Here is a 115,343-nt window from a genome sequence, read left to right on the forward strand (position 1 = left end):
TTCTGATTAATTTTCTTAATCAATTCACCTACTGGCATTATCCTATTCTTCTTAATCCATTCTTTCATTGTCTTAACTTTACTTCTGAATTTCTTCTTACTAGTCTTAACTTTACATCGAAAGAACTCTTTTTTCCTATCTTCACTACAATAGAATGTAAATCCAAGAAAGTCAAAGGTTTCTGGTTTCCCTAATCCTTTATTTCTTCTATTTTGCTTTGCAAATTTCCCAAATTCTAATATCTTAGTTTTATCTAAAGCAAGTTCTAATCCAAATTTACCGAATCTTTCTATTAGCTTTTGGTAAAACCTTTCTGCCTCCCATTTGTTTTGAAAACAACATACAAAATCATCACAATATCTTATCAAATAGGCTTCGCCTTTACATTTCCTTTTGATTTTAACATCAAACCAATAGTCCAGTACATAATGTAAATATATATTTGCAAGTACTGGAGATGCTCCATTACCTTGCGGTGTTCCTCTTTCACTGTCTAGATATTTACCTTTTTCCATTATTCCAGCTTTTAAGAATTTCTTAATTATCTCTATAAATTTCTTATCTGCGATATCATGTTCCAAGAACTTTATTAACCATTCATGGTCAACATTATTAAAGAATCCTTTTATATCAGCTTCAACAATGTAACTCACCTTATGATATTGAACATCCTCTATGATTTCTCTAATTGCTTGATGGCAGTTTCTATTTGGTCTAAATCCATAGGATTCGTTAAAGAATTTAGGTTCATATACCTCTATTAATATATTTGCTATTACGTTTTCTACTAGCTTATCTTCATAGCAAGATATTCCTAGTGGTCTCATCTTTTTGCTTCCGTCTTTTGGAATATACGTTCTTCTTATAGGTTCTGGCTGATAGCTTCCATTTCTCATTCGCTTTAACAAATGTTCCACATTAGCTTTTAGATTTACAGAATAATCATCTTTTGATACTCCATCAATGCCTTTTGCTTTCTTTCTATCCATTTCTTTATGGCTAGCTATAATAGTATTTTCATTGATATAATATGCAAGATTTTGAACCTTTCCATCTAATCTAGCTTTTTCTATATTATATTGTATTCCAAGTAGCTCATTAATCATGTTCTTCAGCTCTCCTGTCTGCATAATTTGAAGCTCACTTGAAGCTATGTTGTGCTAACTCCTTCCCTCCGCCTGCTTTCACAGGTTTCTACAGTACTATAAGTTAGTCGGACTTCCTATAATGCTTTTGCTCATCTTGCTCGTTTCCTTGCTTTGATTTTGCATACTGATTTCTCAGACATTATAGGACCTCAGCTGTTCTAATAACATACTTATCATCAAACTCGCCAAACCCTCAGACCCCGGAAGAGTTATATAAATCTCACCATAATAATTTACATAATGTTGTCTGCTACCAATAAGACAGTATCGACCTCTTCGTTTGGATAATAATTTCGTGGCTCAATAGCTTCACTTTCGTTTCGGCTCGTTTGATCCCTGTCCTACGCTTAAATCTAGCGTTACCGTTTCGATTCCAAGGACTTGGTACAAGCTACTGGTTAGGTATTACTTGATAGGATTTTCCTACTATATGTTAGTAGCTTACTAATGACAACAAAATCATTCTTCCACTGTCAAGAGGAAACATCACGCATCTGCGTGCTGCTTCGCAGCTCGCACCTTATTTATATTATACCAAAATTCATGTAAAAATAAACATATATTTTTACTAAAGCACCTTTATAAAAAACTGTCATATTGTTTACTGTTAATTTTGCTGTACCTATCTAAAATTCAACTTCATCTGTAGACTTTAGCTGTACAAATCTTCCTCCTAGTACATTATTATGATGTTTAATAATTTGATCTGCACTAAGTATTTCTCCATCAAAAGTACTATGGGCATCACTTACTAAAATATTATCATACCCCATACTAAATGCTCTTCTGCAAGTAGTATCTAAACAAAATTCTGTTTGCATGCCAGCAATAATTAACTTTTCAATACCCTGCCTCTTCAATTCTTCCTCAAGCCCTGTATTATAGAATGAATCCCAGGTAGTTTTTTCAATAACTTTTTCATTTTCCTGGGGATGTAACCTAGGATGCAGCTGCCAGGTAGCCTTTCCTTTTTGAAACTCACCATCTTTGTCAGTATGCTGAATGAATATTACTGCTGTTTTTGATGAACGGGCCCTTTTAAGTAAAGTACAAATATTGTTAAGTACCCTATCTGCATTGTATAAATCTCCTTCTTCACCTGCAAACATAGCTACTTGAACATCTATTATTAATAGAGCTGTTTTTTTGCTCATAAATTTATCCTCTCCCAAATATATTATTATTTATTACTCAATATTCCATATACTCTCCATCCTTTGGAATAGAAACCTGTCCTGAAAGTGAATTATCCTTTAAAAAACTTCTTAGTTCCTTTCTCATAAGGCTGCAGTGATTCCAAGCCTCCATATGAACAACAATCACTTTAGACTTTGGCACTTTTTTGCAAATATGAAATATATCCTCTTTATTCATGGTAATAGGAATACCTCCCTCTGTCAACTGTGCAGAACCTGCAAAACTAACAACTAATTCAGGATTATAAGTTTTTAATGCTTGCTCTACTTCCGAACACCATACTGTATCCCCTGTTATATATAATGAGGGTTCATTTTTAGTTTTAATAACATATCCTGAAACTATCCCCATTTGTTTTGCAGCTTCACCCTTACCATGTTGACCCCCTATACGTTTAAAAATTATATCATTCCAACAGCAATCTTTTTCAATTGGATTAACAGAGTAAAATCCCTTTTGTCTAACTTTTACTTCATCCTCAGTCTGACAGAATATAGGTGTATTTTTAGGTAATAATCTTGCTGCCGTTTCATCAAAATGATCGCTGTGCATATGGGTTAAAAAAACTGCATCAGTTCTTACAATATCATTAACATCAATGGGCAATTCCACCAGTGGATTTTTATTTTTATTTGCTACATTAGGAATATAAGGCATTGTTCCTTTTTTACTAAGCACTGGATCAACTAAAATTGTCTTATTATTTATAATTATCCTTAATGTTGCATGGCGTATAAGCTGAATTCTCATGTTTTTTCCTCCCTGTATATGATATATTAATTATAAGTCATACTGCTTTTACTTGGAGAAAGTAATTGCCTATTTTCAGTTTCATCATGAAAGGAAATTTATAATTATGCTTGATCAAACAGATATAAAGATTTTAACCTTATTAAAAGAAAATTCCAGGCTTCAATGGCGTGAAATTGGAGAGTTAGTTCATTTAACAGGACAAGCAGTAGCAAATAGAATTAAGAAAATGGAAAAGGCAGGAATCATTGAAAAATACACCATAAATTTAAATAACATAAAACTTGATAAAAGCTTAATTGCCTATATAACTGTTTTTATGAAAGCCTCCAATCATCTTGCTTTTATACAATTTGTTAAAAACAATAAATTCATAATTGAGTGCCACAGGATAAGTGGAGATGGCTGCTATTTATTAAAGGTAAATGTAACTGATGAAGAAAATCTTATGTGCTTGTTAAATAAAATTTTAGACTTTGGAAATTATCGTCTGAATATATCTATTAATAGGATAAAATAAATCTATATCTGATCATTTACATTTTATTACATATTATGATGAACTTGATGAGGAAGCTGACGCAGCTGCTGCAGCGGCAGCACATCCTGCAATTGCTGCCTGTTCTTGAGCAATAATAATAGCATTAATACTATTTGCTAAGGCTACTTTAATTACTCCCCTTTTCATACCATCTACATAGAAGTCACAAACTAAATTAGCTGAAAGAATTGTTTTAGTATATTTATCTAAACTCCACATGCCATATCCAGGCTTCTTATGAATAAAATCATTGACTTCTTTTATTTCTCTAACTATTTGATCTTCATCATCTGCAATAAGAGTTAACACTCCTAGTGTCGCCAAGCCATTGTATCTAAGACTGCATTTTTCACTTTTAAGTTTATTATAAAGTCTATTTGCCTTCTTGCATTTTTCATAAACGGGCTCTTCTCCAAGTGCCAAAATATGAGATAATGTCTGGAGATCGTTTCCTTTCCAAAATCCTTCTTTATTTAATTCTTTATAACACTCTTCTACCTTTTCCATAGTTTGTCTCACATCCAAATCTGTAGCAGCAAGTACTGCTGCAAAAACATAATCATCAGTAGAAGTTAGCCAAAAATGATTTTCTTTGATATTTTTATAAAATTCTTTCATTCTCTGGATCTTAAAATTCCAATATTCTCTAGGAACATCTTCTACAAAAGTATAAGTAGCCAGCGGCAAATATGCGCTCTTTTTAAAACCTTCCTGCTTCATTTTTTCATGAATTTCAAGCATTTTTTGAAAAAAGCCTTTATAATCCTCTTCAAAACATAAAAGGGTAGCCATAATAAGCTCATTATTTCCTCTATAATCAGATGTCCATCCTGTTTCCTGCTTTATATACTTTTTTATTTCTTCAATTTTATCTATATTTACCTTTTCACCTCTTGCTGCATGCATCATTGCACAAAAGTGTTTTAACAAGCTTGTATCCCATTTAAAATTACTTTTAAGTTCACTATAGTTTTCTACCATTAGTTCTACCTTTTCTTTCAATCTTATATCCACTATAATTCCCTCCCTATTTAACTTAATATCATTATTACTTAAAATATTTATTTTGTATATACATATTAAAGTTAAATATTCAAAAAATAATAAAGAAAATCTTAATATTTACTAAATATATTAGGAAAGTAAACTTATACTATTTAAAACCAAGCATAAAAACTAGTTTTGAGGAAAACCTACATTGTATTAGAAAGGAGAGACAATTGTGCAAAACAAAATACGTAAGACTACTAATAATAAAAAAGAAGACAGTAGATTTAAAAAGAAAAATATAAACCATGACCCTCAGGATGAAAGTTCAAGAATAAAGTTTGGTTCTCCACCAGAAAAACATTTGGATTAATTCTCATATAACATATACCAAAAATAAAGTTATTTAATAAAACAAACTAGGGAGGATTAAATGATGAAATCACATCAAAATAAAGGCCACCATGAAAAAGCTATGGAAAAAGCTAAAGATTTACTTCATAAAGGTACAGGTATGGGCGAGATAAAAGAAGTTACAGGCCTCAATGATCATGATGTAACTAAAGCTAGAATGAAAATGGAAGGCAAAATATAGAAAGGAGTTCTATGCATGAGTGATGATAGCTTAGATGAAAAAAAGAAAAAAGCTAAAGAAATGCTTATTTCTGGTAAAACCAGTAAAGAAATCAAAGACGAAACTGGATTAAGACCTAAAGAAATAAGCAGAATACAACAGGAAATTACAAAGCATTTTTAATATTTAAGGACTAACAGTTTTTTAACTGATAGTCCTTTCGCACACACTTAATTGATTTTTCATAACTTTACCTTTTTCACTATAACTAGTGTCATTTACAGATTCTACTTTAAAATTTTCATTTTCATATGTAATTTTGGATATACTTGAATTATCCATATCTCGCACATTAAAATTCTTGTCCAAATAATCAATAATCAATCTAATTATCCCACCATGAGCTACTACAAGTATATTTCCACTCTCACCATCAGAATTTTCCATGCATATATCTTTTAGTGTTTTCATAACTCTTTTTATTACTGTATCATAACACTCCGCTTCCTTTGTATCATCCAGAGTTGCACATGAATTGCAGTATTCTCTTTGGAAATCATACTTTTCTTCCGCTTCCTTAAAAGAACTTACATTAAGGTAGCTAAGTATATCGTTAAACATTATACTCTCAAGCTCTCCTTCGTATTTTCCAAAATACATTTCTCTTAGTCCTTCAAGTTCTTTTAACTGTAAATTTTCACTTGCCTTATTTTCCTTTATAACAATTTTTGCAGTTTTCACTGCCCTACCCAAATCACTGCTGTAGGCTGCTTTAAATTTAACATTGCTAAGTCCAAGCCCTGTATTTACAGCTACCTCAATTCCTGCCCTGGTAAGAACTCCATCACACCATCCCTGAGTTCTATTAGCTTTGTTTAAAATGGTTTGTCCATGTCTCATTAAATATAAAGTAATTTTACTTTTATTATTACTGCTCATTTTTTCCTCCATAATTATATCTGCACAATATATGCCATATTATGATTATTATAACTTATCTAGCACCTTCTTTATAGGCAATTTCAGAAATAGTTCTGGTAAAATCACCGCGCATTCTATAGGTGAATTTATAACTAAAATTTGATTTTGTTGTATGTTCAGTCCTGTTTTTACGATAATTTAAGAATATTTTTCTAAATAATCTTTATGCATCTTAAAACATCCTTTAATAAAAAGATATTATAAATATTACCAATGTAGTTATATTCTACAAAAAGATTTATATTAACTTCACATCTAATTTTTTTAACTTTTCTTTAATATCATCATTAATATCTGAATCAGTAATTATAGCATTAAATTTATCTAAAGTAGTAAATCTATATATGCTATCTATATTAAATTTTTTCTTTTCAACAAGTAAAAATACTTCTTTACTATTGGAAACTACAGTTTCTTTAAGATTACCATCCTCTAAGGTGACGGTGCCTACGCTATTAGTAATTAAATTCACACCTGAACTTCCTAAAAAACCTTTATTAAAAGTATATTTAGATATACTTTTAATTGCTTCTGAACCTAAAACTCCACCGGCTTTATTATCGTATACACCGCCTATGCATATCAGCTTAACAGTTTCATTATCATTAAAAAGAGGTGGTATTATGGACATATTAGTTATCAAAGTTATCTTCTTAGTGCTATTAGCAATTAGTTTAGCTAACAAAAAATTAATACTTGATGACTCTAAAAAAACCACATCTTCATCCTCTATAAGATCAAAGGCTTTTTTAGATATTAACTCCTTGCTGCTTAAGCTCACTTTCATTCTAGTGGTTATAGAGCTGTTTTTAGAAATTTTTCTATTTAATATAGCTCCCCCATAGGTTCTTTGCAGAGCACCATCTTTTTCTAACCTTTGTAAATCTTTTCTTATCATACCTTCTGAAACATTAAATCGTTCACTTAGTTCTTTTACCTTTACCCTACCATTTTCGTTAAGTATACTTAATATTTGTTCTAATCGTTCTTCAGTAAACATTTAAGCACCTCATTAATTATTAATGTTTATCATTATTGATTAATATTATAACATTACTATTAAAATTCACAAATTATCTTGAATAAAATTTTAAAATGATATACAATGATAATAAATGATAAGCAATAATAACAAAATAATGTTAGTTAGTGGAAGTATTTTAAAGATCATATGATTTAGCGTAATAGGGTAATGCCTAGCGTGATATTTTATATGTTTAGGCATCTTCAAAAACTAGGTGTAGTATTGGTTTTTTGAAGATGCCTAATAAACCAATAGTAGAGGAAAATATTAGGAGGTAAAATATGTACAAACTATTAGCTGTTGATATGGATGGTACATTATTAAATAGTAATAGAATTATTTCAAAAGGAAATAAGGAAGCAATTAGAAAGGCCATAGAAAAGGGTGTTAATGTTGTTATAACATCTGGAAGAGGGCTTAAGGGCGTGGATAATTTTTTGGACGAAGTTCATTTAAGAGGAGAGAATCAATATCTTATTGCAAATAACGGGGGAACTATATATAGAACCAGTAATTTTGAATGTGTTGCATATAAAGGATTAAGAGGCAGGGATTTGATAAAAGCACATACTTTAAGCAAGAAATTTGGACTTAATATGATTGCGTATACTCATGAAGGTCCTATTGCAGCAGAGGAAAGTGAATTTACAAGATTTGAAGCAGAATATGTGGGAACTCCTGTTAAAATTATTAATTTTAAATCAGATGTTGAAGATAATGATGAAATTACAAAGATATTATTTTCTCAGACAGAAGAATTGTTAGACAAAAAAATGCTTGAGCTGCCAAAAAAATTTTATACTGAATATAATGTGGTGAAAACTATGCCCATAGTTTTGGAAGTTATGAATAAAAATTGTAATAAGGGTTATGGTGTAAAAGTTTTAGCAGATAAATTAGGAATAAAAAAAGAAGAGGTAATGTGCATAGGTGACCAGGCAAATGATGTTGAAATGTTAACTTATGCTGGTCTTGGGGTTGCAATGGGAAATGCTATTGAAGAACTTAAGGATATAGCTCAATATGTAACTTCAGACAATGATAATGATGGAGTGGCAAAGGCTATTAAAAAGTTTATATTGTAAATTAATTACTTTGTATCAGAAACTGCTTATATGGACAGTATCACATAAGCAGTTTTTTATTTTAAACTTACCCTATACATGTAACATCTAATTTATTACGATCTACTAATCTTTTATATTTATATTTAGGATATCCAACCATAAGTGCACCTGTTATTACTTTATCTTTAGAAATATTGAATAAATCTAATAATGGAACATAATTTGAAAATGCACAAAATTCAAATAATCCAGCCCAGCAAGAGCCTATTCCTAATGTAGGTGCAAATAATTCAACATAGGATAATGCAGAAATACTATTTTCTCTTCCATTTTTAAAGTCCTTTTGAGCAGTTGCTAATATAATATTAGGAGCATCACGTAAAATTGAATCTATGCCATTTTTTCTATAATTATTTATATGTCTTGAAAAGCTCCAGTGAAGTTCAATATTATCTTCCATCCACTTAACTATTATTTCAGTAGATTTTTCTAATATTTTTTTATCTTTTACGATAATATAGGATACTCCTTGTGAGTTGCTAGCAGTAGGAGCAAAACGTGCAATATTAACTAATTTTAACAACTCTTCATAAGGCACAGGTATATTTTTGTAACATCTTATTGACCTTCGAAATCCATTAAAATCCACCTCTTAAATCTTGTGTTTCACAAATTCAATTCCTATATCAAATGCTTTAGCACAATCTTTGGGAAATACTTCTCTATGTCTTTTTAACTTTTTTTCATAATCAAACATATCTGAAACTACCTTTGAATAATCATTAAACTGGTAAGTATCATTACAATACAATGTTTTGCATTTCCCAAAGAATTTTTTAAATAACATTTCGTTAAATTCAAGATACTTATCTAAACATATATTTTTCATTTTCTCTTCAGATACGTTCATCGTATATATTAATGCTGCAGGAATATTTCTAGGTAGAAGTGTAGGATGATTAGTATACTCTATCAACAGAAAAAATAGCCTTTCTATAAATGATCTTGTTTCACCCGTAACATTACCCAAATATATAGGTGAACCTAAAACCACTGCATCTGCTGTATCCAGCTTTTTTAGTACAGGAGAAAGCTCATCTACCATGGCACATTTACCGTAACTTTTACCTTCTTTTAATTTACATGTAAAACAGCTGGTACAACCTTTAAAGTTTAAATCATACAGATGAATAATTTCTGTTTCAGCCCCTTGAGAAGCGGCTCCTTCAAGAACCTTATTTAATAAAGTTGCTATATTATGATTTTTCCTAGGACCTCCATTAATAGCTATTACTCTCATATCACAATCCTCCTTGTCGTATAATAAGTTTGCATAGTTCTTAATTCAATAAAATTTCATATTTCTGTCGTAATTTCAAATTAGTGTTGTAAAGTACTTTACAAGAGATATTATATACTGTACTATCATTTTGTGGAAGTAGGTACTTTTAAGTAGTATAGTACCCATTTGTATACTTATAATAACTAATTACTATGAAATGAAGAGAGGTGAATATTAGTGATGACAATATAATAAAGCTCTGTTAAGTTATATGTCTCATCACTAAATATAACAAATGTTGAAATTTAAAGGTAATGAATACAGCTGTTCCATGGAATTAACTTTAGATATCATAGGCGGCAAATGGAAGCCTCTTATTATATGGCACTTAGGTGAAAAGACTCTGAGATTCAGTGAGTTAAAGAGAACCTTGCCAAATATTACTCAAAAAATGCTTACTCAGCAGCTTAGAGCATTAGAGGAAGATCAATTAGTGAATAGATTTGTCTATGCTGAGGTTCCTCCTAAAGTAGAATATTCTCTTACCGAAAAGGGTAAAACCCTTTTACCTGTTTTATCAACTTTATGCGAGTGGGCAATTGAATATTATAATTCAATGACATCAAGTTAAGAAAATGAAGTGATTGTAAACAAAGTGGAATGTTTCTATTCATCAAATTTGACATTTAATATTTATTTACTTGCCCACTTCTCTAAAAATTTGACTGTCTCATTCCACGAGTCGCTATTTGCCTTTGCCCAACTTTCTACATCATACGGATATTTCTCTGATGGATATATTGACTGAAAAGGCACTGTCAACATATGACCTGACTTTGCAAAGGTAATGTGCTTATATTCATGTTCAAAATGTGATTTTTCAAATATACTACAGGATGTTTCTGAATGCATTTTTGAAGGCCATATTTCATCTGCTGATGATGATATCATTAAAACAGGTCCATTTATCTTATCCAATTCAATAGTAGCCTTGTCCCTATCACCTTCTTCAATTAATTTTTTATACATCCATGCCAGTGCTCCTTTTTCTTTTTTCATCATTTTTATTATCAATCGCAGTATAATATGAAAACTAAATTTTAGATAAGGTATTTCGCGACCTCTATACATCCATGAAGAATGATGGGATGGAAGCTTTCCATTCTTAATCCCCTCATATACGTAACAGCTTGGAGTATTTGCAATAACACAAGTAATGTCCTTAAACATGGATGCTGCAAGGAGCACCAGTTCACCGCCCTTAGATCTTCCATATATAGCCATCTTATTTTTGTCAACAGTATCCTGCTTCTTTAGCCACTTTACTGCATTTTCAACGTACTCAAGAGGTATCAGATTAAGATCCTCTGGTGTTCCTTCAAGTCCAAAATAACAAACCGCCAATGCAGAATATCCTCTCATGGCAAATAGTTCAGCAATTGCCTGTGCTTTTTCAATTCTGCCATCACTTCCACTTAAAACAATTATTGCAGGGTGTTTTATATTATCTTTTGAAGTAAAATATCTTGCCAGTAGATTTTTTTCTATTACATCAACACTTTCGATTGTATCATCACAGTAAACTCTTGTATGCTCCTTTGATGCAATTATTTTTCCATTTTTCTCTACTGTAAATGTAATTTTGTATTTTCTATTTTCATTTATATTACTTAATTTTTGTATTAACTTGCTCTTACGGATCTGCTTTGGCCTCATAGAATAAAATAATCCCATTTTATCACAATTACTATAAGTTCCATCAACCGGCGCTACATTTTCCAAATCAATATTTCCACATTCATCTGTTTCAAAAACTGCATAAGACTCCCACAATGTGTTATCTTCTATTTCAATTATAGAAGCATTAATACAATAGTAATCGCTGCTTACAGCACGAATTGTAACTTTTTCATTTTTTGAAAGACAACTTATTTTTATATCAACTGGCTCATCTGCTCTTGATACTTCTGGTGTTATTTTTATTGTACAATTATCATTATTCATAACTTCTCCTCTACCTTCTATCAAAATCTGCTATTTCTCCATAACCTGTCCAGTTAGACCCATCATAAGCAGCTAATTTATTTAAAAGTTTCCACAATGTCTCTAATTCTTCATCATCAAAGTCTCTAAATATGGTGCTCATGAGTTTGTTTCCTTTTTCATAATACTCTTTAATAATTTTCATACAATCTTTAGTTATTTTAATGTTAACTGATCGCTTATCTTTCTTATTTTCTTCTAAAATTACATAGTTCTTCTTTTCCAAATTTACAACAATATGTTTTACATTTTGCTTGGAGCATCCCATCTTCTCTGCTATATTGCTATAAAAAGCTTCATTTTCTGGCAAATGTAAAATTGTTAAAAGTACCATCCACTGGCGAACTGTTATTCTCTCATCCAGTTTATCTCCTTGTACTTGAACCTTATTTGATAGATAAAAAATTGTTGCAAAAATTTGCTGTATATAAAACCGATTCATTTGCTTCCTCCTTAAAATTCAGCAGTTAGACAACATGTTGTCTAGTTATATAGTATACTACTTTTTATAAAAAATCAATAACTTAAATAAAAATAGTATGCATGAATCTTATAAATATTAAGCCTATGCACACTATTTTATAAATACTGTATGTATCATTTAAAATAAAACTTACTATAGCATTTCTAATATTTCTACCGTATACTTTTCACTTGGAGCATTAACTTCAACTGTATCGCCAACTTTTTTGCCTACTAATGCTTTTCCTAAATCTGACTCTATGCTTATAAGCATATTTTCTGGATCAGCATCTATAGTAGTTACTAATGATACAATTTCTTCATCTTCATCCTCTACAAATTTAATTTTAAATTTACTATTAACACCTATTACTGATTTATCTGCACTTTTAACATCTATTACAGTTGCGGTTGAAATCATACTTAATAGATACTGGATTCTATTGTCATTTTCTCTGTAGTTTGCACAGGCTTCTTTATACTCTGCATTTTCAGACCTATCACCATGCGCAGCAGCTACTAATTTTTCCTTTGCTATTTCAGCCCTTTTTACGGTCATTCTATAGTCTAATTCTTCTCTTAATTTATCAATATTTTCTTGTGTAAGTATATTTTTCATATAAGTACAAACCTCCCTGCCATATATTATGTTACTATTATATAATATATAGAGAAAAATTTAAAATCTCTTGCATAATTCTATAGTTTCAACTTAAACTAATCTATATAAAAGTTAAGGAAGAGTTGATAATATGTTTGTAGATAGAAAAGATGCTGGAGAAAAGCTTGCTATAGAACTTGAGAAATTTAAAGATGAAAACCCTATCGTTCTTGCTATCCCTAGAGGTGGAATAATAACAGCTTATGAAACTATAAAAAAATTTGGATTCGAATGGGATTTAATCATTCCAAGAAAAATTGGCTCACCTCGTAATAAAGAGGTTGCCATTGGTGCTGTATCCTTGGATGGAACCTATCTTTTAAACGAAAAATATATACAGATGCTAAATATATCCAAGGAGTATATAGAAAAAGAATTGTCTAATCAAATAGAAGAAATTAAAAGAAGATTAAATAAATATAAAGGAAATGAAAATTTTCCTGATGTAAAGAATAGAACAGTAATAATTATTGATGATGGAATTGCAACGGGTTTTACAATACAGGCCGCTATAAAGTCAATCAAAAAGCATGCTGCAAAAAAAATTATTCTAGCTGTACCAGTAGCCCCACGAGATACAATTTCTTTGTTGAAGAAATTTGTAGATGAAGTTATATGCCTATTTATACCCGATGAATTTTATGCTGTAGGCTTACATTATAAAAACTTTGAACAGGCTACTGATGAGGAAGTCTTTACTATAGTACGTGAATTAGAAAAGAGATAATTTAATTTGCTTTTTTACATTACAAAATACTAAATTTTATTTCTTTGATATAGAACTTTGAATATCCTCCAATTCATTGACAATTCTATTTACATATTGACTATTTGTGTAACAATTTATGCACTCCCGTAAGTTTCTTGCTTGCCCACGTTTTAAATATCCTATAAATGCGTTTAACGCATTTTCATTACAGTAGTCACTATGTACAACCCCATCTTGTTCAACACGTGTGCGTAGTTTCTGAATGTCAATAACAATTTGGTCAATTGTATTACTATTTATTTGTTTAGAAACTAACCTATTATCATTTCTCTTATTGTTTCTAGCTGGCCTATTAAGATTTGCCTATTATTCATGTAATCTCCCCTACCTCGTAAATTCATAACTTATCCCTATACTTATATGTATATTAAATTTCTAGAAATTAATTCTCAAATGCACTAATATGCTTTTTCTATATACATGAATAAGGCTATTTTTTTAGTTGACCTATAAAAAAGAATTTAATTTAACGTGAGTTCGAATTTACTCTTCGAACTCACGTCAAACTATATAAATTAAGGAAGAGTTGATAATATTCATATATTAATTGACTTTAAATGCAGATATTTTACTTTGTAATTCTATCACTATTTGAGTCAATGATTGAGCAGCAACTGCTACCTGTTTCATAAGTGCAGTTTGTTCTTCTGAAGCTGCTGCAACAGTTTCAATGTAATTAGAAGATTTAGTTGAAATATCAGAAATATTTTGTATTTTATCTACCATATTATTAGAATGACTATGTAACCCTTCAATAACCTCTTCTACTTGAGCCATTTGTTCTGCAACATTTTTAACAGAAACACTTATATCCTTAAATGAGTTACTAGCCTGATTTACCATAGTTTTTCCCATATCTACTGATGCATTTCCTTTACCCATGGCTGCCATTGCACTGGCAATATATTGCTGTATTTCCTTTATAAGATCGCCTATTTTTCCTGATGCAGCTCCTGATTGTTCTGCTAATTTTTTAACCTCTTCAGCAACTACAGCAAAACTGTTTCCATATTCACCTGCTCTAGCTGCTTCTATTGCAGCATTTAAGGCAAGAATGTTTGTTTGTTCAGATATGTTATTTATTATATTAATAATACTATCTATTTCTTTAGATTTTTCACCTAACACATTTACAATATTTGTTGATTCAGAAACCTGTAACCTTATATTCTCCATTTGATGTATTGCATCATTTATTATATTATTACCATTTTTAGCTACTTTTGTAGAATCAAAAGATAATTGAGTTGTTAAATTTACATTTTCTTTTATATTTTTTATACCGGCATGAATTTGTGCAACTGCTTCAGATATATATCCGGTATCTTTAGTTTGGGCTTCAACATCTTGAGATACTTTTTGCATTGACACGGCTACCTGTTCAGCAGCTTCCCCAGTTTGTTCTGCACTTGCAGTTAGCTCTTCAGATGTACTTACAACATGGTCAAGGTTATTGCTAATAGAATGAAAAGTTGTTTTCAAATTTGATGACATTTTATTTAGATCCTGAGTCATATGACCTAATTCATCCTCAGAATTAACATCCAAAGTATACGTTAAATCTCCGTCACAGATAATAGAAGTCAATTTAGTAACTTGTTTTATATTTTTTGTTATGTAATTGCTATAAAATAATATGGCAGCAGTAATTATTACTATTAAAAGTATACTAAGTATAACAAGTATAGATACTAAACTTTGTAAAGGGCTGTATAATTCCTTTTGTGAAACAGTAATACCTAATATCCAATTTGTTGAAGCTATAGGTGTATAATAAATGGCCCTCTTATCATTACCATCCATATAAAAACCATTACCATTTTTTCCACTTAGTATATCTTTGCTAATGGATGAAAATTTTGAATCATCTGTTATTTTAGATTTCATTACTTTCTTTGAATCTACACCAGCAATATATGATCCGTCACTTGTAATGAGAAAAGCTTTTCCAGACTCACCAAATTTAACTTTATTAACCATATCTTGCAGATTAGTCAAATTAATATCCGCATTAGTTTCTCCGATAAAATTACCTTTTTCATCAAAAAATGGTGCTGAAACAGCTGCCATAGTAACTTTTGTATTATCGTCATAAAATGGAGGAGTCCAATCCACTTTATTTTTTGTGGTTTTTCCTACCTTATACCAATCCTGAGAAGGATAGTTATAATCATCTTTCATATAATCTTCTGTATATACAACTTTAGCATTATCTTTATAGGCATAAGGTCCAAACAACTTTATATTCTCCTTATATTTGTATGGTTCAAACCATACTCCTACTCCAAAAGTATCATCATTAATTGCGGCATATTTTTGTACTAAGTTCTTATACTCATCTGTAGACATGGTGTTTCCTGAAGCTTCTATAGTTCTTGCTAACGTTTCAGCAATTCTACTATGTGAAGTAATTCTGTTATTAACTGATAATTTTAGTTCATTCATTTTGTAAGATATTTTACTATCAATTTGCTGGCTGATAATTTTTCTTCCAGTATAATAACTTAGTACTGATAAAATAATTAAAATCATTATTGTAATAGGAAGAATGGCTATAATGGTTCTTGCTCTAATACTTCTAATTTTTATCAATTAACTTCACCTCCAATTAATTATCTTATAGTTTTTATTTACTAATTTTTATCCACATACTATTTTTCGACATATTCATTCGTAACTTTATATTATATTAATATTAAATTTAAATTTAATATATAAAATATTACAAAATATTTTAAAAATATAATAATTTTCATAATTGTATTATTATACTATTTATTCTAATGCATCTTATATACTCTATATTGCATGTTAAAAGAAACCTATAGTTTACATTTATAAAACCCAATATAATAAATTTGTAATGAAAAGGAGGTTAATTTATGTTCAAAGGATTCATTTTAGGGCTTTCAAGTGGAGGTTACTGCCTTGCTTCTTGTATTCCCGTATTTATCCCCTATATTTTAAGTGAAGATAAAAAGACAAAATGGAATTTTATTTGTTTATTCAAATTCATGTTAGGAAGGCTTCTTGGTTATATACTATTTGCTCTTTTGGCGTGGATTACAGGAAACTTTATAATAAAACAATCCCACTATAAAGAAATTATATTTTCACTGTCTTATATATTTTTATCATTTACACTTATAGTTTACACATTTTCAAAGTCGCATAGATTTTGCAATATTAAATACTTTAATAAGTTTTTTAACTACTCGAATAGAGAAAAAGGATTTACTACTGTAGTTCTTTTAGGCTTTTTAACAGGTATAAATGTATGTCCACCATTCATTTTAGCTTTTTCAGATGCTGCTTTCTTTACTAATATCTTCAGCAGTATTTTGTACTTTGCTACCTTTTTTGTAGGCACTGCTGTCTATTTTATACCCATTCCATTTATAGGTGTTTTAAAAAGTAAGCAAATTAAATTAATAGGTCAAATGTGCTCTTTTGTAATTGGAGTATTTTACATGTATTCAGGAATAATGATGCTTTTTAAGGAGATGATGTTAAATTGAATAATTTAGAAACTAAAAAAATAGCAGAAACAAGTAAAGGCAAAAAATTTGCAAAATCAGTAGCTGCTTGTATACCAATATTACTATTAAGTATTGTTTTGTTAAGTGGCGGCAGTTCTCTTCCAAAGGAACCCTTAATGAAAATTTCTTTTTCCATAAGCTATGTTTTTATAAATGTAATATTTTTTCTTATGGTGTACACAAAGAAAACTTATAAATATAGGAAGATATTTTTTGTAATATATGCCTTACTTTTTGCAGTCAGTTTTATGACTAATTTAATAGAAGTTAGAGGCAGCATTTTCTATAATGAATCCACTTTTATTAATGGGCAGACTCCATTTTGCCATATGGTAATTCCAATGATTATAATACCTGCTGCTTTAAACAAAACCATAATTTTCCCCGGTTCACTTTTAACTGGATTTGCTAGCATTGCAAGTATGATAGTAATTTGGCTTGGTGCTAGTATAGCCTTTGGACGCGGCTTTTGCAGTTGGGCTTGTTTTTACGGAGGGCTTGATGAAGGGTGCTCTTCATTATGTAAAAAGCCAAAATTGAAAATAAATAGGAAGTGGACTTATTTATCCTTTGCTATTTTAATATCCATTGTTTTATTGTCTGCTGCTACTCTTGCTCCTGTTTACTGTGATTGGCTTTGCCCCTTTAAAGCAGTTACGGAAGCAGAACAAATAACTTCCTCAATAGTGTTAATTAAAACTATTGTTTTCTACACTTTATTTTTAATTTTAGTTATAATACTGCCTATACTTACCGGAAAAAGAACCCAATGTGGACTATTTTGTCCCTTTGGAGCCTTTCAATCCTTTTCTAACAAAATAAATATATTTGAAATAAGAATAGATAAAAATAAATGTTTAAGTTGCAAAAAGTGCGTAAGAGAATGCCCAACTTACTCAATAGATGAGAATAGTCTTGCAAACGGAAAAGCTTTAATAACCTGTACCAAATGTGGGAAATGTATAGATACATGCCCTGCTTCTGCTGTATCTTATCACATAAAAGGTACAAAAATAGGTGTTAAAACTAATTTATCAAGGTATTTATTTCTCTATCCTGCATATATTTTTGCACTTACAATTGGTGGTGGAGCTATGATTAGGGGAGTATATAGACTTTTAAAACTTATAACTACAGGAAGCTTTTTTTAGAAGTAATTAAATAATAAAGAGAAAGGCGGATTAAAAATGATCAAATTGAAAGCTTTTTTAGGGTATACTGCTGCTGTCTTGTCCTTATTTGTAGTATTAGCCACTTTTATAGCCAATGACTTCTGGGCTAAAGAGTTTGTTAATATAACTTCACTAAAAGTTTCTCCCATATATACCGGTGGTGAAGTAAGTAAGACTATTTCTTTTAAGGATTATACCATAAAAATACACAAACCTGTATTTCAGGGTCTTTTTTCTGATAGACATAAAGGCTTTGTTGAAGTTGATTATGTAGGTAAAAATATACCTACAGTAATTTCTCAGAATATAGATTTTGACAGCGATGGTAAATATGATTTTTATATTAAATATGATACTAAAAATGATAAATCTCAATTTAAATCTTTAAATAAAAATGTAATTTCTCTGCAGGGAGTATATAAAATAACAACTGGCTATGCTGTCAGAGTAAATTTAAAAAAGTAGATAGCATAAAAAGTAAGGTTGACATATAGTTTTGAACCTTACTTTTTATTTAGTTATTTTTTAACACATTTAACGATTTCCTCTTAGCTGTTTCTTCTTATTTATAAGTTTTAAATTAAACTTCAAATATTTTTTATAGGAATAGTAACAAAAGCTCATTCCTAGAAATTCCGCTGATATTAAAATTGAGGCTAATGTCACTGTTACAATTTTTTCATCATAAACTAAATAATTATAAAACGATGGTATACATGAAATAATTCCTATTATAGCAAATACCGCTAAAAAAGATAATTTTACATCAATTTGTTTTATTCCAAACATATAAATAAATACAAATCTGGAAATTGTTCCGATAACACCGCCAAGTATACAAGATATAATTAATATAGACACAACTACACCATTAATATTTATAACTGTTACTTCAGCCATGCCCACAAATAATCCAATAAATACAGATATTATTAAGTTAAATAAAAAGTCTTTTACATTTTCCTTCATATTCAAATCACCCCAAAATTTATAAACCTCTCTATACACCAAGGAATTTCTTAAAATCGTTCAAATATTTTCGTGTAACATAAACTTCTTCATCTATATTCATAATTTTTAATATAAGCTTACTATTAAACCAGGAAATTATACGATCTACCTTCTCTATATTTACAACAAAACATTTGCTCACTCTTATGAAGCCTTTACTTTCTAGCTTTTCTTCTAATTCATAAAGCTTTTCCTTTACTTTATATTTTTTGTCCCTTGTTCTGCCGAAAACGTCATTACCCATAGCTTCAAAATAGTAAATTTCATCATAAGTTAAAACTTTAAGTTCGTCCTTTTCACATCTTCCTGTAATTATATTTTTAAACTCCTCTTTGCTTGTTGAAATTTCATCTAAATAATCCATTAAAACATTTATGGTCGTCATATCAAAATATATGCCTATTTTTCCCTTTTCTAAAGGAAATCCTTTTTCAATTACACACACCTTGGCATCCTTACTAATTTCTATTTTACGAATACTAAGTATTTCTTTTAATACTCTGGTCATATTTTCAGAACAAATTAAATCCATTTCCATGATAAAACCCCATTTTTCACATTCTACTATAAAAAAAAGCTCCTAGGACAACTAAGAAAAAGAAGTTTAAAATAGTAAATTTCATTAAGTATTCCTTCTTTTTCTGTGGATATTCATTGACAAATATTTTATATGAAATAAGGCTAGCTAGAGAAGCAATTGGAGTTCCAAGTCCGCCTATATTTACACCACAAAATAAAGCATAACTATACTTGGTAAAAGGAGCCAACAAAATTGTGCTCGGTACATTGCTGATCATTTGACTTAAAATAATTGATACAAGATAACTTTTTCCCATGGTTTGAGTAATATCTGATATATTACTTTTGAAAATAGATATATTTGATATATTGCCAACTGCAATAAAAAAGCATATAAAAGTAATTAGCAATCTATAGTCAACCTTTTTAAATGTACTTCTGCTTAAAATGAAAGTAATTAGCACTACTACAAATAATGAAATTAAATAATACACAATACCAAAAACACTTAAAATTATAAGAACAAATGATATTGAAAATATACCAATTTTCTTTTTTTCAACTACTTTAATACAACTCATATCACAATTAATTTGCTTGGGTTTAATAATAAAACTTATTAATATGATTAAAATTAAACTAATGATACAAATGGGTAGTGAAAAATTGAAAAAACTTTTTGCATTTAATTTAAAAAATGAAAAAATATAAAGATTTTGTGGATTTCCCATGGGTGTTGCACTGCTTCCCAAATTTGCAGAAATTGTTACCATAACTGAAGGTATAATAATATTAAAATCACTTTTTTGTGAAATTAATACCATAATTGGCAGCACGGTCAATAACGAAACATCATTCGTTAAGAGCATTGAAAATACGAATGAAATTAAACACAATACTTGAGTCAATATTCTTTGATTTTTACAACTATTTAAAATAGCTACCGAAATATAACTAAGTAAAGAGTATTCTTCAAAAACCTTTATTATAATCATTAATTCAAATAAACAGGCTATTACTTTGAAATCTATGTAATCTATACGAGGAATATTAAAAAAAGAAGTAATTATTACTGCTAATAAAGAAGCCGAGAAAAATATATCTTCAGACAATTTTAATTTTATTTTATTTAGTATATTTATAGCCATATTTCCCCCTAGAGAAAGCATCAAAAAATTACCCGTACTTCAAAATCAGCACAAGGCTCGTCTACGTTGTCGCAATGTAAAAATTTATTGCTGCTAAACCTTTCTATCCAATCCATAATTCTAACGAATTGTATATAAAGAACTCTGTTTATCAAACATTAGTGTAAATCTTATTTATTAATAAGTCAATATTTATTTCAATTTCTTATTTATCTCACTTTATCCTCTATTTGAGTCAAATATAAAAGCTTTTCAATTGCTAACTTAATGTTTGACAACTTACGTCTTATCTGTATATGATAAATTTGTTTATATAATTTTTTATAAGAATAATAAATAATAGGAAGGTTAATATATGGGAACAAATACAGTAATAACTCAAATAATATCGTTGTTTTTAGTTGCATTAGTAGGTTTTTATGGTGGAAAGAGAAATATTATAGACGAAAATTTATCAAATGGATTGTCCAAGCTATTAGTAGAAATAACCACTCCTTTTTTAGTTATTTCTTCATTTAGTATTTCTTATGGTTCAAATGTTGCAAATAATATTATAAGGACTTTTATCTACAGCTTCATAATATTTATATTAACTCCACTATTAGTAAAGCCTTTGCTTATAGGAGTTGATAAAAACAAGAAGAACGTTCTTGAATTTGCAATGGTGTTTTCAAACTGCGGCTTTATGGGATTTCCTGTAGCTCAAAGTATTTTTGGAAACGAGGGAGTTGTTTATGCTGCTATATTTAACATGGTTTTCAATATTTTTGTATGGACTTATGGTGTAATGTTATTTAATAATACAAGCAGCTTTAAAGAAGTAATAAAATCTCTTAAAAATCCAGGAATAGTTTCTGCAGTAATTGGACTTCTAATTATGGTATTTTCAATAAAAATCCCCCCTATTTTTATGAGCACAATGAAGATGGTGGGAAGTCTAACAACTCCTATATCTATGCTTATAATAGGAAGTTTATTGTCAAGAAGTGAGCTTAGTAAAATCATTAAAGACAAGAGTATGTACTATGGTTCACTCATAAAACTTATACTTATACCAGCAGCATTATACGTGGTTTCAATTTTATTTAAAGAACATTCTATGGTATTAAAGACATTAATCTTAATGCAAGCTATGCCTGCAGGAGCGTTTACAACAATCTTTGCAGAAAATTTTAACAAAAATAAAGAGTATTCTGCTTTTATAGTATCCTTTTCATCACTGCTTTCAATAGTTACTATACCAATTGTAATTAAACTTTTCATATAGAGTTTCTAACCAGAAAATCAACTTATACTCCAGATATTTTTTACAAACTTCAGCTCGTTAAATATTTTGATAAGGCTAAGTATTTAAAAGAGCTTCATTATTGTAAAAATATGCCTATGTATGAGTTGATTTTTAAGTTAGAATACCTATGTAGACTGTAAAGTCTAAAACTAAATCTATAAGTACTCAAAATTACTAATTATAAATCTTGGTTGAATTTATAACTTTACTATTTAAATCAAACTGGTAATTTAGATAAGCTTAATTGTAGAGTTAACTATCCATAAGGTTTTTAATTGAAATTTAAATTTATACATAAAATGTAATAACAAAATTGAAAGCACCTTTAAAAACTTTTCCATAAGTCTTAGCTTGGCATTTTAGAAAATCTTAGGGGCTTAGATATGTTTGAGGTACGAGTTTATCTAAGGTTCTTAGATTTTCAAAATGCCAAGCTTTAGACTTGTCAAAAGTTTTTATGGTGCTCAAATTTGTTATTACATAATTTGTATAAGTTAACTCTCAATTTAGAAACTCTATAGGGAATTCTAATTAAATTATAATAAATTTTTGAACCTTTTTGAGCTAAGGTGTCTCTTATATAATAGGTGCACCTAAAAGAGGAGGTAATTAAGTGAATAACATCGACATAATACAGCGCTGTAAAGAAGGTGATATAGATGCCTTTAATATATTATTTCAAGAATACAGTGTAAAAGCTGTACGTACTGCATATCTTATAACCGGTCAAAAAGATATTGCAGAAGATATAGCTCAAGAAGCATTTATAAGATGTTTCAGTGAAATAAAGAAATTAAAAAAAGCAGAGGCATTTGAATCATGGTTCTACCGCCTTCTTACAAGAATATGCTGGAGGTACTGTTCAAAACAAAAAAACAACCTGTGTATTGACAATATCAATGATAAAAATACAATTTCAAGCAACTCACTGTCTGACATAACAGAAAAAAATGAAATAAAACATCTTGTAGATAAGGCCCTTGATAAATTGAGCATGCCTTTAAAAACAACCGTTATCCTATACTATTATAATGGGTTGTCCATAAAAGAAATAGCACATGTACTAGGATGCTTTGAAGGTACTGTAAAATCTCGGCTGCATAACGCTAGAAAATTACTTAAAAAAGAATTTTTAACTGAAAATTTTGAGGGCTACTATTTCAATGATAATAAGGATGTGAGGTGTAATGAAAATGCTTAATCAAGAACAATTTGATAAAAGTATAAAAAAAGCTTTATTAAACAAGTCTCAGGATATAGTACCATCTGACAACATGTTTGAAAATATAAAATCTGAAATTAAATCAAATAGGAGTGATAAATATATGTCTAAAGAAAAATTCTTACCTTTTAGTTTAAATATCAAAAAAACTGTCATTGCTGCTTCCTGCGGCTTTCTTATACTGGCAGGTTCAGTTGCTGCATCACCAAATTTAAGGGCTTCAGCTCTTCAGAGTATAGGTAAATATGTTAATGGTTACACAGATATGAAGCATTACAATAAAGTTCCATCTAAAGCAGATTTACAAAAGGATTTAGGCTACAGTGTAAAAATACCTGACTCTCTTCCTGGAGGATATAAATTAATTGATGCTGGTGTAGATGGACATATAGATGGTGCAACTCCAGATAAACAATATGACAATAGAGGAGCAAATGCAATTTATTCAATAAATAATGCTAAAGGAACAAGTATAACCTTAGGAGCTTCAAAAAGATCTGTAGAAGCAGATGCTCCAATATTTAAAAATGCCGTACCTGTAAAAATGGGCAGCATTACAGGATATTTTACACAATATAAAGTACATGAAGCACCTGAAGGCACTAAATTTTCAGCTAAAGAAGAGCAAGATATCAAAGATGGCAAGGAAGTTCTAGTTGGTATTGGAAGTCCGAATAAAAATGTTAAGCTCAAAGAAAAGTTTAGCCAAGAATGTGCATTAAAATGGAAAGATAATGGTATAAACTATATACTTACTTCTATGGGCAATTTAAGTGAAAGTCAAATGTCTGAATTGGCTCAATATATAATAAGCTCTAAATAGTTGTTATTGCTGGTATAAGTAGAAAGTTTACTTATACCATCCATATATTAGTAAAATTCATAACACTAAAAAGTTTTTAAGTGTGATTTCAATTTTGTTAGTACATTTTAGATTTTCTCCAGTTTTAACGAAAAAAATCATCTATAATTAATTCTTAATTTTTAATCCAGTGAATAGATCACATCACCTAATTGTTCAGCTTCTGCTTTATCATGAGTGACCAGTATAATGGTTCTTCTATTTTCGCTGTAAATCATTAAAAATTTCTCTATTATATCACTTTTTAATCTATCATCCAGTCCCTTAAAGGGCTCATCCATCAAAAGCAGATCACTTTTATAGGCAAATGCTCTGGCAAGTGCAACTCTTCTTTTCATTCCTCCACTTAATTTATAAGGAAGCTTGTCTTTATAATCCCACAATTCTACCATATTTAAAAATTTTCTTACAGCTAAATCTACTCTACCTTTGTCCATAGTAGATTTTAATACAAAAGCAACATTATCATATACACTAAGGTATGGAATCAATCTATCCTCTTGAAACACATAAGATATAGTGCTGCCTTTTAAATCAACTTTTCCATCATAATCTTTTTCAATTCCACTTATGATATTTAATAAAGTAGTCTTACCACATCCTGAAGGTCCAAGAATAGCTGTAATCCTATTTCTCAAGAATTTCATATTTAAATTATAAAAAACAGGTACTCCATCATAGTATTTACTCAACCTACTTATTGTAACTTCATATTGGTCTTCATTTTGCTTTTCCATAAAATCACCCTTTTATCAATACACAATTTTCAGCTCACAATTTACAATTCTAGTAAACAACTACTTTTTTGCTCTACTCAAGTAATACTTAAATATTTTTTCGAAAATAAAACTTAAAATTACAATTACAATAGTCCATGCAAAGAGTTCTGATGTTTCCAGAGTTGTTTTAGCATTTAAAAGATTTAGTCCTATAGAATAATTAGGAGTACTTAATACTTCAGATGCTACTGAAACCTTCCATCCAATTCCAAGGCACATAAATATTCCTGATATAATATAATTTTTTATACTCGGTAAATATATATCTTTTATCACATACTTTTGCTTTACATTATATACATTTGCCATCTGTATTAAATATTTATCTACAGACTTTATACCTTCAATTACATTTGTATATATTATTGGAAAGCATATAAGTATAGCTGTAAAAATCACCACATTAGATGAATTAAACCACACTAAAGCTATAATAATTATAGATATAACTGGAGTAGATTTTACAGTAACTACAAGGGGTTCCATTAGTTCTTCTATAGATCTATTCATTCCTGCAATTACACCAGTTATAATTCCAATAGCTATGGATAATAAAATTCCAATAATCACTCTTAATATACTATTAAAAACACATTTCCAAAAATAATTTTTTCCCATTAGAATTATTAGGGTTTTTAATACTTCGAACGGCGAAGGCAAAAGAAGAGAATTATTCATAAAAAGGGAGCAAATCTCCCAAATCAGCATCCAAAATATCAGTATAGATAGTTTTTTAATTATTTTTGTTTCCACTGTAATAGAAATTTTCATCCGGCATTTTTCCTCCAATGGATTTTGGATTATTCTCATTTAAAACTTCATAAAATTTTTCCAGAGCCTGTTTTCCATCTTTAGCACTTATAAATACTATGTTGCTCTTTGGAATAGCCATTTCTGCTACTTTAGCCTTTGGAATTATACTTTCCTTTGCTATAAGTTCTCCTGCTTCTTGTTTATTTTTATTTACAAAATCTACTGATTCTTTATATTTGCTCAAGAAGCTGTCTAAATCTTTTTCTCTCTTGTCTATAAATGATTTTCTAAAAACTAAAGTTCCCATTACAAGCTTACTCTGTCCTTGGGAAGCCTTGTCCCATTCTTTTGTCAAATCTATAGGTATTCTTAAATTACTGTCCTTCATTTTAGTTGTAGTTACAAAAGGTTCTGGTAAAACAGCCAGATTCACCTTTTTAGATGCTATTGCTGCAGCTAGATCACTGTGATCCATCTTATAATCAATAGTCACATCTTTTCCTGGTTCCAATCCATTCTTCTTCAATATGTAATTTAGTACATACTCGGGAGTAGAACCCTTACCACTTGAGTAAATGGTCTTTCCCTTTAAGTCAGCTATACTGTTTACTGTATTTCCATTTTCCACAATGTATAAAACACCTAATGTATTTATTCCAACTAACTCAACTTGACCTTTGGTTTTATTATATAGAATTGGTGCAAGGTTAGACGGGACTGCTGCACCATCCAATTCTCCATTTACAATTTTAGACACTATTTGATCTGCAGAATCGTACACAGTAATATCATAATCATTCTTATCTTCCATAAGTTTTGCCATACCCATTCCTGTGGGACCCTTTAACGCAGCTATTTTAATTCTATCTTTTTTAGCTGAATCTGTAGTTGAAGCTGAATTATTAGAACAACCTGCTGCAAATAGGGTTGAAATTATAATCATAAATGACATTATAAATATACCTATCTTTTTTCTCATAAAATTCCTCCTATAGTCAATTAGCTTAAAACATAGACACAATTCTATTTTATTATAACATTATCTCCAGCCTTTAATTAATTTTATATTTAGAATTTTTAAAAATATAGGTTGACATAATAAGCCTTTTGGATTAAAATAAAAGTATTAACAATATATGCCATAAATTGCTATCAATTTAGTGTTTTAAAAATATCTTAAATTTCACAGTTATAAATTCATATCTTAACCCGATCTCTTACTTTAAGTTTAAGATCGGCAATAGTTATCTAAAAGCATTACCTTTAAAAAGATAATTGTTAATAACTGAAAAATATTTATTAATAAACATCTTTGTAATTATACATTAAGATGTTTATTAAATTTCAAAAATTTATTCAGCATAAGGAGGAATCAATATGAAAGCATTACTTTTAGCTGGAGGCAAGGGCACTAGACTAAGGCCTTTGACAGACAAACTTCCAAAACCCATGGTTCCAATTATGGGTAAACCGCTTATAGAAAGAACTATACTAAAGTTAAAAGAATCTGGTGTTAGTGAAATTGTTATAAGCACCTGTTATAAATCTGATTATATTGAAAATTATTTAGGTGATGGTAAAAAATATGGATTAAAGATACATTATATCTCCGAAGACTTGCCCTTAGGTACAGGAGGTGCCATAAAAAATGCCGAAAGCTTCTTTGATGACACTTTTATAATCATGAATTCAGATATAGTACATAATCTATGCTACTCTGATTTCATAAAATTTCATAGAGAAAAGAAAGCTTCTGTTTCCATAGCTATGACTGGAGTAAAAGATCCATCTCAGTATGGAGTTATAGAATTTGATGAAGACAACTATATAAAAGCTTTTAAAGAAAAACCTAAAGAAGGAGAAACCAACTCAAAATGGATAAATGCAGGAGTGTATATATTTGAGCCAGAAGTACTGAAAGAAATACCTGAAAAGGAAATTGTATCTATAGAAAAAGACACTTATCCCCTGCTTTTGAATAAAAGTTATAAAATAGCTGCCTACAAATACACCGACTACTGGATAGATATAGGCACAATCAAAAAATATATAAAAGCACACGTAGATATATTGTACAGTAACTGCAATAAACTTATGAAAACAAAAAATCTTACAAATAAGAGCAGTATAATTTTTAAAAATAAAAGTGTTAAAATTCATCCCAGTGTTAAAATAATAGGACCTGTATTTATAGGTGAAGACTGCAGCATTGAAGCAAACTCTCAGATAGGTCCTTATGTAGTTTTAGGAAATAATTGCCATATTGGTACTTCCTGCAATGTAAGCAAGAGCGTACTGTGGGATAGAATAAATGTACATGAAAATGTTAATCTGACAAATTCTGTAGTAGCTTCAGATTGCACTATAGAAAAATATTGCAATATAACTAATTCAGCCTATGTTTCAAACAATTATAATAATAATTTACTTGCAATATAAAAACTTAAGAGGTGATATCGTTGAAAAAAAATATAGTATTTTTGAGTACCTATCCGCCACGTGCCTGTGGGATAGCTACTTTTACTGCCGATCTTGTAAAAAATTTAAAAAATAAATTTTCTTCCAATTCTTATAAAATAGCTGCTGTCAATGATGAAAATTATAAATATCCAAAAGAAGTATCCTTCACCTTAAATCAATTTGACAAAAAATCCTATATCCATCTTGCCAATATGCTAAATAATTCTGATACTAATTTAGTTGTATTAGAACATGAATATGGAATATATGGTGGTGACTGTGGGGAGTATATATTAGATTTTGTAAATAATTTAAATATTCCATTTATAGCTACGTTTCATACCATACTTTCAACGCCTTCCGAGAAACAAAAACTTATACTTAAAACTCTAGGTAATAAGAGCCAGAAAGTCATTACTATGGGAAAAAACTCTATAAAAATTTTGATGAACACATATAATATTCCTGAAAACAAAATCATACTTATTCCTCATGGAGTTCCAGATATTGTTGTAGAAGATAGACTTTGTTTAAAGGAAAAACTAGGATACAAGGATAGAAGCATAGTAAGTACTTTTGGACTGCTAAGTCCTGGAAAAGGTATTGAATATGCTATAGAATCTATTTCAAAAGTAGCCAAAAAACATCCTGAAGTTCTTTATCTGGTGCTAGGTCAGACTCATCCTTGTGTAAAAAAAGAACAAGGTGAAAGTTATAGAAATAAACTTAAGGATTTAGTATCACAATTTGATATTCAGTACAATGTAAAATTTGTAAACAAATATCTTACAAAAAAAGAAATAGTACAATACCTAACTTTATCTGATATATACATGACTCCCTATTTAGGCAAAGAACAGGCTGTAAGTGGTACTTTAGCCTATGCAGCAGGCTATGGTAGAGTTATTGTCTCCACTCCTTATAGGTATGCACAAGAAATGTTAAGCAAAAATAGAGGACTTCTTGCAAAGTTTAAAGATGCAGATTCTCTGGCAAAAGCTGTGAATTTTTTATTGGATAACCCCCTTAAGAGGCGTAATATGGAGAAATCCACCATGAGGTTAGGCATGAAAATGAGATGGCCTTCTGTTGCGGCACAATATGAAAATCTATTTGCTTCTGTTATAAAAAGCAGCGAAATTGCAACTCAGGTGGTGTAATGTATGTTTACCTTTGAAGAAAAAGATTCTGTACCCCTTTTTATCATGACTGACGATACTGGAATTATACAACACAGTGTATTTTCAGTTCCGGATCCAAATTCAGGATACACTACAGATGACAATGCAAGAGCTCTCATTACAGCTGTAATGCTGTATGAAAAATTCAAAAGTGAAAAGTATATAAAATTAATTTTTACATACACTTCATTTTTGCTCTATGCTCAAAATAAAAGGGGAACCTTTAAAAATTTTATGGCCTACAATAGAAATTTCATTGAAGAGGAAGGCTCTGAAGATTGTTTTGGGAGATGCCTGTGGTCACTAGGGTATACGCTCCAATCAAAAATTATTCCATCCTCTATAAAACATGCAGTTGAAAATATGATATCAAAAGCCTTACCCAATGTAAAATCATTGTCTTACACTCACAGTAAAGCTTACTGCCTTTTGGGACTAAATTTGATTTACAGTGAACTTTTAGAAACCAGTCCTACATTTAAAATTTCAAAGAATACTGTAAAAGAAGATATAACTATGCTTTCAGATTCTCTTGTAAAGAACTTTAAATGTTACAGCAGTGATTCCTGGAAATGGTTTGAAAATAGTCTCACTTATGGTAATGGCATATTTCCCTGGTGCCTTTTAAAAAGCAGCAATACATTAAATAATAGGGAGTATCTAAATATTGCCCTAGAAGCTTTAAACTTTTTGGAGCAGCAGTGTTTTAAACAGGATTATTTTAAACCTATAGGAAATAATGGTTGGTTTAAAAGAAATGATTCTCATCCATGCGAATTTGATGAACAACCTTTAGAAACCTGCGGAACGGCCCTTATGTATATGGAAGCTTACAAATTACTTAAAGACACAAAATACTTGGATAAAGCAAAATTATGTTATGAATGGTTTTTAGGTAAGAATTCTGCAAAAAAATCACTTGTAGATAGTTTTACAAGGGGAGGCACGGATGGAATAATGGAAAATGAAATGAATTTAAATCAAGGAGCTGAAAGTATCATAGCAAAAATACTAACAGAGCTCCTTCTCTCAAAATGTATAGACTTCTAACTTATATAAGTCCTACTCTGAAAATTGAATTTATATAAGGTTTCTAGATTAAAAATCACTTAATTCATAGGCATGTTTTTACAATGATGAAGCCCATTTAGATATTTTGCTTAGACTTATCAAAATATCTAACCGGGCTGAATATTGTAAAAGCATCCGGAGAATAAGTTGATTTTTCACTTAGATGCCTGTTTATAATCTACTATTTTCTCTTTATTCTATGCTTCTGAGGTTTTAAAGTAAGTTCTGTTACTACCAAGTTAGAAGGTTCCCTAAGTACCCATTCCACCACATCTGCTACATCTTTACAACTTATATAAAAATCTTCACTGCTATCATCTTCACTGAAGTTTGCATTTCTATAGAAATTTGATTTCGTCATATCTGGATGTATTGTTATTATTTTTACACCTGTTTTTCTCACTTCACTAAAAAGACTTTCAGAAAAATGAGTTAGCCCTGCTTTTGTAGCAGAATAAGCACAGCCATAAGTACTTATTTCCTTTGCTGTAACTGATGATATATTTATTATAATTCCCTTATTTTTCTTAAGCTGCCTCATCAGTATACTACAGAGTACCATAGGTACTTCCAAATTCACTGTTATCATTTCATGTATCTTTCTAGAATTTAATTCTTCATGGGGGCCAAAGTATCCTACTCCACCATTATTCACAAGTAAAAATATTTCATCTTTGGCCTTTATTTCATCTATTCTCTGAAAAAATTTATTTGTATTTGTTATATCGCAAATTTCTCTTATAAAATTTGGGTTATCAAATTCTACCTTAGAAAAATCTCTACCAAATCCATAAACCTTATAACCCATATTGAGTAGTTTCTGAGCTATTTCAAATCCTATACCTGAAGAAGCTCCAGTCACAATTGCAGTTTTCATCCTTACACCTTCTCTACAATTTTGTATTATTTTTATTGTACAAACACTTTAGACTTTTTAACATATTTGCAAACCAGATCATATACAAAATTCACCAAAAGTTTATGGTGCTGTTCTGAATAACTGCAGGTTCCATCTGCAGTTTTAAATGGATACGCCAGTAATAGAGATTGTGGATTCATTTTCTCCATGTTCTTTAAGTAATCCTTCCCAATTCTAAATACACCAATACTCACATCCTGTATGTTTTCTTCCGGAATAACCCTAAATGTATCTTCTACACAATTCTTATAATATTTTTCCCAATTATGTACATATAACAGTGGGTCAAAACAAACTCTCACCTTCCATCCCCTATCTATAGCACTTTTAATACTATTCAACCTTAGCTTAAAATTTGGGGCACCCATTTCATATTTTCTGCAAATTTCTTCTGGTGAAAGAGTCCATGCAAGTATTACATTATCCTTTGGCACTATATCTTCTATACTTTTAAAATTGGAACTTTTAGTTCTTACCTCTATTTTTAAATTATTATGCTTTTCTGCAAACTGTATCCATTTTCTAATAAATCCTGTTATATTTTCAAAAGCCATAAGATCCGTATCATAAGATATACATAAATAAACGGAGTGCTTTTTTAGAATATACTCCACCTGTTTGAAAACATCCTCTAAATTCACAAATAGAACTATATTTGCAGAAGAATAAACTCCCTGAAGATAACAATATTCGCAATTATACAAGCAATTCATAATAGATGAAGTATAATAAAAATGTTCATTTCCAAAATTATCACATACCCTTGCACCTTCATAAATTAAGTTTCCGTCATTGCGTGCAAGTATCAGTTTAGGAGACTTTTTTTGCACCAGAAAATCTTGATTGTGTCTGCAGAATACATCTTTATAATGATTTATTTTTATAACATTGGATTTTTTAAACTTAGACAGTATCCTCTTTGTATTTTTATTTTCAGTAACCCCATTTTCCACATAAATATGAGAAAAGCTACATAAATTCAAGCTGTTGTACAAGTTTTTCAAAATACATCTTCCTCTCATATTTAGTCTTACAGTAAATCTGGGTAAAGGGCTCAAGAGCTAGGATTAAGTTATCATTTCTAACCTTATATCCTTTAGCTAACTTCTTTAGCTGATGCTGCATAGAAACAGATAAATTAAAATTGCATACTATTTCATTTATATAGTTCATGTCCTTTTCATCCAATATATCCTTAGGTTTTGCACATTCGTGTTCGATATCCTGTATCCAACTACATATTTCATCTGACTTTTCACAAATTAATTCAGTAACTTTTTCCCCAGTTACATTTGTTCCATCCAAATAGTCAGATACTATCTTCAAAGAATAAATTCTGTGGGGCGGCATAAATATAGATACCGCTTGAAAAAAAGCAGCTCCTTCCATGTCTACAATGTCCCCTCTTATTTTTTCTAAATCATTTTGATTCACTATTTTTGCAAAGCTCTCCAAACATGCTTCTTTAAAAGGATGTTTAAATATCATGTCTGGATAAAAATCCTTATCAGTAATGTTATCAATTATTTTATTACAAAGTACTGATGTGCCAATTTGAAAAGTTCTATCTTTACTTCCACAAACGCCTATATTTATAAAGGTATCATATTGATCAGCTTCAAATTTAGCTATAATATATGCACAAGCAGAAGCCACATTTATTGCCCCGGTTTTACTTACTATAAGTACAATTTCCTCATTTTTAAAAACTTGAAATTTATTTATGGAATTATCCCTTTTTAAATCCAACCTTTCTATAAATGGCTTTGCCTCACAATGTAATGCTGTTACTATAAAAACCATATTTGCCTCCCTGTTGCCATTTCATTTATAAATAATTATACTTTAAATATACACTGAAGTATATTAAATATCTATTACTTTATTCCCCTGCATAAGTACCTTCTTATTTTATAATTCCAATCCTCATAAACTTCAGCATAGTCTTCTTTTACAAATTCTAAAAATTCATCTAGTACTCCCAATTTATCTAATCCTTTCATTAAATGTCTTGGATAACTGCAGTATTTGGAATAATTATTTTTAGGGTCTATTACTTTTATGGAAGAATCTTTACATAAATATAAGTCCTTACACCTTATATCCAGTTTAGTAAACTTGAGTTTCTGAAACTCTTTAATAAGATTAATAATGTTCTTTGCAACTTTTTCATTTAACCCATTTTGTTTAATGTAGTAATCAAGCCTCTCCCCTTCTGCATAACTTCTCACAATATAATAAAGCCCATGAGAATATATTTTAGGAAAATACTTGCTCTTACTAGTTTTTTGTAATATGTTATATTCACTTCTGCAAACATATTTGCTTTTAAATATTTTAATCACTTTATTATTATCTTCTAATAAATAAACTATTCCATTATGCCCACATCCTAAAAAACTTGCCCTCCTAAGCATGTTTTCAGCTGCATTATCTAATTGAATATAATATCCATCTCTTTTCTTCATAAATATACCTTCCTATATTGTTCTTAGTATATTGTATGAAACTATATTTTGTAACATGAGTACTTAAAATCAAGTATCTTACGGTAATATAAAAAAATTTTTTACTTGATTTTAAACTCTTTTGGGAAAAGCAATCCAAATAAGAAAGAAAACAAATTTATTCCAATAACACATATAAATAAAATATGTAAACCTGAAATCAAAGATTCCTTTATCAATTGAAGTGAAACACCACTATTTAAAATAGATGAAGAATAAAGATTGCTTGGATTTATACCTTTAATTCCCACATTCTGAAAATACTTTATTATACTTAAATTAAATATAGTACCAAATATGCTCACGCCTATAGTTTGTCCTAAATTTCGAAGAAGAATATTTGATGCCGTAGCTGCTCCTCTCATATCATAATTTACAGAATCCTGCACCACTATAGTGACAATTGTAAAAGTACCTCCAAAACCAAAACCCATTATAGAGACACACAATATAACCCAAGGTAATGTTGAACCTACACTAAAAGTCAATAAAATTAAACTAGAAAGCAACAATATAATGGAACATATTAAAATTATACTTTTTTCCTTATATATAGTCAGCCATTTTGAAAGAACTATAGAAGACATAAGCCAGGTAAATGACATAGGAGCAATGCAAATGCCTGAAATAGTTGCCCCAAATCCAAGCACATTTTGAATATAAATTGGCATATATACATCAATTGCAATTAGCGAAGCTGATACTAAAAAGCCTATTATACTGACAACTATGTTGACTCTTGTAAATATTTCAAAAGGCATAATAGGCTCCTCTGACTTTTTTTCCACAAAATAAAATACAAACATAAGTGCTAAAGCTGCACCTATGCATATAACTGGAAGAACCAAGTCAGGAGAACTTTCTTTCCCGGCACTTAAAAATCCATACAAAATAAGTACTATAGAAGCAGTTAAAACCAGCGTTCCCATATAATCTATTCTTACTTTTCTCTTCTTAAAATTCTCCTTTAAATTATTTTTAAGAAGCACTATAGAAATTATTCCAAAAGGTATATTTATAAAAAATATCCAGTGCCAGGAGAGTGTGTCTATTAGAAAACCTCCTAAGAAAGGACCAAGTAGACTAGCAACTCCCCACACTGTACCTACCCATCCTTGAATCTTTGCCCTTTCAGAAGCAGCAAATAAATCTCCAACTATAGTATATGTTACTGTAAATATTGAACCTGCACCTATTCCCTGAACAGCACGAAAAGCTATAAGTGAATACATATTCATAGATATTCCACATAAAAAGCTTCCTAATAAAAATATTGATATCCCTACAATTAGGGTATTTTTTCTTCCATATAAATCTGACAATTTACCATATATAGGTGTAGTTATAGTAGAAGTAAGTAAGTACATAGAAAATATCCAACTCATTAATTCAAACCCATTTAAGCTTTTCACAATAGTTGGAATAGCCGTAGTTACAACAGTTCCTTCTACAGCACCAAGAAATGTAGCTAACATTATTGCAATTATTATATTTCTGTTTTTTGACTCCATATTAAATCACATCCTTTAGTAAGTACCGAAATTTGTCCTTAAAAAAACCTCAGGTTTATTAGGCATTTTCAAAGAAATAACTAGTCAGTATGCTAGCCTATTTTTATCATACTGCTTCAGTAGAACCCTTAGATAGGATTCACTATCTGCGGAACCTACCTCCTTGTCTGATAAAAAATATCCGTCGCATCTTTGACTTGTTATTTTCTTTCAAATGCCTTATAGTCCTGAAGTTTCATTCAATATCCCTTTTTTCAATCTTTTAATTTTATCTTAATTCCACGTCCTATTTCCTTTATAGTAGGTAATATTCCTTCAAATTGCTCTGGGATATTTTCACTTAACATATATTCTGCATTTTTAGGATCATCTACATCCTTAAAGGCATACTGTACAATTAGCTTTTCTCCATCCTTACATAAAACTATACCTATAGATGAGTTGTCCCCTTCATCTTTTACTGAGTCATCCATGGCAGAAAGATGGAAAGTTAAAATTCCAAGATATTCCGGCTTAAATTTCCCTATTTTTAATTCAACAGCTATGTAACATCTTAATTTTAAATTGTAAAAAAGTAAATCCTCATAATAATCCCCACCTGAAAGTTCCATATGATGCTTTTTCCCTACTAGAGCAAATCCAGAATTCAGTTCTAAAAAAAATTCTACTACACTCTTTATAAAATGCTTCTGAAAAACCTTTTCTTTAATTTCATCTGAAATGTCCATAAAATCCATGAGATACTCATCTTTTAGTATAGGAGAAAATTTTTTAATATCATCTTCAGATAGATCTTCTCCCTGTTCTTTTGAAATAGTATCTTTTATAAAGCAAAAACTGTCTTCAGATTTTGTTTTACTTTTTCCTTCATCCTTTTCTTCTTCAGTATCTTTTTCCTCAGAAGTAATAATACTTTTATTTTCAATATTTTCTTTTTCAGGGGATTCTGTATTAAAAAGTTCTGCATAATCTAGTTCCTGAATGCCGCACTCTTTATCTATCTCCCCTATTAAATCTTCAACGGACCAATTCTTTTCCCACATCCTATCTATGTATTCTTTTCTCTTATCAACATTTCTTATCTTATTCATGAGAATTAAGTTACACGACCAGCTTACTTTAGATGACAATTGACTTACATAATCCTGAGAATTATATTCTTCAGCAAATCTAGCCATATTTTCTAAATTCTTTTCTGTAAAGCATAGATTACCTGGGAACTTACCTTTAAGATATTCTACTGTTTCACTTATAAATTCCGATTCACAGCCTTCTTTTTCTCTCATTAAAATTAAATTTCCTATCTTCCAGTAGAGCATAAACATATACTCATTTATATTTACCAGTGCTTTATTTTTAAAAAGAATTATATCTTTCTCTAAATTCTTAAAAAATGTATCCATATCATTATGATGTTCTATCATTTAAAAAATCACCTCACAATAAAATTTTTCCCATAATTTTATTATAGGGTAAAACATATAATATTACTACCAGGTCATAGTCATTTATTTGTAATTTCTAATCTTTAAAATTTATACTTTTTACATATCTATCTTTTCCAATCACTGTTTTTTTAAATATACTTTGCGCATTTTGCAAATACAATTCTGGTTTTGGCATAGAAGGACTAAAATGAGTAAGCCACAATTCTCCCACTTCTGCCCTTTTGGCAAGAGCAGCTGCTTCTGAGAATATCATATGTTTATACTGAATGGCCTTTGAAATATTCTCATCCTCTCCATACATCCCCTCACATATAAATACATCAGATTTTTTTACAAATTGAGCTAATTCAGGAGTTGGCCTTGAATCAGTACAATAAGACACCTTTAATCCACTTCTTTTATCTCCAAGTACCATTTCAGGAGTATATGTTTTTTCTTCATATTCTATCTTTTCTCCTTTTTGAAGTTTGTTCCAGAGGATTAACGGCACTTGATTTTTTAAAGCTTTATCTCTATCAAATTTTCTATTTCTATCTACACCTATGGAATATGCAAAACAGGGCATCCCATGGTCTACAGACAATACACCTATATTAAAATCTCCTATTCTCTCAAAGTAACTTTCTTTACCACAAAGTTCAAGTAAGTTTATGTTATAGGGGAGCACAGGCGCTATTACCATAAGTCCCTCTATTACTTTTCTTAATCCCATAGGCCCAATTATCGTAATAGGCATATTCCTTCCGGAATTAGCTATGGTAAGAAGCAATCCTGGAAGACCTGCTATGTGATCTGCATGAAAGTGTGTAAATAAAATTACATCTATATTTTTTATCTTACATCCAAGTATTTTTAAGCTAACCTGAGTTCCCTCACCACAATCTATAAGTAGCTTTTTTCCATTATAAGATGCTATCATAGATGTAAGATATCTATCTGGCACAGGCATACTCCCCCCACATCCTAATAAGCATAAATCCAACATAATTTCCACCTTCTCTTCTAATTAGTATATGCCTAATGTCTATTTTTAAGCTAGAACTTAATTTAAATTTTTTATCACTTGTGAGATTAACATAAAAAATAGGATTTATCCTGAGATCATCTTCACCTTCAGTGATAAATCCTTAATTATATAAGTGTTTTAAAATAATTCATCTATTATAACTTTTATTTAAGAAGTTTTTATGGCAATCATGCACTTAATATTAAATCATCAATTTTACAGCCAAGTATTTTTGCAATCACTGCAACTTTTTCAAGGCTTGGATTTTTCTTATCTCCTCTCTCCAATTCTTCCAAATAAGATTTTGAAATTGAAGTTTGAAATCTGGTATCTTTAGCAAGATTTTGAATATCCAAAGTAGTATACCCCAAACTTACTCTTATATCACGAATTTTTTTTCCGTTTAACATAAGAAAACCCCCTATTTAATATTAACTTCTTTAAGTTGATTATATTACTTTTAAGCAAGAATTTACAGATAAATTTTATTTTTTTAATATAAACCTAACAAATATTTAATAGTATAACTGTGTTATAATACCATTAAGTATTATAATAAGGTGGTTTTTACATGAAACATTATGAAGTTCTTTACTTACTAAAAGAAAATAGAAATGACTTTGTTTCCGGTCAACTTATAAGTGAGAAATTAGGTGTAAGCCGTACTGCTATATGGAAATATATAAAAACATTAAAGGAAGAAGGTTATACTATAGACTCTTCCTCTAAAAAAGGATATAAACTTATAAGTTCCCCTGATATACTTACTTTTGAAGAAATTAAAGACTATTTGAATACAAAATATATAGGCAAAAAAATTATTCATTATGAAAGTATAGGATCTACAAATACCACAGCAAAAAAATTAGCTGAACAGGGAGAAGAAAATGGAACTATAATTATAGCCGAGGAACAAACTGCAGGACGCGGCAGGATCGGCAGAACATGGTCATCTCCTAAATATAAAAGCATATATTTTTCTATAATATTGAGGCCGAATGTAAATCCTATGGAAGTTCCAAAGATAACACAAATAATTGCTGCTGCCATAATAGAAGGATTAAAAGAATTAAAAATAGAAGCTAAAGTAAAATGGCCAAATGATATAGTAATACATGGTAAAAAAGTTTGCGGTATTTTGACAGAAATGAGTGGTGAGTTAAATAAAGTAAATTATGTAATTCCTGGAACAGGCATAAATGTAAATTTAAATAAAGAAGATTTCCAAGAAGATATTTTAAATAAAGCCACTTCTCTTAAAATAGAAACAGGATCAACTATGGATAGAAAAGTTATCTTAGGTACTATATTAAATAAATTTGAACCTCTATATGAAGAATTCGTTCAAAAAGGAACCATTGAATCCTCCATAGAAGTATGCAAAAATAATTCTGCTGCTATAGGTAAAAATATACGTATAATTCAAAATAAAAATGAAAGACAGGCAAAAGCAGTAGATCTAGCTGAGGATGGTAGATTAATCGTGCAATATGAAAATGGTTCTTTTGAAAAATTAATATCTGGAGAAATCTCTATAAGGGGTTTAGATAAATATATTTAAAATGGTTAAAACTTTTATATTTAAATCATAATAAAAATAGCGACAAAATATATTTAAGGATGTGCTAAAAAATGATTTTAATAAAAAATGTAGAGTTATTTAATCCTAAATCCATGGGGAAAAAAAGTATATTAACCTGTTTTGATAAAATAGCTTACATATCTAAAAAGATAGACTTTCCATCTAGTAATTTCCCTACAGTTGAAATAATAGATGGCAATGATTTAATTGCAATTCCCGGTTTGATTGATCTCCACATACATATAAATGGGGCCGGAGGTGAAGGAGGCTTTAATAACAGAACTCCTGAACTAAACCTTACAAATCTTACTTTGAACGGTATCACTACCTGTGTAGGACTTTTGGGAACAGATGGAATTACAAGAAACATGGGTGGACTTATAGCTAAAGCCCGGGCTCTTGAAAAGGAAGGCCTAACAACATACTGCTGGACAGGGTGTTACTCCGTGCCAACAAGGACTCTTACAGACAGTGTGAGGGGAGACATTGTACTTGTAGATAAAATAATAGGAGCTGGTGAAATAGCTGTATCCGATCACAGAGATAGTCATCCTTCTGAAGAGGATTTAATACATTTAGCTTGTGAGACAAGAATAGGTGGAATCATTTCAGGCAAATGTGGTGTACTTCACATGCATCTAGGAGATGGTAAAAAAGGTATGACTCCTCTATTTGATTTAATAGATAAATCAGACATACCTTTTGAAAACTTGCTACCTACACATGTGAATAGAAACAGTTTAGTATCCAAACAAGCTCTAGAATATTTAAAAATAGGTGGATTTATAGATATAACTACTGGAATTAAAAATGAAAAAGATACTGCTCAAAGTGCCCCTGAACTCTACAGTAAAGTTCTAAAGGAAAATATATCTCCCTATCATGTAACTATGAGCTCTGATGCAGGAGGAAGTATGCCTATATTTGACGATAAAGGCAATTTAACAAAATTAACCGTAGGACTTCCCTCTACAGATATGGAGTCAATAAGAGAGTGTATAAAAATGGGGATATCTATGGAAGAATCCATCATTCCTTTCACTTCATCTCCTGCAAAATTTCTAAAATTTGAACATAAGGGCTCTCTCCTTGAAGGTTATGATGCTGATCTAATTTTATTGGATAAAAAACTAAACATACATACCCTTATAAGTAAAGGTAGAATTATGGTTCAAAATTATAACCCAGTAGTATATGGAACCTTTGAAAAGAGTTGAAAGTTATCCATAACTTTCAACTCTCCACTATCTATTGCCTAAATTGATATTATAACTTCCTCATAAGGAATTATTGTCTTTGCCCTAAGCATTGCATTTTTCACTGCATTTACAATACCTGAGCAGCATGGTACTTCCATTCTCACTACAGTTATACTTTTTAAATCATTTTTTTCTATAATTTCAGTTAATTTATCTTCATAATATTTAATGTCGTCTAACTTAGGACACCCTATTACTGTAATGTGATCCTTTATAAATTTTTTATGAAAATCTCCACAGGCATATGCAGTACAATCAGCAGCTACAAGTAACTTTGCATTCTTAAGATAAGGTGCATTGGTATTTATAAGTCTTAATTGAACAGGCCACTGTGTTAACTCAGAAGCAGCACTAAAATCTTCTAGATTCTTTTTATCTGTATACTCATTTTTATCTGAAGCTCTCTCTATTTTTCTAGCTGCTGTACCTGGACATCCGCAGGGCATAGCTTCTTCCTTTTCTTTAGCCTTTTTAGCAACTAGTTCCTCGTCATAATCCTTACTTTCTCTTTCAATTATACTTATAGCTCCTGTAGGGCATTCAGGAAGACAGTCACCAAGTCCGTCACAGTACTCATCACTTATAAGTTCAGCTTTTCCATTTACAAGTTCAATAGCACCTTCATGACATGCATTTACGCAAAGTCCACATCCATTGCATTTCTCTTTATTTATATTAACAATTTTTCTTATCATAATATTTTCTCCTCCTTACTTTACTGTCTATATTATAATAAAATGCAGTCATAAAATCTGTAACATATGTTACTAAGTCTAAAGAGTAAATAACAAATAATCGAGTAGGAGCTGAATAATTACTTTATTCAGCGACCTCTCACACCACTGTGCGTACCGTTCGGTACACAGCGGTTCAATAGAAATTAATGTACTTGCTTATATCTTTTAAGAATACTTGTATATCCCATCTTTTCAAGATAGGAATTTGTCAGTGTTGTTGAAAGTATGGGGCTATTGGCTATTCGCCAATAGCTTTTCCTTGTATTTGCATACTCCCATGCCTTACCATCTTTAACCCCAAGCTTTCTTAAATTATCATGCTTGGTCTTAATTCTTTTCCACTGTTTCCAAAAGCACATTCTAAGCCTTCGTCTAGTCCATTCATCTAGTTCCTTTGTTAGATTAGATATATCAGCTATTTTAAAATAATTTATCCATCCTATTATGCATTGGCGAAGCTTTATCATTCTCTGTTTCATATTTAAAGCGTTGCTCCTAGCAGTAATTGCTTTGATTTTCGTTTTAAACTTCCTTACAGATTTTTCATGTGCTCTTATTCCTATCTTTCCATACCACTGGTAGAATGTGAACCCTAAGAATTTTCTTCTCCAAGGTCTATCAACTGCACTTTTATCTTTGTTAACTTTAAGCTTTAGTTTATTTTCAATAAATTCAGTTATGCTGTGCATAACCCTGTCGCCTGCCTTTTTACTTCTAACATAAATATTATTATCATCGGCATAACGACAAAATTTATGTCCTCTTTTTTCAAGCTCTCGGTCAAGTTCTGTTAGCATAATGTTACTAAGTAATGGACTCAAAGGGCCTCCTTGTGGACATCCTTTTCCAGTTTCAATGATTACTCCATTTATCATTACACCACTTTGTAAAAATAACCTTATTAATTTTAATACTCTTTTATCCTTAATTTCCCTCGCTACTAAAGCCATTAGCTTATCATGATTTACAGTATCAAAATATTTAGCAAGGTCTATATCTACAACCCACTTGTATCCTTTTTCCATATATTCTTTTGCTCTCCTTATAGCTTGCTTTGCATCCCTATTTGGTCTAAATCCATAGCTATTGTCAGAGAATGTTTTTTCAAATATTGGTGTTAACACTTGAGCTACTGCTTGTTGAATAGTTCTATCAACTACTGTTGGAATTCCAAGTAATCTTATTCCCCCATCAGGCTTTGGTATTTCTACTCGCCTAACGGCTTTGGGACGGTAAGTCCCATCCAATATACTTGCTATTAAAATCTTACCATTTTGTTTTAGGTATTGTAGAAGTTCATCTACTTTCATCCCATCTATTCCATGGCTTCCTTTGTTGGATTTGACTCTTTTATAGGCAATATTCATGTTTTTCCTATCGAGTATCCTTTCTAGCAAGTTATTGGCATATAGCTTTTCATCGTCTCGTCCTCTATTAAATGCCGTAGAAATACTATGCGCTCTCATACTATTTTGGGGTTCCACCCCTATTTCATATGACCAGCCTTCTTTATATGAAGTTGTCTGCAATTTTTGCATTTCTCTCGAATTTTTCAAGTTTCCAAGACCTCCCATTGTTCCGTCCTTCCCAGTTCATTCATGACTGGACTGGTACTATGACTTCTGCTGACTTCTGACAGTTCAATTATATATTGCTATATAGGTTGTTATTTTAAAATTCATTTCCATAACGTATCTGTCAGACCTCCCTAGGTAAGAACGACAACCTTCATCTCATATATCTGCCACATTTACTCCTTAAAATTTCAGGTAGCGTTGGACTTTGTTTTGTTATGCAAACTCGTCCGTTCTAAGTAAGCCTTATATGTGGTTCGTGTTCCTCAGACCGAGACTTTGCCTAGGACTTCCTTCAGATTCCTCCTCACGGAGGACACCCTTGTCTTCGGCTAGTGGTTCCCACTACCAAGTCCACAGCGGACTTTCACCGCCAAGTTGTTGCCCATGCTGGGCGCACATGATACCTTTCCTTTTAAATAGAGAAAAGGAAACGAAAATTTCGTTTCCTTTCCTACTACTTATTGTACAATTATCTTCTGCATCCACATCCGCAACATAACAATAACAGTATTATTATTATTACTACTTCTCTTCCTCTACCATCGTGTCTACATGACATAAAGAACCCTCCTTATCTTCCTAAAATAATTCTAAGCTATCTAATTTCTCATCATTTGCTCTACACTTTATTATATTAATTAAGTTTATAAAGGTTACTATTAAGTTAAAAAACTATCATTTTTAGTATTAGTAACTAGCAACATCTAGATTCACAGCCACAACCGCAGCATAGTAATAATATTATTATAACTATTATTACCTCTTTTCCGAAACAACCACATCTGCGTGACATAAAGTTTCCCTCCTTGTCTTCTTTTAATATTTTTATAAATATTTATTGATTCTCACTTTTCATCATCTGTTCTATACTTCTATAATATTAATCAAGTTAATAAATGTTACTTCTAATTTCTTCTAGCGACAATTAGAAATTTGTCTTATTTAAAATATATGATATAGTTATATGTGAAAATGTTTAACTATACCATAAAAATTTGGAGGTACATAATACTTATGGATGAATTAGAAATTAATAATAAGTTGCAACAAGCTTTTGATACCTTAATCCCCTATATGCATTACTTTTTTGATGATGAAATAGCCTTTACCATGTCAACTACAACTCATTTTTTAAGAGTAGTAAATAGCAAAAACATTAATATGAATGCAAAACCGGGAGATCCTTTAAGGCCTACTGGCGCGGCTTATGAATGTATAAAAGCAAGAAAACCTATTTCTACTATAGTCCCTAAAGAAACTTTTGGTGTAGAAATAAAAGCTATAGGACTACCTGTAAAGGAAGGTAATGAAATCATAGGAAGCATAGTACTCGTAAAAAGTTTGGAGAGGCACAATAAATTTGTTGAGATGTCTAAAGTACTGTCAAGTGCAATAGAAACTCTTTCAGAAACCTCAAGTGTACTATCTTCTGATATAGATGAAATGACAAAACATAATGAAGTACTATTATCAGAAGTAAATGATGCCTCTGATAAAACTAAAAATACAGATGAAGTTTTAAATTTCATAAGGAATATAGCATCTGAGACTAATCTACTAGGATTAAATGCATCTATTGAAGCAGCAAGAGCTGGAGATCAGGGAAAAGGATTTTCAGTAGTAGCAAACCAGATAAGAAAGTTATCCAATTCCAGCAGTAAGTCTATAAACGAAATAAATTCTACATTAACTGAAATAGAGAGATCTGTAGCCAAAATATCTGAAGGCCTTGCATCAACAAAAGATACTTTTAATAACCAATTCTCTAAAATCCATGAAATAGATTCTTCCATAAATAACTTATCTGAATTGGTAGACAAGCTTAGGGATTTATCTGAATAAATCAATGAATCTTACTTAGTGGGAAAAGCGACTATCACCAAATCAAAGATTTGGTGATAGTCGCTTTTCCCACTAAGTCTAGATGAATTATCTAGGGGCGTAGCTACTGTTACCTCCCACTTTGATAGAAGTGGGAGTATTATACAGTAGGTAGCCATCAGATAAAACTCAGGAATTTAACTTCCTGAGTTTTCCTTTTAATTAAGATTGTTTTTCTCTATAAGCTTATGCCCTTCTATCCAATCTACAAATTGTCTTGCAGTTCTTGCAGAACGTCCATTGTACCAGAGTTCCCATTTAAGAGCCTCCCTATGTAAAGTATCTTTGTCTATATTTAATTTTCTTCTTTCAGCTATTCCATCTACAATCTGCAAATACTTATTTTTATCTGGAGATACAAATACTACATTTATTCCAAATCTATCTGCCAGTGAAAGTTTTTCCTGCACACTATCTCCTTCATGTACTTCCCCTTCGGATCCGGAATAGGAAGATGTCATTCTCTCATTAAAATATTCTTTTACAAGATGTCTTCTATTTGATGTAGCATATATTATAATATTCGAGGATTTATTTTCAAGTCCTCCTTCAAGTATGGACTTGAGTGCAGTATAACTTTCTTCATCATCCCCAAATACAAGGTCATCTATAAATATAATAAATTTTTCAGGCCTGTTTTTTAATTTTCTTATTATATTGGGGAAATCTACAAGATAAGATTTTGGAAGTTCAATCATACGAAGTCCTTGAGTATAATATTTATTGAGTATGGCTTTTACTGTGGACGATTTACCTGTACCCCTATCTCCATGGAGAAGTACATTGTTTGCAAAAAATCCATTTAAAAACTGCAGTGTATTTTCTATTACTATTTGGTGCTCTCTCTCATATCCAATAAGATCTGAAAGATCAATAGGATCAGGATTTTCAATTCCCTTAAAGCAGCCTTTGCCCTCAATATGTTCCCATATAAAAGCTCTATAACGAGCAAAAATTCCACAACCATAGTGATTATGAAAATCTTGAATATCATTTACACATTCATCCCAGCTAGCACTATTATAAAGTTTTTGTTTTATGTTTCTTACATACCCTGGACTATTTATACCTTCAAAATCAAGTTCTGTTCTCCACTCCGGTAATCTCTCTACCATCTGTTTTAATTTACCGTCAGAAATATACTTTAACACACTTTCCTTTACATCTGTGGAAGTTAATTTAGCAATATAGCAAAGATTTCTTAAATCGTTTTTAGCAGCTTCCTTAATTACATCTTCTTCTTTTTTTAATTCTTTGTTTTCAGCTTTCATGGAAAATGGATTTTCATTAAAAATAACTTTATCCATGATATATTCCTGTAGAGAACAATAGCCACTGTTTACTAATTTAAAAAAGAAATCATTGTACATGTTTGCAGTGCAACCTACATTGATTTTCTCCATATCAATATAGCTTATAAGATTTCTTAAATTTTTTATTACCTCATCTTCAAGTAAATTTCTATAAATAGATACTGAATCAAAGGCTAGTTTTACATATCTTATTTCAAAAATATTTTTTAAATTTGTGCTTTTCATAAAAAGCACCCCCCTATGTGTCTTTTTTTAGTATATATTTCATTTTAACACACAAGGATATGATTTTAAATCATATCGCAAATTCTATGTTATACTATACATGAACTTAAAACTATAGCACATTAGGGGGATAATTATGAATATAGAGAATTTAAAATTAGAAAACTTAAAAGAAAATTTAAGAAATATTAAAAGTGGAATAATTGCCTTCTCTGGCGGGGTGGACAGTACTTTTTTACTAAAAGTTGCCCATGATATACTTGAAGATAAAGTAATAGCAGTTACTGCTGCTTCATCTACTTATCCTAAAAGGGAATTAGAAGAAGCTAAAAAATATGCCAGATCAATAGGTGTAACACATTTAATTATAGAATCAGAAGAACTAGATATTAAAGGTTATAAAGAAAATCCCATAGACAGATGTTACTACTGTAAAAAAGAATTATTTTCAAAGCTAAAAAAAATTGCAGAAGAAAATAATGCAGCTTATGTTTTAGATGGAGCAAATTTGGATGACACTGGAGACTTTAGACCAGGCATGAAAGCAGCTAAAGAACTAGGTATATTAAGTCCTCTAAAAGAAGCTGAGCTTACCAAAGAAGATATTAGAAATCTTTCAAAAAGAATGGGACTTCCAACCTGGAACAAGCCTTCTTTTGCATGCCTCTCTTCCAGATTTCCTTATGGAAATGAGATCAGCAGTCAAAAACTAAAAATGGTAGAAGATGCAGAACAATTTCTTCTGGATTTAGGTTTTAAACAAGTTAGGGTAAGGCACCACAATGAAATTGCCCGAATTGAAGTTGATCCAGAAGAAAGAGCTAAGTTTTTTAATGTAGATTTGATGGATAAGGTTGGGAGAAAATTAAAAGAAATAGGTTTTACCTACGTAACCCTAGATCTATTAGGCTACAAAACTGGCAGCATGAATGTCGTATTAAAGGATTCTAAATAAAAACCAATTTGTCATACTATTAAAAAGCAATAGAAATAGGAGGGAATGCACTATGAATTATACTGCAATTTATTTTTCACCAACAGGAACTTCTGAAAAGAGTGTAGTTAGTATTACAAGGGAATTAGCAGAAAAAGCAGAAAGGAGGGACTTTAGACGAGTAGATCTTACAACTTATCCAGCAAAAGAAACAAAGGTTAAATTTTTCGAAAATGATTTTGTTGTATTTGGAACTCCTGTTTACGGCGGCCGTATTCCAAAAGTAGCAGCGCAACGTCTTGGTAATATTAGTGGAAAACAAACCCCCTGCATAGTAACAGTTACTTACGGTAATAGAGATTATGATGATGCACTTTTGGAACTAGCTGACCTTGTAAAATCAAATGGATTTGTAGTACAAGCAGCTGCAGCTCTAGTTGGGCAGCATACCTTTGGTGAAATTCAAGTAGGCAGGCCAAATGCATCTGATGAGAAAGAAGATCAGCAATTTGCCAAAAACTTTTTAAAAGCATTAAAAAAAATTCCCTGCAAAGGCAATGCAAAACTACCTATAAAAGGGAATCGTCCATACGTGGAAGGCGGTAACGGTGGAACTTTTCATCCACATACAGATGATACCTGCACTAAATGTGGACTATGTGTAAAAAATTGTCCTGTAGGTGCTATAGCTTCAGATTGCAGAACAATTAATTCAGAACTCTGTATTTCTTGTTTCCGCTGTATTCGTTACTGTCCATCTCAATCAAAAAACATGGATGATGCTAACTATATAAAATTTGCAAAAGAATTTTCTCAAAAGTTATCAGTTAGAAGAGAAAATGAATATTTTTTACCACAAAAATAAATTTATAACATACCACAAACAGAGTTCTAAGCATCAAGCAAGGTTTTCTAACTTAAAAATCAACTTATATGAAGGCATATTTTTACAATAATGAAGCCCTTTTAAATATTTTGTAACTAAGTCTAAGTATTTAACGAGCTGAAGGTTGTAAAAAATATCCAAAGTATAAGTTGATTTTTGTTTAGAAACTCTACATTTTATAGTGCTGAATTTTATCATTACATGACCTGTATAAGTTAACTTTCAGGCTAGAAACTCTATTTCTTAAAATTCTATCTTGATATTATACTCTTTAAGCCATGTATTTACCTGAATAAGATAAGCAAGAAGTTGTGGTCCTCTCATAAGTTGGCCAAACCAAGGTGCTTTAAAAGAAGATCCTCCTGTATCTATTAATGTCTTAACTGATTTTCTATCTATAAGTGGCAAAATAGGAGAACTTTTATCTTTCATAATATCTGACATCCGTTTTGTAACTATCTTTGTATATTCTGGATTATGAGTTTTTGGATAAGGACTCTTTTTTCTTTCAACAATTTCCTTTGGCAGTATTCCATCTAGTGCCTTTCTCAGTAAGCCCTTTTCTCTGCCCTTATAAAATTTTATCTCCGGTGGTATATTAAAAGCATACTCTACCAATCTATAATCTGCAAAAGGTACTCTAACTTCCAAACTATTAGACATACTCATACGATCTTTTCTATTTAAAAGTGTTATCATAAACCATTTTATATTTAAATAAAACAATTCTCTCATTCTATACTCTAATTTGGATTCACCATCTATGTGAGGCACCTGTTTTATACTGCTTTTATATTGTTCATTTAGATATTCCTCCAAATCAAGTGCCTTTAATTCATCAGACAATATTTCCTTTCTTGAATTAATAGATTTTGACCAAGGAAAAGTATCTGCATTAATGTCTTCTGGTCTCCTATACCACGGATATCCGCCAAAAATTTCATCTGCACATTCTCCTGACAGTGCAACTGTATTATCTTTCCTTATTTCCTTGCAAAAAAGATATAGTGAGGAATCAATATCTGCCATTCCAGGCAAATCACTAGCTCTTACAGAATCATAAAGGGCATCTGCTAAATCAGAACTTGTATTTATAATTCCATGATGAACACTTTTTATATAATCCGACATTTTTAGTGCCCAAACTCTATCCGGTGTAGGTTCAAAGGAATTTGCTTTAAAATATTTGTCATTATCTTCATAATCAATAGAGTAGGTATTTAAAGTCTTTCCTTGCTTTTTAAACTCTGCTGCAGCTACTGTAGATATAGCACTAGAATCAAGTCCTCCTGAAAGAAGCGTACAAACGGGTACATCTGCTACAAGCTGTCTCTTAATGGCATCTACAAGCAGTGTTTTTACATGCTGAGCTGTTGTTTCTGTATCTTCATTGTGAATTTTACACTGTGGTTTCCAGTACTCTCGCAGCTTAATACCATATCTATCATATAAAACATAATTGGCAGGTGGTACTTCAAATATGCCTTTAAATACACCTCCACCTAAAGATCTAGCAGGCCCAAGAGCAAATATTTCAGTCAAGCCATCCCTATCAACTACAGGTTCAATAAAGGGATGGGCGAGTAATGTTTTTATTTCTGAACCAAATATAAGTGAATTATTTTTTACTGTATAAAATAGGGGCTTTACTCCCAGTGGATCTCTTGCCATAAATATCTGATTTTTACTTTCATCCCATATTGCAAAAGCATATATTCCATTTATATGTTTCAAACAATTTATTCCCCAATGGATGTAACTAGTTAGAAGTACCTCTGTATCAGAATAGGATTTAAAAGAATAATTTTCTTTTATAAGTAATTTTCTTAAATCCTCAGTATTATAAAGTTCTCCATTGTATACAATAATATATCTCCTGCCATCTACACTTTTTGACATAGGCTGTGCACCACCAGAAGGATCCACAACTACAAGTCTCCTGTGCCCTAAAAGTACATTTTTAGAAAAGTAGTAGCCTGCATCGTCAGGTCCTCTTTTCTTTAAAGTATCTGTCATATTTAAAATAACATCTCTATTTTGGGAAATGTCCTCTTTTAAATTAATCCATCCTGCAATTCCACACATAAGAAGCCGCCTCCGAATAAATATTATTAATGTACATATAATTTAATCTATGATTTAAAAAATGTATATGTGAATAAATTTTTCTATTTATCCGATGACTACCTGCTCTAATTTAATGTTTCAAAAGTGTATCCTTTTGACTTTAAATACTGTATTACTTCAGGAAGGGCTTGTACTGTTGTTCCCTTTGCAGCGGCATCATGCATCAGAACTACTACAGTATTATCATTACTGTATTTTCTAAGCTCATTTAATAAAACATCCACAGGAACATTATTTCTCATAGCATCTCCAATCCAATCATTCCAATCCACATAATGATATCCTGCCTTTGTAACTGCATCTTTAAAAGGATCCAAATTCAAATGACGTGTGTTAAAAGAACCACCTGGAAACCTTAGTAGTTTTAAATTATAATCTTTTCCCACTATGGACTTAATTACTGTATCACATCTATTTATGTCATCTACAAATACTGATGGATCTTCCCTATATCTAAGTTCATGGCTGTAAGTATGGTTTCCAACTACATGTCCTTCTTTTACTTCTTCTTTTACCAAGTCCTTATTTCTCTCAGCATTTTGTCCAATTAAAAAGAAAGTTGCCTTTATATTATTTTGCTTCAAAATTGCAAGTATTTTTAAAGTATTTGGGGAAGGACCATCATCAAAAGTTAAGTAAGCCACTTTCTTTCCATCTGTTCTCTTGGTTTTCCAAGGCATATACGCTCCTGCAGGCTGCTTTGTTGTAAATCTCTCTTTCATTTCATCCTGCTGCTTTTTTTCAGCGCTTTTCTGCTGCTCTATTTTATTAGAAGCAGTTACTACTGCATGTTTTTTAGATGCAACTTTAGTTCCTATAAAAAATGCCCAACCAAAAATACATAAAAAAAGAATTCCTATAATTATACTATTTCTTCTCTTGATGATTCTATTTTTTCTAATTCTGTCCTCATATTTATTCATCAGTTCCATCTCCCTAATAAGATTCTAATGTCATACGGCATTTGAAAGAAAATAGCAAGTCAAAGATGCTGTGCATATTTTTTACCATACTGCCTAGATATTTCTTTGAAAATGCCTAAGTAAAATTAAAAAATAGTATTGGGATACCTTCCTTTAACTTCACTTCATTAATTTCCCTATCTATAGTATAATAAATCATCGTATTTTGCTACACATTATGATAAAATGTAATCATTTTGTAATTTGTTTTAACTACTTATTGATATATTCTAAAAAGTCTGAAATTATTCATCGGTATAAAAAAACTATAAAGAAGCTATTTATAGTACTATCACTTCTCTATAGTTAAATTATTTTAGATTATTTTTTTATTTTAAAAGAACTCTTAAGAGATACTATTCTATTAAATACTAGCTTTCCTCCTTGAAAAAATCTAGGATCAACATTGAAATATCCATGTCTGAAAAATTGAAATTTTTGGCCTGATTTTGCATTTTTCATATCAGGCTCCAAAAATCCATTTAATATTTCCAAGGAATTTGGATTCACATTATCTAAAAATGAATCACTGCCTTCTTCTTCCTTTTCATCTAAAATTAAAGGCTCATAAAGTCTTATTTCTGCTGGAATTGCGGTACTTGCATTTACCCAGTGAAGTGTACCTCTAACTTTTCTTCCGTCAGGACTATTTCCCCCCTTTGATGCAGGATCATAGCTGCAGTGAAGCTCTTTTATGTTCCCTTCTTCATCCTTTATGACTTCTTCACATTTTATAAAATAAGCACCTTTTAACCTAACTTCATTTCCCGGAAATAATCTATAATATTTTTTAGGTGGATTTTCCATAAAGTCTTCTTGTTCAATGTATATTTCCTTTGAAAAAGGTACTTTTCTAGTTCCTGCTGTAGGATCATCTGGATTATTTTCAATTTCAAAAGTATCACATTGTCCTTCAGGATAATTTGTTATTACGACTTTTAGTGGTCTTAAAACAGCCATAGTTCTAGGTGCTTTTGTTTCCAGATCATCTCTTAAAAAGTAATCCAGCATTTGAGAATCTACTATACTACTTGCTTTTGCCACGCCTATAGCTTTGCAGAATTTACAGACAGATTCTGGCGTAAATCCTCTTCTTCTAAGTCCTGCAATAGTTGGCATACGTGGATCATCCCAGCCATCTACAAAATTGTCATCCACTAATTTTTTAAGTTTTCTTTTACTCATTACCATATTTGTAATGTTAAGCCTAGCAAACTCTATCTGCTTTGGCACATTTTCCATTTCACATTCACGCACTACCCAATCATAAAGAGGTCTGTGATCCTCAAACTCAAGTGTACATATGGAGTGAGTTACTCCTTCAATGGCATCTTCTAGCGGATGTGCAAAATCGTACATAGGATATATGCACCATTTATCTCCAGTATTATGATGTGGGGCATGTGCTATACGATATATAATTGGATCTCTCATATTTATGTTAGGAGAGGTCACATCAATTTTAGCTCTTAAAACTTTTTCTCCATCTTTAAATTCTCCATTTTTCATTCTTTCAAATAATTCAAGATTTTCTTCTACAGTTCTATTTCTATAAGGACTTTCCTTACCAGGTTTAGTTAAAGTACCCCTATATTCTCTTATTTCATCTGGAGTCAAATCGCACACAAAAGCCTTACCTTTTTTTATTAAAAGTAATGCTCTTTTATACATTTCATCAAAATAACTGGAGGCAAAGTGCAATTCATCCCAGTCATATCCAAGCCATTTTACATCTTCTTTTATTGACTCTACATATTCCGTATCCTCTTTTGAAGGATTAGTATCATCAAATCTTAAATTAGTTCTTCCACCAAATTCATCTGCCAATCCAAAATTTAAAACTATTGACTTTGCATGGCCTATATGTAAATATCCATTAGGTTCTGGAGGAAACCTTGTTATTATTTTTTTATACTTTCCTGACTTCATGTCTTCTTCTACCATGTTTTTAATAAAATTTGATGAACTCTTGCTTTCTTCCATAAGTTAACCATCCTTTTCTAAAACTTATTTATCTGATGGCTACCTACTGTAACACTCCCACGCACACAGCGAAAGCGACTATCGCCAAATCAAAGATTTGGGATATCTGCTTTTCTATCAAAGTGGGAGATAACAGTAGATACGCCCCTAGATAATTCATCTAAACTTAGTGGGAGAAACAAAACTCTAAAGAGAAAGCGATTCACTTTAAATCAAAGATTTAAGTTCTCTGCTTTTCCCACTAAGTAAGATTCATTGATATGTACATCAGAGTGGTAATCGTTACCTGACCAAATCATTATTTGAATTCTCTGATTGAAAGAAAAGGCATTTTTTATAAGTAAATGCCTTTTCTAAATATCTATACAAATTGCTTGTTTTTAATATAAATTCTAAAGGCTATCTCTTCTACAAGCGAAAAAACACTAGATGTTATAAAATACAATCCAAGTGCTATTGGAGCCTTAATTGTTATTAAAAGTCCAATTACTCCAGGAAGTATAGCTGACATCTTATTGTACTGTACTTCTTTATAGACTTTAAAATAATCTATAGAATTTACTAGGCCAGGCAGCATTGAAATGATCGAATACATTATAGGAACTATGAAATAACTATCGCTTAATTTTATTGAAGCTACCCAAGGTATAAGCACTGTACCTGAAACTACAGGCATGTTTATAATGGTTTTATAAAGCCCCCCTATTATAGGAAGCTGAATAATTGTAAGCAAACATCCCATCATACTTTTTAAATTATCCTTATAACAGCTTTGTATTTCCTTTTCCATCTTAAGCTTATCATTTTTATACCTAATCTTTATGTCTTCCATCTTTTTAGCAACTTTCTGCTGTTTTAAAATGCTGAACCTTTGTTTCATAGACATAGGCATTAAAAGTACCTTTACAATTAAAGTGAGAACAACAACTGCAATACCCCAATCTCCCGTAAAATTAAATACATGATTTAGCAAAGCACCAAGTAAATTAAAAATAATGTTCATATAATATCTCCTATCTATAAATTATTATATTTTAAAACATTATTTTTAAATAAGGCTGTGTAAAGTATATCCACACTTTATATTTTTCGTAACTCACATACTGTTTTATATATAATTTTTTTGGATAACCCAATGCCCTTAAAACTATACATTCTATTAAATTATATCTAATACTTTCTCTTAAACTTTTATGTACCTGTAAAACACCAGAAAAAACTGCAGTTATACACATAAACAACAGAATAAAGTAGAAAATATTGAAAAAGTCCATGTTCATGATAAACATTCCTCTAAAATAAATTATATATCAAATACTTTTATTTGATATTACCATATAATGATTTTATATTCAACACAAACCCTTTATTTATGCTAATATAACCATAATATCACAAAAATATTATATATAAATAAAAAAATAATTATTGACCCTTACCTTACGTCATGTGTTACAATAATTTAAGCAGAGGTGATAAATAATGAATGCCCATAAATCAGAACTAGTAAGTATCGGCAAATTTGCCCATAAATCTGGTGTTACCTTGAGAACTTTAAGGTACTATGACAAAATAGGTCTTTTAAAACCCTGTGCCTATACTGAGTCTGGTCACCGATTATATAATGTTGAAGATTTTGGTAAGCTTCAAAAAATACTTACTCTTAAATTTATAGGTCTTTCACTTGAGGATATATCTAAAATAATGAACTATGATTTAAATCAAGGTGATTTAAAAAGATCTCTCCAAATACAAAAAAAGATAATGAAAGAAAAAATATACCATATTGAAGCTGTAATAAAATCCATAGATGAAGCTGTGCATATGCTTGACAATGACAAGGAACTCAATTGGAACAAGTTTATAAACATAATAAGCATAGTAAATACAGATCAAAAGTGGATGGAACAATATGAAAATGCCTCTAATTTAAAAGCCAGAATAAGAATTCATGAACTTTTCAGCACAAATAAGCGAGGATGGATGAAATGGTTTTTTAATCAATTAAGTATTCCTTCCAAAGCTTCTATTTTGGAACTTGGATGTGGTAATGGGGAGTTATGGCAAAAAAACTTGGATAAAATTCCTGAAGGTTGGAATATTACTCTTACTGATTTTTCCCCTGGAATGCTTCAGGATGCAAAAAATAATTTAGGCATTAATTCAAAAAGATTTACGTTTAAAATAGCAGATGTACAAAATATACCCTATGAGAACAATAGTTTTAACGTAGTAATAGCAAACCATGTATTATACCATGTAAGTGATGTAGACAAATCCCTTTCAGAGATTTATCGTGTTTTAAAACCTAAGGGCTATTTTTATGCCTCAACTGTAGGTAAAAATCATATGAAGGAAATGAGAGAAATCGTCAAAAAATATAGCTTTAAGAATATAACTACAGATAGTTTTAATATTACAGAAAGTTTTCAACTTGAAAATGGTCTATTAAAACTCTCTAAGTGGTTTAAAGATGTAATAATGAAAAGATATAGCGATAACTTAAAGCTAACAGCTGCATCTCCTCTCATAGACTATATATTTTCTATGCCCGGCAATACAAAAACTACATTTGACAAAGATAAACTTGAATCCTTTGCAGAATACTTGCAGTCTGAAATAAGTAAAAATGGGTATATTTATATAACAAAAGATACTGGTTTTTTTGAAAGTAGGAAATAGCTTTATGCATCAACCTACAATCTAAAAACTTATATAATAAACAACGAAATGAAATGAAAGGATTGATTATAAATGAATAAGAAAATACCATTCTCACCACCAGATATAGGTGAAGACGAAATAAATGCAGTTGTAGAAGTTTTAAAATCAGGATGGATTACTACAGGTCCAAAATGTGCTGAATTTGAAAAAAAGATTGCCGAATATTGTAATAGTGATAAAGCACTAGCTGTAAACAGTAATTCTGCTGGACTAGAACTTGTATTGAAGGAATTTGACATAAAAGCAGGAGATGAAGTCATAACTACTCCTTATACTTATACTGCAACAGCAAGTGCTGCTATACGTAGAGGAATAAAACCAAAGTTAGTAGATATAGAAAAGGATTCTTTCTTAATTGATTTAGAAAAATTAGCAGATGCTATAACACCTAAGACAAAAGCTATATATACAGTAGATGTTGCAGGAGTACCTATAGATTATGATGCTGTTCGCAAAATATTAAAGGATAAAAATCGCGAAGATATAATTTTTGTATCGGATTCCGCTCACTCCTTTGGTGCAAAATACAAAGGCAAAAGAGTTGGTTCTCAAGCCGATTTCCATGTTTTCTCCTTTCATGCAGTGAAAAACTTTACTACTGCTGAAGGCGGTGCAATAACATTTAACGAGAATGATAAATTTGATAAAAAAGACTTATATAAGGATTTTAAGTTGGAATCCCTACATGGTCAATCAAAAGATGCTCTTTCCAAAATGCAGGCAGGTGCGTGGAAATATGATATAGTCACAGATGGTGGTAAGTGTAACTTAACTGATATATCTGCAGCTATAGGTTTGGCACAATTTCCAAGATATGAAGAAATGCTAAAAAAACGTAAAGCTATATTCGATTTATATACTAAATTTTTAAGTGAAAAGGATTGGGCTATAATTCCATTTAAGAAAGATGCTATACGTGAAACTTCATACCACTTATATCTTCTTCGTATAAAAGACTTTAGTGAAGATCAAAGAAATGAAGTAATAAAATCCCTTGCAGCAAAAGATATAGCTACTAATGTTCACTATACTCCTTTGCCTATGTTTACACTTTACAAAAATTTAGGTTACGATATAAAAGATTATCCAAATGCATATGATCACTATGCAAATGAAATTTCTGTACCAGTTTATTCTCTTCTTAAATTGGAAGATGCCGAATATGTCGTTAAAGAATTAATTTCTGCCGTAGAAAAAGTCATGAAATAAATTGAAAGCGAGGACAAAAAATGAAAGTTAATTTTTTTACACCTACAAGAGAATACTTAGAAAAGAAAGAAGAATTTAATAAAGCTATATCCGCTGTACTTGAAAGTGGGAGCTTTATATTTGGGCCTCAAGTGTCAGAACTTGAAGAAGAAATAAAAAAATATACAGGAGCCAAGCATGCCATAGCTGTAGCTTCTGGAACAGATGCTCTTTTAGTTGCTTCTCATGCGCTAGGATTTAAAGATGGAGATGAAATTATAACTTCCCCTTTTACATTTTTAGCTTCAACTTCTTGTATAGCTAAATTAAATGCAAAACCAGTTTTTGTTGATGTAGATGAAGATACTTTTAATCTAGATGCAAATAAAATCGAAGAAAAAATAACTTCAAAAACTGCAAGTATATTACCAATACATCTTTTTTCACAGATGGCGGACATGGACAAAATAATGGATATAGCATCCAAACATAATTTAAGCGTTTTAGAAGATGCTGCAGAAGCCTTTGGTATGCAGTGGGGAGGTTCCTCAAGTGAATATAAACATTCTGGTACTATAGGTGATATTGGTATTTATTCGTTTTTCCCAACAAAAACACTAGGTGGTTACGGCGATGGAGGCATGATAGTAACTAATAATGACAAGTTAGCTGAAACTGCTAAAATGCTTAGAGTACATGGTGCTTCTAAAAAATATCATTATGACTATATAGGATATAATTCAAGACTTGATTCTATTCAAGCTGCTGTACTTTTAGTTAAACTAAAGTATATAGACAATGCACTTAAACAAAGACAAAAGGTAGCTGATTGGTACAAAGAAAGACTTGCTGGTTGTGACTATATAAAACTTCCTACAGTTAAAGGAAATCAAAAACCAGTATATTATGCATTTAATACATTAGTAGAAAAAAGAGATGAGCTTGCTGCATACTTAAAGGAAAATGAAATTGGAACTAGTATTTATTATCCAATCCCTCTTCATCTTCAAAAGTGCTTTGATTATTTAGGCTATAAAAAGGGCGATTTTCCTGTAGCTGAAAAACTTTCGACTAAAGTTTTAGCTCTTCCTATATACCCTGAAATAACTGAAGATGAAGTTAACTTTGTATGTGAAACCATTAAAAAATTCTATACAAAATAACATTATACAAAAAGCAGTATTTAGTTTTTACACTAAGTACTGCTTTACAAAATTAATCACATTTTCAAAGCATTATATATATTTTATCCGAGAGTGTAAGCCCTCCAGGATTCCAACACCTTTGAGGACATTTCATAATCTTGTATGGCATATGCAAATCATTTATGAACTTATAGAATTCATTATCAAGCCATGGAGGAGTCCAACTTCCCGACCTACATATGTGAATTACATTTATGTTATCATTTACTAAATGCTCCACCTTAGGATATTTTATAGAAAATGATTTATTTATTTCCTCAAATTCACTTTTTTCTTCATAAGTATAAGGACTATAAACTATATTTGCTTTTTTTATAATACTGTCTTTTAAAAGTTTTCCAAGCCAATTGGCACAATTCAATTCAAAATCAAGTGACTTCATCCCGCCATAACCTAAATCAGAATGTGCATCAAAATTTATGACTTCATCACAATTATTGTTTTGAGCTATGAAATAAGAAAACTTATGGGAATCAGATACATATACCTTAGCTTTTCTTTCTATGGAAAAGCATTGTTCTATTTTACTCCAAAAGCCTTTCAGTTCATTACCAGTTCTAACTGTTTTTTCAATGTTTTCTCCCATTTGCCTATTTTTAAGATATCTCCTATACCACAATATAATATTTGTTCTCTTATTCTCAATATAAGAGCCACACCATTCCTCTCTTACAGGAATAAAATAATCCCAATCAATGCTGAGAAGATTTTTTTTCATAGCAATACACCTCACATATAACTATAATGTTACACCTCCAGCATGAATTTTTAAACCTTTCAAATACTAATTTTTAACATAAGAAATCCACATATTTCTTATGTTTTTATAATATTCATCCTTGGTAATATTATAAAGGACATTCATTTCTTCAATATGAATACAATGATAAAAGTCAGAACTGCTAGGAGGTCCATTTTTTATAATGTGATATAAATCATAGGATGTGAAGTTTCCTATATCATAATAAGGCAGTATATATTTTAAGCTTAGGAGTCCCTTATTCCAGTATCTTTTAGCCATGTTAGAATAGTATATATTGGGGAGGCAGCGTACACTGCTCCAATCATATAAACCTATCAATGTAAATATATACCCGTTTAATGTATAGGTAGACGTTTTTCCTACATATTGCTGAAAGAATATCTTATCTTCAAGGCTTTTATCTAAAGCACCTAGAGTATCCATAACACCACCTTCTGAAACAGGCGTTAAAAGATATTTAAGCACTCTCTGCCCTGCATTTATATACTTTGAATTTTTAGTTAAATGATAGGCTCTAGTAAATACACTAAGTGCCTGCCCCTGAGACATACTTGAAGCCCATCCTTCATTTAAGCATTCATAATATCCAAATTTAAACTCATATCTTAGAGATCCATCCTTTTTTATACTCTTTATTAGAAAATCCGCTGTATTTAAAAATTTATCTTTATTAACCCCAGTATCCATATACCCATCATATAAATAAAGTGCATATTGGCATATAGTAACTGCATTATAATAAAATTTGCCATTGTATTTTACCATGGGTATGCCGTTTTTATCATATTTAAAGCTAGGAGACTCAAGATAAGCCCAATCCGGCTGATAATTAAAATATTTTTTTACAGGATCATATTCTTCATATAATGTGTAATTGCACTTATTGCTTTTATAATAGTCCACACCATTTTTGCCAATATTCATATACTCCGGGAGGAAAGAATATTTATCCAAAACAGGCACCTTTCTCTCTGCCAGCAGCTTACATATTTTTGCTTCGTTTATAATACTTTTAGGCATATTTTTATTTCCTAAAACTATATTATATCCTTCTATAGCTTTTGAATATTTTTTTTCATTTTGTAATCTTCTGCTATTTTTCAGTATGTTTTTGGCTTCATTTTCAGATACTTCACCCACTTTTAAAAGCCTTTGCTGCTCCAGTAAACACAATTATGTTAATAACCAAAATTATAGCTGTACATATTATCTTTGTAATTATATCTTTTTTAAATTTCATATTTTCTCCTTTTATGACTTTCAAATAATATTAACCTATTATAACTTTTAATATTATTTTCTAATACGTAAAAATATATTCTAAACTTTAATCATAGCTTTCCTGTTTTATATATAAAAAATCAATAATATGGAATTACCTTATTTCTACCCGTATGCTTTGCTTCATATAGAGCAATATCTGCACTTTCTATAATTTGTTTAACATTATTTACAATATCAGGATAAGTTGTAACCCCAATAGATACAGAAATATTAATTTTTTTACCCGTAGATAGTATAAACTCATGCTTTTCTATCGCTTTCCTTATTCGTTCAGCAATTTCTATAGCTTGTTTATTAGGACAGTCTATTAATAATATTGAAAACTCTTCTCCACCGTTTCTTGAAATTATATTAAAAGATCTGCATGCTCTTTTAAGTATTAGAGCAATTTGTTTTAGCACTTCATCACCTGAAGGATGACCATATGTATCATTAATCTTTTTAAACCAATCAATATCTATCATAATAAGTGAAAGCCTTTCTTTTCTTTCAACTGCCCTCTTAGATAAATCATTAAACAAGTTGTTGAAATTTCTAACATTATTAAGCCCAGTTAAAAAGTCTGTGCAGGAATCTTCCTTAAACTTCATAAATAACAAACTTGATTTATCTATATACTCGCAAATATAATATATTATAAATCCAAATATAATTGTTAAAATTGAATATATAATAAAAAATTTGTAAATTGTATTATTGATTTTTACAGTTGACGATACTATATTCATAAAAAGAAAATCGAAAATCAAGCTGCTGATAATCATGCATAGCCATTTTTTTGTTTTCTGTACACTGCATTTAGAAATAATCCCACAGCTAATACTTATACTTAATATTGTAATGGATATAAGTAATGTTTCATAACTTATTAATCCAAATACTATTGAAAAAAAAGAAATTACTACCCCTGTAATAAATGAACATAAGAAGCCGCCGTTTATTGCTGAAATAAGTATAGCAAAATTTTGAAAATCTACCGGTATGTAACCTTTATCTTCCATAATAAAAGGTATCAAAAACCCACCTAAAACTCCTGAAGTAATTCCATATAACACCCTTATCCTTACAGGAGACGATGGGTTTAATAAATGTTCTTTATTTTTAAAAAATTGACTCCATATAAAAAAAAATGAAATGAAAAGAAATATACTATTAAGTAAATGTCTTGTAATAAATAAATAATTATTTATAGGGCAACACCTCAAAACTTGGAAATTCCACCCTGTTAATAAAGAATATTATAAGAGTATTTTACACATTTTAACTTATTTTTTATATACATTATTATTTAGGACGAAATAAATATTTTGTTCTAAAAATGATGATTTTATACTCATTTATTACCCATTTAATTTAATTTCATAAATTGAAAATAATTACACTCTTTATCCCATTTTATTGTAAATTATAACATTACTTTGATATTCTTCTTATAATAATTGGATTTTACTCAATATTATGTTATAATTTATTATACAAAATATTTATAATGTACAATTATCTCGAAAAGAGGAAACTAAATGGAAAGAAAAAGTGACAGAAAAGTAAAATATCTTACCCAAATGGAGAATTTTTCTTTACTCTATTTATTTATAGGTTGAGACATTTTTGAAAATCAATCACATATATATATATTTACTAAAATATAACTTGACAGTATTTTATAAATAATTTAATATAGTTCATAATAGAATTGTTCAATGCTAAATTATATTAATAAGGAGGTGTTTTTATGGATTATAATGATTTAAAGGCAAAAAAGGCCATAGAGGTAGTTCAATCATTTATGTCCATTAGCAAAACTCTAGCAAAATTCACACAGCAAAATGCAGAAAGTTTAGGTTTAACATTGCAACAATTAGGAATTTTAAATACCATATATTCTTCTCCATTAATAACCTTTAAAGAAATAACAGAGAATTTACTCATTTCTAAAAACACAGCAAGTGTTAGCCTTGATGAACTTGTTAATTTAGGTTTAGTCGAACTTAAACCATCTGAAGATGATAGGCAAAAAATTAACCTGATTTTAACTGGTCAAGGCAAGGAAATATCAAAAAAGTCAATTCAAACTCCTGCATCGTACAATGCTATGATTTCCGCACTAGAAAAAATATCCGCAGAAGATGTAGACACACTACTTCGTATTCATAAGGAACTCTCAAAGTTTTTATAATACGGATCTTTAGTTATTTTTACTTATAAGGAAAAGAGATGTTATAAAGTGAAGTTTAATAAAAAAAGTATATTAGTCGATATTTTAATTTTGAACTTATTTATTCAATTTTTTATTAAATCTAACAGCATAAGTTAAATATGGCTCTCCAAAATATTCTTCTTTATCTTTTATGTATCCATGTTTTTTATAAAATAAAATAGCTCTACTATTTCCCTTAAAAGCCCATATCACAATTTCTTTATAACCATATTTAAACGCCTGTTGCTCTGCAAAGTTAAGTAATTGGCTCCCAATTCCTCGATTTTGATAAGCTTGTGAAATATAAATACGCCAAACTTCAAAAGCTCCTATTTTATCATTGTCAACTGTATCTCCAATAGATAATAGTGCCACAATATGCCCATTACATTCATAAACATAGTTTGATAATCTACCAGATAAAAAGTCTACTTTTAATCTCTTTTTCCTATCAAAACAGCCATTATCATTGAGCAATTGTTCATTTACATAGCCATCATATACAGACCTCCAATTATCATTCACAATTTTACAAACAATTTCTATATCTTCTTCTTGAAGCAAACGTATCATTTGATTTATTTCCTTTCTAATTTATCTCTTTCTTGCCCTTACAATTATAATAACAGGAATTTCTTTATTATTTAAATAACTTTTTCTACGCCTTTTCGCATGCTCTATTAATTTACTACTAAAATCAAAAGCAACTACTTTCGCACCTTTTTCAGCCATTCTTTGTGAAAAATTACCTGTTCCACAAGCAACATCAAGTACATAATCATTCTTATTTACTTCAAGTAGTTCCTCAACCCCCGGTCTTACAATACAACAATGAAAATAATTAGAGTTATCTCCCATCCTTTCATCCCAAAAATCTGCGTTTTCATCCCATGCATTTTTGCTTTCCAATACTGTTTCTTCAAACATTATATAACCTCCCCTATAATTTAAAAAGTAACTTTTAATATACTAATATGAAGCCATTAAAATTATTATCAAAAAATAAAATTTTTCCATTATCGGGATGTACAAAATTAACCAATGATTTTAATGTTGTAGATTTACCTGCTCCATTTCTGCCTATAAATCCTGTAATTTTTCAGTTCAAAAGCAGGATATTTCTTACATAGATTTTTTACTTCAAGTACACTCATTCCTTATCACCTTCTCTTTCAGAAATATCTCCATCGAAAATTGTTTCGGTTAATTTAGCAAAAAGTGACTTTGGAGGTATAGCAATACCTTTCTTCTTATCAGCAAGAACTATAATAGTATCACCAGGTTTGATGTCAAAAATGTCTCTAGCTTCTTTTGGAATAACAAATTGCCCTTTTTCACCGATTTTTACTGTCCACGCATACTTGTCTTTTGGGTGCTTCATATTATTTCCTCTTTTCATTATTAAGATTGTATGATAAGTATGATTTGTATAACTAAATTATACTTAATTATTTTAATAAGTCAAAATTTTTTATTCTTCTATATTCTATAAAAGTTAATATTATCATTATAATATCAAAAACAGTTAGTATTATTAGCCAACTTGAAGGATGAAGTATATATCTATAAATTTGGTAGATTATAAACAAAATCAATGATATTATAGTAAGTGGATAAGCCCAAGACTTTCTTTTCCATAGAAATATTATAAGAATTAATTTGACTATTCCATGAGAAATCAAATAAAACACTCCAAAATATTGTGTACTTATAGTAAATTTTGAACTTGCCTTTATCATAAAATTTGCAATAACATCTCTTGGGTCCTCTGATAACTCATGTTGTGTTAACAAAACAACTAAACCACTTAATCTACTTGGATTTAAAAAAAGTAATAAAATTCCACCTGTAATTTCTAAAAAACCATCAATAAACTTTATTAATATTCCAATTTCAAATCCTTTATGAAATATATTACTATTTGTACTAAATTTCATTAAGTTCGATATAATAACCACCTGCTCTCATTACTACTTAAACTAAATAATAAATTATAATACTTATTATTTATATATTTGCTTTATTAATTCATATTGTAAATTATCTTTCCAATTAACCTATATTATAAATAATGATATAGGTTAAATAACATCTTTAGACAATCTCCAAGTTTGAGAGTATTAATAATAGTTACATATTGTATAAAATGATATAATTCACTTATACGTTGATTCGCAAAGGTAAGTTGTAATAAATTTAAGGTTTGAAAATTATAAATTATAGAAAGGAAACAGAATATGCATTATACGGGATATGAGCTTTTTGCTTTTTTTCTGATTTATTCTTTTTTAGGATGGGTAGTAGAAGTCTTAATTGTAAGCTTACGAAAAGGTGATTTTGTTAATCGAGGGATGCTGAATGGGCCACTGTGCCCGGTCTATGGGTTAAGTATTATACTTAGTCTGCAATTTTTAGAGGCGGCGAATGCCAATCCTTTTGCATTGTTTGTCGGGAATGCCGTTCTGGCTACTGTGGTGGAGTATATTGATGGAGGGTTACTGAAACGGATAATCGGCAGACGCCTGTGGAATTATGATAGTCCAAGGTTCTACATTACTTTTGCCTTCGCATATAGTGGCGTTTCCGTGCTGGTTATTTCTCTACTGCAACCATTGGTCTATACGGTAAGCCAGATGATTCCACATTTGTTATTCTGCATTATTCTCTGGATAATCTTTGTTTTACTGATGGTTGACGTTGTTGCCTCATTCGTGGCAGCATTCCATATTCGTAAACAAAGTAGATTAGAACTAAAGGTAACAGAAGGTTTGAGTAATACAAAGAAGATTATGGGACAACGTTTTTTTGCAAGGTTGCAAAAGCGTATTCACGAAGCATTCCCTGAGCTGGAAAATGCCAAACTGAAGCTCATTGATGTTAAAGCGATAGATCAAAAAAAATTTGCGGAAGGCATTTGTTTTGAAAAACTGGTATGGATGTTTTTTATCAGTGCACTGGCAGGGGATTTGATTGAAACCGCATTTGTCTGGGTAAAGTCCGGTAAGTTGATGAGCCGCAGTAGTCTAATATATGGACCTTTCAGTGTGGTTTGGGGATTGGGTGGAATAATTGCCACAGTAATGCTTCATAGATTGATTGATAAAAATGACATATATATCTTTCTGGGTGGCTTCTTCCTAGGTGGCACCTATGAATATTCGTGCAGTGTGTTTACAGAAAAGGTATTGGGTGCCCGTTTTTGGGATTATAGTGACATGCCTTTTAATCTGGATGGCAGGATAAATCTGCTTTACTGTCTGTTCTGGGGACTGCTTGCTATTGTATGGTTGAAGATGATTTATCCATTCGTGAGTAAATATATTGGTAAAATCCCAAGGGTGTTAGGGGAAGTACTTACGTGGTGCATTGTAGTATTTATAGTGCTCAATGCATTAGTCTCAGCTATGGCACTATACTATTATAGTCTACGGATGGCTGGTATATCTGTGAACGGTAAAGTGGAATTGTTCTTTTCTATCTATTATCCTGATACTTTAATGAAAATAATTTATCCAAATGCAGTTTTACCATAAAAGTGATTTAACTTAATGTGCGGTTGTATTACTTCGTATTCTTCTTAATTTTGTTTACTAAATAGATCATATGATAGATATTAATCCTATCATATGATCTATTTATATATAACTACTATACTCACAAATTTCCCTTATATAGTGCATACTTTTCAGTACATGACATGGCTGACTATCCCATCAATTATTTAATTTTTATAGTTAATTTATATATTAATAACATCCCCTGCACTTGCTTTTTCTAATCTATTTATTATAGAATTTCCTAAGCCACTGTCTTTAGGTGCTTGCACATAAATATGACTTACATTCAATTTATCACATTCTCTAAGCAAATCAAATGTCTTTTGTGCTGCTACATTTAACGTTTTAAAGCTTCCTAAGCTATATACATGCTCATAATTTTTAAAATCTTTTAAAAATTCCTGAAAACAAATTACAGCATTTTCTTCATTTGCATTTTCTTTAACACTTAATAAATTCTTTTTATATACAAGATTAGGAATTACCTTACGTATATCATCCAAGCTTATGGCCCCAGGTCTTAGAAGTACTGGATCTGGAGTCGACATGTCTATAATTGTTGACTCTAATCCAATTGAACATGGACCTCCGTCCAAAATACAAGGGATTTTTCCATTTAAGTCATTATAACAATGCTCAGCACTGGTAGTCGACGGTTTCCCTGATAAATTTGCAGATGGGGCTACTAGTAGAGTCCCGCTTTCTTTAATTATAGCTCTTGCTATTTCACTTTTTGGGAATCTAACTCCCACAGTTTTCATTCCTGCACTAACTGTATCTGAAATACAATCTTTTTTATTAAAAATCAAAGTTACTGATCCCGGCCAGAAAGCATCAAATACTTTCTCTGCACCTTTATGAATATCTTTACATATACCATAAACTTGTTCTAGTTTATATATATGTACCAATAATGGATTGTCTTGTGGCCTTCCTTTAACTTCAAATATCTTTTTTACTGCATTTTCATTAAATGCATCTGCAGCTAATCCATACACAGTTTCCGTTGGAATCGCAACAACTTCCCCCTTTTTTAGATATTCTGCACCTTTTACAATGTTCTGGTAATTAGCATTTAAATCTTTAACATATAATACTTCTGTTTCTATAGGTTTTACCACCATTTATAATTCACCTTCTATTTCTGTAATATGCGTGCTATACAAATAATTTTATCTCATAACATTTTACTATTCTGTATTAACTAGCATTAGTCATATGTTACACCGTATTACTCGATCTTCAAAGTATTGTTCTCTGTCTTTTTCATTACAAACTTTAAATTTATAAAAAATTTCTTGACCTAGAACTAACTTTATCCACTACAATAAATATGATATAGTAAATTTAGAATTGAGAAAAGGAAGATATAGGTGATTCCACCGCAAAGAATACATAAAATCAATCAATACTTTTTAAAATGGGAGTGATTATAATGAAAAAATCAAAGGTATATTTTACAGATTTTCGTACAAAACTTGGAGAAGGTCTTCCAACCAAGTTAAAAAAGTTGATTAAAAAAGCAGATATCGAACAAATCGACATGGATAACAAGTTCGTTGCCATCAAAATGCACTTCGGTGAACTAGGCAACTTAGGCTTTCTGCGTCCAAATTATGCAAAGGCTGTAGCCGACGTTGTTAAAGAACTTGGCGGAAAGCCATTCTTAACTGACTGTAATACCTTGTACCCTGGCAGCCGCAAGAATGCCCTTGAGCACCTGGAATGTGCATGGGAAAACGGCTTTACTCCTCTTACAGTAGGCTGTCCTGTTATCATTGGTGATGGTCTAAAGGGTACCGATGATATCACAGTACCGGTAATAGGTGGTGAATATATAAAAGAGGCAAAAATCGGTCATGCAATTATGGATGCTGACATACTTATCAGCCTGACTCACTTCAAAGGTCATGAAGCAGCCGGTTTCGGTGGTACCATCAAAAACATTGGTATGGGCTGCGGATCTCGTGCTGGAAAAAAAGATCAACACATTAATGGTAAACCTCATATCATACAGGAGAAGTGTAAAGGATGCCGCAGATGCCAAAGAGAATGTGCCAATAATGGTTTGATGTTTGATGATGTAAAAAAGAAAATGACTATCAATACAGAAAATTGTGTAGGCTGCGGACGCTGCTTAGGTGCATGTAATTTTGGCGCTATCGCATTTACAAACTGGGCAGCCAATAAGGAATTGAATTGCCGCATGGCGGAATACACCAAAGCGGTAGTAGATGGCCGCCCTTGCTTTCACATTTCCCTTGTGATAGATGTTTCACCTAACTGTGACTGCCACAGCGAAAATGATACTCCGATCCTACCAAATCTAGGCATGTTCGCTTCCTTCGATCCACTAGCACTGGATCAGGCCTGTGTGGATGCCTGTATGTCAGCTACACCGCTGCCAAACAGCCAATTATCAGACAATATGTCAAAACCTAACTTTAAGGATCATCATGACCACTTTACCAACTCCACACCAGAATCGGAGTGGCGTACCTGCCTCGCCCATGCAGAAAAAATAGGTCTTGGCAGCCGTGAATATGAGTTGATTACTATCAAGTGATTCTTAGGTTCAGATGGAGTTTGCTTATAAAGATGACTTTCTCCAGCTGAACCTTATTAGCAGTATTCTTAGTGTCTTTAGCACTTAGAATACGTTATCCTTTAGGGAAAACTATTTAAGTCTTTTGAATAGTAAGGAAGTGATTATCTGTAATGTTACATTTGAACCAGGATGTCATAATAACTGACATATCCATCATGGTAGTGGGCAGATATTTATTTGTGTCGATGGTCATGGCTGGTATCAGGAAATGGATTATTTCTATGTAACTACCTGTAAATTTTTATATTATTTTTTGTTCCAATGTATTGTTTTTATGGTATAATATAAAAAACAATACATAACTTTCAGGAGGAAAAAGTGATGGTTGTGGATCCAATTAGAGATAAAAACAAGATAGACGCATTGCTCATGCATTTAAAAAATAAAAGTGAAAGAGACTGGCTGTTAGCAAAATTTCAATTAAACACGGGATTAAGGATTAGTGATGTGATTAAAGTTAGAGTACAAGATCTAATGACTTCCTATCTTAGTTTCAAGGACGATCTTGTGATTCAAAAAAAGAAAATCAAATTAAATAGCAGCCTTAAAAAAGCTCTAAATGCCTATATAGAGCATAATAATCTTGGACAAACTTTTTATATTTTCCAGAGCAGAAAAGGCTTAAATAAACCCATAAGTGTGACACAAGCTTATAGAATTCTAAAAGCTACAGCTGTAAGTCTGCATATAAAAAATTTTGGGACTCACAGCTTAAGGAAAACATGGGGATACTGGACTTATAAGGCAAACAGATACAATATCAGCCTTATTATGGATACATTTAATCATTCATCAAAAAAGATCACTCTTAGATATATTGGAATAACTCAGGAAAATAAAGATGATTTATATTCTTTAATTCAATTTTAATTTATAGTATCTATATAATATACTATAAATTTTATGGTGATATAGGCAAAAAAATTTTAAAAATTTGCTGGGAGGAATCTTATATGAAAATAAAAAATACTTTAGAAAAAAACACTAAACAAGCTATTGTAAACAAAGTCATTAATTATCTTGATAAAAACCCAGGAGAAAATGTAAATAAGATATTTGCAGCTATTAAAATGCTGACAAAAGATAAATCTGCATTAGCTCAGATTGAGTTTGTTGAGAATTACTACAACAACGATAAATCCAAACATGAATTTATCCAGGATATTTTAAAAAATACAGATACAAAATGCTTAAAGAAATTTTTTACTAACTTCTTTGCAAATGCAAATTGGTATGCTGGTCCTAAGAGACAAAAATACATGGATGAAGATGATACTAAAATACCCTTTGTCATGCTTTTAAGTCCATCTATGAGGTGTCCACTTCACTGTAAAGGATGCTATGCTTCAAGCTACAGTAAAAAAGATGATATTCCACCGGAAGAAGTTGATAGGATTATAGGAGAAGCAAGAGATCTTGGAATTTATTATATTATTATTCTAGGTGGCGAGCCTTTCTTCAATGATTATCTTTTGGACATATATGAAAAATATGACGATGTAATGTTTACACCATTTACTAGTGGACTTTTACTCAATGAAAAAATTGCAGATAGAATCAAGAAATGCGGTAACGTAATACCTATGCTTTCAATTGAAGGATTTGAAAATGATACTGATGCCCGTAGAGGAAAAGGAACATACCAAAAAGTTTTAAAGGCTATGGACATGCTCCATGAAAGGGGTATATTATTCGGAGTATCTTCAGCAGTTACAAGAACTAATATAAACACCGTACTCAGTAATGAATTCACAGATATGCTAATTGAAAAAGGTTCTAAAATGAGCTGGTACTTTTTATTCATGCCTGTTAATGGCGAAGATGAAGATTTTAATATGATGCTTACAGCAGAACAGAGAGATTACCTTGGAAAAAGAGCTAGAGAAATAAGAGCTAATAAACCATATTTTACTTTAGATTTCTTTAATGATGCCCCATATGTAGGTGGGTGTATAGCAGGTAAATATTATTTTCATGTTAATTCAAAAGAGGATGTTGAACCTTGTATATTTTCTCACTTTTCAACAGTTAACTTAAAGGGTAGGCATTTAATTGATGCTTTTAGGGATCCTTTTTTCAAAAAGCTAAGGTCAATACAGCCTTATAATAAAAATATGTTAAGACCATGCATGATGATAGATAACACGAATGTTATAATTAATGTATGTAATGAGGTTGGAGCAAAGCCTGACGATTCTGGAGCAGAAAAAATGCTTCACGACAATGAATTTCATAAAAAAATAACAAAATCAGCAGAAGATTTTATACCATATGCAGAAAAAACATGGGATGAAGTTTTTAAGAAAAAAGGTAATGATAATTTTGCTAAAGGATAAGGCAATGCTGAGGAGCAACCTGAGCACCCATTGGTGTTCTTTACAGAAACAGATGGTTTTAAACTATCCGTTTCTGGGGGAACAAAAAGCGATAAACCTCAGTGGTTTGGTGACACAGTCCCCAGGTTAAGCTCTTTTATTTAAGATTTCACTAAATGAAAGATAAAATTTTATCCCATCTATTCTATTTTAGATAAGTAGACGGTAATCTTCACAGATACCGCCCCTTTCAGAACCAGACGTTCCCAATTAAGGCATCCGGCTCCCCATATGAAGCTATTCACACAAAGATAGGATTTAGATTTATTAAAGAATATGGCTTGGGATTTACTAATGGGTAATGTTCTAGTAGTTTTGCCATATTATACTTAGTGGAAGATTTCTATTTTTTTCTATACTATCATCAGCATATCTTGTAATATAGCATTCACCTTTACAGCGTTTTGATAATACTTTTGCAAACCATAAATAAAGAGTGTAGTGTAGATACATATTTGCTAAAAGTGGAAACAAACTTCCACCCTGTACTATGCTTGCAAGTTTTGTTCTCACCGTTATTCCGGTTCTAAGTCCGGGCAAGGAAGGTCTAATTATGTTTTATAAAAACAGTTTACCCTTAATAATAATTTTATCTGACGACTAACTATGTTAATATTTCAATTAAGTAAAATTCATTGATTTTAAATTTCTTTAATTTTATCATTATCTTTTTTCTTATCATTCCACATTTTTTTAACCAAAACAATTAATGTACTTAATGCAAATAACATTAAAAGACCAATTACAAATGTTTTTACTGTACCTGTTAACATTCCTCCTATATAAGAATATATAATAGTTGCAGGAAGCTGTCCTATACCTGTTGCCACAAAGAATGACCAAAAGCTCATAGATGTTAAACCTGCAGCATAACTAACTATATCAAAAGATATGAAAGGTAGTAGTCTAGCAATTAAAATTGCATATTTACCGTATCTTTCAAAAAACTCATCAATCTTTTTTAAAGCTGTTCTACTTGTAAGCTTTTCCACTACATCTCTTCCTAAAATTCTTGCAATATAATAACATAATGCAGCTCCTGCCATAGCACTTGACCATGATAACATCGCTCCTTTAACCCATCCAAAAAGTCCTGCATTAGCAAAGGTTATTATAAATGCTGGAAGCGGTGCAATTACAGATTGTAATATCATTAGTAAAAAAGAAACAACTGGTGCCCAAATTCCAAAGCTAAGTATATATTCCCTTGCTGCTTTAACATCTACATTTTTCAATACGGAAATTGCTTGATTTACATTAGATTTTATTGGTGGCACAAAAACATATAAGCAAACAACTATAAAAATGCAGAGAAATTTTTTTATATTTCCTTTAAATACATTTTTCAATTTAATTCCACCTCTCTCAAAAAAACATAAAATAAGTCCACCTATTAAAAAAACTAGCAATGCTATATTTATACTAAAAAAATTTATATTAGATTCTTTTATTCCTTCCCTTATAATAGCTGCAGGAACAACTTGTATTCTTTCCTTACCTAAAACTATTATGGATATAGTAGTACAAACTAAAACATTTAAAGTTGTACTAATTAAATTCAATTGTAATATACGTAATTTAAATCTTTTAATTAACATTGCAACAATTAAACTTAATAACATGGTTATAGGAATAAAAATACCTGTATTTATTCTCATTTCAAGCCATTCATTTTGAAAAGCTAAAATAGAAATAAGCATACCCCATATGAAACTATTATATAGTAATCTAAAGATTTTCATATTGCTTCCTCCTAAAATAAAGGATACGGAAGTATTCTTCCGTACCCCTCTAATTAACATTACTCAGCTAGTCTAAATATTACAGTTACCTTGGTTCCATCTTTAGGAAGTACATCCTTTTTACCATAAAATTTCACATTTTTTAAAGCTTCAACTTCACCTGCTTTATAAGATGCATTACTTACAATTCCTGTAGCACAACTGTCTAGACATAGCACACATCCTGTGTTATTTTTATTTGCTCTATCAATATTTCCACCAAATCTAAAATCCATTGATCTTAATGGTAAATCATTACCCTTATAATCAGTTGATTTGATTACATCGCCAAATGGTATCTCTTTTCCAAGACCATCCCATGTAACAAAAACGTTAACCTTTGAACCTTCTATGCTCTTTGCTCCTTTTTTCATATCTTCAGCAGTTAAATTGTTTCCTGGCTTTGCTCCTAGTGACATCATTGCTTCATAGAATTTTTTCTCATCAGCTAATCCTCTTAGTATAGATTTTTCTCCATTTTTACCACCTTTATATACTACTGCATGTCTTGTACCTTCTGTAAAGTACTTTCCATTTACTTCTGCCTGCATTTTTACTTCCTTCTTGTCTTTATTAACAGTCATCGTTTCTTCCTTTACTGATGGTTTACTTTGTTGTGACTGCTGCTGTTTATTTGAACATCCTGCTAACACCATTCCGAGAAGCAATATTGAAGCAGCAATTGATATAATTTTTTTCATTTTTTGTTCCCCCTCTTATAATTCTTAAATTTCTTTAATATGCTTACTTATTCTACTTAATTAACTTAGAATTATTTCTCATTGATATTTACCAATTTTAATCGTTTACTTTACTCTTTAACCCTTTAACTGATATTTTCTTTTTCATAAAGTAGGAAAATATCATAAGCAATACTAATATTAATACTGCTCCAAAGAATTCTAGTGAGAATATGTTTCCTGACTTATCTCCTAAATTTGCATACACCCAAACTCCCGGAATTATACCAACAAAGGTAGCAAGTGCAAAATCTTTATACTTTATCTTCGAAAGCCCTGCACCATAACTTATTACATCAAAAGGAACCAAAGGTACAAGTCTTAATATAAGTATAAATAAAAAACCTTTCTTTTCAATACCATCTTCAAACCATTCTGCTTTACCTTTGATAAGCTTTTCAACCAATCCTCTTCCAAATATTTTTGAAATAAAAAATGATATCGTTCCTCCACATACAGCTCCAATAATAGTATAAAGCGTTCCTATACCTACACCAAAAATCATCCCCCCTGCTATCGCTAAAACTGCGTCTGGAAACAGTGTCAGAGGAATTATAGTAAACATAATTATGTAGATAATAGGAGCAAGCATTCCAAAAGAACTAATATAATTTTTCATACTCTGTGGAGTGCAATTTTCCAATGCTCTTGATGATTTACACAAATACATTACTAAAACAATTATTATAGCCATTAAAACTATGCTAATATATTTTTTACTAATTTTGTGCATCATTAATCCTCCTATCTAATTACCCAGCTTTATTCTACAGAAAAGTTCTATTTCTTTCAAATATAAAAAGCTTATATACACTTGTCCAACTATAAATAAAAATTATAGTTAAAATAACTCCAAGATTAATTTCCTTTGTGTTTCAAAATTTGTTTGCATTTATATCTTGATGTCCAATTCTGCAAAAAACTTTTCTTCAAAATTGGTATATTTGAATTAGTACTATAACTATCATCAAACATTAAATCCAGTATGTGAAAAGATTTTTTTCCACCAATAGCCATAGCTTCCCTGCAGCTTGCACAATATGTTATTACATAATCCCCTAAATTTTCTGCTCTTTTCTTTATCACTTCTTGGGAAAGTTTGGGATTGGCAGGTACAACCATTCCTCCAAAACCACAACATTTAGTATTTTCTCTAGAATACTCTGTTTCTTCAAATTTATATCCTAATTCATTTATAATCCACCTTACACCCTCATGTATATCTGAATTATTTCTTGTAGGACATGCATCATGAACACTAAAAGTAATATTACTATTTTTACCTTTTCCTTTCATTTCATCATATAGTCCTAGTTCAGGAATAACAGTCCATAGAGATCTTACTTTTTGTTTAGGACTAAATTGAGACATTGTAATATAACAATTTTCACAAGCAGTTATTACTTCTTCAGCACCAAGCTTATCAATCTCCTTCTGAAGTTCTGAATATCTCTTATAAAACTTTTCTTCTTGTCCTAATGATAATGTTGGTTTACCACAACATTTTAATATTGCACCTGTTCCAGGAAGTTTTTCCTGCAAATATTCTAAGGTTTTTCCTACAAGTTCCGGCCTATATGATGATAAGCTGCAGCCTGGAATAAATACCCTTTTTGTATACCCTGCCTTTATATCTGGTACAGAAGTATTAAACATTTTAGAAAAGCTAAAGGCTTGATGAAATTCTATACTTTTATGTCCTTTCATTGGGGATATTCCTTCATTATGCCTTATATGTTCTTTTCTCATATCAACAAATAATTCTTCAAGCTTTAATCCTTTTGGACATACCTTAGTACAAGTACCACAAGTATTACAAGAATATGGAATATTAGGATCAGTATTTACTATATTTGTATCTATATCAAAAAACTCCTTAGGATTAATTTTAAAATTGCTTAGCATTTCACATTCTTTAACGCAAGCCTTACAGTTAATACAGCTTTCTGAAAACTCTTTGGCTTTATTATTAAAATCATCTGAATATGTAAAGTTATTCATATGGCCTCCCTGAGTTTATATCTATTTTAATATACACTCTATATTATTAAAATTTATTCCCGCTTTAGTTAAAAATAATTTTTTAATAAGTCTTTCATAAAATCCAAATCTAAATATTCTTTTATTTTATTATAAGTATCCATATTTTTAATTTCCTTATCTTCCTTTTGGTATTCCAAATATGCATATGCACACCAAGATAGTGCTCTTAAATAAAGAAATGGAGTATATAGTTTCACCCTTTCTCTTATACTATTATCTTTTAAATTACTTATATATACTTTAAAAAATTCTTCTTTTTCTTCTTCTTTTAATATACAATCTGTTTTCCACAAAGTAGTAGTTGGTGCTAAAAATTGTGTTAAATCTTGGCAAGGATCACTTATTACAGGCTTCTCCCAATCTATAAGGTAAGACTTTTCCTTTCCAATTATAAAATTACCAGAATTCACTTCAGTGTTATTGATAACATGCCACTTATTTTCCAAAAAATATTTTTCCTCATACCTATTTTTTTCAGCCCAGTTAGTAAATATATCAAAAAAATTTTTAAGATACAAAGGTATTTTAGAAGATTGAAAAAAATCTCTAAGTAATTTTTGAGATTCATTTATTCTTGCAGAAAATATATTATCTTCTACAATAAAATTCTTAAATCCATTTCCATTTGTATCTATGGAATGTATCTTAGCAAATATTTTTGCTGCAGAATTTAAGTCTTTATCATATCGTAAGGGCTTTCCTTCAAGAAATTCCATTACTAATATTCCATAATCCAAATTTTTTTTACTATCATCTAAATAATAAACCTTTGGTGTTACACTGCTTGCCTCCAAATTTTTTAAAGCTTCATACTCGTATTTTATTTGGTTTTCTAATCCAAGCTGACTGCCTGTATTTACTCTAAAAACATACTTTTTATTAGAGCCTTCAAGTGTAAAATTAATATTATATTCTCCTTGAGCTAAAAATTTTACATTATAATCTTCTCCAATATTAAGTTTTTCATTTAAATTGCTGTATTTTAAATAGTCATAAATTTTATTATTTAATATATCTTTTAGCACTAGGAACATCTCCCCATTTATTTCCTATAAAACTTACTGTATTGTAAGGTAACAGTTTCTTATTAAATTCTCCTCTTTTTACTCTTTTAATAAAATCTTCCATATCTTCTTTTTCATCTATATCGTTAAGCTTTGTTGTAAGGCCTACATTATATCCTAAGTTATTAGCTATTGCTAAAGTAGCTTCAAATACAGACTTATTTCCCCACTTCAAGTTATTATTAAAAATCTCCTTACAGTTTTTTTTCATGCCAATTAAATAGTAACCACCATCATTGGTTGGTCCCAAGCAAATATCATTATTTTCAAGCTCCTCATAAGCTTTACTAATGTCTTCAGGTTGAAGAGATGGTATATCCGATCCAATTAATATTACTTTTGAATACCCCTTATTTAAAAGTTTTTCAATTGCATTATTCATCCTATCTCCTAAATCATCCCCTTCTTGTGGAAACCTATCTATAAAGCTTGGAATAATATCGTCTATTAAGTAAAAGGATTTTTCGGGAGTGTAGGTTATATATATATCTACTGTTTTTCTAATCTTATTAAGCATTTTAAACAAGTCCAAAAGAAAACATTTCTGCAACTGTGCACATTCTGTACCTGTAAAAATTTTCATTAATCGTGTCTTTGTCATGCCTGCAATTGGCACTCTAGTCATAAGTATAAGCGCATTCATTATTTTATCTCACATCCTTATAAATTTTAGCTAGTTTATCCGTAGGTGTTCCTAATAAGTACAGCAATTTTATTTTATGCATCAATAAGTGGGTTTTTAATTGTCCTCCATTTTTAAATCTTCTAGCTGAAGTACCTATGGTCGTGTTAATAAGTTTTAGTTTTCCCATCTTTTTCATCAAAAGTGAAAGCTCCCAATCTTCCATTATCTCTTGCTTAGGATATCCTCCTACGCCTTCAAATACATCTCTTCTAACAAAAATCCCTTGATCACCAAAGTACAATCCCAAATATTTAGCTCTGAGATTCGAAGTCGTTGATATATACTTCATAAACAATGTATCATAATCATAAAACTTTAATGAAAATCCTCCACCAACATATTTTTCATCTATAGCTAGCTGAATTTTTTCAATAGAAGCCTCATTAACAATTGAATCTAAATGAACAAACCAAAGTATATCTCCTCTGGCCTTTGCAGCACCTTTATTCATCTGATTTGCTCTTCCTTTTTCACTTAAAACTACCTTAGCAAATCTATCTGCAATCTGTTTTGTACTGTCACTACTCCCACCATCTACTACAATAATTTCTTTATCACCCTTTAATCTATTAAATTGAATCAAACTTTTTTCAATATTTTTCTCTTCATTTAATACAGGAATTATAATCGATACCATAATCATCACCATCATTAACATTTTTCAAGCTCCATTACGAAAATTAAAGTTTGAATAATTATTTTTCTTTGCCAGTCATTGAATAAAAAATTTCCTTTGAAAAATTTATATTAAGTTTTACATTTTCACCTATATTAAATTTCATATGCTTATTGGATATTACCTTGAAATCACTTCCTTCAGCTTCAACGATATAGTGAATTTTATCTCCTAAGTATCTTCTCTTTTTTATAATGCCATATATAACATCAGTAAAGTTACTTTCTTCATTAATCAGATTTTACCTCTATTGAATTCTTATCTATGTATTTATTAAAATTAGGCAACTTTTCTGCAAAAGGTCCATAAAGTATTCCTGCTTGTTTTGCTGTATAAAAGTTTTCTTCATTAATCCAAACTACATCAACAGTTCCTTTTTTATTATTTGCCTGTTTATCTCCAATTAACTTATTTAATATGTCCTCAATATTCATAGGAACTCTTTTTAAAGTTATATCATATTTATCCTTTAACATTTTAGTTAAATAATCATCAATCCACGCATTTGTTGTTTTACTTCCACCCCAGCCATAAAAATTAACAGTTGTTCCTAAGGATGTGGCTTCAGGAATTCTTAAGTATAATATTTATGCAAAAACATATGAATATTTGGTACATACAGTGTATATTACGAATTGCAGATTAGTATGTATATTCTTGTAAAATTCTATATTATTATATCATGTATCCATTAAATAGCCTTAAGTTATAAGTAATGCTTATAGCTTAAGATTTTGCTATAATTTTTTATTATAATTACTTGCATAAGTTTCAAATAACAAGTATATTTATTACGGTAATTATAATAAAATTGTATATTATTAATGCCAGTCTTATTATAAAATAATTTTGAAGGAGTTATATTATGGGAAAAAAATTGTATACTATTTTTCTTTTTATTGCCATGATTGCTGTGCTTGCAACTGGCTGTGCTTCTAAGAGTGAGCCAAAGAGTCAATCAAACGGTTCAACAGATAATAAGTCTGCTCAGGTTGTAGCAAAGACAAAGGTATTTGTATCTGCAGATTGGGTAAAAAGTGTAATCGATGGCAAACAGCCAGAATCAAAAGATTACAAAATTATCGAAGGAGCCTGGGGGCCAGTTAGTGATGATAAGGATTACAAAGCAGCTCATATACCAGGAGCAGTACATATGAACACAGATGAAATCGAAGAATCAACCTACTGGAACATAAGAACGGGTGCCGAGATTAAAAAGGTTATGGCCAATTATGGAATAACAAAGGATACCACTGTGATTGTTTATGGTGCTGACTCAGGTGCTACCAGAATTGCATTTGTATGCCTTTGGGCTGGAGTTGAAAATGTAAAAGTAATTAATGGTGGCTTAAGTGCCTGGACAAAAGCAGGATATGCAACTAATAAAGATATAGAAAATGCAAAAGCAACTACAAAAGATTTTGGTGTTGCTATACCGGCACATCCAGAATACGTTTTATCTATGCCTAAGGACGTAAAGGCTGAAATGGCAAAAAATAATAAATTCAGATTGGTTAGTATAAGAAGTTTAGATGAATTTGAAGGCAAAAAAAGTGGATACAGCTATATAAAAAGAACAGGTGAACCACAGGGAGCTCTATGGGGCCATGATGAAAAAGACTACCGCAATGCTGATGGAACCTTTATTGATTTTAATAAAGCTGTAGCAATGTGGAAAGAACAAGGAATTACAAAGGATAACGAAATCGCATTTTACTGCGGTACTGGCTGGAGAGCAAGTATTCCATGGTTAATGTGCTATGAAAACGGATGGAAAAATGTAAAATTGTATGATGGTGGATGGTTCGTATGGCAAATGGATACAAATAATCCAGTACAGGCTATTACACCAGAACAAGCAGCAGCTAAATATAAGTAAACTTAATAAAAAAATGTCTGATTGCCAGAAGGCTTTCAGACATTTTTTATTTAGAACTTAAGCAAAAGATGTTTCTGTGACTTTAATCTCATCTTTTTAAATATACAAGAATTTTTATATCCTGTATCAGTACAATAATCACTAATATCAAACTAATAAAATAATAGGATAGATAACTTTCAGTTGAATATGCTAAAATGAAAATTACAAATGCGAGAGTCATTATTACTTCCATTATTAACATTGGCAAAGCTTTTTTATTATTAATATATTTACCTCTTTTTATTTTTGCATGTAAAAGTATAATAACACACAATACTACTAAAAATGCAATTGCTGCATATTTTAATGTAGCAATTGGATATTGTGCTTCCCATGTATGATTTATGTATACTACATAACGCATCATTCCCATCTTTTTCATAGAAAAAAATTGTATTCCACATGCTGTAATCAAAAAAATCACTTGAAGTATTGTGGATACCCAATAAAAAATTTTCTTCATGGTAATTGAATCCATATAAAACACCTTTCTCTTAGGATATTTCTATTAATATATCCTAATTATACCTAAACTTTACCTTTTTAACAACATACTATTACGGACTTTATAGTAAGCAACTTTGATTATTATTTTATTTGAGAATATTAGCTAATTCTACTTCCCTTTTTTCTTTTATCTTTAACAGATACATCATTTTCAAGATTCAAGGGATTTATGAATTAGATCGTTAACATGGCTGATATACTTTGAATACTAATTTATTATCTTGCTTATAAGCTTTTACAAATCCACCATGAAGTTTTACTATGTTTTTGACAATAGATAGGCCTAAACCGCTGCCTTCTTTTTGTCTGGATGAGTCTTTTTTATATAATCTTTCAAAGAAGTTTTCCAGATCATCATTTGAGATTGGATCATTAGGAATGTTCGACACTGAAAGCACTGCATAAGATGCATTATTAAAAGTTTCCCTGCTGATATTAAATTCAACAACTGTATTTTCCATGGAATATTTAAGTGCATTACTTAGAAGATTATTCACAACCCTTAAAAATAAGCCTGGATCTGCTTTAATATAAATAGATTCCTGGGGCAGATTAATTGAAAGCCTTAATCCTTTTTGTGTGAATTCGTCTTCCTCTTCTTCAGCTATCTGTCTTGCAAGTTCATTTAACTCAAGTTTCTGCTTTTCAAGTATGATATCATTTGAAGAGAGCTTTGAGTATTCAAAAAAATCATCAAGCATGTTTTTTAAATAAATACCTTTCTTATCCATTATGTCAACGTAATTATCAAGCTCACCTTTTGACTCATACTTGTTATTTTTAATCATATTTATATATCCAAGGATAGTAGTTAATGGAGTTCTCAGATCATGAGATATATTAGTCATGAATTCGTTTCTGCTTTTTTCTTCTTTCTCAATTTTTGAAGCCATGTAGTTTATGTCTTCGGCAAGTTCACCTAATTCATTTTTGTATTTTAATGGAACACGACTGGATAAGTTGCCTTCTGTAATATTTCTAACTGTTGATTTTATTTTAGATATATAGGATATACGTTTCCATATGAGCAAGAAAAAAACAATTATAAAAATTATAAATGTCATTATACCTACAATATTTCCATTTTCTAATTTTCCATAACCAATATATACATAATATAGATAACATCCATCTTTCAAATAATCACACCTGGTTATTCTAACTAAGTTATCTCTGCGTGTATTCAAAAATTTGAATGTCTTTTTACCATCTATAATTTCCTGTGTGTCTATACTCTTAATTTCCTTGTTGGTTGAAGCTATTATTTTTCCATCTTTATGTACTATAAAAATAAAGTATAGCATGTTAAATTCTTTATCCATATATTTTTGTAATTTATTAGTATCGTTAATATTCATATTTTTTAAGTCCTGTTCAATTCTAACAATCATATTTTCATGTACGTATTCCGAAGTATTTTTAGAATTATTTAAAAAAGATCCCAAAACAAATTCTTTCAGAAAAACTGCAAATATAACTGCTATAATCAATGAAACAATTGCAGAAAAAACCAATTCACTTCTAAGCTTAAACATTCTTTTTGATTCTATAATCACAGAAAATAGTACTATAACAATAATAAGTTCAAATATCATTTTCAATTTTATATCCAACTCCCCAGATAGTTTTTATATACTTGCCCTTCTTAATGCTATCACCTAACTTATTTCTTAAATTTCTAATATGCATAGTTACAGTATTATCATTTTCCATAAATGTATCTTTCCAAAGCATTTCATAAAGCATTTTGGTTGAGTACACCCTGCCTTTATTTGATGCCAATGTGTATAAAATTTCATATTCTTTGAGAGTTAATACTATTTCTAAGTTGTCTTTTTTTACTGTATGTTCTAAAGTATTGATTTCAATATCTTTAACATTGAGTATATGATTTTTCACTGCATGATTAACATTACTTCTTCTGAGTATAGCCATAATTCTTAATGAAAGTTCCGTAAAATCGAAGGGCTTTACTATATAATCGTCACAACCATCGATAAATCCTTTAATTTTGTCTATTTGCTGGTCTTTTGCAGTGAGCAGTATAACAGGTATGCTTGAAAATTCTCTGAGCTTGATGAGCATTGTATAACCGTCCATTTTAGGCATCATAACATCTAGAAGTATTAAAGAAATCGGTTTTGATTTTACAATCTGAAGTCCGTCTTCTCCATTACAGGCTGCTTGCATGATATAACCTTCTTTGGTAAAATAATTTACAAGCATTTCACGTATATCTTTGTCATCGTCTATTATCAATATATTTTCTTTCATAACCATCACCCAATTCAAAATTATATCACTTTTTTATTTATGCATATTTAGAAAACAGCTAATCAAGATCTCTCTTTCCAAAGACATAAATACTTAAAAACATCATAACTAAAGTCCACAGAAGACATACAATCAAAACAAAAAACACATTTATACTACTAGCAAGTTTTAAAGAAATATCTCCGGATAAGGTACCCAAACTATCAACCATATATGGAGTAGGTAAAAACTTTACAAAAGCTCCATATTTAGCTGCTACAAGATATTTACTTGAAAAGCAAAAGAGGTACCAAAATTGCGTTCCTGCAATTAGTATGAAGCTTGCAAGCGATGAAATAAGTGAATTCCTGCAAATAGTTGATATAAACATAATTATTGATATAATAGCTACTGAAATAACTATTAAAATTAATATAAGTTGAAGAATTACACTCCAAAGAGGAATTATTGACCTGCTTCCACTTACGTACTTCATTTGAGAAGTCACTGGACTTAAGGGTAGTGATTTATCTAAAACATATTTTGCACCTACATCAAAAGGCAATCTATAATCTGAAAAGCCTAAGTGAATTCCAGCTTCCACTATAAATATTATGGTACTTATAATTATAGTGCCTGCACTTAAAATCACTGAAACAATAAACTTGGATGCTATAATCTTTTTTCTTGAAATAGGCTTAGTAATTAAAGCTTTAATTGTGTTTGGTGAATATTCCCCTGATACTATATCAGATGACAACACAATAGGAATAATCAAAAAAAGCAATACAAAATATTGTAAAATATCTATAGCTGCATACATTCCCTTTGGTGTTAACTCACTTTTTTCTATATTGTGTTCTTTTTCATATTTTAATTGAAGTATCTTGTATTCATTTTTAGGATTATTTTCTTTTTCCAATTTTTCAATTTGTTTATCTAATTTTGATTTATCATAGTTATTTATTTGATTTAGCATTTCTTCTTTGTCATTTATTTCTTTTTGGGTTTCCAATATATCTCTAGAAATGTCCGCCTTTTTAAATTCAGTATCAGCTTTAGTTTTGTCCATCTTTAGAGTGTTAAGAAGAACTTTATCTTTTTGAATCTGTACTTCTAAAGTATCTATTTTTGAGATTACCATTAATCCAAAAACTATTGTAATAATAAGAATGACAATAAGCGCAATTTTCTTTTTAATCATAACTCTTTTAAGTTCCTGCCATATATATTTATTCATCACTATCTTCCCCCATCATCTTTATAAATTTATCTTCTAAATTTTGCTTTACTTCAAAGAAACCTTCTACATTTATTTCAGCCTCATGTAAATTTTTTAGTATTTCAAAAATATCATGTAACTCAGTATTTATTAGAATTGAAATACCATCATTTTCTATCTTTAATAATTTTACATCAGGTATATTTTGAATAATTTCTGATGATTTTTGGGGTAAATTAGCTTTTATAAACATATTTTTTTCACTGCTAACTTTTGCACTATCACCTATTTCCTGAATATTAATAATTTTTCCGCCATCTATAAATACAATCTTTGTACATATATTTTCTATTTCACTTAAGATATGGGAAGATATAAAAACACTTACTCCTTTTTCTTTAGCTAAAGTATTTATAGTATTTTTAAGTTCAAAAACTCCCATGGGATCCAGCCCATTTGTAGGCTCATCTAGTATTAGTAATGATATATTTCCCATTAGTGCTTCTGCAAGTCCCAGCCTTTGTTTCATACCCAGGGAATATTTTTTTACCTTTTCATCAATTTTATTACCTAAATTAGATGATTTTACAGCATCTTCTATTTGATCTTTTGTTACATCTTCAAGTACACTTGATATATAATTTAAATTTTGTCTTCCGGTCATATATCCATACATCACTGGTGTTTCTACTACTGATCCAATATTTTTTAAAGCTTGTTCTCTTTCAGTTTTGAGATTCTTTCCACAGATTATAATTTCACCTTCATCTGGAAACAGCATGCTTGTTATGATTTTAATCAAAGTAGTCTTACCTGCCCCATTTCTGCCTACAAAACCACATATCTCGCCCTTATTTATAGAAAAATTAACATCAGTTAATACCTGCTTTTTACCTCTCTTTTTAGAAATGTTTTTTAATTCTAAGACTTTCTCTGCCACTTTCATCATCCTTTTTTAATATATTTTATTTACTGCCAATATTTACAATTATAAAAGGTAAAAATATATTAAAAGTGTATTAAAAATAAAGAAAAAATAAATTCAGTACAAAAATACAGGACTTACCTTTAGTAATTTTTGTATACTATTAAAAAATGCCATAGAATTCATTTCTGAAATAGTATGGCATCTTAAAAATTATACACACAAATTAATCTTTTATATTTTTATAATTATTCCATAATTTCATTAATGGAGTTACTCCTTCAAGAAAATTAACTTTACTGTCAGTGCTGCATATCATATCAATAATTTTATCTATTAATTTATTATCCAAATTTTTAATTGCAAAGTCCAAATCATTATCCTTTAAACTTTCCAAGAATTTTCTTAAAACAAGGGAGTGATTATAGTTTTTAAATAAAGGCTTAACAAGCTCCTCGTATTTTCCTATTCCACATATATCATAAGCCGAATATATCCCTGTAAGTATTGATGCAAATTGCCCAAATCCTAATCCAGGAGAAAGGACTCCAAAACAATTTCCAACAAAATAAGTATTATCAATTTTAGGTATATTACATATTCCCATCATATATTTTGTAATCTCAAACTTATCTGTTATCTTAAATTCTTGATTTAAATCTTTACAAGCCAAATTATAAAATTTTTCCCATATGGTATTTATATCTAGTTTTATATTATCAGGATAATCAGGGTAAGCAATAACAAGGTTAGCCTCTTTTTCAGAAAATGGTATAGCCCATGCGTATCCTTTAGGAATGACATCATAATTAAACCAAACGTGCGGGATATCTGTAACAAACTTGCCTTCAACTGTTACACCTCTTATTGTACATGTAAGATCACACTTGTAATTTCCTAAATGTGAAGCATATTCTCCATCTCCTGTTGCTAATATTACATAATCAAAATTTTTACATACTTCTTCATATTCACAAGTTGAATTAAAATTAATTTTTGTGATTAATTGTTTCTCTAATTGACATTCATATGAATTTTCATACCTTCCTCTAACATTTGTGTATCCGATTTTTCCATCAATACTTCCTATTTGTTTTTTTGAATGGACAACTAATTTATTGACAGCACTTATTGGTTTCAAATGTATATCATAATTCTTAGAGAGAAACTGCAGAGAATCTTTAATAGGTCTGTCTAGTAGGCTAAACATTGCTTCAGCATTAACAAATCTATCTCCAACACAATTTCTTTTTTCAAAAATTGTTGGTATAATTCCATGTTTCTCTAATGTTATTGCACAAGATAAGCCTGACATTCCAGCACCTAAAATAGCAATTTTCATAGAAAGCACCTCCTATTCTGTATAGTTTTTGTAATTTATAAATTTTGTATACAAAATAGATTATCTTAATAAATACTACGTAAAGTTTACTACCGCCTTTAATATCCCCATAAATTTCATAGTAGAAAAAATATAAAAAAGCTCAACCTCTAAATAAAATTGTAATTTTATCTGAAGGAAGTATCTCTAATATTTTAACTGAAGCTGCTGAGAAAGCCGAAGCATTCAAGTGAAAAAGGAGTCAAAGAAGTCTATGAAAATATTAAGCCCAGCCAGTAAAAGTTAAATATAAAAGTACTATATTCAGTAGTATTACTATTGTGGTTATTAGAACACCTAAAAAACGTATAAAACCTTTATTAACTAGGATTCCCATCAAGTCTTTACGCTTAGCTATAGTTAACATTTGGATTATTGGAAATGGCAGAATAAAACTAAGTGCTACCTGACTCAAAACAAGAGCATACATTGGATTAATTCCAAGTGAAATAATAATTAGAGCTGGTATCATTGTTATAAGTCTTCTTAAATTTATAGGTATGCTTAAATTAACAAACCCTTTCATTATAGTTTGGCCTGCTAGAGTTCCCACAGCCGAAGATGATAATCCTGACGCAAGTAATGCTATTCCAAATGCACCACTTGACAAAGAACCTATTAATGGCTGCAGTGATTTATGGGCCTGTTCCATTGTATCTACTATCATTCCGTTTCTGTAAAAAACTGCAGCAGATACTACTACCATTGCAGCATTAACAATGAAAGCTATATTCATAGCTATAACAATATCTATTTTTTCCATTTTTAAATGCTTAACTTTCCCTTTATCTGATAAATCAGTACTTCTATCTTGGACTAATTGTGAGTGTAAGTATATTACGTGAGGCATAACTGTTGCTCCAAGCATTCCTACAGCAATTAATACAGCTTCTCCATTGGGTAGCATAGGAATTATTGTATGAATGCCTACTTGAGCCCAATCTGGTTTAGCAAGAAATATCTCTATTGTATATGCAACAGAGATTACAGCAACAAGTGTTGATATTATAATTTCTATCATTTTTTGTCCATACTTTTCCATATAGCAAATTATAAATGTTATTAATCCTGTAAGAAGTCCTGCATATATCATAGGTATATGAAATAATAAGTATAATCCTAATGTCCCTCCAAGAAATTCTGCTAAATCTGTTGCCATAGCCCCTAACTCAGCAATAATCCAAAACACCCAGTTTACAGCTTTAGGAAATACCTTGGCACACATTTCGGGAAGATTATGTCCTGTAGCTATTCCTAATTTAGCAGACATAGTTTGTAAGAATATAGCCATTATGTTGCTCCATAAAATTACCCAAATTAGAGTATAGTTAAATTTTGATCCTCCACTGATATTAGTTGCAAAATTACCAGGGTCAATATATGCTACACTTACAACAAAAGCAGGTCCTAAAAATTTCGTTAATTCTTTTATTTTACTTTGACCTATTACTTTTCTCCTATTTATATCTTTTTTTATAGAGATATCTCCTGATTGAGTTAAACTAACATCAATTGAACTTTTTTCACTCTGCATTAAAATACCGCCCTTCTTATTAGCTATCTTGAACACAAATAAAATAGTTATTATTAGTTAACCTTGTTAGCTAAGACTAAATTTTTTTTCTAATATAAACTATGTAATAACAAAAAAAATGTTCCATTAAAGCAATTTTTTATTTACTCAAACATATACTTTATTAAAAGGCTACAGCTGAAAGTAGGTGAAAATATGGCTGAAAATAATTTTTACACTTTTAATGAATATATGAAAAAAGAAAATAAACATCTTACTGCTTCCATGGAAGATTATCTTGAGATGATATATAGATTATCTTTAAATACAGGATTTACAAGAATTCATGAACTTTCACATGCACTCAATGTACAGCCTCCTTCAGCTACAAAAATGGTACAAAAATTAGCAGAATTACAACTTTTAAAATATGAAAAGTATGGAATTTTAATACTTGAGAAGAAAGGAAAGATTCTTGGAGCTGAATTATTGAATCGTCACAATATTATTGAAAGCTTTTTAAGGATACTTGATGTTTCAGAATCTAATGTTTTAGAAGAAACTGAAAAAATTGAGCATACAGTAAGTAAGCAAACAACAAAATGTTTTCAAGATTTTTTAAAATTTATTAAAGATAACCCCGAAGTAATTAATAGTTTTAAAGCTTATAAAAGTGCTTTTAAATAATAAATATATATCAATATAAAAATTTATAATATTTTTATGCTGTACAACATTAGGATTTAATCTAAAGCTCTATATGGAGTTGTCTTTTTTAGCATACAATCTAAAACAAATTATAAATACCTTACAATATAAAAACAGAAAAGTTAGTATATGGATAAATACTAACTTTTTTTATTATAATCATTTATAATTGAGTGTAAAAATAATCCTACTAATAAATATTTACCATATGTTTGTACTAAAGGATTATTAAAATTCAGTTTTCACACACTCTAGTGTTATATTACTTTATTGTAACTAAAGTGCTATTTTTAAACACATAATCAGACCATTCATTTCCAATACCCGGTAAATCAGGTACTTCGAAATATCCATCTTTAGGTTGATAATCATAAATACATAATTGCTTATTGTACTTATGTAAATTATATACATGATGTTCATGAATTGTAAAGTTAGGAATAGCTGCTTCTAAATGCAATGCTACTGCAGTAGATAATGGACTTGCGCAAACATGCATCTGAACACCTACATCATAGATATGTGCTAAATCACATATTTTCTTTCCTTCTGTAATTCCACCACAATTTCCTAAATCCGGCTGTATTAATTGAATTGAGTTATTCTCAAAATATGGAGCATATCCCCACCTTGTATATATACGTTCACCTTGTGCAATAGGGATATTCAATTTATCACATACAAACTTATTCATTTTAGGATTTGGCGTACATGGCTCTTCAAAAAATAATATTCCATATTCTTTTGCAAGTGACCCAATTTGAACAGCTACTTGTGCATCAATATATGAATGATTTTCCATAATTATATCTACATCCGACCCTACTGCTTCTCTCACTGCTTTCAAACGATTAATTACCATATTTACATATTTAGGAGATTGAAGTCTTGTTGTTGTCTCACTGTTATATCTTGTCCCATCAGGAGCAAAAGTGAAAAAGTCTATTTTTATTGCATCATATCCTTCTGAAGCTGCCTTTTTTGCATAAAAAACATAATCTTCAATGCTTGCTGCAGCTACTTTTGTATCTCCCCATCCAAATTGTAATTGACTTGCATAACATCGTAATTTATTACGCATTTTCCCACCTAAAAGCTGATACAAAGGCATTTTAAAATATTTACCTTTAATATCCCAAAGTGCAATATCTATAGCTGATATGCCAGAAAATATTACTGGCCCTCCATTCTGTGCCCAGAATGTAGATTTATATAATTTTTCCCAAATAACTTCATTATCTAAAGGATTCATACCAATAATTTTTTTTGAAAGATCCTGAATAATACCAAAGGCTCCTGTAGCTCCTACACCATAAGCCATAGCTGCTTCACCATCACCATATATGCCTTCATCTGTATAAATTCTACATACAATTGGAGACCATCCAGGATTATCATTAGACTTTACATCTACAAGCATTATATCTATCTTCGTTATCTTCATATTTATATTCATTCCTTCCGCTTTTCTCAAGGCACAAAACATAATGAAAATACTTGGCTTTGAGCGAGTTTTTGTTTTACTATTTTAACTTTCAACCTTTATCCTTGCTATTTACCTGGTACATAGCATCCCTTAAATATTTTATTAATTTCTTTTTTCATTTCAGCTGTTGTATATGCATCAACTAAATCCTTTGCCCATTTTGCATTTGCATTATCAGGACTTACTACAAACCCTACTCCAAAATTATATAAATCATCTGAAGTGTAAATTTCTGTATCTTCGCTAACTTTATTACTTACTTGAAACATCTTTGCACTTAGACAAATATCCACATCTGGAAGTGAACTCATAACCTGTGCAACATCTACAGTCGTAAATTTAAGATTTTTAGGATTTTCAGCAATATCTAATGTTGTCGGCACAGTTACACCATCTTTAATTTTAATCATTCCTAATTTTTGTAACATCAAAAGTCCTCTTGATTGATTACTTGAATCTTCTGCCAAACAAACCTTTGCACCGTTAGGAATATCTTTTACATTTTTCCACTTTTTTGAGTACATGCCAAATACATTATAATGAATGTATGGTTTTAACATTACCATATTACGCTTCTTGGATTTATTATATGCATCCATCCATGGCTTATGTTGATGCAAAGAAGCATCTAATTCACCTTTCATACATGCTTCATTCATTGTTGTTGCATCTTCCATTACTGTAACTTTAACATCATAACCAAGTTCTTTTAATTTGTTTATTGCTACAGGATCATTCACCTCATCATAGTTAAAGGCTACACAAGCTAGTCTCAATGTCTTTTTATCTTTTGAATTTCCATCCTTCTCAGCACTTTTGTTTCCACACCCCATCAACATAACTACCGACATAACAGCACATAATAATACACTTAAAACTCTTTTTTTCATTTTTTTCCCCTTATTATATATATTTTTTAATCGTTTATTTAATTTTTTTATATACAAAATCACCTATTACCTGAATTAGAATAACCCACACAACAAGTACTAAAACGATTGAATACATTACTTTATCATTATTGCTTTGATAACCATATTGCAGTGCAGAAGCTCCTAATCCTCCAGCACCAATAGTTCCTGCAACAGCAGTAAAATTCAATACTTGAATTACAGATAAGATATAACCTGATACAAGTGATGGCAGTGCTTCTACAATAACTACTTTAAAAATAATTTGCATGTCAGAAGCTCCAAAAGATTTTGCTGCTTCGATTAATGATGGATTTACCTCTTTTAAACTATTTTCAAATATACGTGCCATGAATGGTGTCGCAGCTACTGTTAATGGAACAATTGCTGCTTGCCAACCAATACTACTTCCCACAATTAAGCGTGTCAACGGTATAATTGAAACCATTAATATAATAAATGGAAAAGAACGTATAACACTAATCAAAGCATTTAAAATTGCATAAACTGTTTTATTTGGCCGTATGCCATCTTTTCTTGTCATATACATAAGCATAGCCAATATAAAGCCAAAAAAGCCACCTAATAAAGCTCCTAATACAAGCATTTTTAATGTAGCAATACATGCAGGTAACATAATTCTATTAATAATTTCTTCCCATGGTATATCCCTCATTTTACTGTTTCCTTTCTCTAATTGTAAAATTTCTACATTTTAGCATGTATTTTTTTATAAATAACATGATGTTGTTTAAAATATGAAAGAAATTTTTCTTCATATTGTTCTTGAAAATTTATAATAAATTTTCCCATTTTTTCTTTTCTAAAATGTTCTACCTTTCCGTCTACAATAGAAAATGGAATTTTTACCTCTATTGCCAGTTTAGACAGCAATGCATCACTTTCATCAGCTTGTGTAGTTATTAATTGATAATTACATCCTTCTATTAGTTCATAATTTTCAGTTCCTAATAATCTTTGTAAAGCATCTGACTGATTTATAAATATTCGTCGGACATCCCCATTTTCAACAATTTTTCCGTTTTCTAATAACGCTAATTTGGTGCATAATTGTCTTACAACTGACATCTGATGTGTTACACACACTATTGTGATCTTTAATTTTTCATTGATTTTCCTTAATAGTGCTAATATGTCTTTTGTTGTTCGAGGATCTAATGCTGATGTTGCTTCATCACATAGTAATATTTTAGGTTCCATTGCTAAAGCTCTAGCAATTGCAACACGCTGTTTCTGACCACCACTTAAATTATTAGTTTTCACATAAAGCTTGTCCTTAATATCTACTAATTCCACAAGTTCCTTAACTTTTTTATCTATATCTAATTTTGATAATTTCCAACACTTCATTGGAAGTGCAATATTTTCATACACAGTTTTCCTTTCTAGAATTGAAAACTGTTGAAAAATCATTCCAATATCTTTTCTAAATTTTCTTAATTCATTTCTATCTAATGAATTAACTTTTACATTATCAATTATTACATTTCCTTCTTGAAAATTCTCTAAACCATTAATACACCTTAACAATGTAGATTTTCCTGCACCACTTCTTCCAACTAACCCAAAAATTTCTCCATCATTAATAGTTAATGAGATTTTGTCTAAAACATTCAATTTTCCATAACTTTTGCTAAGATTCTCTATAACTATCAATTTTACTCCTCCATTCTACACAAAAAAATGATAGTATAACTATTTCATGATTATCAATGACATGTATCCTCTATTCCTTGTATAAGTTGTTCAACAGCTTTAATTATATTTTCTTTTGACGTAGCAATATTCATTCTTACATACTGATTAAACCGTTTTCCTCCAAACCATACTCCAAAATCTAAAGCGAGTTTACATCTTTCTTTAATAAAACTTTCCAGCTCATCACCTTCTACGTACTTACCTAGATTAATCCAGAGCAAATAAGTTCCTTCTAAAGGAGATACTTCAGCAAGAGGAAGTTCCTTATGAAACTTTTCTCTAATATATAGATAATTTTCTTGAATTTGATGCAATACTGCTTCTAACCATGCTCTTCCCTTTTCATAGGCACTTTGTACTGCAATATATCCAAAGGCATTTCCATCTGGAATACGAATACATTGTACAAAAGTATCAAAGGCTTTTCGGATTTGAGGATCTGGTATAATAACAAAAGAATTTTTACATGAAGCGAGATTAAAGGTTTTCGTTCCAGCTGTAAGTGTAACAAGGATAGAGTCATAATCTCCTAATGTAGCCACCGGTATATGCTTATTTTCACCTATTACAATATCCTGATGAATTTCATCTGAAATTACCTTTACATTATGCTTTTTGCAGATATTCATAAGACCTTTAAGTTCATCCTTTTTCCAAACCCTGCCTACAGGATTGTGTGGCGAACAAAGTATAAATAACTTTACATGGTTTTCTATGATTTTATCTTCAAAGTCTTTAAAATCAATAGTGTAATTCCCGCCTTCATTGATTAAATCACTTTCTATCAGGTTTCTGCCATTATTTTTTACAGCATCTAAAAATGGATAATATACAGGTGTTAAAACAATAATAGAATCCTTCTTCTCTGTAAGTAACTGTATGAACCAATTAATAGCGGGAACAACCCCTGGAGAATAACGAAGCCATTCCTCCTTAACTGTGTATCCGTGATAAGTTTGCTCCCAATCTATAAAAGCCTGCTTATACTGCTCAGGTTCTTTATAATACCCCAAAACGCCAAAGTCTAAATACTCTTTAAGTTTTTCAATAACACAGTCAGCTACTTTGAAATCCATGTCTGCAACCCATAGTGGCATTAGATCTGAAGCTCCAAACATAGCCTCCAATCCATCCCATTTTTTACTATCGGTTTGTTTTCTTTCAACGTACTTTAACAAGTTACAACACTTCCTCATCATTAATCTTTCTATAATGCAGGATTAATTAGCTATTTTAGCATCCTTCGGTTTCTCACTAAAGTCCTGCCCATACCACTTTTGATAAATCTTTGATAATGTACCATCCTTCTTCATTTCCTGAATAGCCTTCGTAACAGCTTTATTTAATTTTTCTGAATTGGCATTACCTTTTACGAATGGATATGCTTTTGCTCCAACTGTAACATTTTCTTCAACCATTCTTGCATCAAGAAGTCCATTTTTAATTTTATATGCCGCTTCACCTGCAGAGTAAATCATAGCATCAACTTTTCCTTGACGAAAAGCTTCAAATAATAAATCAGAACTATCATATGTAACTAAGTTGATCTTAATTCCTTGTAGGATCACATTTGCATTCACAGCCATTGCTCTTGCAATTCCTTATTCTTTGCTGCTGACCACCTGACATCTCTCTTGGATATGCATCTTTTTTTCCAAAAGGCCTACTTTTTTAATTAGATCTAATGCTATTTCTTCCGCTTCTTTTTTACTTTTCTTTTGCACTGTTATCATAGGCTCCATGATATTTTGAAAGGCAGTTTTGTTCTTTAACAAATTATAATTTTGAAAAACCATAGCTGTTTTCTGCCTTATTTTATATATATCCTTTTTCGATGCAGTCTTAGCGTCTATAGTAAAGCCATCAATTGTGATTTTACCTTGTGTAGGCTTGATCAAAAAATTAAGACAACGAAGAAATGTAGATTTTCCAGTACCTGATGGACCGATTAATGCTATAACTTCACCTTTACCTATATCAATATTAATATCTTTTAGAACATCAACTTGACCAAATCGTACTTTTAAATGTTCAATCTTAATCATCTTGCTGTATCTCCTAACTTTCTCTCTATATTTCCAATTGATCCCATACTCTATTAATATATTTAAAAATTTTAACTTAAATAGCCATTTTTTGTAACAATATGTTATTAACAGTATAACACTTACATTTTTTTAAGTTAAATATAATTTTCTTATAGATGAAACGCCATATATTAAAATTCAAAATATAAAATATTCTAAACTTCAATAAAAGCACATAAAAATACACCTTACTTAAAAGCAATGCTTAAATACTCATGCTTCTAAAATAAGGTGTTCTTTTTTTAAATTAGTTTCATTATTACATAACATTTACATTAAAATACATAATGGATGTTTTCGGGATTAAAAAAGTTTTAAATTTCTACTAAATAAAAAGACATCTAGTAAACTTTACAAATTCACTAAACATCTTGATGTCCTATTAATGGCGGGAATATGTGGGAATCGAACCCACCCGTCATGGTCTTAGCACGGCAGAACGGTTTTGAAGACCGCCAGGAACACCAGAACCTATCTACTCCCATATTTAATCACATAAAATATTATAAGATGTAGCATTTATTATGTCAACACTTTTTATCTATTTTCTTATCACTTTATGTGATTAATTGTATCACATTTTATGATACAATTATAATATAATTAATCTGTTTACTAAACCAAAGTAGCTTTTTTATAATTCTTTAGTATTAATAAAGCACTCTCTTATCTTCTAGCCTTTTAGTTAACTTTATACTGTCAAAATGTCCTGCAAGTGCCTCAGCATATTTTCTGCTTGTATTCAACTCATCTCTTAGTTCTGCTAAAGTCATACTTCCATTATTAGTTATAATATTTATAACTAATTCTTTAACTTTCCTGTAATCTTCTAACAAAAAGAAACAATCCTCTGATACTTTTACTAAAATACCTTCATCCACTATAGAATCAAATACCATTCTAAAGTTTTTAGTATCCTTCTCTTTTGTCTCAAGTTCATTATATTTGGGAGGTGAAAATTTACTAGCTTTGAAAGATTTTATAATGTGTTCTCTTATTAATTTTTGCTCTTTAGTATAAATTATACTAAATTCCGGAAGTGAAATAAAATTGCCATGTATAACTAATAGTTTTTCACTTACTAGCAAATCCATCATCTGACCATAGGTTTTCTGATTCAGTGATTTCCCAAACACTTTATTTTTTATTTCTTCTTTAGATATCCCCCATTTAAGTGGGTTTTCCTTATGGTATTTACCAAGTATATTAACTATTTCAGCTATTTTTTTATTAATAAAATAGCTATGAACGTAAATTGCTTTATCTCCTCTGTCAAATTTCACTATTTTATTTTCACTTATTAGTTTTCCTAGCTTTTCCTCAATATTTTCCTCATTTTTCCCTAATGATTTTAATATGTCTGTGATCCTTGGATATTCCTTACTTAAATTTTTAATAGTATTTTCTAATATACTTTCAGTTTTTCCACTTTCCTTTATCTTTAACTCTTCAATATATTCTTGATCGAATCGTTTTGCTTTTTTAGCAAGTGGCTCAATTATAGATCCACCTCCTATAGTATTCATAGGTGAGTAGCTTCGTATTACATATCTATCATTTCTTTGAGCAGTTAGAGGTTTTTCTAACCTTAGTTGCACATGTGCTTCTTCTCCTGGCTCCACCTGATCTTTATTTAATATAACAACTCTACATATGATCTCACTTGTTCCATGATAAAGCCTTACTCTCTGCCTATTTTCTAAGGGTTTTAATGCACTTTTTAAATAATATAATTTACAATCAACCATTAAGGATGGTTCCATTAAATTTTCAACAGATATTACATCTCCTCTTTTAATATCACTTACCTTTACATTTGCTATATTTATAGCGCATCTCTGTCCGGCTTCAGCAACCTTTACAGGCTGATCATGCACTTGAATTCCTCTTACTTTAGATACAAGCTTTGTTGGGTAAACTTCTATTATTTCACCTTCCTTAATGGATCCACTTATAACTGTTCCTGTCACTATTGTTCCAAATCCACTTATCGTAAATACCCTGTCTACCGGAAGCCTAAAATGCCCTCGTATATCTTTAGCTTCTGATTCTTCTGCAAATTTGTCTATATCTCCTATCAAAGCATCTAATCCAATACCAGTCTTAGAAGATACTGAATGAATTGGAGCATTTCCTAAAAAAGTCCCCTTAAATTCATTTTTTATATCTTCCTTTACCATTGATAACCATTCTTCATCTACTAAATCTGACTTTGTAATGACAACAATACCTCTTTTAACGTCCAATAATTGAAGAATTTCAAAATGTTCTCTTGTTTGGGGCATTATTCCTTCATCTGCAGCTATTACTAAAATAACTATATCTATGCCGCTTATTCCTGCTAACATATTTTTAATAAACTTTTCATGCCCTGGCACGTCTATAATTCCTGCTCTTTTACCCGATGGCAGATCAAAGAAAGTAAATCCAAGGTTTATGGATATTCCTCTTTCTTTTTCCTCTCTGAGAGTATCTGTTTCTCTACCAGTTAAGGCTTTTATAAGAGTGGTCTTTCCGTGGTCTATATGTCCTGCTGTTCCAATTATAATATGTTTCATATACATTACTACCTCTTTTTTAATCTAAAAAAATAAAAGCATTTACTATTATATCAAAATCTTTATCAAAAATAGTTCTTACATCTAATATAACCTCATTATTTGAAATTCTAATTATTATAGGAGTTTTATTTTCTCTTAATTTTTTTTCTAATTCTTGCGGAGAAAACTTATCACTTTCTACCTTTATAATATATGTATCTATTTTTTCCGTAGGCATTGAACCTCCACCTACTATTGAATAATCTTCTTCTAACTCAAATTTAAAGTTTTTAATTTTGCTTTGAAGTTTCTTTTTAAGTCTTTGTGCTCTTTTTTTATGATCACTTTTTTGGCTTAGTATCATATGCAGCGTAGGTATATTTTCTACAGCCTCTTTTTCATCTAAATAATACTTAAGTGTTCCCTCTAATGCAGCAAGTGTCATTTTATCTATTCTCAATGCTCTCGTAAGTTGATTTTTTTTCATTTTATCTATATATACTTTTTTACCTATAACTATTCCTGCCTGCGGTCCCCCAAGCATCTTATCTCCACTAAAAGTGACTACATCTACACCTTTTTTAATACTTTCCTGAACTGTAGGTTCATGTGTAAATCCATATTTTGAAAAATCTATTAATGTGCCGCTTCCTATATCTTCAACTACAGGCATTTTATTCTCATACCCTAGCTTAACTAGTTCTTCTAAAGATACATCCTCTGTAAATCCTAGAATTTTAAAATTAGATGTATGTACTTTTAGTAAAACACCTGTATTTTCATTTATATTATTGTCATAATCATATAAATGGGTTCTATTTGTTGTCCCAACTTCTACAAGCCTTGCTCCACTAAAACTCATAACATCTGGCACTCTAAAAGAACCTCCTATTTCAACTAACTGCCCTCGAGATACAATTGCTTCTTTATCCTTACACAAAGTATTCAACACCAGCATAACTGCAGCTGCATTATTATTTACAACCATAGCAGCTTCTGCTCCTGTCACCTTCTTAATGAGTTCTTCAACATGGCTATACCTTGAACCCCTTTGTCCTTTTTTCAAATCATATTCCAGGTTATTATAGTTATCAGCCACATTTACAACATTCTCTAAAGCCTTTTTAGCTAATAGTGATCTCCCTAGATTAGTATGTATAATAACTCCTGCAGCATTTATAACTTTTTTAAATTTTGAACCCTTCTTTTCTTCTAAAAGTTCTAAAAAGCTTTTTAATATATTCTCTTTTGAATATTCATCTATACTGCCGCTTAATATAAGCTCTCTATAGTTATCTATAGTCTCTCTTAATGTCTCAACAACAATCTTTCTCATTGTAAAATTTAGTTCATTGTTTACTATATTTTCTTTTAGAAGTTCATCTATCTTTGGTAGATCTCTTAACAGTTGATTCTTTTCCACTTTATCTTCACCTTCTAAACTATTCTAAAATTATATCTCCACCATCATAGACATTAAAAAGCCTAAGGAAAAAACTTTCTCAAGCTTTTTAATATCTATACTTTAAATCTTTTTATGTCATCCTTGAGTTTTTCTGCACTTTCTTTTGACTTAATAACTACTTCCATGACTTCATTAGATTTGATATTCGCATCTGAAACTTTATTAGCTATACTGGTAGTACTAACTGCTCCTTCATTAGCGGCTTTAGTAACACCATCAATAATAGCTATTACATTCTTTACTGATTCAGAAAGCTGCTGGGAAGCATAACTAAACTCATTAATAAGCTCATCAACAAATTTTGCGTCTTCATTATATTTATATGACACCTCAAGCATAGTTTTATAATCGTTATATACATCTGTAGACATAAAGTTCAATAGACTATTGGAATTAACAGAAAGGTTATCTACTGAAGCCGTAACCTTTGAAGTTACATCCTGAATCTTGAGTACTGTTTCCTTCGACTTTTCTGCTAACTTTCTTATTTCATCAGCAACCACAGAGAAACCTTTTCCTAAATCACCTGCTCTAGCTGCTTCAATTGCCGCATTTAATGCCAATAAATTGGTTTGTTCTGCTATTTGCATAATGGATTCAGAAAAGATATTGATTTGCTGAACAATCTTTGAATCCTTAAGTGCTTCTTCGAGTTGTCTCTTTGTATTTACAAAAATTTCATCAGCCTTTCTTTGAGAATTGTTTACATTAATTTTGATATCTTCTGCTCTTCTGCTTATTTGTGTAGCTACTTCTATATCTTTCTTGGATACTTTTTCTATACTCTGTACTGCTCTTTCAATATTTTGAGAAGTTGCATACATTTCTTCTGAGGATGCAGCTGTTTCCTCCATATTTGCGGCTAATTCTTCTGTTGTGGCTGATATATCAGTTAAATCTTCATATAATATATTGATATTTTTAGTTGAGCCATTTACTTCATTCTCTATACTCAAGGACTCATCTATTATGCTGCCTATCAAATCCCTCAACGAATTTTTCATATCATTGATACTATTTGTAATTATGCCAATCTCATCTTTTCTTGCTAAGTACTTAGCTTCAATATTTTGCGTAAAATCCCCTTTTGCAATTGCTTCTAAGTGTTGGGACGATTTCTTTATGGGAGTTGTTATAATTTTTGAGACAAATGTAATTAATACAAACGTTATAAGGAGAATTACAATGGAGATTATCAATATATTTTTTTCTATATTTCTAGCACCTGACGACAACTCATTATCTGACATAAAGGATGCTAGAACCCAATCCGTTCCATTAACTTTATGGGGATTTACCATATATTTAACTCCATTAATATTTACCTCAAAGATTTTACTATCTTTTGCAATTATATTATTTAAACCACCTATTTTTAAGTCACTAAGTTTCTTAAAATTATTTTGAGGCTTACTACCATCTGCTAGAATGACTCCTGTATTATGAACTATCATGAAAAAGCCTGTTTTACCAATCTTCATATTACTTAACATGTTGCTGATAACAGATTGCTGAACATCGATACCTATTACCCCTAGTAATTTTCCATTTGCATCATTAAATGATCGTACGTTACTAGTAATCAGTGTATTAGTCATGCTATCCTTGTAAGGTGCTGTTCTAACTATTGAACCATTACCACTTATCCCCGTTTTAAACCAACTCTTTGTTGAAGTATTATAATTTGCTGGTATCTCGGTTTCAGGCCACTGGAGATAGGAGCCCGTTCCTGTTCCGAAATAAACGTACATAGTGCCAGGATGACTATCACCATAACGTTTGAAAAGTTCATAAATCTGCTGTTCCCTTCCTCCGTTTTTTGATGGTGTCATTTGCATTTTGGGATTGTTATTATAAGCCGTTATAGTATTATCAGCTTCCATTACTAGAGGATCTGCGGCCATCATATTTATATCTTTATCAATTTGACTATAAAAATTTTTAATTGCATTATCCACTAAATTCATTTGCTCATTGGAGTTATTAATATAATCATTTCTAGTTTGTATGTTTACTTGATTACTAACTGTTTCTCCTATAGAAAGCAATATAATAAAAACAATGGCAATAGATATAACTAAAAATTGTGTATGAATGCTTCTAAACATTTTAATTCCCCCACACGTATTTCCATCCTCTTTACTCCACTATGATATAACCTTCTTCTTGCTTAGTTACTACCTCGCCAATAATCGATGACGGTAATTCCAATTTTGAAAGTTCCTCTATTATTTTAGAACTTTCCTCTTTTGAACAAGTTACTAAAAGCCCACCCGAGGTTTGAGGATCAAATAATATATCTTTCATCCATTCTGGAGTATCTCTAAACTCAAATTTACCTTCTATATGTTTTCTGTTATTATAAGCTCCTGCTGGTACAAGTCCTATTTCTGCATACTCTTTTGCCTCTTTTATATAAGGTATTTTATCCTTATATAATTTAAAAGTGACACCTGAAGCTTCTGCCATTTCATATCCATGCCCCATAAGTCCAAAACCCGTTATATCTGTGCAAGCTGAAATATTATAATTTGCAATTATTTCACTTGCATATTTATTTAAGGTAGCCATAACCTTTACAGCTTCATCGTAAGCTTTCTTTGATGCCATTCCACCTTTTATAGAAGTATTTATTATTCCAGTTCCTAATGGCTTTGTTATAATAACATCCTCTCCTACTTTCGATCCAAAATTTTTAAGAATTTTATTTGGATGGACTATTCCCATTACAGATAATCCATATTTTGGCTCATCATCCTCTACAGTATGACCTCCAATAACTACTGCTCCTGCTTCAATTACCTTATCTGCTCCTCCCCTTAATATTTCTCCTAAAACGTCTATAGATAAACAATTTGGAAAACACACTATATTTAAAGCTACTGTCGGTTTTCCACCCATTGCATATACATCGCTTATAGAATTTGCTGCAGCAATTTGTCCAAAAGTATAAGGATCATCGACTACTGGAGTAAAAAAATCTAATGTTTGTATAGCTGCCATTTCATCATTTATCTTATAGACAGCCGCATCATCGGAGGTTTCTATTCCTACTATTAAATTTTTATCTTCCATTTTAGGTAACTTGCCTAATATTTTTGACAGGGTCTCCGGCCCTATTTTCGCTGCTCATCCTGAAGTTTTACTTAGCTCTGTAAGTCTTTTTTGAGCCACATTGACACCTCCTACTAAAATTTCACACTTAATATCCAATTTATTTTTCCTTTTTCACATGTAAATTATTGTCAAAAACTAAAAATACACCTTTAGAATCAATCAACAGTAAATGTGGGCTTTTCAACAAGCTACCACCATGAAAATTTTAAGATTTGAAATCTCTGACATCTTTTTTAAACAGAGCCTAATATTAAGTTTAGTGCATATAAAGTGTAGTCAATATCTTTTTTATCGTTAAATGGCCCTAAACTAAATCTTAAAGTTCCTTCAGAAAGAGTTTTTATAGTTTTATGAGCTAAAGGTGCACAATGTAATCCTGCTCTAGCCATTATTCCGTAGTCTCTATCCAAAATAAATCCTAATTCGGCATTATTAATTTTAGTTGAATTTATAGAAATAGTAGGAGTTCTTAAAGATGCATCTTTAGCACCATAGACTTTAATAGAAGGTATATTTAAAAGTCCATCAATAAAATGTTGGCAAAGCTGTTGTTCTTTTTCTTGGATTGATAAAATTCCTTCTTTAGTTATATAATTAATTCCTGCAAGTAATCCAGCTATACCAGGTGCGTTTAATGTTCCACTTTCAAATTTATCAGGAAGAAAGTCAGGTTGAGTTATACTTTTTGATAGGCTTCCTGTACCACCTTCAATAAAAGGTGAAGCTTCTTTATTTAAATCATCGTCAATTAAAAAGCCGCCTGTTCCTTGAGGACCTAAAAGAGACTTATGTCCTGTAAAAGCTAATGCATTGCAGCCTATTTCAGAAAAATCTACAGGTATAGCACCAGCACTCTGAGCAGAATCTACTATAAAATAAATACCTTTTTCCTGACAGATTTTGCCCACTTCTTTTAAAGGTTGAATGCTACCTATTATATTAGAAGCATGAGTTAAAACTACTAGTTTAGTGTTAAACTTAATAGCTTTTTTAAAATCTTCAATATTGAGAATTCCACTTTCTGGGCATTCAATTATATCTAGATCAATGTGTTTAGTTTCTTTCAGATTAGAAAGTGGCCTTAAAATTGAATTATGCTCCATAGATGAAGTAATAATATGCCATCCTTCTTTTATGACACTTTTTAATAATATGTTAAGGGATTCAGTTATATTTGATGTAAAAATTACATTTTCAAGTTTGTTAAAATTAAAAAGCTTCATTAAAGCTTCTCTACAGCTAAATATAATTCTGTCTCCTTCTAAAACATTAGCATATCCACCTCTGCCTGGATTCGCACCTATATTTTTCATGTAATTAAAAACAGAATAGTAAACATCTTCTGGTTTTGGATAACTAGTTGCAGAGTTATCTAAATAAACTTTCACATTTACACCTCCCTAATTTGTTTAATGGTCTTATGTATGACAATTACTACATATGAAAGACAACATTACATCTTAACATATAATGGCAATATTTATTAGAACTTATAACACCTCTTACATAGGTTAAAAAAAGCATTTGCAGCAGGAGTAAGAGTTCTCTTAGAGCTAACAATTAAATAAATATATCTTTTAAGAGAAATATTTTTTATATAACTTTCTTTTATAAATCCTAATGATATATAATCCTTAAATGTATTTTTTGAAACTATGGATACCCCAAGACCATTTTTTACAAACTTATAAAGTGCATCCAGATTGTTCACTTCAAAATACACATCTATATTTGAAAGATCTATTCCTTGTTTTTTTAGAATATCTTCAAAGGCTTTACGAGTTGCAGATCCTCGTTCTCTTAATATAAACTTATATTTAAGTAGAAAGTCTATATCTATGATATAAGGAAAATTAAAATCTGACGGAGATATTACAACTAAATCGTCTTCCATAATACTATAAGTCTTAATCTTTTCATCATTAACAAATTTACCTACAAAGCCTATTTCACAATTAAATTTTATAATATCTTTAATTATTTTATCAGAGCTTTCTTCTACAACATCAAATGAAACATCAGGGTATTGCTGGTGAAAATCTTTTATTAAAGAAGGCAATATATTATTACAAGGGGCAGTACTTGCTGATACTCTAAGCTTTCCACTAACTGTTCCATTAAACTTTGCAAGATTATAGATAGCTTTATCACGGGAATTTAATATATCTATAGCATATTTTAGAAATGACTCCCCTGCAGGTGTTAGAAATACTTCTCTAGATGTTCTATTAAATAATTGTACCTTTAATTCTTTTTCCAAACTAGCTATATGAGCACTTATAGCAGGTTGTGATAAAAAAATTGAGTCCGCAGCCTTAGAAAAGCTTTTAAACTTTGCTACATTAATAAATGCTTCTATTTGATTAAACTCCATTAAAATGTCCTCCTGATTACATGATTATTTATCAATTTTTGTCCTTTTACACAATATAGGATTTTATTGTACACTTCATTAATCCTTGCTGTATAATACTTTAAACAAATATTTTCTTAGTCCTTTATTTGATTCTTTAGCTTACTCTGCTTAAAGATTAGCAAATTAGGATTATTTGTCTCAATATTAATCTTTACAATTTATTTATTAAAAGGAATACTTAATATCAATAATCCACTCTTTTTTAAGCTTCCATAAGCCTGCTTGTAAACTTTTTTCCTTCATAGCTCCAGACTTTATTAGCTGATGATATTTGAATAAATTATCCCAGCTTTTTTTCACTTCTGATTTCAAATTTGGATAAAAAGGCTTGGTAACTATATCTGACTCAATTGAAATATTAAACTTTGCCAACATATTCTTGTGCATTATTTCATCCTTTTCATCAGCAGCTAAATATTTTAGATTTAAAATCTTATTCCAATCTTCAGCTTTAAAAAAAATGCCTTCTTCAACAGGCACTTCCAAAGAAAGCAGGTAATTTCCCGGATACCACCCCGCATAATCTATTTTAGTATATGTCCAAAATGGATATTCAGCATTTTCAGGTTTTTTTACAATATTCTGTGCTTTACTTATATACCAATTGTATGCCTCCAAAAATATGCTTGAAATCTCCTGATACTTTTTCACAATGAATTCTCTTTTTACATAGCATACCTTATGTTCCATTAACACTTTAATAACCTCTGGACTTTGGGAAGTATACAGTATTATCTTATTACTTTTTGAACCCATTCCTTTTTCACCTCCCAAATTGTACCCTGCTTTAAATTTGACAATGAATAGGAATCGTCAAATAATCTGTTCCAACTTTTAATTATTTCACTTTTAAGATGAGGATAAAAACCGCTCATATATGCATTTGAATAATTTGATATTCCATAATTATTAAGTTTTTTATCGTATTCTTCTTCATCTTCCTTACTTAATGGAACATACCATAAATTAACTACTCTATCCCATTTTTCTGAATCCATTACAATAACCAAGTCCTTATCTACTAAAAGCTCTAATATAACGGTGCCAGGAGTCCGTTGAAGCATAAAATCAGGAGTTATTGAAACCCATACAGGATATTTTACGTCGTCAGGTATTGGGACTATTTCACTTGCTTTCATAGTGTACCAAGAATACACTTCAAAATAATATTTTGCACAGTTTTCCAGTTTGTTTTCTATATATTCTCTTTTTACAATATATCTTTGTTCATCTTCTAAAATATCAAGAATACTCTTATCCTGCCTAGTCCATATTTTTATTTTTTCTTTCATAAAAATCACCTTATTCCTAATTTATATTAGGAGATTTTCTATAAGCTTCCTAGCCCTTCTTACTGAACCTATGACAACATAGATTGTCCCAATATATAGATAATCTCACCAGACACTTAACTTATGTATAGGGATATATTAACATTCTAGAAGAAATATTTAAATACCTTTGGCATAAGTTTCAACTCAGTATTTTATAAAGTCTTAGTATATTTTATATGTTTCAAGTATAAGTTTATCAATACTTCTTAGACTTTTAAAATACTGAGCTTTAGACTTATGAAAAGTATTTATTCTATCCACTGTGTTTGTGTATAATACTATTTAAATCCATTTTTTATAAGTACATTAACAGCGTTTTCGCTTTCATCTTCACTTACCAAAACTATTGGGCCAGTGCAGCCCATTCCACTTTCTGAATATATATTTTCCTTCCAAAGTGACTTACACGCATTTTCAAGCTCAAGAATGTCAATTCCAGGAATTCCATATGTTACTACCTTTTTAGGTGGTATCTTAACTTCTTCTTCTGCAGACGCTGGCTTATCTTTTTGAAGTATTTTTTCTGTTATTTCTTTTAATCCTGAAGCACAGGCACTTTTATATTCATCTTTAGCAATCTGTATTAAATTATTCCTTACAGAAATAGCACAATATTCTAAAGCTTCACAAATTAATGGAGCTCCAGATGCTCTTGATACTATATTAATTACCTTATCATAGCCTTCTCCTACACCTGGACCATATCCATATCCAGTAGTTTCATAGTTTCCACCTGTTGTAAATGATGCAAATATCTTTACAAGCAAGTTACCTGTTAAGGAATCACAAACCATAACATCAGGTGTTCCAGCCAGCAGATCATTTCCTCTCATGACTGAACCCCCATCAGCTCTTAAGGATTCACTAAAAGTAAACTTATATCCTCTGCTTTGCAGTTCTTTAAGTGCTCTCTCAACACCTCTAGCTCCATCTACATTTAATATACCAACCTTAGGATCCTCAATACCACAGGCTTTTGCAACAGATATTCCATTTATAGTATTTTTAATCATTCCCTCTACTCTATGGGTAGATGTTGTTCCTGTAGTTGTGGCAATTATCATTTCTTTTCCTAGCCCTGGAGTACTAACTTTTCCAACTGTTGAAACCCCTATAGGAAAGTCAAAATGCTGAGTAACACATCCATCTATTACTTTATTATCTAATAATTCTACCATTTTTTTGTGACCTTCTTCAGCATCGGCAACTTCAACTATCTCAAAATCTCCCTCAACTTTAGGTCCTATTAAAACTATATCAAAATCACCATATTTGCTCTTGGCAAGTGTTACAGCTTTAATCATCTCGTCCACACCATGTTCCGAACCAAATGTGGTCAATCCAATTTTAACTCTTTTTTTGAAGCTTCCACTTATTATTCCATCAGCTATTTCATTAAATACTTCTGAAATTACTTTTTTAGTTTGATCCACGTTGTTCCCTCCTTTTTACTAGTATCTATTTCCTAATCTCTAATATTTAAAGATCTTCTGCCCTATGGCAAAAATGGATACTTATCATTCTGCCATCATTTGAGCAGCAAATTCCTTAAGTTCTTCAGCTATCATGTTCTTAACTTCTTCTTTTGAAACTGCATTAGTATCATCTACAATACCAGAATTCTTTTCTACTAATATTGATATTCCATCAAACAAGTTAGTCATTCTTCCTAAAAATAAACTTCCTTTTCCTATCAACATAAAGTTATTTAAACTTCCTGACATTATATGCTCAATACCATGACCAATTATAGGAACACCTGATGGTATATGTCCTTGTGTTGGTGCATATCCTGGATATCCATGTTCTTTTACGAAATTTGGTAGTTCTTTTCTATCTAGCTGACCATTTTTTACTGCAAGAGCTCCTATCATCTTGTAATTTTGAGTTGGAACATCTCCTGCTCCTGCAGGTTCAGTTAAGTCTGGAGTCTGCAGTTCTGGTGCAAATTTATCAACATCAGTAATCTTTAATCCATTTTCAGTTAATGGATCTAAAACTAATGCTTCCAATACTGCCTGTGGTGCAGCACCATGAGATATACTATGCCTTCCAATAACATCTGTTCTTATCACAGGACTTACACCATCATTTTCTGATATCAGTACTGCAAAACCTCCCAGACAATCTTCTAAAACTGGTAATCCCTTTTTAACATGATCTCTACCATTCATTCCAAGCTTAGCAGTGGAACCACCGGCAAACACAATGACATTCTTATAAACTCCTGCTTTAACTAATGCAGCTGCATTAACTATTGAATGTGAAGGTCCAGCACAAAAACCTCTCATGTCTATACCAGTAGCACCTTTGATTCCTGCAATTTCACCACAAGCTTTGGCTATATTTCCACCGCCTCTCTGATTCATGTCTCCAATAGCTTCTTCTGAACATTCAATCATATATTCTACTTCATTTACATCTATTCCTGAATTTTCAACCAAATGCATTAGAGCAAGAACTCCTGATGCTTTAACTGATAAATTTTCAACCATTATATGTGAAGCTAAATTTTTATCAAATTCATGTGCCCTTTTTACGCATCCTACAAGTTTATCATTTAAATATAAACCTTCAGCTACATGATCTTCTACCAATTTCTCTATATCAGCTAGACAAACACCTTCCTTTAATTCATCTGCTTTCTTACTTAAAATCGGACGTGCCTTAAACTTTTCTCTAACTGTTTCAGTAAAGTCCTTTTCTAATAGGACAAGATCAAATACGTCACTTACCTTAATCAGTCCATAGAATTCATCTTCAGGCATTATTTCTCCAAACTTACCAAACCTTGATGCACCATCAATTTTTTCATCATACCAAGGTCTTTTTCTTTCACTTAATTCTTCTGGAGTCATGTTTCCTATATAAGTTTGATTTGGTGCATAACCAACTACATCCTCAAATGATCTTAAGTGATTCGGCATTTCTTTTAAATACTCTGACTCTGGATTCGTTTCTCTTTCTAATGTTTGAGTAGTACCATTATGTATTGTCATATCCGGTGCATTTACTAATACATAGGCAGCATTTTTGATTACTGGAAAACTCATTAAAAACCCTCCTTAATAATTTCAATTAATATATGCTGGAAAATAGCATACATTTCTGCATGCCATTTTCTAGTTATTAAATGTTATATGGACTATTTATTATATTTTGAATAACTATCTCTAACAGTTTTTACTTCGCTAATAATTTCATCTACATCAAGAACCATTTCCATCATTCCACATTGTTGATCATAAACAGCTGGATCGAATTCTGCTTTAACTTCAGGTTCTACTGCATGATATACACCAAGTCCTAATGCTATTCCAGCAAGAGGTCCTGCAAATGTTGGATCTCCAGCACATACTGTTTCTGCTGAAAGTCCTGATGCTTCTGCTTCTGCTCCTCCTAAAATTACAATTACATTTTCTGCGCCATATTTTTCAGTTAAATCTTTTACTCTTTGTTGGATCTCCAGATCCATAGCTCCAGCGGCTGTTCAAACAAAACATTCTGTTGAAACAAATATTGTTTCTGCTTTAGCACTTTTAACACATTCTTCTATAGCTGGACCTGGAATTCCATCTCTATCTCCTATTGCAATTACTTTTTTTCCTTCTAATAAACTCATATCTTTTCCTCCCTAATTATGCTAAATATTTATATTTTTTTTGATCATTGCCTCAATATTTTCTTTAGTAGCATCGTCCTTTACAACTTCTTCAATCTTTTCTCCATCTTTATAGAGAACAATTGTTGGAAGACCAAGTACTCTCTGAGAAATAGCCAATCTTCTAGCTTTTGTAGTATTCAGTTTACAAAACTTCACCTGATTACCATACTGCTTTGATAGCTCCTCTACATCAGGCATTAATGCCTTACAAGGTACACAACCGTCTCCAAAATAATCTACAAGTACATAACCCTTAGTTTCCAAGACTTCATCCTTAAATGTATTTTTATCCAAAATTACCATTTTAACTCCTCCTTCTACTCTTCAAAATTATTTTCTATATATTTTCCAGCTTGCACAGCTGCTATTGCTCCATCTGCTGCAGCTGTAACTACCTGTCTCAATGGCTTTTCCCTAATATCTCCTGCTGCGAATACTCCAGAAATATTAGTTTCCATTTTATCATTTGTTATAATATAACCTGCCTTATTCATTGTAATTTTATCTTTAAATAGACCATTTATAGGTAAATAACCTACAAAGACAAATACTCCAAATGTTCCATCCTCTTCATCAGCGAAATATTCATTTATTTCTCCAGTTTTTGTATCTTTAAATACAGCAGATTCAAGCAGCCCATCACCTTTTAATTCTGTTATTACTTTATTCCACATTATTTCAACTTTAGGGTTTTTAAAGGCCTTTTCCTGTATGGATTTTGCTGCTCTAAGTTCATCTCTTCTATGAACTATAGTAACCTTTCTAGCAAACTTCGTCAGATAAAGAGCTTCTTCAATAGCTGCATCACCTCCTCCTACTACAAAAACTTCCAGACCTTCAAAAAATTCTGCATCACAGGTTGCACAGTAAGACACGCCTTTACCAATTAACTGATTTTCTCCAGGACAACCAATATGCCTTGGAGTAGCTCCAGTTGCAATGATTACAGCTTTAGCCTGATATTCTTCTTTAATGCCTTTGAGCCTTTTTATTTTCCCAGTAAAATCTACTTCTTTTATTTCATCTTTTTTTCTTTCTGCTCCAAAGCTCTCAACCTGCTCTTCCATCCTAGCAATTAAGCTGGGACCTGTAGCCTCTTTTATTGACCCTGGATAGTTAGCGACTTCATCTGTAATTACAATCTGTCCACCTGCCTTGCTTCTTTCTAGTAGCAAAGTTTTCATCTTAGCCCTTGCTGAATATAAGGCTGCAGAAAGTCCGGCAGGACCAGAACCTATTATAATAACATCATAAATATTATTCATATTGCACCTTCTTTCTTAATGTTCAATAATATTTACTTACTACTTATATAAATTTACTTTTAGTTGACCATTTTTATATACTACTATTTATTCTTTAAACTTTCTCTTCACGAAGAGCCTTGTATATGCTGTAGCACATGACAAGCATAATCAGCATAAACGGAAAAGCAGCAGCAATAGAAGCCGTCTGAAGTGTCTTTATCGCAGCAGTGCCTCCTACTAAAACAAGCATTATTGTGACAGCTCCTTGGGCAATTCCCCAAAAACCACACAGTTTTTTACTTGGATTTAGGTCTCCTCCAGATGTAAACATGCTCAGTACATAGGTAGCTGAATTAGCAGCTCCCGCAAAGGAAGCAATGATCAGTATAATCGCAAGCGGCGCAGTGATAACATAAAGTGGTAGATGCTGCAGCGTTGCAAATAAAGATGTGGAAATATCGGCTTTAACAGCTGCCTGAATTGCACCATGTGACAATGCATCTAGATTAAATGCCGCTCCACCATAGATTGCAATCCATATAAGACAGAAACCTGCAGGCAGGAAGACTGACGCTAGTATAAATTCACGAATAGTACGACCTCTGGAAACACGTGCTATAAACTGACCTACAAACGCTGCCCATGCAATATACCAAGCTCTGTAGAATACCGGCCAGGCTTTAGTCCATTCAATATTACCCATCCACAAACTCTGTCCCATAAAGTTTTGAATATAATCACCAAACGTATGAGTGAAAGTATTTAGTATAAATACCATTCCGCCAAACAGAAAGATAAATACCATAAATCCAATTGAAAGCCATACCTTCACATCAGCAACAGCCTGCATTGCCTTATGTAGTCCAGATACAGTGGCCATTGTAAATATAACTGTCATGATTGCGATAATAATAGCAGTAATACCAGGCGTCGCTTTAATTCCCCACATATATTGTATCCCTGTGGCAATCTGGCCAGCTCCTAGTCCCAAGCTGGTTGCTACTCCAAATATCGTAGCAAATACCGCTATTATATCAATTGTTTTACCGATAGGTCCATGAATACGATCACCAAGTATTGGATAAAAAGCCGAGCTGATTAAGCATGGAAGACCTTTTCGATACTGGAAATATGCCAGAGCTAAACCGCAAACCGCATAAATAATCCATACATGAAAGCCAAAATCATTAAATGTAATTCGCATAGCATCATGCATAGCTTGCGGAGTTCCCGGTTGTCCCACAGGCGGTAACATATAATGAGTCATTGGTTCAGCAATAGCCCAAAAAACCATTCCTATGCCCATTCCCCCTCCAAATAGCATAGTAAACCACTGGAAAGTTGTAAATTCTGGTTTTTCATCATCCAACCCAAGCTTGATATTACCATAGCGACTGAGAGCAATAACAAATATAACTATTGTAAAGATAAATACCGACATAAGATACAGCCAACCAAAATTCGTAGTTAAAAATGATAACACACCATTGGCTGCCTTAGCCATTTGAGAAGGCAGGATTATACTAAATGCTACAAATACCAGAGCTATACCTGCAGAAACATACAGAACAGAACGATCTTTTGACTTTTGTTCATCTGACATAATTAATTTTCCTCCCTCACAAAATCAATCTAAATAGGTCTCATTCATTTTAACAAGACCTATTTAGTTACATGAAACTCCTTCTCCTTTCGTGGAGTGAGTAGGTGATTTAGATTTTTACTTTAAAAACAGTTTGTTCTTGAATATCAGTTGCAAGGGCATCTAAAGCTACACCAACTCTATGATATCTTAATTTCCATTGCTGCTCTTTAGAATCTGCAGGATTTCCAAGTGGATATGGAATGGAAATGGTTGGTACTATTCTATTTGAACCTACTGTTGTTGCTACAGGAATTAAATTACACATTTGAACAACCGGGAAACCAGCTCTTTCAATTTCTTTTACCATCGTTGCACCGCAACGTGTACAAGTTCCTCAGGTGGAAGTTAATATAACTCCATCTACTTTATCTCCTTTTAAATACTCTACAATTTCTTTGGCCATTCTGGCTGCTTCACCTTGAGTTGTACCGGTTCCTACAGTTGAATAAAAATAGTCATGAATTTTTCCTATTTTGCCTTCTTTTTCATATGCTCTTAAAGCATCTAAAGGAACTATGACATTAGGATCAGCATTTGCTGCAGCTGGATCAAAACCTGCATGTATTGTTTTAAATACTCCTGATTCCAATCTATCCATCTTGGAGTAATCATATCTGCCCCATCTTGTTGCAGATGCAGATTGGATTCTGTCAGGATTATCCACTGGAACTATTCCTCCCGAAGTTACTAATGCTATATTAGTTTTACTTAGGTCTTTTATAGCAGGAGCTATAGCTACTGTATCCTTTTTAGGAATAGGAAGTTCAGTTTCAAATTCCTCATCATTAAGTTTTTTAATGAGCATTTTTACAACTCTTTTAGCTGCAGGTTCTTTTGATTCAAGCCATATCTGATGTCTTTTTCCTCTTCCGTAATAACCTTCTGCATCTGCCCATAAAAGCTCTTCTCCACTTAATATCTTGTTTCCAAAATCAGCCATGGCTTTCATGTCTTTTCTCATTCTTCCTGCATTATTTCCGCCTTTGAAAATGTATACATCTTTTTTAAACATCTCAACTCCAGGATTTTCAATGTGCATAGATGATATTACTGGTACATTAAATTTTTCTTTTACTGCTTTACATATAACTCCGCAGGCATTTCCATATCTACCTGCTTGAAATGCAGGTCCTGCAAAGAATATATCAAATTCTTTTCCTTCAAGGAAACCTAATATTCTGCTTACTGCTTCCTTTTCATTAGAACCCATAAAGTTATCGCCGCATATTATAGTGTGTGTAACTTCAGCATCTTTAAGAAGTGCATTTAATGCTAAAGCTGGTCCAACTTGTCCCTCTCTAATTTCAGGTTCAAAATCAGCTTTTTCTTCTCCTCCTATTTGTCCAAAGAACTGATTTATATATAAAATTGCTTTTTTCATATTAGTCCACCTCCCTAAAACTCTTTCATTGTCTTTGGTGACCATCCACAAATTTGATCTCCACAGAACATAGCATTGTTTTCCATAATTATTGAACCATCTTTTCTTACAGAAGGTCCAAGTATTTCATCATTTGCCCAACCACCGGAGCATCCATCTCTACCAAGTGATTCAAGTTCACCAATTACTGTTTCCATAGGAGGAAGCTCTATAAGTTCTGAAACATTTCCGGTAGAAACTATAGCATCAGCTTTTTCATCAAGAGCAACTAGTGGCTGTGATTCTCCATCTCTACCTGTACATTCATTAGTAATTCCTACAGTTTTAACTCCTGCATTTTCTAGCGCCACAATACATGCAATAAAATCAGCATCAGGATTACCATAACCTTCTTCAGAAACTATAGCTCCATCTGCTCCCAAGGACTTTGCCATTTGAGCTACAAACAACGCTGCACGGTTTTTCTGATCCAAAGCAACATTTAAGTTTGACATTATAATACCTAGGAAATTTATTGTTTTTCCATGCTCTGCATACAACTCTTTAATAGTAGGATTATTTTGAAAATCATAAGTTGCCCATTTTGATGAAACTGGCATAAAACTTCCAGAAATCATTGCACCATCTAAAACTTCATTTGGATGCATAAATGTAGGAACCATGTGATTTGTATCCCACCCATAAACAAGATCATTGTATCCCATCTCTTCCATCTGTGATTGAGGTTGCATAACAAATACAACACCTGGAAGTTTTTGAACATCTTCAGATCTTTTTGTAACAGGAGCCAATTCAAAAGTTTCAATATCCTCAGGCTCTAAATCCTTTACACAACTTCCTATATATTCAGCCAGTTTATGTCCTGCCCATCTCAAAGCTTTATTTTTCTTCTGTTGTTCATTTTTCTCAAAATCTTCATCTGTATCTCCAACAAGGACAATATTTTTTAGTTGTGAAAAGTAAGTATACTTTGCTCCTTCACCACTCATATCTATTAATCCATCCTGAAATCCACCCCAATGCTTGCCAACTACAAGCAAGCTGCAGTCCTTAAGTGCATGTGTACGACCATTTCCAACTGGAGCTACATCTCCAGTTACTCCTGGAAACAGTGTGGTTCCATCAACCTTAACTCTACATTCAATAGCTTCCTTTACAGGAACAAGACGAACTTTGTCTCCAGGCTTTACGATTAAAAGATCTGCCTCAGTAATATGTTCATCTTCCAATACATAATCTAGAGCTTCTTTTTTGTTAATTGTTAAAATGCCCTCTTTATAGTTTGTTGTTTCACCAAAAACAACATCTTTAACATGAAAGTTTCCAATTTCAAGTTTCATTAATTATACCTCCTTTTATAAATTAATCTATCCTTATCAAACATTATTCTCAGTTTACATAATACAATAGCGCTATTTGTTTTAATCTTAGCACCATCATGATTATGTTTCAATCATAATTACAATATAACCGCGATTGAATTTTCTGATAGATCTTATTTGTTATTTTTATAGCAGTTTTTGTACTCAATAAAAACGTTAAATATTGGCAAAAAAGCTGTGAATCACACACAAAAACGTCCCATTTATTCCAATTTTCTTGTTGACAACAAGCCTCTATCCCTTAGAAACCCAATGGATACCCAAATGCCAATAAATGCAGT

The 115,343-nt window shown here is 30.8% G+C and carries 111 protein-coding genes, 1 tRNA gene and 3 pseudogenes; 31 read left to right on the forward strand and 84 right to left on the reverse strand.

Annotated features, from left to right (window positions below; all coding sequences use genetic code 11):
• From ltrA (WY13_RS20795) to WY13_RS02515, 3 genes are all read right to left on the reverse strand, one after another.
• On the reverse strand, positions 1–1,106 hold a 1,106-nt coding region (gene ltrA, locus WY13_RS20795; protein ID WP_063554139.1), incomplete at its 3' end, for a group II intron reverse transcriptase/maturase.
• A 668-nt stretch (positions 1,107–1,774) separates the two neighbouring features.
• Complete coding sequence (locus WY13_RS02510; protein WP_063554140.1) at positions 1,775–2,302, reverse strand: cysteine hydrolase family protein; 528 nt, start codon at positions 2,300–2,302, stop codon at positions 1,775–1,777.
• A gap of 37 nt (positions 2,303–2,339) precedes the next feature.
• Positions 2,340–3,095 carry an MBL fold metallo-hydrolase gene (locus WY13_RS02515; RefSeq protein WP_063554141.1) on the reverse strand — a complete coding sequence of 252 codons (756 nt, stop codon included), beginning with the start codon at positions 3,093–3,095 and terminating at the stop codon, positions 2,340–2,342.
• Between the two features lie 106 nt (positions 3,096–3,201).
• On the opposite strand from WY13_RS02515, the gene WY13_RS02520 reads away from it, so the two are divergent.
• Complete coding sequence (locus tag WY13_RS02520; protein ID WP_063554142.1) at positions 3,202–3,615, forward strand: Lrp/AsnC family transcriptional regulator; 414 nt, start codon at positions 3,202–3,204, stop codon at positions 3,613–3,615.
• A 33-nt stretch (positions 3,616–3,648) separates the two neighbouring features.
• Here the strand turns inward: WY13_RS02520 and WY13_RS02525 are convergent, their stop codons facing one another.
• Positions 3,649–4,650 carry a DUF4003 domain-containing protein gene (locus WY13_RS02525; protein ID WP_063554143.1) on the reverse strand — a complete coding sequence of 334 codons (1,002 nt, stop codon included), beginning with the start codon at positions 4,648–4,650 and terminating at the stop codon, positions 3,649–3,651.
• A 208-nt stretch (positions 4,651–4,858) separates the two neighbouring features.
• Here WY13_RS02525 and WY13_RS21285 point away from each other — a divergent pair, with 208 nt between their 5' ends.
• From WY13_RS21285 to WY13_RS21290, 3 genes are read left to right on the forward strand one after another with little or no spacing between them, the layout of a single operon-like run.
• Complete coding sequence (locus tag WY13_RS21285) at positions 4,859–4,996, forward strand: CPC_1213 family protein (protein ID WP_175413011.1); 138 nt, start codon at positions 4,859–4,861, stop codon at positions 4,994–4,996.
• A gap of 60 nt (positions 4,997–5,056) precedes the next feature.
• On the forward strand, positions 5,057–5,218 hold the full coding sequence (locus WY13_RS20800) for a hypothetical protein (protein ID WP_156498949.1): 162 nt from the start codon (positions 5,057–5,059) through the stop codon (positions 5,216–5,218).
• 15 nt (positions 5,219–5,233) lie between these two features.
• Positions 5,234–5,380 (forward strand): hypothetical protein, encoded by a 147-nt coding sequence (locus WY13_RS21290; RefSeq protein WP_192844974.1) that lies wholly within the window; start codon positions 5,234–5,236, stop codon positions 5,378–5,380.
• 21 nt (positions 5,381–5,401) lie between these two features.
• Here the strand turns inward: WY13_RS21290 and WY13_RS02530 are convergent, their stop codons facing one another.
• The 3 genes and pseudogenes from WY13_RS02530 to WY13_RS02535 form a co-directional block, all read right to left on the reverse strand.
• Positions 5,402–6,136: a histidine phosphatase family protein gene (locus tag WY13_RS02530; RefSeq protein WP_063554144.1), complete on the reverse strand. Its 735-nt coding sequence runs from the start codon at positions 6,134–6,136 to the stop codon at positions 5,402–5,404.
• 58 nt (positions 6,137–6,194) lie between these two features.
• Positions 6,195–6,316 (reverse strand): annotated as a pseudogene (locus WY13_RS21635) (aminopeptidase); the annotation flags it as partial.
• Between the two features lie 100 nt (positions 6,317–6,416).
• Entirely contained in the window at positions 6,417–7,178 is a 762-nt protein-coding gene (locus WY13_RS02535; protein WP_063554145.1) for a DeoR/GlpR family DNA-binding transcription regulator, read from the reverse strand.
• Between the two features lie 305 nt (positions 7,179–7,483).
• On the opposite strand from WY13_RS02535, the gene WY13_RS02540 reads away from it, so the two are divergent.
• The gene (locus WY13_RS02540; protein ID WP_063554146.1) at positions 7,484–8,287 is read left to right on the forward strand and encodes a Cof-type HAD-IIB family hydrolase; all 804 of its coding nucleotides are present in this window, start codon (positions 7,484–7,486) and stop codon (positions 8,285–8,287) included.
• Positions 8,288–8,354: 67 nt separating this feature from the next.
• Here WY13_RS02540 and WY13_RS02545 read toward each other — a convergent pair.
• Positions 8,355–8,900 (reverse strand): annotated as a pseudogene (locus WY13_RS02545) (nitroreductase family protein); the annotation flags it as partial.
• A 21-nt stretch (positions 8,901–8,921) separates the two neighbouring features.
• Positions 8,922–9,569: a flavodoxin family protein gene (locus WY13_RS02550; RefSeq protein ID WP_063554147.1), complete on the reverse strand. Its 648-nt coding sequence runs from the start codon at positions 9,567–9,569 to the stop codon at positions 8,922–8,924.
• A 277-nt stretch (positions 9,570–9,846) separates the two neighbouring features.
• Between WY13_RS02550 and WY13_RS02555 the strand changes: the two genes are divergently transcribed.
• Positions 9,847–10,182: a winged helix-turn-helix transcriptional regulator gene (locus tag WY13_RS02555; protein ID WP_063554148.1), complete on the forward strand. Its 336-nt coding sequence runs from the start codon at positions 9,847–9,849 to the stop codon at positions 10,180–10,182.
• Between the two features lie 62 nt (positions 10,183–10,244).
• On the opposite strand, the gene WY13_RS02560 is transcribed toward WY13_RS02555, so the two are convergent.
• From WY13_RS02560 to WY13_RS02570, 3 genes are all read right to left on the reverse strand, one after another.
• Positions 10,245–11,579 carry an acyl-CoA thioesterase/bile acid-CoA:amino acid N-acyltransferase family protein gene (locus tag WY13_RS02560; RefSeq protein ID WP_082848351.1) on the reverse strand — a complete coding sequence of 445 codons (1,335 nt, stop codon included), beginning with the start codon at positions 11,577–11,579 and terminating at the stop codon, positions 10,245–10,247.
• Entirely contained in the window at positions 11,566–12,036 is a 471-nt protein-coding gene (locus tag WY13_RS02565) for a MarR family winged helix-turn-helix transcriptional regulator (protein ID WP_063554149.1), read from the reverse strand. Before WY13_RS02565 ends, WY13_RS02560 begins: the two co-directional genes overlap by 14 nt.
• Positions 12,037–12,210: 174 nt before the next feature.
• Positions 12,211–12,675, reverse strand: a complete 465-nt coding sequence (locus tag WY13_RS02570) for a GreA/GreB family elongation factor (protein WP_063554150.1) — start codon at positions 12,673–12,675, stop codon at positions 12,211–12,213.
• A 133-nt stretch (positions 12,676–12,808) separates the two neighbouring features.
• Between WY13_RS02570 and WY13_RS02575 the strand changes: the two genes are divergently transcribed.
• Positions 12,809–13,444: a phosphoribosyltransferase gene (locus WY13_RS02575; protein WP_063554151.1), complete on the forward strand. Its 636-nt coding sequence runs from the start codon at positions 12,809–12,811 to the stop codon at positions 13,442–13,444.
• A 585-nt stretch (positions 13,445–14,029) separates the two neighbouring features.
• Here the strand turns inward: WY13_RS02575 and WY13_RS02580 are convergent.
• On the reverse strand, positions 14,030–16,078 hold the full coding sequence (locus WY13_RS02580) for a methyl-accepting chemotaxis protein (protein ID WP_063554152.1): 2,049 nt from the start codon (positions 16,076–16,078) through the stop codon (positions 14,030–14,032).
• Positions 16,079–16,368: 290 nt separating this feature from the next.
• On the opposite strand from WY13_RS02580, the gene WY13_RS02585 reads away from it, so the two are divergent.
• The 3 genes from WY13_RS02585 to WY13_RS02595 are packed head-to-tail and all read left to right on the forward strand — an operon-like array spanning position 16,369 to position 18,662.
• A complete protein-coding gene (locus tag WY13_RS02585) occupies positions 16,369–17,004 on the forward strand; it encodes a sulfite exporter TauE/SafE family protein (protein ID WP_063554153.1) in 636 nt (211 codons plus the stop codon).
• Positions 17,001–18,176, forward strand: coding sequence for a 4Fe-4S binding protein (locus tag WY13_RS02590; RefSeq protein WP_063554154.1), 1,176 nt, complete (start codon positions 17,001–17,003; stop codon positions 18,174–18,176). The genes WY13_RS02585 and WY13_RS02590 overlap by 4 nt, the downstream gene beginning before the upstream one ends.
• A gap of 36 nt (positions 18,177–18,212) precedes the next feature.
• Positions 18,213–18,662, forward strand: a complete 450-nt coding sequence (locus tag WY13_RS02595) for a hypothetical protein (protein WP_063554155.1) — start codon at positions 18,213–18,215, stop codon at positions 18,660–18,662.
• Positions 18,663–18,731: 69 nt separating this feature from the next.
• Here WY13_RS02595 and WY13_RS02600 read toward each other — a convergent pair whose 3' ends face one another.
• From WY13_RS02600 to WY13_RS02610, 3 genes are read right to left on the reverse strand one after another with little or no spacing between them, the layout of a single operon-like run.
• Entirely contained in the window at positions 18,732–19,166 is a 435-nt protein-coding gene (locus tag WY13_RS02600) for a hypothetical protein (RefSeq protein WP_063554156.1), read from the reverse strand.
• Between the two features lie 31 nt (positions 19,167–19,197).
• A complete protein-coding gene (locus WY13_RS02605) occupies positions 19,198–19,746 on the reverse strand; it encodes a LytTR family DNA-binding domain-containing protein (RefSeq protein WP_063554157.1) in 549 nt (182 codons plus the stop codon).
• A gap of 16 nt (positions 19,747–19,762) precedes the next feature.
• Positions 19,763–20,875, reverse strand: coding sequence for an SLC13 family permease (locus WY13_RS02610; protein WP_242866306.1), 1,113 nt, complete (start codon positions 20,873–20,875; stop codon positions 19,763–19,765).
• A 355-nt stretch (positions 20,876–21,230) separates the two neighbouring features.
• On the opposite strand from WY13_RS02610, the gene WY13_RS02615 reads away from it, so the two are divergent.
• The 3 genes from WY13_RS02615 to WY13_RS02625 all read left to right on the forward strand — a co-directional run bounded on the left by WY13_RS02615 (position 21,231) and on the right by WY13_RS02625 (position 24,208).
• A complete protein-coding gene (locus tag WY13_RS02615; RefSeq protein WP_063554159.1) occupies positions 21,231–22,142 on the forward strand; it encodes an AEC family transporter in 912 nt (303 codons plus the stop codon).
• A gap of 634 nt (positions 22,143–22,776) precedes the next feature.
• A complete protein-coding gene (locus tag WY13_RS02620) occupies positions 22,777–23,364 on the forward strand; it encodes an RNA polymerase sigma factor (protein ID WP_063554160.1) in 588 nt (195 codons plus the stop codon).
• Positions 23,351–24,208 carry a hypothetical protein gene (locus tag WY13_RS02625; RefSeq protein ID WP_242866307.1) on the forward strand — a complete coding sequence of 286 codons (858 nt, stop codon included), beginning with the start codon at positions 23,351–23,353 and terminating at the stop codon, positions 24,206–24,208. The genes WY13_RS02620 and WY13_RS02625 overlap by 14 nt, the downstream gene beginning before the upstream one ends.
• A gap of 161 nt (positions 24,209–24,369) precedes the next feature.
• On the opposite strand, the gene WY13_RS02630 is transcribed toward WY13_RS02625, so the two are convergent.
• The 3 genes from WY13_RS02630 to WY13_RS02640 are packed head-to-tail and all read right to left on the reverse strand — an operon-like array spanning position 24,370 to position 26,758.
• The gene (locus WY13_RS02630) at positions 24,370–24,984 is read right to left on the reverse strand and encodes an ABC transporter ATP-binding protein (RefSeq protein WP_063554161.1); all 615 of its coding nucleotides are present in this window, start codon (positions 24,982–24,984) and stop codon (positions 24,370–24,372) included.
• A gap of 60 nt (positions 24,985–25,044) precedes the next feature.
• Positions 25,045–25,797: an ABC transporter permease gene (locus WY13_RS02635; RefSeq protein ID WP_063554162.1), complete on the reverse strand. Its 753-nt coding sequence runs from the start codon at positions 25,795–25,797 to the stop codon at positions 25,045–25,047.
• Positions 25,760–26,758 carry an ABC transporter substrate-binding protein gene (locus tag WY13_RS02640; RefSeq protein ID WP_063554163.1) on the reverse strand — a complete coding sequence of 333 codons (999 nt, stop codon included), beginning with the start codon at positions 26,756–26,758 and terminating at the stop codon, positions 25,760–25,762. The genes WY13_RS02635 and WY13_RS02640 overlap by 38 nt, the downstream gene beginning before the upstream one ends.
• Before the next feature lie 398 nt (positions 26,759–27,156).
• Between WY13_RS02640 and WY13_RS02645 the strand changes: the two genes are divergently transcribed.
• From WY13_RS02645 to WY13_RS02655, 3 genes are read left to right on the forward strand one after another with little or no spacing between them, the layout of a single operon-like run.
• Positions 27,157–28,218 carry a sugar phosphate nucleotidyltransferase gene (locus WY13_RS02645; protein WP_063554164.1) on the forward strand — a complete coding sequence of 354 codons (1,062 nt, stop codon included), beginning with the start codon at positions 27,157–27,159 and terminating at the stop codon, positions 28,216–28,218.
• A gap of 20 nt (positions 28,219–28,238) precedes the next feature.
• Complete coding sequence (locus WY13_RS02650) at positions 28,239–29,399, forward strand: glycosyltransferase family 4 protein (protein ID WP_063554165.1); 1,161 nt, start codon at positions 28,239–28,241, stop codon at positions 29,397–29,399.
• 3 nt (positions 29,400–29,402) lie between these two features.
• Entirely contained in the window at positions 29,403–30,470 is a 1,068-nt protein-coding gene (locus tag WY13_RS02655) for a hypothetical protein (RefSeq protein WP_063554166.1), read from the forward strand.
• Between the two features lie 202 nt (positions 30,471–30,672).
• On the opposite strand, the gene WY13_RS02660 is transcribed toward WY13_RS02655, so the two are convergent.
• From WY13_RS02660 to WY13_RS02695, 8 genes are all read right to left on the reverse strand, one after another.
• Positions 30,673–31,368, reverse strand: a complete 696-nt coding sequence (locus tag WY13_RS02660) for an SDR family oxidoreductase (RefSeq protein ID WP_063554167.1) — start codon at positions 31,366–31,368, stop codon at positions 30,673–30,675.
• A 32-nt stretch (positions 31,369–31,400) separates the two neighbouring features.
• Entirely contained in the window at positions 31,401–32,414 is a 1,014-nt protein-coding gene (locus WY13_RS02665) for an SPL family radical SAM protein (RefSeq protein ID WP_063554168.1), read from the reverse strand.
• Positions 32,380–33,213 (reverse strand): hypothetical protein, encoded by an 834-nt coding sequence (locus tag WY13_RS02670; protein WP_063554169.1) that lies wholly within the window; start codon positions 33,211–33,213, stop codon positions 32,380–32,382. The genes WY13_RS02665 and WY13_RS02670 overlap by 35 nt, the downstream gene beginning before the upstream one ends.
• Positions 33,214–33,287: 74 nt before the next feature.
• A complete protein-coding gene (locus WY13_RS02675) occupies positions 33,288–33,878 on the reverse strand; it encodes a hypothetical protein (RefSeq protein WP_063554170.1) in 591 nt (196 codons plus the stop codon).
• A gap of 101 nt (positions 33,879–33,979) precedes the next feature.
• A complete protein-coding gene (locus WY13_RS02680; RefSeq protein ID WP_063554171.1) occupies positions 33,980–35,428 on the reverse strand; it encodes an MDR family MFS transporter in 1,449 nt (482 codons plus the stop codon).
• A gap of 254 nt (positions 35,429–35,682) precedes the next feature.
• Positions 35,683–36,852, reverse strand: a complete 1,170-nt coding sequence (locus WY13_RS02685) for a PDDEXK nuclease domain-containing protein (RefSeq protein WP_063554172.1) — start codon at positions 36,850–36,852, stop codon at positions 35,683–35,685.
• Positions 36,853–36,949: 97 nt separating this feature from the next.
• Entirely contained in the window at positions 36,950–37,861 is a 912-nt protein-coding gene (locus WY13_RS02690) for a ribonuclease Z (protein WP_063554173.1), read from the reverse strand.
• A gap of 209 nt (positions 37,862–38,070) precedes the next feature.
• Positions 38,071–38,292 carry a helix-turn-helix domain-containing protein gene (locus WY13_RS02695; RefSeq protein ID WP_013239313.1) on the reverse strand — a complete coding sequence of 74 codons (222 nt, stop codon included), beginning with the start codon at positions 38,290–38,292 and terminating at the stop codon, positions 38,071–38,073.
• Positions 38,293–38,453: 161 nt separating this feature from the next.
• Here WY13_RS02695 and WY13_RS02700 point away from each other — a divergent pair, with 161 nt between their 5' ends.
• Positions 38,454–39,443 carry a biotin--[acetyl-CoA-carboxylase] ligase gene (locus WY13_RS02700; RefSeq protein ID WP_063554174.1) on the forward strand — a complete coding sequence of 330 codons (990 nt, stop codon included), beginning with the start codon at positions 38,454–38,456 and terminating at the stop codon, positions 39,441–39,443.
• Positions 39,444–39,514: 71 nt separating this feature from the next.
• On the forward strand, positions 39,515–40,681 hold the full coding sequence (iadA, locus tag WY13_RS02705; protein ID WP_063554175.1) for a beta-aspartyl-peptidase: 1,167 nt from the start codon (positions 39,515–39,517) through the stop codon (positions 40,679–40,681).
• 38 nt (positions 40,682–40,719) lie between these two features.
• On the opposite strand, the gene WY13_RS02710 is transcribed toward iadA, so the two are convergent.
• The gene (locus tag WY13_RS02710; RefSeq protein WP_063554176.1) at positions 40,720–41,418 is read right to left on the reverse strand and encodes an ATP-binding protein; all 699 of its coding nucleotides are present in this window, start codon (positions 41,416–41,418) and stop codon (positions 40,720–40,722) included.
• Positions 41,419–41,603: 185 nt separating this feature from the next.
• On the reverse strand, positions 41,604–43,016 hold the full coding sequence (gene ltrA, locus WY13_RS02715; protein ID WP_063554240.1) for a group II intron reverse transcriptase/maturase: 1,413 nt from the start codon (positions 43,014–43,016) through the stop codon (positions 41,604–41,606).
• A 1,035-nt stretch (positions 43,017–44,051) separates the two neighbouring features.
• On the opposite strand from ltrA (WY13_RS02715), the gene WY13_RS02720 reads away from it, so the two are divergent.
• Entirely contained in the window at positions 44,052–44,879 is an 828-nt protein-coding gene (locus tag WY13_RS02720; protein WP_082848352.1) for a methyl-accepting chemotaxis protein, read from the forward strand.
• 197 nt (positions 44,880–45,076) lie between these two features.
• Here WY13_RS02720 and WY13_RS02725 read toward each other — a convergent pair whose 3' ends face one another.
• A complete protein-coding gene (locus WY13_RS02725; protein ID WP_063554177.1) occupies positions 45,077–46,456 on the reverse strand; it encodes an ATP-binding protein in 1,380 nt (459 codons plus the stop codon).
• Positions 46,457–46,592: 136 nt separating this feature from the next.
• On the opposite strand from WY13_RS02725, the gene larE reads away from it, so the two are divergent.
• Positions 46,593–47,411, forward strand: a complete 819-nt coding sequence (gene larE / locus WY13_RS02730) for an ATP-dependent sacrificial sulfur transferase LarE (RefSeq protein ID WP_063554178.1) — start codon at positions 46,593–46,595, stop codon at positions 47,409–47,411.
• A 52-nt stretch (positions 47,412–47,463) separates the two neighbouring features.
• A complete protein-coding gene (locus WY13_RS02735) occupies positions 47,464–48,255 on the forward strand; it encodes a 4Fe-4S binding protein (RefSeq protein WP_063554179.1) in 792 nt (263 codons plus the stop codon).
• 264 nt (positions 48,256–48,519) lie between these two features.
• Here the strand turns inward: WY13_RS02735 and asnB are convergent, their stop codons facing one another.
• The 4 genes from asnB to WY13_RS02755 form a co-directional block, all read right to left on the reverse strand.
• The gene (gene asnB / locus WY13_RS02740) at positions 48,520–50,361 is read right to left on the reverse strand and encodes an asparagine synthase (glutamine-hydrolyzing) (protein ID WP_063554180.1); all 1,842 of its coding nucleotides are present in this window, start codon (positions 50,359–50,361) and stop codon (positions 48,520–48,522) included.
• 107 nt (positions 50,362–50,468) lie between these two features.
• Positions 50,469–51,326 carry a polysaccharide deacetylase family protein gene (locus tag WY13_RS02745; protein WP_063554181.1) on the reverse strand — a complete coding sequence of 286 codons (858 nt, stop codon included), beginning with the start codon at positions 51,324–51,326 and terminating at the stop codon, positions 50,469–50,471.
• 360 nt (positions 51,327–51,686) lie between these two features.
• Complete coding sequence (locus WY13_RS02750; protein WP_063554182.1) at positions 51,687–53,348, reverse strand: glutamine--tRNA ligase/YqeY domain fusion protein; 1,662 nt, start codon at positions 53,346–53,348, stop codon at positions 51,687–51,689.
• A 361-nt stretch (positions 53,349–53,709) separates the two neighbouring features.
• Positions 53,710–54,351 (reverse strand): YidC/Oxa1 family membrane protein insertase, encoded by a 642-nt coding sequence (locus WY13_RS02755; protein WP_063554183.1) that lies wholly within the window; start codon positions 54,349–54,351, stop codon positions 53,710–53,712.
• A gap of 479 nt (positions 54,352–54,830) precedes the next feature.
• Between WY13_RS02755 and WY13_RS02765 the strand changes: the two genes are divergently transcribed.
• From WY13_RS02765 to WY13_RS02775, 3 genes are all read left to right on the forward strand, one after another.
• Positions 54,831–56,030, forward strand: coding sequence for a MerR family transcriptional regulator (locus WY13_RS02765; RefSeq protein WP_063554185.1), 1,200 nt, complete (start codon positions 54,831–54,833; stop codon positions 56,028–56,030).
• A gap of 72 nt (positions 56,031–56,102) precedes the next feature.
• Positions 56,103–57,281 carry a DegT/DnrJ/EryC1/StrS family aminotransferase gene (locus tag WY13_RS02770; protein WP_063554186.1) on the forward strand — a complete coding sequence of 393 codons (1,179 nt, stop codon included), beginning with the start codon at positions 56,103–56,105 and terminating at the stop codon, positions 57,279–57,281.
• Between the two features lie 20 nt (positions 57,282–57,301).
• Positions 57,302–58,423, forward strand: coding sequence for a DegT/DnrJ/EryC1/StrS family aminotransferase (locus WY13_RS02775; protein WP_063554187.1), 1,122 nt, complete (start codon positions 57,302–57,304; stop codon positions 58,421–58,423).
• Between the two features lie 64 nt (positions 58,424–58,487).
• Here the strand turns inward: WY13_RS02775 and WY13_RS02780 are convergent, their stop codons facing one another.
• The 3 genes from WY13_RS02780 to WY13_RS02790 form a co-directional block, all read right to left on the reverse strand.
• The gene (locus tag WY13_RS02780; protein ID WP_063554188.1) at positions 58,488–59,183 is read right to left on the reverse strand and encodes a hypothetical protein; all 696 of its coding nucleotides are present in this window, start codon (positions 59,181–59,183) and stop codon (positions 58,488–58,490) included.
• A 66-nt stretch (positions 59,184–59,249) separates the two neighbouring features.
• A complete protein-coding gene (locus WY13_RS02785) occupies positions 59,250–60,368 on the reverse strand; it encodes a D-glucuronyl C5-epimerase family protein (RefSeq protein WP_063554189.1) in 1,119 nt (372 codons plus the stop codon).
• 221 nt (positions 60,369–60,589) lie between these two features.
• Positions 60,590–61,513 (reverse strand): GGDEF domain-containing protein, encoded by a 924-nt coding sequence (locus tag WY13_RS02790; RefSeq protein WP_156498950.1) that lies wholly within the window; start codon positions 61,511–61,513, stop codon positions 60,590–60,592.
• A 731-nt stretch (positions 61,514–62,244) separates the two neighbouring features.
• On the opposite strand from WY13_RS02790, the gene WY13_RS02795 reads away from it, so the two are divergent.
• Positions 62,245–62,688, forward strand: coding sequence for a MarR family winged helix-turn-helix transcriptional regulator (locus WY13_RS02795; protein WP_063554190.1), 444 nt, complete (start codon positions 62,245–62,247; stop codon positions 62,686–62,688).
• 96 nt (positions 62,689–62,784) lie between these two features.
• Here WY13_RS02795 and WY13_RS02800 read toward each other — a convergent pair whose 3' ends face one another.
• The 5 genes and pseudogenes from WY13_RS02800 to WY13_RS02815 all read right to left on the reverse strand — a co-directional run bounded on the left by WY13_RS02800 (position 62,785) and on the right by WY13_RS02815 (position 64,646).
• Complete coding sequence (locus WY13_RS02800; RefSeq protein WP_063554191.1) at positions 62,785–63,282, reverse strand: GNAT family N-acetyltransferase; 498 nt, start codon at positions 63,280–63,282, stop codon at positions 62,785–62,787.
• A gap of 21 nt (positions 63,283–63,303) precedes the next feature.
• Entirely contained in the window at positions 63,304–63,636 is a 333-nt protein-coding gene (locus WY13_RS02805) for a class I SAM-dependent methyltransferase (protein ID WP_063554192.1), read from the reverse strand.
• 58 nt (positions 63,637–63,694) lie between these two features.
• Positions 63,695–63,863, reverse strand: a pseudogene (locus tag WY13_RS20295) (ATP-binding cassette domain-containing protein); the annotation flags it as partial.
• The gene (locus WY13_RS02810) at positions 63,860–64,090 is read right to left on the reverse strand and encodes an AbrB/MazE/SpoVT family DNA-binding domain-containing protein (RefSeq protein ID WP_063554193.1); all 231 of its coding nucleotides are present in this window, start codon (positions 64,088–64,090) and stop codon (positions 63,860–63,862) included. The pseudogene WY13_RS20295 and the gene WY13_RS02810, both read right to left, overlap by 4 nt.
• 67 nt (positions 64,091–64,157) lie before the next feature.
• Entirely contained in the window at positions 64,158–64,646 is a 489-nt protein-coding gene (locus WY13_RS02815) for a DUF2127 domain-containing protein (protein WP_063554194.1), read from the reverse strand.
• Positions 64,647–64,946: 300 nt separating this feature from the next.
• Between WY13_RS02815 and WY13_RS02820 the strand changes: the two genes are divergently transcribed.
• Positions 64,947–66,242, forward strand: coding sequence for a putative ABC transporter permease (locus WY13_RS02820; RefSeq protein WP_063554195.1), 1,296 nt, complete (start codon positions 64,947–64,949; stop codon positions 66,240–66,242).
• 206 nt (positions 66,243–66,448) lie between these two features.
• Here WY13_RS02820 and WY13_RS02825 read toward each other — a convergent pair whose 3' ends face one another.
• Positions 66,449–67,390, reverse strand: a complete 942-nt coding sequence (locus WY13_RS02825) for an L-threonylcarbamoyladenylate synthase (protein WP_082848354.1) — start codon at positions 67,388–67,390, stop codon at positions 66,449–66,451.
• A gap of 311 nt (positions 67,391–67,701) precedes the next feature.
• Here WY13_RS02825 and WY13_RS02830 point away from each other — a divergent pair, with 311 nt between their 5' ends.
• The 3 genes from WY13_RS02830 (at position 67,702) to WY13_RS02840 (ending at position 71,210) form a co-directional block, all read left to right on the forward strand.
• The gene (locus tag WY13_RS02830) at positions 67,702–68,832 is read left to right on the forward strand and encodes a DUF362 domain-containing protein (RefSeq protein ID WP_063554196.1); all 1,131 of its coding nucleotides are present in this window, start codon (positions 67,702–67,704) and stop codon (positions 68,830–68,832) included.
• Between the two features lie 363 nt (positions 68,833–69,195).
• Entirely contained in the window at positions 69,196–69,744 is a 549-nt protein-coding gene (locus WY13_RS02835; protein WP_063554197.1) for a tyrosine-type recombinase/integrase, read from the forward strand.
• 83 nt (positions 69,745–69,827) lie between these two features.
• Complete coding sequence (locus tag WY13_RS02840; RefSeq protein ID WP_063554198.1) at positions 69,828–71,210, forward strand: radical SAM protein; 1,383 nt, start codon at positions 69,828–69,830, stop codon at positions 71,208–71,210.
• 345 nt (positions 71,211–71,555) lie between these two features.
• Here the strand turns inward: WY13_RS02840 and WY13_RS02845 are convergent, their stop codons facing one another.
• The 10 genes from WY13_RS02845 to WY13_RS02885 all read right to left on the reverse strand — a co-directional run bounded on the left by WY13_RS02845 (position 71,556) and on the right by WY13_RS02885 (position 78,714).
• The gene (locus WY13_RS02845; protein ID WP_063554199.1) at positions 71,556–71,789 is read right to left on the reverse strand and encodes a hypothetical protein; all 234 of its coding nucleotides are present in this window, start codon (positions 71,787–71,789) and stop codon (positions 71,556–71,558) included.
• 101 nt (positions 71,790–71,890) lie between these two features.
• Positions 71,891–72,598 carry a TVP38/TMEM64 family protein gene (locus tag WY13_RS02850; protein ID WP_063554244.1) on the reverse strand — a complete coding sequence of 236 codons (708 nt, stop codon included), beginning with the start codon at positions 72,596–72,598 and terminating at the stop codon, positions 71,891–71,893.
• A gap of 452 nt (positions 72,599–73,050) precedes the next feature.
• Positions 73,051–73,731, reverse strand: coding sequence for a YdjY domain-containing protein (locus WY13_RS02855; protein WP_082848355.1), 681 nt, complete (start codon positions 73,729–73,731; stop codon positions 73,051–73,053).
• Between the two features lie 97 nt (positions 73,732–73,828).
• A complete protein-coding gene (locus WY13_RS02860) occupies positions 73,829–74,503 on the reverse strand; it encodes a TVP38/TMEM64 family protein (RefSeq protein WP_063554200.1) in 675 nt (224 codons plus the stop codon).
• 125 nt (positions 74,504–74,628) lie between these two features.
• Positions 74,629–75,771 carry a (Fe-S)-binding protein gene (locus WY13_RS02865; RefSeq protein ID WP_063554201.1) on the reverse strand — a complete coding sequence of 381 codons (1,143 nt, stop codon included), beginning with the start codon at positions 75,769–75,771 and terminating at the stop codon, positions 74,629–74,631.
• Between the two features lie 68 nt (positions 75,772–75,839).
• A complete protein-coding gene (locus WY13_RS02870; protein ID WP_063554202.1) occupies positions 75,840–76,838 on the reverse strand; it encodes a phosphotransferase in 999 nt (332 codons plus the stop codon).
• Positions 76,816–77,520, reverse strand: a complete 705-nt coding sequence (locus WY13_RS02875) for a TIGR04282 family arsenosugar biosynthesis glycosyltransferase (RefSeq protein WP_063554203.1) — start codon at positions 77,518–77,520, stop codon at positions 76,816–76,818. Before WY13_RS02875 ends, WY13_RS02870 begins: the two co-directional genes overlap by 23 nt.
• A 4-nt stretch (positions 77,521–77,524) precedes the next feature.
• Positions 77,525–78,199 carry a TIGR04283 family arsenosugar biosynthesis glycosyltransferase gene (locus tag WY13_RS02880; RefSeq protein WP_192844979.1) on the reverse strand — a complete coding sequence of 225 codons (675 nt, stop codon included), beginning with the start codon at positions 78,197–78,199 and terminating at the stop codon, positions 77,525–77,527.
• A 58-nt stretch (positions 78,200–78,257) separates the two neighbouring features.
• On the reverse strand, positions 78,258–78,476 hold the full coding sequence (locus WY13_RS21645) for a TOBE domain-containing protein (RefSeq protein WP_347459130.1): 219 nt from the start codon (positions 78,474–78,476) through the stop codon (positions 78,258–78,260).
• Positions 78,469–78,714, reverse strand: coding sequence for an extracellular solute-binding protein (locus WY13_RS02885; RefSeq protein ID WP_063554204.1), 246 nt, complete (start codon positions 78,712–78,714; stop codon positions 78,469–78,471). Before WY13_RS02885 ends, WY13_RS21645 begins: the two co-directional genes overlap by 8 nt.
• Positions 78,715–79,103: 389 nt before the next feature.
• Between WY13_RS02885 and WY13_RS02890 the strand changes: the two genes are divergently transcribed.
• Complete coding sequence (locus WY13_RS02890) at positions 79,104–80,117, forward strand: sulfurtransferase (protein ID WP_063554205.1); 1,014 nt, start codon at positions 79,104–79,106, stop codon at positions 80,115–80,117.
• A gap of 88 nt (positions 80,118–80,205) precedes the next feature.
• Here the strand turns inward: WY13_RS02890 and WY13_RS02895 are convergent, their stop codons facing one another.
• The 7 genes from WY13_RS02895 to WY13_RS02925 form a co-directional block, all read right to left on the reverse strand.
• Positions 80,206–80,637, reverse strand: a complete 432-nt coding sequence (locus WY13_RS02895) for a hypothetical protein (RefSeq protein WP_082848356.1) — start codon at positions 80,635–80,637, stop codon at positions 80,206–80,208.
• A 211-nt stretch (positions 80,638–80,848) separates the two neighbouring features.
• Positions 80,849–82,261: a HAMP domain-containing sensor histidine kinase gene (locus WY13_RS02900; protein WP_063554248.1), complete on the reverse strand. Its 1,413-nt coding sequence runs from the start codon at positions 82,259–82,261 to the stop codon at positions 80,849–80,851.
• Complete coding sequence (locus tag WY13_RS02905) at positions 82,251–82,940, reverse strand: response regulator transcription factor (protein ID WP_063554206.1); 690 nt, start codon at positions 82,938–82,940, stop codon at positions 82,251–82,253. Before WY13_RS02905 ends, WY13_RS02900 begins: the two co-directional genes overlap by 11 nt.
• A 58-nt stretch (positions 82,941–82,998) precedes the next feature.
• Positions 82,999–84,159 (reverse strand): ABC transporter permease subunit, encoded by a 1,161-nt coding sequence (locus WY13_RS02910; RefSeq protein ID WP_063554207.1) that lies wholly within the window; start codon positions 84,157–84,159, stop codon positions 82,999–83,001.
• Positions 84,152–85,087 (reverse strand): ABC transporter ATP-binding protein, encoded by a 936-nt coding sequence (locus tag WY13_RS02915; RefSeq protein WP_063554208.1) that lies wholly within the window; start codon positions 85,085–85,087, stop codon positions 84,152–84,154. Before WY13_RS02915 ends, WY13_RS02910 begins: the two co-directional genes overlap by 8 nt.
• A 205-nt stretch (positions 85,088–85,292) precedes the next feature.
• The gene (locus WY13_RS02920) at positions 85,293–86,408 is read right to left on the reverse strand and encodes an NAD(P)/FAD-dependent oxidoreductase (protein WP_063554209.1); all 1,116 of its coding nucleotides are present in this window, start codon (positions 86,406–86,408) and stop codon (positions 85,293–85,295) included.
• Positions 86,409–86,670: 262 nt separating this feature from the next.
• Positions 86,671–87,981 (reverse strand): Nramp family divalent metal transporter, encoded by a 1,311-nt coding sequence (locus WY13_RS02925; RefSeq protein ID WP_063554210.1) that lies wholly within the window; start codon positions 87,979–87,981, stop codon positions 86,671–86,673.
• Positions 87,982–88,176: 195 nt separating this feature from the next.
• On the opposite strand from WY13_RS02925, the gene mntR reads away from it, so the two are divergent.
• On the forward strand, positions 88,177–88,647 hold the full coding sequence (mntR, locus tag WY13_RS02930; RefSeq protein WP_063554211.1) for a transcriptional regulator MntR: 471 nt from the start codon (positions 88,177–88,179) through the stop codon (positions 88,645–88,647).
• Between the two features lie 283 nt (positions 88,648–88,930).
• Here the strand turns inward: mntR and WY13_RS02935 are convergent, their stop codons facing one another.
• From WY13_RS02935 to WY13_RS03055, 24 genes are all read right to left on the reverse strand, one after another.
• Positions 88,931–90,112 (reverse strand): mandelate racemase/muconate lactonizing enzyme family protein, encoded by a 1,182-nt coding sequence (locus WY13_RS02935; RefSeq protein WP_063554249.1) that lies wholly within the window; start codon positions 90,110–90,112, stop codon positions 88,931–88,933.
• Positions 90,113–90,219: 107 nt separating this feature from the next.
• A complete protein-coding gene (locus tag WY13_RS02940; protein ID WP_156498952.1) occupies positions 90,220–91,044 on the reverse strand; it encodes a MetQ/NlpA family ABC transporter substrate-binding protein in 825 nt (274 codons plus the stop codon).
• A gap of 34 nt (positions 91,045–91,078) precedes the next feature.
• The gene (locus WY13_RS02945; RefSeq protein WP_063554213.1) at positions 91,079–91,741 is read right to left on the reverse strand and encodes a methionine ABC transporter permease; all 663 of its coding nucleotides are present in this window, start codon (positions 91,739–91,741) and stop codon (positions 91,079–91,081) included.
• A 32-nt stretch (positions 91,742–91,773) separates the two neighbouring features.
• The gene (locus WY13_RS02950) at positions 91,774–92,742 is read right to left on the reverse strand and encodes a methionine ABC transporter ATP-binding protein (RefSeq protein WP_063554214.1); all 969 of its coding nucleotides are present in this window, start codon (positions 92,740–92,742) and stop codon (positions 91,774–91,776) included.
• 53 nt (positions 92,743–92,795) lie between these two features.
• Positions 92,796–93,962, reverse strand: a complete 1,167-nt coding sequence (locus WY13_RS02955) for a MalY/PatB family protein (RefSeq protein ID WP_063554215.1) — start codon at positions 93,960–93,962, stop codon at positions 92,796–92,798.
• A 42-nt stretch (positions 93,963–94,004) separates the two neighbouring features.
• Positions 94,005–94,370 (reverse strand): transporter substrate-binding domain-containing protein, encoded by a 366-nt coding sequence (locus tag WY13_RS02960; RefSeq protein WP_242866308.1) that lies wholly within the window; start codon positions 94,368–94,370, stop codon positions 94,005–94,007.
• Positions 94,371–94,385: 15 nt separating this feature from the next.
• The gene (locus WY13_RS02965; protein ID WP_242866309.1) at positions 94,386–94,829 is read right to left on the reverse strand and encodes an ATP-binding cassette domain-containing protein; all 444 of its coding nucleotides are present in this window, start codon (positions 94,827–94,829) and stop codon (positions 94,386–94,388) included.
• Between the two features lie 428 nt (positions 94,830–95,257).
• Positions 95,258–95,354 (reverse strand) — tRNA-Sec (locus tag WY13_RS20810).
• A 167-nt stretch (positions 95,355–95,521) separates the two neighbouring features.
• A complete protein-coding gene (gene selB, locus WY13_RS02970) occupies positions 95,522–97,429 on the reverse strand; it encodes a selenocysteine-specific translation elongation factor (RefSeq protein ID WP_063554250.1) in 1,908 nt (635 codons plus the stop codon).
• 19 nt (positions 97,430–97,448) lie between these two features.
• The gene (gene selA, locus WY13_RS02975) at positions 97,449–98,834 is read right to left on the reverse strand and encodes an L-seryl-tRNA(Sec) selenium transferase (protein WP_063554216.1); all 1,386 of its coding nucleotides are present in this window, start codon (positions 98,832–98,834) and stop codon (positions 97,449–97,451) included.
• 95 nt (positions 98,835–98,929) lie between these two features.
• A complete protein-coding gene (locus tag WY13_RS02980; RefSeq protein WP_063554217.1) occupies positions 98,930–100,984 on the reverse strand; it encodes a methyl-accepting chemotaxis protein in 2,055 nt (684 codons plus the stop codon).
• 31 nt (positions 100,985–101,015) lie between these two features.
• A complete protein-coding gene (gene selD, locus WY13_RS02985) occupies positions 101,016–102,050 on the reverse strand; it encodes a selenide, water dikinase SelD (RefSeq protein WP_082848357.1) in 1,035 nt (344 codons plus the stop codon).
• 176 nt (positions 102,051–102,226) lie between these two features.
• The gene (locus WY13_RS02990; protein ID WP_063554219.1) at positions 102,227–103,381 is read right to left on the reverse strand and encodes an aminotransferase class V-fold PLP-dependent enzyme; all 1,155 of its coding nucleotides are present in this window, start codon (positions 103,379–103,381) and stop codon (positions 102,227–102,229) included.
• A gap of 95 nt (positions 103,382–103,476) precedes the next feature.
• A complete protein-coding gene (locus tag WY13_RS02995) occupies positions 103,477–104,367 on the reverse strand; it encodes a selenium metabolism-associated LysR family transcriptional regulator (RefSeq protein WP_063554220.1) in 891 nt (296 codons plus the stop codon).
• A 207-nt stretch (positions 104,368–104,574) separates the two neighbouring features.
• Positions 104,575–105,165 carry a DUF3841 domain-containing protein gene (locus WY13_RS03000; RefSeq protein ID WP_063554221.1) on the reverse strand — a complete coding sequence of 197 codons (591 nt, stop codon included), beginning with the start codon at positions 105,163–105,165 and terminating at the stop codon, positions 104,575–104,577.
• On the reverse strand, positions 105,141–105,701 hold the full coding sequence (locus WY13_RS03005) for a DUF3841 domain-containing protein (protein ID WP_063554222.1): 561 nt from the start codon (positions 105,699–105,701) through the stop codon (positions 105,141–105,143). The genes WY13_RS03000 and WY13_RS03005 overlap by 25 nt, the downstream gene beginning before the upstream one ends.
• A gap of 320 nt (positions 105,702–106,021) precedes the next feature.
• Entirely contained in the window at positions 106,022–107,176 is a 1,155-nt protein-coding gene (grdD, locus tag WY13_RS03010) for a glycine/sarcosine/betaine reductase complex component C subunit alpha (RefSeq protein WP_063554223.1), read from the reverse strand.
• 84 nt (positions 107,177–107,260) lie between these two features.
• Positions 107,261–108,796, reverse strand: a complete 1,536-nt coding sequence (gene grdC / locus WY13_RS03015; protein WP_063554224.1) for a glycine/sarcosine/betaine reductase complex component C subunit beta — start codon at positions 108,794–108,796, stop codon at positions 107,261–107,263.
• A gap of 92 nt (positions 108,797–108,888) precedes the next feature.
• A complete protein-coding gene (grdA, locus tag WY13_RS03020; protein ID WP_082848358.1) occupies positions 108,889–109,365 on the reverse strand; it encodes a glycine/sarcosine/betaine reductase complex selenoprotein A in 477 nt (158 codons plus the stop codon).
• Positions 109,366–109,386: 21 nt separating this feature from the next.
• Positions 109,387–109,710 (reverse strand): thioredoxin TrxA, encoded by a 324-nt coding sequence (gene trxA, locus WY13_RS03030; protein ID WP_063554227.1) that lies wholly within the window; start codon positions 109,708–109,710, stop codon positions 109,387–109,389.
• Between the two features lie 14 nt (positions 109,711–109,724).
• Positions 109,725–110,672, reverse strand: coding sequence for a thioredoxin-disulfide reductase (gene trxB, locus WY13_RS03035; protein WP_063554228.1), 948 nt, complete (start codon positions 110,670–110,672; stop codon positions 109,725–109,727).
• A 94-nt stretch (positions 110,673–110,766) separates the two neighbouring features.
• The gene (locus tag WY13_RS03040) at positions 110,767–112,257 is read right to left on the reverse strand and encodes a glycine betaine uptake BCCT transporter (protein ID WP_063554229.1); all 1,491 of its coding nucleotides are present in this window, start codon (positions 112,255–112,257) and stop codon (positions 110,767–110,769) included.
• Between the two features lie 109 nt (positions 112,258–112,366).
• A complete protein-coding gene (gene grdH / locus WY13_RS03050; RefSeq protein ID WP_082848359.1) occupies positions 112,367–113,680 on the reverse strand; it encodes a betaine reductase selenoprotein B in 1,314 nt (437 codons plus the stop codon).
• Between the two features lie 14 nt (positions 113,681–113,694).
• Complete coding sequence (locus WY13_RS03055; protein WP_063554231.1) at positions 113,695–115,020, reverse strand: glycine/sarcosine/betaine reductase component B subunit; 1,326 nt, start codon at positions 115,018–115,020, stop codon at positions 113,695–113,697.
• Positions 115,021–115,343 lie beyond the last annotated feature (323 nt).

The sequence above is a fragment of the Clostridium ljungdahlii genome (assembly GCF_001636845.1).
Lineage (GTDB): Bacteria > Bacillota > Clostridia > Clostridiales > Clostridiaceae > Clostridium_B > Clostridium_B ljungdahlii_A.

Bases quoted from the DNA above. Each gene is read 5' to 3' on its own strand.
- WY13_RS03040 (WP_063554229.1), bottom strand. From the start codon at position 112,257: ATGTCAGATGAACAAAAGTCAAAAGATCGTTCTGTTCTGTATGTTTCT.
- WY13_RS02780 (WP_063554188.1), bottom strand. From the start codon at position 59,183: ATGAAAAAAAATCTTCTCAGCATTGATTGGGATTATTTTATTCCTGTA.
- WY13_RS02875 (WP_063554203.1), bottom strand. From the start codon at position 77,520: ATGAATGCGCTTATACTTATGACTAGAGTGCCAATTGCAGGCATGACA.
- larE (WP_063554178.1), top strand. From the start codon at position 46,593: ATGAATATAGAGAATTTAAAATTAGAAAACTTAAAAGAAAATTTAAGA.
- WY13_RS02815 (WP_063554194.1), bottom strand. From the start codon at position 64,646: ATGAAATTTAGTACAAATAGTAATATATTTCATAAAGGATTTGAAATT.
- WY13_RS02605 (WP_063554157.1), bottom strand. From the start codon at position 19,746: ATGGAAATGGATTTAATTTGTTCTGAAAATATGACCAGAGTATTAAAA.
- mntR (WP_063554211.1), top strand. From the start codon at position 88,177: ATGGCTGAAAATAATTTTTACACTTTTAATGAATATATGAAAAAAGAA.
- WY13_RS02775 (WP_063554187.1), top strand. From the start codon at position 57,302: ATGAAAGTTAATTTTTTTACACCTACAAGAGAATACTTAGAAAAGAAA.
- WY13_RS02685 (WP_063554172.1), bottom strand. From the start codon at position 36,852: ATGATAGAACATCATAATGATATGGATACATTTTTTAAGAATTTAGAG.
- WY13_RS02700 (WP_063554174.1), top strand. From the start codon at position 38,454: ATGAAACATTATGAAGTTCTTTACTTACTAAAAGAAAATAGAAATGAC.
- WY13_RS02550 (WP_063554147.1), bottom strand. From the start codon at position 9,569: ATGAGAGTAATAGCTATTAATGGAGGTCCTAGGAAAAATCATAATATA.
- WY13_RS02510 (WP_063554140.1), bottom strand. From the start codon at position 2,302: ATGAGCAAAAAAACAGCTCTATTAATAATAGATGTTCAAGTAGCTATG.
- WY13_RS02935 (WP_063554249.1), bottom strand. From the start codon at position 90,112: ATGAAGATAACGAAGATAGATATAATGCTTGTAGATGTAAAGTCTAAT.
- WY13_RS02575 (WP_063554151.1), top strand. From the start codon at position 12,809: ATGTTTGTAGATAGAAAAGATGCTGGAGAAAAGCTTGCTATAGAACTT.
- WY13_RS02710 (WP_063554176.1), bottom strand. From the start codon at position 41,418: ATGATAAGAAAAATTGTTAATATAAATAAAGAGAAATGCAATGGATGT.
- WY13_RS02940 (WP_156498952.1), bottom strand. From the start codon at position 91,044: ATGAAAAAAAGAGTTTTAAGTGTATTATTATGTGCTGTTATGTCGGTA.
- WY13_RS02530 (WP_063554144.1), bottom strand. From the start codon at position 6,136: ATGAGCAGTAATAATAAAAGTAAAATTACTTTATATTTAATGAGACAT.
- WY13_RS02520 (WP_063554142.1), top strand. From the start codon at position 3,202: ATGCTTGATCAAACAGATATAAAGATTTTAACCTTATTAAAAGAAAAT.
- WY13_RS03000 (WP_063554221.1), bottom strand. From the start codon at position 105,165: ATGGGTTCAAAAAGTAATAAGATAATACTGTATACTTCCCAAAGTCCA.
- WY13_RS02625 (WP_242866307.1), top strand. From the start codon at position 23,351: ATGAAAATGCTTAATCAAGAACAATTTGATAAAAGTATAAAAAAAGCT.
- WY13_RS02860 (WP_063554200.1), bottom strand. From the start codon at position 74,503: ATGCACAAAATTAGTAAAAAATATATTAGCATAGTTTTAATGGCTATA.
- WY13_RS20800 (WP_156498949.1), top strand. From the start codon at position 5,057: ATGATGAAATCACATCAAAATAAAGGCCACCATGAAAAAGCTATGGAA.
- WY13_RS02735 (WP_063554179.1), top strand. From the start codon at position 47,464: ATGAATTATACTGCAATTTATTTTTCACCAACAGGAACTTCTGAAAAG.
- WY13_RS02555 (WP_063554148.1), top strand. From the start codon at position 9,847: ATGTTGAAATTTAAAGGTAATGAATACAGCTGTTCCATGGAATTAACT.
- WY13_RS02750 (WP_063554182.1), bottom strand. From the start codon at position 53,348: ATGGAAGAAAGCAAGAGTTCATCAAATTTTATTAAAAACATGGTAGAA.
- WY13_RS02920 (WP_063554209.1), bottom strand. From the start codon at position 86,408: ATGAAAATTGCTATTTTAGGTGCTGGAATGTCAGGCTTATCTTGTGCA.
- WY13_RS02925 (WP_063554210.1), bottom strand. From the start codon at position 87,981: ATGCAGAGTGAAAAAAGTTCAATTGATGTTAGTTTAACTCAATCAGGA.
- WY13_RS02515 (WP_063554141.1), bottom strand. From the start codon at position 3,095: ATGAGAATTCAGCTTATACGCCATGCAACATTAAGGATAATTATAAAT.
- grdC (WP_063554224.1), bottom strand. From the start codon at position 108,796: ATGAGTTTTCCAGTAATCAAAAATGCTGCCTATGTATTAGTAAATGCA.
- WY13_RS02960 (WP_242866308.1), bottom strand. From the start codon at position 94,370: ATGGCTGTGAATGCAAATGTGATCCTACAAGGAATTAAGATCAACTTA.
- WY13_RS03005 (WP_063554222.1), bottom strand. From the start codon at position 105,701: ATGAAAGAAAAAATAAAAATATGGACTAGGCAGGATAAGAGTATTCTT.
- WY13_RS02535 (WP_063554145.1), bottom strand. From the start codon at position 7,178: ATGTTTACTGAAGAACGATTAGAACAAATATTAAGTATACTTAACGAA.
- WY13_RS02910 (WP_063554207.1), bottom strand. From the start codon at position 84,159: ATGAATAAATATATATGGCAGGAACTTAAAAGAGTTATGATTAAAAAG.
- WY13_RS02615 (WP_063554159.1), top strand. From the start codon at position 21,231: ATGGGAACAAATACAGTAATAACTCAAATAATATCGTTGTTTTTAGTT.
- WY13_RS02795 (WP_063554190.1), top strand. From the start codon at position 62,245: ATGGATTATAATGATTTAAAGGCAAAAAAGGCCATAGAGGTAGTTCAA.
- WY13_RS02670 (WP_063554169.1), bottom strand. From the start codon at position 33,213: ATGGTTTTTATAGTAACAGCATTACATTGTGAGGCAAAGCCATTTATA.
- WY13_RS02800 (WP_063554191.1), bottom strand. From the start codon at position 63,282: ATGATACGTTTGCTTCAAGAAGAAGATATAGAAATTGTTTGTAAAATT.
- WY13_RS02610 (WP_242866306.1), bottom strand. From the start codon at position 20,875: ATGGCTATAAATATACTAAATAAAATAAAATTAAAATTGTCTGAAGAT.
- WY13_RS02630 (WP_063554161.1), bottom strand. From the start codon at position 24,984: ATGGAAAAGCAAAATGAAGACCAATATGAAGTTACAATAAGTAGGTTG.
- WY13_RS02645 (WP_063554164.1), top strand. From the start codon at position 27,157: ATGAAAGCATTACTTTTAGCTGGAGGCAAGGGCACTAGACTAAGGCCT.
- WY13_RS02820 (WP_063554195.1), top strand. From the start codon at position 64,947: ATGCATTATACGGGATATGAGCTTTTTGCTTTTTTTCTGATTTATTCT.
- trxA (WP_063554227.1), bottom strand. From the start codon at position 109,710: ATGGTAATTTTGGATAAAAATACATTTAAGGATGAAGTCTTGGAAACT.
- WY13_RS02695 (WP_013239313.1), bottom strand. From the start codon at position 38,292: ATGTTAAACGGAAAAAAAATTCGTGATATAAGAGTAAGTTTGGGGTAT.
- WY13_RS02790 (WP_156498950.1), bottom strand. From the start codon at position 61,513: ATGGAAGATAAAGGTTACATACCGGTAGATTTTCAAAATTTTGCTATA.
- WY13_RS02840 (WP_063554198.1), top strand. From the start codon at position 69,828: ATGAAAATAAAAAATACTTTAGAAAAAAACACTAAACAAGCTATTGTA.
- WY13_RS03055 (WP_063554231.1), bottom strand. From the start codon at position 115,020: ATGAAACTTGAAATTGGAAACTTTCATGTTAAAGATGTTGTTTTTGGT.
- WY13_RS02585 (WP_063554153.1), top strand. From the start codon at position 16,369: ATGTTCAAAGGATTCATTTTAGGGCTTTCAAGTGGAGGTTACTGCCTT.
- WY13_RS02830 (WP_063554196.1), top strand. From the start codon at position 67,702: ATGAAAAAATCAAAGGTATATTTTACAGATTTTCGTACAAAACTTGGA.
- WY13_RS02890 (WP_063554205.1), top strand. From the start codon at position 79,104: ATGGGAAAAAAATTGTATACTATTTTTCTTTTTATTGCCATGATTGCT.
- WY13_RS02805 (WP_063554192.1), bottom strand. From the start codon at position 63,636: ATGTTTGAAGAAACAGTATTGGAAAGCAAAAATGCATGGGATGAAAAC.
- WY13_RS02880 (WP_192844979.1), bottom strand. From the start codon at position 78,199: ATGGTATCGATTATAATTCCTGTATTAAATGAAGAGAAAAATATTGAA.
- WY13_RS02540 (WP_063554146.1), top strand. From the start codon at position 7,484: ATGTACAAACTATTAGCTGTTGATATGGATGGTACATTATTAAATAGT.
- WY13_RS02905 (WP_063554206.1), bottom strand. From the start codon at position 82,940: ATGAAAGAAAATATATTGATAATAGACGATGACAAAGATATACGTGAA.
- WY13_RS02755 (WP_063554183.1), bottom strand. From the start codon at position 54,351: ATGAACATTATTTTTAATTTACTTGGTGCTTTGCTAAATCATGTATTT.
- WY13_RS02675 (WP_063554170.1), bottom strand. From the start codon at position 33,878: ATGAAGAAAAGAGATGGATATTATATTCAATTAGATAATGCAGCTGAA.
- WY13_RS02770 (WP_063554186.1), top strand. From the start codon at position 56,103: ATGAATAAGAAAATACCATTCTCACCACCAGATATAGGTGAAGACGAA.
- WY13_RS02945 (WP_063554213.1), bottom strand. From the start codon at position 91,741: ATGAGGGATATACCATGGGAAGAAATTATTAATAGAATTATGTTACCT.
- WY13_RS02900 (WP_063554248.1), bottom strand. From the start codon at position 82,261: ATGATATTTGAACTTATTATTGTTATAGTACTATTTTCTGTGATTATA.
- WY13_RS21290 (WP_192844974.1), top strand. From the start codon at position 5,234: ATGAGTGATGATAGCTTAGATGAAAAAAAGAAAAAAGCTAAAGAAATG.
- WY13_RS02600 (WP_063554156.1), bottom strand. From the start codon at position 19,166: ATGAAGGAAAATGTAAAAGACTTTTTATTTAACTTAATAATATCTGTA.
- WY13_RS02765 (WP_063554185.1), top strand. From the start codon at position 54,831: ATGAATGCCCATAAATCAGAACTAGTAAGTATCGGCAAATTTGCCCAT.
- WY13_RS02720 (WP_082848352.1), top strand. From the start codon at position 44,052: ATGGATGAATTAGAAATTAATAATAAGTTGCAACAAGCTTTTGATACC.
- WY13_RS02640 (WP_063554163.1), bottom strand. From the start codon at position 26,758: ATGAGAAAAAAGATAGGTATATTTATAATGTCATTTATGATTATAATT.
- WY13_RS02835 (WP_063554197.1), top strand. From the start codon at position 69,196: ATGGTTGTGGATCCAATTAGAGATAAAAACAAGATAGACGCATTGCTC.
- WY13_RS02745 (WP_063554181.1), bottom strand. From the start codon at position 51,326: ATGAATAAATATGAGGACAGAATTAGAAAAAATAGAATCATCAAGAGA.
- WY13_RS02810 (WP_063554193.1), bottom strand. From the start codon at position 64,090: ATGAAGCACCCAAAAGACAAGTATGCGTGGACAGTAAAAATCGGTGAA.
- WY13_RS02915 (WP_063554208.1), bottom strand. From the start codon at position 85,087: ATGAAAGTGGCAGAGAAAGTCTTAGAATTAAAAAACATTTCTAAAAAG.
- WY13_RS02825 (WP_082848354.1), bottom strand. From the start codon at position 67,390: ATGGTGGTAAAACCTATAGAAACAGAAGTATTATATGTTAAAGATTTA.
- WY13_RS02725 (WP_063554177.1), bottom strand. From the start codon at position 46,456: ATGAAAAGCACAAATTTAAAAAATATTTTTGAAATAAGATATGTAAAA.
- WY13_RS02660 (WP_063554167.1), bottom strand. From the start codon at position 31,368: ATGAAAACTGCAATTGTGACTGGAGCTTCTTCAGGTATAGGATTTGAA.
- WY13_RS02690 (WP_063554173.1), bottom strand. From the start codon at position 37,861: ATGTTGGATTTATGCTTATTAGGATGTGGGGGGAGTATGCCTGTGCCA.
- WY13_RS02855 (WP_082848355.1), bottom strand. From the start codon at position 73,731: ATGAAAAAAATTATATCAATTGCTGCTTCAATATTGCTTCTCGGAATG.
- WY13_RS02995 (WP_063554220.1), bottom strand. From the start codon at position 104,367: ATGGAGTTTAATCAAATAGAAGCATTTATTAATGTAGCAAAGTTTAAA.
- iadA (WP_063554175.1), top strand. From the start codon at position 39,515: ATGATTTTAATAAAAAATGTAGAGTTATTTAATCCTAAATCCATGGGG.
- WY13_RS02895 (WP_082848356.1), bottom strand. From the start codon at position 80,637: ATGGATTCAATTACCATGAAGAAAATTTTTTATTGGGTATCCACAATA.
- WY13_RS02565 (WP_063554149.1), bottom strand. From the start codon at position 12,036: ATGAATCGGTTTTATATACAGCAAATTTTTGCAACAATTTTTTATCTA.
- WY13_RS02635 (WP_063554162.1), bottom strand. From the start codon at position 25,797: ATGAAAATTTCTATTACAGTGGAAACAAAAATAATTAAAAAACTATCT.
- trxB (WP_063554228.1), bottom strand. From the start codon at position 110,672: ATGAATAATATTTATGATGTTATTATAATAGGTTCTGGTCCTGCCGGA.
- WY13_RS02865 (WP_063554201.1), bottom strand. From the start codon at position 75,771: ATGAATAACTTTACATATTCAGATGATTTTAATAATAAAGCCAAAGAG.
- WY13_RS02965 (WP_242866309.1), bottom strand. From the start codon at position 94,829: ATGATTAAGATTGAACATTTAAAAGTACGATTTGGTCAAGTTGATGTT.
- WY13_RS02595 (WP_063554155.1), top strand. From the start codon at position 18,213: ATGATCAAATTGAAAGCTTTTTTAGGGTATACTGCTGCTGTCTTGTCC.
- WY13_RS02885 (WP_063554204.1), bottom strand. From the start codon at position 78,714: ATGTTAAAGGATAAATATGATATAACTTTAAAAAGAGTTCCTATGAAT.
- WY13_RS02655 (WP_063554166.1), top strand. From the start codon at position 29,403: ATGTTTACCTTTGAAGAAAAAGATTCTGTACCCCTTTTTATCATGACT.
- WY13_RS02570 (WP_063554150.1), bottom strand. From the start codon at position 12,675: ATGAAAAATATACTTACACAAGAAAATATTGATAAATTAAGAGAAGAA.
- WY13_RS02980 (WP_063554217.1), bottom strand. From the start codon at position 100,984: ATGTTTAGAAGCATTCATACACAATTTTTAGTTATATCTATTGCCATT.
- asnB (WP_063554180.1), bottom strand. From the start codon at position 50,361: ATGTGTGGAATTGCAGGATGGATTAATTTAAAAGAGGACATTTCCCAA.
- WY13_RS02680 (WP_063554171.1), bottom strand. From the start codon at position 35,428: ATGGAGTCAAAAAACAGAAATATAATAATTGCAATAATGTTAGCTACA.
- selB (WP_063554250.1), bottom strand. From the start codon at position 97,429: ATGAAACATATTATAATTGGAACAGCAGGACATATAGACCACGGAAAG.